Origin of the sequence: Nakamurella endophytica, from assembly GCF_014646215.1 — a bacterium.
Lineage (GTDB): Bacteria > Actinomycetota > Actinomycetes > Mycobacteriales > Nakamurellaceae > Nakamurella > Nakamurella endophytica.
Genome location: NZ_BMNA01000011.1, coordinates 1 through 107,491, shown reverse-complemented (window position 1 = coordinate 107,491; position 107,491 = coordinate 1). Strand labels below are relative to the sequence as shown.

Annotated in this window: 85 protein-coding genes, 1 tRNA gene, 3 rRNA genes, 1 pseudogene and 2 riboswitches; of the genes and pseudogenes, 74 read left to right on the top strand and 16 right to left on the bottom strand. The window is 73.9% G+C overall.

The genetic code is table 11. From position 1 onward, the window contains the following. Both IEY37_RS18190 and IEY37_RS18185 read left to right on the top strand, forming a co-directional pair. Positions 1-494: pseudogene (locus tag IEY37_RS18190) on the top strand (C40 family peptidase); the annotation flags it as partial. A gap of 208 nt (positions 495-702) precedes the next feature. Beyond that, positions 703-2,061, top strand: a complete 1,359-nt coding sequence (locus IEY37_RS18185) for an NBR1-Ig-like domain-containing protein (protein WP_188944135.1) — start codon at positions 703-705, stop codon at positions 2,059-2,061. 28 nt (positions 2,062-2,089) lie between these two features. Here the strand turns inward: IEY37_RS18185 and IEY37_RS18180 are convergent, their stop codons facing one another. After that, positions 2,090-4,204, bottom strand: a complete 2,115-nt coding sequence (locus IEY37_RS18180) for a DUF262 domain-containing protein (RefSeq protein ID WP_188944132.1) — start codon at positions 4,202-4,204, stop codon at positions 2,090-2,092. 121 nt (positions 4,205-4,325) lie between these two features. Here IEY37_RS18180 and IEY37_RS18175 point away from each other — a divergent pair, with 121 nt between their 5' ends. Further along, on the top strand, positions 4,326-5,099 hold the full coding sequence (locus IEY37_RS18175; protein ID WP_188944130.1) for a hypothetical protein: 774 nt from the start codon (positions 4,326-4,328) through the stop codon (positions 5,097-5,099). Positions 5,100-5,235: 136 nt separating this feature from the next. On the opposite strand, the gene IEY37_RS18170 is transcribed toward IEY37_RS18175, so the two are convergent. Beyond that, positions 5,236-5,709 (bottom strand): DUF4383 domain-containing protein, encoded by a 474-nt coding sequence (locus IEY37_RS18170; RefSeq protein ID WP_188944128.1) that lies wholly within the window; start codon positions 5,707-5,709, stop codon positions 5,236-5,238. 434 nt (positions 5,710-6,143) lie between these two features. On the opposite strand from IEY37_RS18170, the gene IEY37_RS18165 reads away from it, so the two are divergent. Next, positions 6,144-6,569: an HIT family protein gene (locus IEY37_RS18165; protein ID WP_188944126.1), complete on the top strand. Its 426-nt coding sequence runs from the start codon at positions 6,144-6,146 to the stop codon at positions 6,567-6,569. A gap of 25 nt (positions 6,570-6,594) precedes the next feature. Here IEY37_RS18165 and IEY37_RS18160 read toward each other — a convergent pair whose 3' ends face one another. From IEY37_RS18160 to IEY37_RS18150, 3 genes are all read right to left on the bottom strand, one after another. Next, entirely contained in the window at positions 6,595-6,966 is a 372-nt protein-coding gene (locus tag IEY37_RS18160) for a VOC family protein (RefSeq protein ID WP_188944124.1), read from the bottom strand. Between the two features lie 149 nt (positions 6,967-7,115). Next, positions 7,116-7,820 carry a response regulator gene (locus IEY37_RS18155; RefSeq protein WP_188944122.1) on the bottom strand — a complete coding sequence of 235 codons (705 nt, stop codon included), beginning with the start codon at positions 7,818-7,820 and terminating at the stop codon, positions 7,116-7,118. Then, on the bottom strand, positions 7,817-10,438 hold the full coding sequence (locus tag IEY37_RS18150) for a sensor histidine kinase (RefSeq protein WP_229674615.1): 2,622 nt from the start codon (positions 10,436-10,438) through the stop codon (positions 7,817-7,819). Before IEY37_RS18150 ends, IEY37_RS18155 begins: the two co-directional genes overlap by 4 nt. A gap of 289 nt (positions 10,439-10,727) precedes the next feature. Here IEY37_RS18150 and pheS point away from each other — a divergent pair, with 289 nt between their 5' ends. The 30 genes from pheS (at position 10,728) to IEY37_RS18000 (ending at position 49,952) form a co-directional block, all read left to right on the top strand. Continuing rightward, the gene (pheS, locus tag IEY37_RS18145; RefSeq protein WP_188944120.1) at positions 10,728-11,864 is read left to right on the top strand and encodes a phenylalanine--tRNA ligase subunit alpha; all 1,137 of its coding nucleotides are present in this window, start codon (positions 10,728-10,730) and stop codon (positions 11,862-11,864) included. 4 nt (positions 11,865-11,868) lie between these two features. After that, entirely contained in the window at positions 11,869-14,352 is a 2,484-nt protein-coding gene (gene pheT, locus IEY37_RS18140; RefSeq protein WP_188944118.1) for a phenylalanine--tRNA ligase subunit beta, read from the top strand. 140 nt (positions 14,353-14,492) lie between these two features. After that, complete coding sequence (locus IEY37_RS18135; protein ID WP_188944116.1) at positions 14,493-15,089, top strand: DUF5998 family protein; 597 nt, start codon at positions 14,493-14,495, stop codon at positions 15,087-15,089. A gap of 64 nt (positions 15,090-15,153) precedes the next feature. Beyond that, entirely contained in the window at positions 15,154-16,371 is a 1,218-nt protein-coding gene (locus IEY37_RS18130) for an alkaline phosphatase family protein (protein ID WP_188944114.1), read from the top strand. A gap of 44 nt (positions 16,372-16,415) precedes the next feature. Next, on the top strand, positions 16,416-17,450 hold the full coding sequence (gene argC / locus IEY37_RS18125) for an N-acetyl-gamma-glutamyl-phosphate reductase (RefSeq protein ID WP_188944112.1): 1,035 nt from the start codon (positions 16,416-16,418) through the stop codon (positions 17,448-17,450). Then, on the top strand, positions 17,447-18,625 hold the full coding sequence (gene argJ, locus IEY37_RS18120) for a bifunctional glutamate N-acetyltransferase/amino-acid acetyltransferase ArgJ (protein WP_188944110.1): 1,179 nt from the start codon (positions 17,447-17,449) through the stop codon (positions 18,623-18,625). Before argC ends, argJ begins: the two co-directional genes overlap by 4 nt. Next, the gene (gene argB, locus IEY37_RS18115) at positions 18,622-19,683 is read left to right on the top strand and encodes an acetylglutamate kinase (RefSeq protein ID WP_188944108.1); all 1,062 of its coding nucleotides are present in this window, start codon (positions 18,622-18,624) and stop codon (positions 19,681-19,683) included. The genes argJ and argB overlap by 4 nt, the downstream gene beginning before the upstream one ends. Next, positions 19,680-20,960, top strand: a complete 1,281-nt coding sequence (locus tag IEY37_RS18110; protein ID WP_188944106.1) for an acetylornithine transaminase — start codon at positions 19,680-19,682, stop codon at positions 20,958-20,960. Before argB ends, IEY37_RS18110 begins: the two co-directional genes overlap by 4 nt. After that, positions 20,957-21,898 carry an ornithine carbamoyltransferase gene (argF, locus tag IEY37_RS18105; RefSeq protein WP_229674613.1) on the top strand — a complete coding sequence of 314 codons (942 nt, stop codon included), beginning with the start codon at positions 20,957-20,959 and terminating at the stop codon, positions 21,896-21,898. The genes IEY37_RS18110 and argF overlap by 4 nt, the downstream gene beginning before the upstream one ends. Next, positions 21,895-22,392 carry an arginine repressor gene (locus IEY37_RS18100; RefSeq protein WP_229674612.1) on the top strand — a complete coding sequence of 166 codons (498 nt, stop codon included), beginning with the start codon at positions 21,895-21,897 and terminating at the stop codon, positions 22,390-22,392. Before argF ends, IEY37_RS18100 begins: the two co-directional genes overlap by 4 nt. A 190-nt stretch (positions 22,393-22,582) precedes the next feature. Next, positions 22,583-24,025, top strand: a complete 1,443-nt coding sequence (argG, locus tag IEY37_RS18095) for an argininosuccinate synthase (RefSeq protein ID WP_188944103.1) — start codon at positions 22,583-22,585, stop codon at positions 24,023-24,025. 122 nt (positions 24,026-24,147) lie between these two features. Next, positions 24,148-25,503 carry an argininosuccinate lyase gene (gene argH / locus IEY37_RS18090; protein ID WP_373298389.1) on the top strand — a complete coding sequence of 452 codons (1,356 nt, stop codon included), beginning with the start codon at positions 24,148-24,150 and terminating at the stop codon, positions 25,501-25,503. Positions 25,504-25,508: 5 nt separating this feature from the next. Next, the gene (locus tag IEY37_RS18085; RefSeq protein ID WP_229674611.1) at positions 25,509-26,255 is read left to right on the top strand and encodes a DNA-3-methyladenine glycosylase; all 747 of its coding nucleotides are present in this window, start codon (positions 25,509-25,511) and stop codon (positions 26,253-26,255) included. A gap of 38 nt (positions 26,256-26,293) precedes the next feature. Further along, positions 26,294-27,562, top strand: coding sequence for a tyrosine--tRNA ligase (tyrS, locus tag IEY37_RS18080; RefSeq protein ID WP_188944159.1), 1,269 nt, complete (start codon positions 26,294-26,296; stop codon positions 27,560-27,562). Between the two features lie 1,049 nt (positions 27,563-28,611). Next, positions 28,612-30,125, top strand: a 16S ribosomal RNA gene (locus IEY37_RS18075). A 321-nt stretch (positions 30,126-30,446) separates the two neighbouring features. Beyond that, positions 30,447-33,548, top strand: a 23S ribosomal RNA gene (locus IEY37_RS18070). A 77-nt stretch (positions 33,549-33,625) separates the two neighbouring features. Continuing rightward, positions 33,626-33,742, top strand: a 5S ribosomal RNA gene (gene rrf, locus IEY37_RS18065). The 16S, 23S and 5S rRNA genes sit together here, the layout of an rRNA operon. Positions 33,743-33,867: 125 nt before the next feature. After that, on the top strand, positions 33,868-34,344 hold the full coding sequence (gene aroQ / locus IEY37_RS18060; RefSeq protein ID WP_188944098.1) for a type II 3-dehydroquinate dehydratase: 477 nt from the start codon (positions 33,868-33,870) through the stop codon (positions 34,342-34,344). 1,202 nt (positions 34,345-35,546) lie between these two features. Then, positions 35,547-37,490, top strand: coding sequence for a hypothetical protein (locus IEY37_RS18055; RefSeq protein ID WP_188944096.1), 1,944 nt, complete (start codon positions 35,547-35,549; stop codon positions 37,488-37,490). Continuing rightward, positions 37,487-38,551, top strand: a complete 1,065-nt coding sequence (locus tag IEY37_RS18050) for an HAD-IIA family hydrolase (protein WP_188944094.1) — start codon at positions 37,487-37,489, stop codon at positions 38,549-38,551. The genes IEY37_RS18055 and IEY37_RS18050 overlap by 4 nt, the downstream gene beginning before the upstream one ends. Before the next feature lie 106 nt (positions 38,552-38,657). Then, positions 38,658-38,894, top strand: coding sequence for a hypothetical protein (locus IEY37_RS18045; protein WP_188944092.1), 237 nt, complete (start codon positions 38,658-38,660; stop codon positions 38,892-38,894). A 4-nt stretch (positions 38,895-38,898) separates the two neighbouring features. Then, on the top strand, positions 38,899-39,705 hold the full coding sequence (locus IEY37_RS18040; RefSeq protein WP_308426408.1) for a TlyA family RNA methyltransferase: 807 nt from the start codon (positions 38,899-38,901) through the stop codon (positions 39,703-39,705). Further along, on the top strand, positions 39,702-40,586 hold the full coding sequence (locus IEY37_RS18035; RefSeq protein WP_188944088.1) for an NAD kinase: 885 nt from the start codon (positions 39,702-39,704) through the stop codon (positions 40,584-40,586). The genes IEY37_RS18040 and IEY37_RS18035 overlap by 4 nt, the downstream gene beginning before the upstream one ends. Before the next feature lie 131 nt (positions 40,587-40,717). Beyond that, positions 40,718-42,595 (top strand): DNA repair protein RecN, encoded by a 1,878-nt coding sequence (gene recN, locus IEY37_RS18030; protein ID WP_188944086.1) that lies wholly within the window; start codon positions 40,718-40,720, stop codon positions 42,593-42,595. A 255-nt stretch (positions 42,596-42,850) separates the two neighbouring features. Then, on the top strand, positions 42,851-44,023 hold the full coding sequence (gene steA, locus IEY37_RS18025) for a putative cytokinetic ring protein SteA (protein WP_188944083.1): 1,173 nt from the start codon (positions 42,851-42,853) through the stop codon (positions 44,021-44,023). Between the two features lie 5 nt (positions 44,024-44,028). After that, positions 44,029-44,958: a copper transporter gene (locus tag IEY37_RS18020; protein ID WP_229674618.1), complete on the top strand. Its 930-nt coding sequence runs from the start codon at positions 44,029-44,031 to the stop codon at positions 44,956-44,958. A 278-nt stretch (positions 44,959-45,236) separates the two neighbouring features. Then, positions 45,237-47,072, top strand: a complete 1,836-nt coding sequence (pyrG, locus tag IEY37_RS18015; RefSeq protein WP_268238030.1) for a CTP synthase — start codon at positions 45,237-45,239, stop codon at positions 47,070-47,072. 143 nt (positions 47,073-47,215) lie between these two features. Further along, positions 47,216-47,911 carry an NUDIX domain-containing protein gene (locus IEY37_RS18010; RefSeq protein ID WP_373298388.1) on the top strand — a complete coding sequence of 232 codons (696 nt, stop codon included), beginning with the start codon at positions 47,216-47,218 and terminating at the stop codon, positions 47,909-47,911. Between the two features lies 1 nt (position 47,912). Next, the gene (xerD, locus tag IEY37_RS18005; RefSeq protein WP_308426407.1) at positions 47,913-48,887 is read left to right on the top strand and encodes a site-specific tyrosine recombinase XerD; all 975 of its coding nucleotides are present in this window, start codon (positions 47,913-47,915) and stop codon (positions 48,885-48,887) included. Positions 48,888-49,112: 225 nt separating this feature from the next. Next, entirely contained in the window at positions 49,113-49,952 is an 840-nt protein-coding gene (locus IEY37_RS18000; protein WP_188944075.1) for an SDR family oxidoreductase, read from the top strand. A gap of 102 nt (positions 49,953-50,054) precedes the next feature. On the opposite strand, the gene IEY37_RS17995 is transcribed toward IEY37_RS18000, so the two are convergent. Further along, complete coding sequence (locus IEY37_RS17995) at positions 50,055-51,557, bottom strand: aldehyde dehydrogenase (NADP(+)) (protein ID WP_188944073.1); 1,503 nt, start codon at positions 51,555-51,557, stop codon at positions 50,055-50,057. A gap of 519 nt (positions 51,558-52,076) precedes the next feature. Here IEY37_RS17995 and IEY37_RS17990 point away from each other — a divergent pair. From IEY37_RS17990 to IEY37_RS17955, 8 genes are all read left to right on the top strand, one after another. Then, positions 52,077-52,940, top strand: a complete 864-nt coding sequence (locus IEY37_RS17990) for a ParA family protein (protein WP_373298386.1) — start codon at positions 52,077-52,079, stop codon at positions 52,938-52,940. Then, positions 52,937-53,860, top strand: a complete 924-nt coding sequence (locus tag IEY37_RS17985; RefSeq protein ID WP_188944069.1) for a segregation and condensation protein A — start codon at positions 52,937-52,939, stop codon at positions 53,858-53,860. Before IEY37_RS17990 ends, IEY37_RS17985 begins: the two co-directional genes overlap by 4 nt. Then, positions 53,857-54,708 carry an SMC-Scp complex subunit ScpB gene (gene scpB / locus IEY37_RS17980; RefSeq protein ID WP_229674609.1) on the top strand — a complete coding sequence of 284 codons (852 nt, stop codon included), beginning with the start codon at positions 53,857-53,859 and terminating at the stop codon, positions 54,706-54,708. The genes IEY37_RS17985 and scpB overlap by 4 nt, the downstream gene beginning before the upstream one ends. Then, positions 54,701-55,555, top strand: a complete 855-nt coding sequence (locus IEY37_RS17975; protein WP_188944067.1) for a pseudouridine synthase — start codon at positions 54,701-54,703, stop codon at positions 55,553-55,555. Before scpB ends, IEY37_RS17975 begins: the two co-directional genes overlap by 8 nt. A 41-nt stretch (positions 55,556-55,596) precedes the next feature. Further along, positions 55,597-56,265 carry a (d)CMP kinase gene (cmk, locus tag IEY37_RS17970; RefSeq protein ID WP_188944065.1) on the top strand — a complete coding sequence of 223 codons (669 nt, stop codon included), beginning with the start codon at positions 55,597-55,599 and terminating at the stop codon, positions 56,263-56,265. After that, positions 56,262-56,981 (top strand): lysophospholipid acyltransferase family protein, encoded by a 720-nt coding sequence (locus IEY37_RS17965; protein ID WP_229674608.1) that lies wholly within the window; start codon positions 56,262-56,264, stop codon positions 56,979-56,981. Before cmk ends, IEY37_RS17965 begins: the two co-directional genes overlap by 4 nt. Further along, positions 56,978-58,435, top strand: a complete 1,458-nt coding sequence (gene der / locus IEY37_RS17960) for a ribosome biogenesis GTPase Der (RefSeq protein ID WP_188944063.1) — start codon at positions 56,978-56,980, stop codon at positions 58,433-58,435. The genes IEY37_RS17965 and der overlap by 4 nt, the downstream gene beginning before the upstream one ends. A gap of 81 nt (positions 58,436-58,516) precedes the next feature. Continuing rightward, positions 58,517-58,590, top strand: a tRNA-Pro gene (locus IEY37_RS17955). An 81-nt stretch (positions 58,591-58,671) separates the two neighbouring features. On the opposite strand, the gene IEY37_RS17950 is transcribed toward IEY37_RS17955, so the two are convergent. From IEY37_RS17950 to IEY37_RS17940, 3 genes are all read right to left on the bottom strand, one after another. Further along, positions 58,672-59,112: a VOC family protein gene (locus IEY37_RS17950; protein ID WP_188944061.1), complete on the bottom strand. Its 441-nt coding sequence runs from the start codon at positions 59,110-59,112 to the stop codon at positions 58,672-58,674. A 107-nt stretch (positions 59,113-59,219) separates the two neighbouring features. Continuing rightward, entirely contained in the window at positions 59,220-59,399 is a 180-nt protein-coding gene (locus tag IEY37_RS17945; protein WP_188944059.1) for a hypothetical protein, read from the bottom strand. A gap of 154 nt (positions 59,400-59,553) precedes the next feature. Continuing rightward, positions 59,554-60,039, bottom strand: a complete 486-nt coding sequence (locus IEY37_RS17940; RefSeq protein WP_188944057.1) for an Hsp20/alpha crystallin family protein — start codon at positions 60,037-60,039, stop codon at positions 59,554-59,556. Positions 60,040-60,146: 107 nt separating this feature from the next. Here IEY37_RS17940 and IEY37_RS17935 point away from each other — a divergent pair, with 107 nt between their 5' ends. Together IEY37_RS17935 and IEY37_RS17930 are read left to right on the top strand one after the other, a co-directional pair. Beyond that, the gene (locus tag IEY37_RS17935; protein ID WP_229674607.1) at positions 60,147-60,488 is read left to right on the top strand and encodes a MerR family transcriptional regulator; all 342 of its coding nucleotides are present in this window, start codon (positions 60,147-60,149) and stop codon (positions 60,486-60,488) included. A gap of 209 nt (positions 60,489-60,697) precedes the next feature. Then, on the top strand, positions 60,698-61,450 hold the full coding sequence (locus IEY37_RS17930; RefSeq protein ID WP_188944055.1) for an ABC transporter permease: 753 nt from the start codon (positions 60,698-60,700) through the stop codon (positions 61,448-61,450). A gap of 49 nt (positions 61,451-61,499) precedes the next feature. Here IEY37_RS17930 and IEY37_RS17925 read toward each other — a convergent pair whose 3' ends face one another. Then, complete coding sequence (locus tag IEY37_RS17925; protein WP_188944053.1) at positions 61,500-62,075, bottom strand: dienelactone hydrolase family protein; 576 nt, start codon at positions 62,073-62,075, stop codon at positions 61,500-61,502. Between the two features lie 161 nt (positions 62,076-62,236). Beyond that, on the bottom strand, positions 62,237-62,533 hold the full coding sequence (locus tag IEY37_RS17920; RefSeq protein WP_188944051.1) for a DUF1540 domain-containing protein: 297 nt from the start codon (positions 62,531-62,533) through the stop codon (positions 62,237-62,239). A 428-nt stretch (positions 62,534-62,961) separates the two neighbouring features. Here IEY37_RS17920 and IEY37_RS17915 point away from each other — a divergent pair, with 428 nt between their 5' ends. Together IEY37_RS17915 and IEY37_RS17910 are read left to right on the top strand one after the other, a co-directional pair. Beyond that, the gene (locus IEY37_RS17915; RefSeq protein WP_188944049.1) at positions 62,962-65,376 is read left to right on the top strand and encodes an FUSC family protein; all 2,415 of its coding nucleotides are present in this window, start codon (positions 62,962-62,964) and stop codon (positions 65,374-65,376) included. Between the two features lie 131 nt (positions 65,377-65,507). Next, a complete protein-coding gene (locus tag IEY37_RS17910; protein ID WP_188944047.1) occupies positions 65,508-65,945 on the top strand; it encodes an OsmC family peroxiredoxin in 438 nt (145 codons plus the stop codon). A 108-nt stretch (positions 65,946-66,053) separates the two neighbouring features. Here the strand turns inward: IEY37_RS17910 and ald are convergent, their stop codons facing one another. Continuing rightward, positions 66,054-67,166: an alanine dehydrogenase gene (ald, locus tag IEY37_RS17905; RefSeq protein WP_188944045.1), complete on the bottom strand. Its 1,113-nt coding sequence runs from the start codon at positions 67,164-67,166 to the stop codon at positions 66,054-66,056. A 127-nt stretch (positions 67,167-67,293) separates the two neighbouring features. On the opposite strand from ald, the gene IEY37_RS17900 reads away from it, so the two are divergent. The 12 genes from IEY37_RS17900 to gcvP all read left to right on the top strand — a co-directional run bounded on the left by IEY37_RS17900 (position 67,294) and on the right by gcvP (position 79,811). After that, positions 67,294-67,851, top strand: a complete 558-nt coding sequence (locus IEY37_RS17900) for an Lrp/AsnC family transcriptional regulator (protein ID WP_229674606.1) — start codon at positions 67,294-67,296, stop codon at positions 67,849-67,851. 43 nt (positions 67,852-67,894) lie between these two features. Continuing rightward, positions 67,895-69,292: a UTP--glucose-1-phosphate uridylyltransferase gene (locus tag IEY37_RS17895; protein WP_229674605.1), complete on the top strand. Its 1,398-nt coding sequence runs from the start codon at positions 67,895-67,897 to the stop codon at positions 69,290-69,292. A gap of 44 nt (positions 69,293-69,336) precedes the next feature. After that, entirely contained in the window at positions 69,337-69,861 is a 525-nt protein-coding gene (locus IEY37_RS17890; protein ID WP_188944147.1) for an NUDIX hydrolase, read from the top strand. 143 nt (positions 69,862-70,004) lie between these two features. Continuing rightward, positions 70,005-70,625: a cardiolipin synthase ClsA gene (gene clsA, locus IEY37_RS17885; RefSeq protein WP_188944043.1), complete on the top strand. Its 621-nt coding sequence runs from the start codon at positions 70,005-70,007 to the stop codon at positions 70,623-70,625. A 206-nt stretch (positions 70,626-70,831) separates the two neighbouring features. Then, on the top strand, positions 70,832-71,245 hold the full coding sequence (gene gcvH, locus IEY37_RS17880) for a glycine cleavage system protein GcvH (protein WP_188944041.1): 414 nt from the start codon (positions 70,832-70,834) through the stop codon (positions 71,243-71,245). A 278-nt stretch (positions 71,246-71,523) separates the two neighbouring features. Continuing rightward, a complete protein-coding gene (gene odhI, locus IEY37_RS17875; RefSeq protein ID WP_188944145.1) occupies positions 71,524-71,931 on the top strand; it encodes an oxoglutarate dehydrogenase inhibitor Odhl in 408 nt (135 codons plus the stop codon). Continuing rightward, positions 71,928-72,653: a transcriptional regulator FtsR gene (gene ftsR, locus IEY37_RS17870; RefSeq protein WP_188944039.1), complete on the top strand. Its 726-nt coding sequence runs from the start codon at positions 71,928-71,930 to the stop codon at positions 72,651-72,653. The genes odhI and ftsR overlap by 4 nt, the downstream gene beginning before the upstream one ends. Before the next feature lie 98 nt (positions 72,654-72,751). Further along, a complete protein-coding gene (locus IEY37_RS17865) occupies positions 72,752-73,273 on the top strand; it encodes a bifunctional nuclease family protein (RefSeq protein ID WP_188944037.1) in 522 nt (173 codons plus the stop codon). A gap of 315 nt (positions 73,274-73,588) precedes the next feature. Next, positions 73,589-74,131, top strand: a complete 543-nt coding sequence (locus IEY37_RS17860) for a MerR family transcriptional regulator (RefSeq protein WP_188944035.1) — start codon at positions 73,589-73,591, stop codon at positions 74,129-74,131. Between the two features lie 234 nt (positions 74,132-74,365). Then, on the top strand, positions 74,366-74,809 hold the full coding sequence (locus tag IEY37_RS17855; protein ID WP_188944033.1) for a MarR family winged helix-turn-helix transcriptional regulator: 444 nt from the start codon (positions 74,366-74,368) through the stop codon (positions 74,807-74,809). 320 nt (positions 74,810-75,129) lie between these two features. Then, entirely contained in the window at positions 75,130-76,455 is a 1,326-nt protein-coding gene (locus IEY37_RS17850) for an MFS transporter (protein ID WP_188944143.1), read from the top strand. A 112-nt stretch (positions 76,456-76,567) separates the two neighbouring features. Beyond that, positions 76,568-76,677: riboswitch (glycine riboswitch) on the top strand. Next, positions 76,678-76,787: riboswitch (glycine riboswitch) on the top strand. Between the two features lie 87 nt (positions 76,788-76,874). Next, positions 76,875-79,811 carry an aminomethyl-transferring glycine dehydrogenase gene (gene gcvP / locus IEY37_RS17845; protein ID WP_188944030.1) on the top strand — a complete coding sequence of 979 codons (2,937 nt, stop codon included), beginning with the start codon at positions 76,875-76,877 and terminating at the stop codon, positions 79,809-79,811. A 31-nt stretch (positions 79,812-79,842) separates the two neighbouring features. On the opposite strand, the gene IEY37_RS17840 is transcribed toward gcvP, so the two are convergent. Continuing rightward, on the bottom strand, positions 79,843-81,027 hold the full coding sequence (locus IEY37_RS17840) for a hypothetical protein (RefSeq protein ID WP_188944028.1): 1,185 nt from the start codon (positions 81,025-81,027) through the stop codon (positions 79,843-79,845). A 458-nt stretch (positions 81,028-81,485) separates the two neighbouring features. On the opposite strand from IEY37_RS17840, the gene IEY37_RS17835 reads away from it, so the two are divergent. The 8 genes from IEY37_RS17835 (at position 81,486) to miaB (ending at position 92,479) form a co-directional block, all read left to right on the top strand. Then, positions 81,486-82,307 (top strand): PspA/IM30 family protein, encoded by an 822-nt coding sequence (locus IEY37_RS17835; RefSeq protein ID WP_188944027.1) that lies wholly within the window; start codon positions 81,486-81,488, stop codon positions 82,305-82,307. Beyond that, positions 82,307-83,137, top strand: coding sequence for a phage shock envelope stress response protein PspM (gene pspM, locus IEY37_RS17830; protein WP_188944025.1), 831 nt, complete (start codon positions 82,307-82,309; stop codon positions 83,135-83,137). The genes IEY37_RS17835 and pspM overlap by 1 nt, the downstream gene beginning before the upstream one ends. Positions 83,138-83,521: 384 nt before the next feature. Continuing rightward, the gene (locus IEY37_RS17825) at positions 83,522-85,627 is read left to right on the top strand and encodes an Hsp70 family protein (RefSeq protein WP_188944022.1); all 2,106 of its coding nucleotides are present in this window, start codon (positions 83,522-83,524) and stop codon (positions 85,625-85,627) included. Between the two features lie 369 nt (positions 85,628-85,996). Further along, a complete protein-coding gene (locus IEY37_RS17820) occupies positions 85,997-86,206 on the top strand; it encodes a DUF3046 domain-containing protein (protein WP_188944020.1) in 210 nt (69 codons plus the stop codon). Between the two features lie 344 nt (positions 86,207-86,550). Next, positions 86,551-87,588: a recombinase RecA gene (gene recA / locus IEY37_RS17815; protein WP_188944018.1), complete on the top strand. Its 1,038-nt coding sequence runs from the start codon at positions 86,551-86,553 to the stop codon at positions 87,586-87,588. A 59-nt stretch (positions 87,589-87,647) separates the two neighbouring features. Further along, on the top strand, positions 87,648-88,358 hold the full coding sequence (locus tag IEY37_RS17810) for a regulatory protein RecX (RefSeq protein ID WP_188944016.1): 711 nt from the start codon (positions 87,648-87,650) through the stop codon (positions 88,356-88,358). Between the two features lie 744 nt (positions 88,359-89,102). Further along, positions 89,103-90,791 carry a ribonuclease Y gene (gene rny, locus IEY37_RS17805; protein ID WP_373298385.1) on the top strand — a complete coding sequence of 563 codons (1,689 nt, stop codon included), beginning with the start codon at positions 89,103-89,105 and terminating at the stop codon, positions 90,789-90,791. Between the two features lie 170 nt (positions 90,792-90,961). Continuing rightward, positions 90,962-92,479, top strand: a complete 1,518-nt coding sequence (gene miaB / locus IEY37_RS17800; RefSeq protein WP_188944141.1) for a tRNA (N6-isopentenyl adenosine(37)-C2)-methylthiotransferase MiaB — start codon at positions 90,962-90,964, stop codon at positions 92,477-92,479. A gap of 169 nt (positions 92,480-92,648) precedes the next feature. Here the strand turns inward: miaB and IEY37_RS22870 are convergent, their stop codons facing one another. Then, positions 92,649-93,923: a DUF349 domain-containing protein gene (locus tag IEY37_RS22870; protein WP_188944139.1), complete on the bottom strand. Its 1,275-nt coding sequence runs from the start codon at positions 93,921-93,923 to the stop codon at positions 92,649-92,651. 1,171 nt (positions 93,924-95,094) lie between these two features. Between IEY37_RS22870 and miaA the strand changes: the two genes are divergently transcribed. Both miaA and dapF read left to right on the top strand, forming a co-directional pair. Beyond that, positions 95,095-96,027 carry a tRNA (adenosine(37)-N6)-dimethylallyltransferase MiaA gene (gene miaA, locus IEY37_RS17790; protein ID WP_188944012.1) on the top strand — a complete coding sequence of 311 codons (933 nt, stop codon included), beginning with the start codon at positions 95,095-95,097 and terminating at the stop codon, positions 96,025-96,027. A gap of 11 nt (positions 96,028-96,038) precedes the next feature. After that, positions 96,039-96,953 carry a diaminopimelate epimerase gene (dapF, locus tag IEY37_RS17785; protein ID WP_188944010.1) on the top strand — a complete coding sequence of 305 codons (915 nt, stop codon included), beginning with the start codon at positions 96,039-96,041 and terminating at the stop codon, positions 96,951-96,953. Positions 96,954-97,035: 82 nt separating this feature from the next. On the opposite strand, the gene IEY37_RS22325 is transcribed toward dapF, so the two are convergent. Beyond that, positions 97,036-98,487, bottom strand: coding sequence for an MFS transporter (locus IEY37_RS22325; RefSeq protein ID WP_229674598.1), 1,452 nt, complete (start codon positions 98,485-98,487; stop codon positions 97,036-97,038). Between the two features lie 73 nt (positions 98,488-98,560). On the opposite strand from IEY37_RS22325, the gene IEY37_RS17780 reads away from it, so the two are divergent. The 3 genes from IEY37_RS17780 (at position 98,561) to tatA (ending at position 101,336) form a co-directional block, all read left to right on the top strand. Further along, positions 98,561-99,133, top strand: coding sequence for an ArsR/SmtB family transcription factor (locus IEY37_RS17780; RefSeq protein WP_229674597.1), 573 nt, complete (start codon positions 98,561-98,563; stop codon positions 99,131-99,133). Positions 99,134-99,189: 56 nt separating this feature from the next. Continuing rightward, positions 99,190-100,818, top strand: coding sequence for a GTPase HflX (gene hflX / locus IEY37_RS17775; protein ID WP_188944007.1), 1,629 nt, complete (start codon positions 99,190-99,192; stop codon positions 100,816-100,818). A gap of 212 nt (positions 100,819-101,030) precedes the next feature. After that, positions 101,031-101,336 (top strand): Sec-independent protein translocase subunit TatA, encoded by a 306-nt coding sequence (gene tatA / locus IEY37_RS17770; protein WP_188944005.1) that lies wholly within the window; start codon positions 101,031-101,033, stop codon positions 101,334-101,336. A gap of 149 nt (positions 101,337-101,485) precedes the next feature. Here the strand turns inward: tatA and lexA are convergent, their stop codons facing one another. After that, the gene (gene lexA, locus IEY37_RS17765) at positions 101,486-102,283 is read right to left on the bottom strand and encodes a transcriptional repressor LexA (RefSeq protein ID WP_188944003.1); all 798 of its coding nucleotides are present in this window, start codon (positions 102,281-102,283) and stop codon (positions 101,486-101,488) included. Between the two features lie 402 nt (positions 102,284-102,685). On the opposite strand from lexA, the gene IEY37_RS17760 reads away from it, so the two are divergent. The 3 genes from IEY37_RS17760 (at position 102,686) to IEY37_RS17750 (ending at position 107,050) form a co-directional block, all read left to right on the top strand. Continuing rightward, entirely contained in the window at positions 102,686-103,114 is a 429-nt protein-coding gene (locus tag IEY37_RS17760; RefSeq protein WP_188944001.1) for a LysM peptidoglycan-binding domain-containing protein, read from the top strand. Positions 103,115-103,413: 299 nt separating this feature from the next. After that, entirely contained in the window at positions 103,414-103,911 is a 498-nt protein-coding gene (gene nrdR / locus IEY37_RS17755; protein ID WP_188944000.1) for a transcriptional regulator NrdR, read from the top strand. Between the two features lie 184 nt (positions 103,912-104,095). After that, positions 104,096-107,050 (top strand): vitamin B12-dependent ribonucleotide reductase, encoded by a 2,955-nt coding sequence (locus IEY37_RS17750; RefSeq protein WP_188943998.1) that lies wholly within the window; start codon positions 104,096-104,098, stop codon positions 107,048-107,050. Positions 107,051-107,491 lie beyond the last annotated feature (441 nt).

Sequence of the window (107,491 nt, the reverse complement as noted above, 5' to 3'; positions counted from 1 at the left end):
TCGCCGCCGGCGCCCGCGCCAACCTCAAGCCGGGCCTGAAGAACGAGAACGCCTCGCACCGGATCGGCAAGGCGGCGTCCGGCGGGTGCTCGACCTCCGGCCTCGGCGACCCGCGCAGCTGCGCCGGCGCCGTCTCCTGGGCGAAGTCCCACGTGACGACGGCGTACCACTCCGACTACGCCAACCGCTGCGACCACGTGGTCGGTCTCGCCTACGGCTGGGGGGCGAGCGGTTCGGCGACCGCCTACACGCATTGGACGCAGATCCCGGCGCGGTACCGGCACGCCGGCTCGACCGACGTCCCGGCCGGAGCACTGGCGTTCTTCAGCGGCGGCGCCGGCCACGTCATGATCTCGGTCGGTGGCGGCCGGTTCGTCTCCAACGACATCCACGGCCGCGGGACCCTGACCTACACCACCATCTCCGAGATCAGGAGCAAGTGGGGCAAGCCGTACCTCGGCTGGGCGCAGCCCTGGTTCAAGATCAACCACTAGGCATCCGGCAGGCGGTCCGGGGCTGCCCCGGACCGCCCGTCCGCGAAGCCGGCTCCCGGAGCCCCCGCCGCACCGCGGCGGGGGCTCCGGCTCCGTGCGCCGACCGCGTCGGCGTCCCGCGCACCGGCCCGGCGGTAGCGTTCCCGGCGGGCAGTCCCCGCCCGGCGTGCACAGGCGCCGCGGCGGAGGTCGCCGGGGCGGAGCAGGGGTGGGCGAGGACGTGACCGGATCGGTCGGCGGGGACGCACCGGTGCCGCGGGGGGACGGGCAGCCGGCACGGGCCGACCGGGCGGCCGTCGTCCAGGACTTCGCCGAGCTGCTGCGCACCGTCCGCCGGGATGCCGGCCAGCCGTCGTTCCGGGCCATGGCCGGACGGTCCGGGGCCATCTCGCACACCACGCTCCACGAGGCCGTCCAGGGGCACCGCTTCCCGAGCTGGGAGACCGCGGCCGAGTTCGTCCGTGCCTGCGGCGCCGACCCGGCCCCGGTCCGCACCCGCTGGTGCCGCGCCCGGGACGACCTGGCCGCCCTCCGGGACCACCACCCCGATGCCAGGCCCGATCCCGCACCCCCGGCGTCGTCGCCGACCGGAGGCGTCCCTGTCCAGGAGGTGTCGGCGCCCATGGAGCAGGACGGCGAGCGGATGGCACGCCGGGACGGTGGCGGTCCGGCGCCCGGACCGGTCCCCGGTCCTTCCGTACCCGGGGAGCCGGCAGCGCCGGGACCGTCACCGGCCACGGCGGCGCCGTTCGCGTCGACGGTGCCGCCGGCGTCGGCCGGGTCCGCCGGGTCCGTGGCCGCCGAGCCGGGCGACCCCGGGCGGGCGACCGGTACCGCCGGCCGGCCGACCCGCCGGCGGCCGCACCGGACCGCCGTCGCCGTGCTCGCGGTGGTGGCGGTGCTGGCCGTGGCCGGGTTGGTCACCGTGCTGCTGCGCGGTCAGCACCCGGCCGCCGACCGCGACGCCGCGGCCACCGGCAGCCGGACCCAGGCGACGACCGCCACCGGAGCCGTGACCGGCACCGGCCCCGTGACCGCCACCGGCGCCGTGACCGGTCCCGCCTCCGTCGCCGGTTCCGACCCTGCCACCGGTTCCCTCTCCGCGACTGGACCCGGCGCCGGCACGGCCGGGACCGCGGAGAGCTCGTCGGTCCCGATGGACCCGGCGGACTGCCCGCTCACCCGGCCGGATCCGCCGCCCAGACCGCCGGCGCACGCCGGGGACGCGTCCCTGTTCGTCGCGGACGTGACGCTCGAGGACTGCACCCGCGTCGCGGAAGGCGTCACCGTCACCAAGGTCTGGCGGATCCACAACGTCGGCACCGTGCCGTGGTCCGGGCGCCGGCTGCACCGCGTGCACCCGGCTCGCACGGACGCCGACTGCCGCACCCCGGCGGACGTGCCGATCGCCGACACGCCCGCGGGTGCGGAGGTGGACGTGTCCGTGTCGGTGACCACCCCGCACCGGCCCGTGTACTGCTTCGTCGACTTCAAGATGGTCGACGCCGCCGGCGCCACCGCCTTCCCGGGCAACCGGCCGGTGAACCTCCAGCTCGTCGTCGGCTGACCCGACCCGGCGCGGCCGCGGACGGTCGCTACATCGCGTCGCCGATGTAGGAGTACTTGACGTACACCTCGGTCGCCAGACCGGCCTGTTCGAGCACGCCCTGGACCGCGGTCAGCATGTAGCGCGAGTCCCAGCCCATGTACAGGTGCCGCCCGCCGGCCAGCTCGTCCCAGTGCCCCTGCCAGGCCGGCGCGTCGAAGATGGGTCCGCCGCGCCGGGCGACGAACGCCTCGACGTCGCTCCTGGCGTCCGCCCACAGCCGCTTGAAGACCCGGTTGAACAGGTACTGGACGTCGTGGACCTCCCAGTGCTCCCCGCAGTACTCGACGTAGTCGAACTCGCGCTGCCAGCCGCGGGGCCAGCCGCGCCGGAGCCGGGCGTCCAGGACGGGAGTGAGCCCGTCGTCGTCGATCGGGACTCCGGCCGGCCCCGGCCGCGCCCAGGTGCGCAGCAGCTGCGCGGTCAGTCGCGCGGTGCGCTCGGCGATCTGCGCGGTGCCCCAGGCGGGTGTGCCGGCGAGCGCGGCCGTCGCCGGGACGGCGCTGCGCGGGTACACGGTGTCGCGCTTCTCCGGGTACGACAGGTCGGCGGCCCGGTCGGCCAGCGGAGGCTCCAGCAGCGCCAGGTTGCCCACCGTCCCGGCCAGCGCCCGGTGCGCGTTCTGCTCGTCCTCGCTGTACTGCGCCCACCTGCGGATGCCGTCGCCGGTCCAGGTCTCGCCGGGCTCGAGCGGGACGACGTGCTCGACGTCGAGCGGCTGCCCGGCCGCGGGCGCCCCTGCGCCGCCGTCCGGAACGTCCGCATCGGCGAGCCGGCCCAGCACGTAGCGGGGGTGGGGCAGCGGCCGGTACTTGAGCGAGATCCGCACCCGCTCGTCCGACGGCGTGATCCGGGCCATGGCGCGGGCCAGCGCCTCCGGGCCCTGCTCCGACGCCCGGCACAGCCGGGCGACGAGGCGGTCCGTGCCGATCTCCACGACGGTCCGACGCAGCAGCAGGGCCTGCACGTCCTCCAGCGTCCGCAGCAGCCGCTGGGCGTCCACCCGCCCGCTGGTGTGGTCGTGGTAGGCGCGCAGCACCAAGGGGTACATGCCGTGGCCGAAGACGTTGACGTGGTGCAGCTCCCGGGCGATCCGCGGATCGGCCTCCCGGTCCGGCTCCAGCAGCACCTGGTACGCCCGGGCGAACTCCAGCCACTCGGTGGCGTGCTCGAGCAGGGTGGCGCGGTCCAGGCGCGGGAAGCGGTGCCGGAAGACGTCGTAGACGCCGCGCTCGCCGCTGCCGCCACCGGCCAGCACGGCCTCGCGGCCCGTCGTCATCACGAGGTAGTGCCGCCAGAACCGGCCGATCGCCTCGCCGGTCGCCTGTTCGATCGGCGCCCAGAAGCGGTCCTCGACCTCGACCTGCTCCGCGTGCGAGAGGCCCATCAGGACGTAGTTGTGGATCAGCTCGTGGTCGCGCAGCGGTTCGCCGGTGGAGTTGAGCGACTCGAAGATCTGCTGCGCGTTGGCGTCGGGCCCGACGCTGATCGCGACGTGCTCGAGCTTGGACAGCCCGCGCCAGATCCGGGGTGCCTCGTCCGCTCCCACCTGGCTGCGGAAGAACGCATAGTTGTCGTCGAACCGCGAGTCGCGGGCCGGCTCGCCCGACGGTGCCCGGCCCAGCACCACGCTCTCGAACACCTGCGCCCAGGCCCGGTGCGGGCGCAGCGTGGTGCGCGGCGCCTCGCCGCCGCCCTGGTCCGGCCGCACGAGCAGGTCGGCGATCTCCGCCACGGTGGCGCGCGCCGCGGGCGACGGGTCGGCCAGCAGGGTGTGCTGCACGGCGGCGGCCAGCAGCATCAGCGTGGTGATGCGCTGCTGCCCGTCGATCAGCACCAGCTCGCCGGTCCCGTCCCCGGTCCGGCCGCCCGCCTGCGACAGGATCGAGCCGATGAAGTGGGTGTGCCGGTCGGCGAAGTCGGCGACCGCGCGGACGTCGCTGAGCAGCTGCTCGCACCGGCCGATGTCCCACCGGTACTGGCGCTGGTAGACCGGCACGACGATCGCCGTCCCGGGCGCGGACAGCCAGCCGACGGTGTTGACCGCCTGCGCCGAGACGTTGGTGGCGGTGGGATCCGTGGTGCCGGTGACGTCGGTGCTCATCGGCCACTGACCTTAGGCGGGTGTCGCAACCGTCGGCGGGCGACACCCGGGGACGTAGGCTGACCTAAGTCGGTCGAGATCGAGGTGCCTTGCGCCGGACACGAAGGGATGACGTCACACCATGGGTTACATCAAGTCGGCGGCTCTGGAGGAGACGGGCTACGTCGTCCTCGACAGCTACCAGCAGGAGCTCGACCCCAAGGAGTGGCTGGACGTCGAGTACGTGGACTGGAAGTCCTCGGGCGACACCCGGTTCGCGCCGCTGGCCAGCGCCTTCGGCGAGATCGAGTGCAACGGCTTCTGGAACCACACGCCGCCCCGCACGGACAAGGACGGTGTGTGGATCCCGGCCCAGACCGCCAAGGCACCGCGGCTGACCGGCCGTGCGCAGGAGCCGGGCGCCAACGTGGGCCGCTGCCGCATCATCGAGCTGCAGCCGAACACCTACGCCGACTGCCTCTACAACCTGCACCAGGACGACAACAACCGGCTGAACCCGGACGGGACCGGCTGGGTGGTGCGCGGGTTCTTCAACCTGTCCGACGACAAGGACAGCTTCTTCGTGCTGCGGGAGAACCGCACCGACCCCAGCGGGGAGACGCGGATCGCGCTCCCCGCGGGGGCGCAGCTGGTGATCGACACCCAGCGGCTCTGGCACGCGGCCACGCACGTCGGTGACGACCCGCGGTACTGCCTGATCACGTCGTGGGAGTCGGGCCCCGAGCTGGACGCCTACCTGGAGAAGTACCACGCCAACCCCTACGCCGAGAACGTCGAGGTGGCGCAGGACATCCTCGACGCCGGCCAGGCCGAGCAGTCCCGCCGGATCGCCGCGCGGGCGGCCGCGCTCGCGGCGCGCGGACGGGTCGAGCAGGCGGCGATGAGCGAGGCCTGACCGGCCCGGCACCAGCGGACACGACGAAGGGCCCCTGCCGATCGGCAGGGGCCCTTCGTGCAGCGGTCGTCCGGACGGGAGGACGTCACCGGAACGTGCGGTGCGCGGGCGCGGCGGCGGGACGCAGCCGCGCCGGTCAGACCCGGACGGGTCCCGGCCGGCTGCGCGCGACACCGCGGCTGACGAGCAGGCCGAGCGCGATCATGCCGATGCCCAGCACCAGGTGCAGCCAGTTGTCGGCGTTGTTCACCGGGACGAAGTTGGCACCGCTGTTCTTGTCGATGACCAGGCCGTAGATCCACAGCACCAGGTAGATCACCCCGCCGCCCACCAGGTAGTTGCGGGCGCCGGCGGCGGTCCGGGCGAGCGCCAGGCCCACGATGCCGAACAACAGGTGGACGATGTTGTGCAGGATCGACACCTGGAACACACCGAGCAGCTTGGCCATGGAGTCGTGGCCGGCGAACGTCATGTCGCCGTAGTTCGTGGTGATCCCGGGCACGAACCCGAGGATGCCCACCAGCAGGAACACCACGCTGACGACAGTGGCCAACCTGCGCGCCAGGGATCCTCGATCGGTGGCCGCGGCGCGGCCGGAGGCAGTGGACATGGGGACTCCTTGTGTCTGGTGACGGCCCGCGCGCGACGGACCGCTGCACGCCGGCCACGGGAGCCCTCGAGGCGCCGTCCCGTCCCACGGCGACCGCCGACCCCTGCAGCCAGCAAGGAGCGCCACCCTGCTGGACGCTCACTCACCATGGAATCACCCATGGAGTGGTTGTCAAACACGTGTGTGAGTCCTCCGTCCGCGTGTCAGCATCCTGTGATCGGACCGTGACGCGGCCGTTGCGAAGATCCGTTCACCCGGCTGCGGACCCGCCGAAGACCAAGAGTGCCCCGCGGGTCCGCCCGCCCCGGCGGCCGGACCTGGTCGGCCGTCAGCGCTGCAGGGCTGGCGGCCCTTGCGGCTCCGGGCCCGGTCCACGCCGTGCCGGTGGGGTCGCCGCGCGGCGGGTGCCCGGCGACGTGGCCCACACTCGTGCGATGGCAACCGTGTTCTCGCGCATCATCGCCGGGGAGCTGCCCGGCCACCTGGTCTGGGCCGACGACGACGTGGTGGCGTTCCTGTCCATCGCGCCGCTGACACCCGGGCACACCCTGGTCGTCCCGCGGCAGGAGATCGACCTGTGGACGGACGCGCCGCCGGCGCTGCAGGCGGCGGTGTTCCGCGCCGCCGCCGCGGTGGGCGTAGCGGTGCGGACGGCTTTCGACGCGCCCCGTGCCGGCCTGGTCGTCGCCGGTTTCGAGGTGCCGCACCTGCACGTGCACGTGTTCCCCGCCTGGTCGATGCGGCAGTTCGACTTCGCCAGCGCCCACCCGGAGCCGGACGCCGGGCGGCTGGCCGATGCCGCGTCGCGGATCCGCGCCGCGCTGCGGGCCGCCGGGCGGACCGAGGTGACCGGGGACTGAGGGGGATGGGTGCGTCCGGCGACCCTCAGCCGGTGGTGATGCGCACGTAGTGACCGTCGGGGTCCAGCAGCCGGAAGTCGCGCAGGCCCCACGGACGCATCCGGACGTCCTCCTCGACGGGCCATCCAGCGGCGGCGACCCGCTCCCGCTCGCGGTCCAGGTCCTCGACCTCCAGCACGATCTCGACGCCGGCCGGTGGCCGCCGGGCCACCGGCGGCACACCGGCCCCGGGCCGGGCCGCAGCGCCGATCCGGACGGCGCTCCGACGCACCGCGAGGTACGGCACGGTCGCCTGTCGCTCGTCCCGCTCCAACCCGAAGGCGAGCACGCCGCACCAGAAGTCGGCGAAAGCGTCCAGGTCCGCAGGGAACAGCTCCAGCCTCAGTGCAACGGTCATGCGCCGACTGTGCCGACGACCGACCGCCCGCGCCAGCGTGCCGGCGTCGCACGCCCGGTGACCGCGGGTACGGAGGGTTCGCGCACCGGGGCAGGCCGGCGCCGGCGTCCCCGCCCGAGCCGGCCGATCCGGCACGGGCGGTCGCCGGATCAGCGGCCGGGCGCCGCCGGCACCTCGAGCCGGTAGCCCACGCCCGGCTCGGTGAACAGGTACCGCGGACGCGCCGGGTCCGGCTCGAGCTTGCGGCGCAGCTGGGCGACGTACACCCGCAGGTACCCGCTCTGGTCCTGGTATCCGGGACCCCACACCTCGCCCAGCAGCGTCCGCCCCGGCACCAGCTTGCCGGCGTGCCGCAGCAGCACGTCCAGCAGCGACCACTCGGTCGGTGTCAGCCGCACCGGCCGGCCCTCCCGGGTCACCCGGTGCGCCGACCGCTCGACCGTCCAGTCCGCGGTGACCACCACGTCGGGCGAGTCGTCGGCGACCGGCACGGCGGCGCCCCGGCGGGCGGCGGCCCGGATCCGTGCCAGGAGCTCGTCCATGCCGAAGGGCTTGGTCACGTAGTCGTCGGCGCCGGCGTCCAGCGCCTCGACCTTCTCGGCCGAGTCGGCCCGGGCCGACAGCACCACCACGGGCGTCGCGGACCAGCCGCGGATGCCGGCGAGCACGTCGACTCCGTCCATGTCGGGCAGACCGAGGTCCAGCAGCACCACGTCGGGGTGCCGTCGGGCCACGGCGTCGAGCGCGTGCCGGCCGGTGTGCACCGTGGTGACGTCGTAGCCGTGCGCGCGCAGGTTGATACCCAACGCCCGGGCCAGGCTCACGTCGTCGTCCACGACCAGCACCGCGGTCACCGGGCCGCCTCCGCCGGCCCGCCCGGGCCGGCCGGTGCGGCGTCGACCGGCACGGTCAGCACCATGGTCAGCCCGCCGCCGGGCGTGCCCTCCGCGTCGATCGTCACGCCGACAGCCTCCGCCAGCCCCCGCGCGACGGCGAGGCCCAGACCGATGCCGGACCCGGCGGGCACGTCGCCCAGCCGCTGGAAGGGGCGGAACATCCGTCCCCGGTCGTGCTCGGGGACGCCCGGACCGCGGTCGGCCACCCGCAGCACCACGGACCGCCCACCGCCGGTGCCGACGAGCGCGGCGCGGATGCGGACCGGGACGTGCGGCGGCGAGTGGCGCACGGCGTTGGCGACGACGTTGGCCAGCACCCGCTCGAGCAGGCCGGCGTCCGTGGTGACCAGCGGCAGGTCGTCGGGGATGGCGACGTCCACCGCCGGCGCACCGGGCGGCCCGTGGTGCGCGAGCCCGAGCAGCGCCCGGTGCACCACCTCGTCGACGGACACCGGCGCGAGAACCGGTGCGAGCACGCCGGTGTCCAGCCGGGACTGGTCGAGCAGGTTGCGCACCAGGTCGTCGAGCTGGTCGACCGCCTCTGCGGCCGTGTCCAGCAGCTCGTCCCGGTCGGCCGGCAGCCAGTGGACCGACCGGTCGGCCAGGCCGGACACCGACGCCTTGATCGTCGCCAGCGGCGTCCGCAGGTCGTGCGACAGGGCGGCCAGCACGGCGGTGCGGACGCTGTCGGAGGCTTTGAGCCGGCTGGCCTCCGCCGCGTCCCGGCGGTCCCGGACCCGGTCCGCCGCCACCACGGCCTGGGTGGCCAGCGTCTCGAGCAGCCGGTGCTCCTCGGCCGGCAACGGGCGACCCCAGGCGACGAGCCGGTGCCCGGTGCCGGTGGCCGCCACCACGTCGGGAGCCGCCAGACCGTCGGGCACCCGTCCCGACCCGGCGAGCACCGCAGCGTCCGCGCCGCCGGCGACCTCGCCCGGCGGACGGGGATCCCCGGGTGCGGCGACCAGCGCCGCCCCGGTCATCCCGAACCCGGCGCGGACTCGGTCCAGCACGGCGCGCAGCGGGTCGGCCGCCTCGGCGACGTCGACCGCCGTCGTCGCCAGCAGCTGCGCCTCGGCCCGCCCCCCCGCCGCCGCCCGCGCCCGGCGCGCCGACCTCGACACGGTCGACGCCACGACGACCGCCGTCACCACGAACACCGCGAGCGCGAAGGCGTTGCGCGGCAGCGCGATCGTCAGCGACCCGATCGGCGGCGTGAAGAGCACGTTGACCAGCAGGCCGGCGAGCAGCGCGCTGACCGTCGCGGCCGCCACCGTCGACGTCAGCCCCACGGCCAGCACACCGAGCAGGAACACCAGCATCTGCGTCGTCAGGTCCAGGGCGGACCGGCCCGGCCACATGGCTGCCGCGAGCACCGGCGGGGTGAGCAGCGCCGCAGCCCACGACAGCCACGAGCGGGTCGCGGGTCGCGCCCGGCGCACGGCCGCGGCCAGCCGCCGGAGCCGGGCGAGCGGGGACCGGGCGGTCCGGTGGGCCGGGTGCGTCACCACGTGCACGTCGACGTCGCCGGACCCGCGGATTACGGCGGAGACGGTGCTCGGCCGTAGCAACGACACCCAGCGGCCGTGCCCCGAAGCGCCGACGACGATCTGTGTGCCGTTCACCCGCCGGGCGAACGACAGCACGGTGGCCGGGACGTCGTCGCCGACCAGCAGGTGCAGCGTGCCGCCGAGCTCCTGGGTCAGCTGCCGCTGCCGCTCCAGCTCCGCGGGTCGGGCGCCGAGGCCGCCGTCGGTGCGCAGCACGTGCACGGCCACCATGGACCGCCCGGCGGCGGCACCGGCGATGCGGGCCCCGCGGCGCAGCAGCAGCTCGCCCTCCGGACCGCCGGACAGCGCCACCACGGTCCGTTCCCGTGCCGGCCACGTCTGGGCGATCCCGTGCTCCGCCCGGTACCGCCCCAGGCCTTCGTCGACCCGGTCGGCCAGCCACAGCAGCGCCAGCTCGCGCAGTGCGGTCAGGGTGCCCTCGCGGAAGTGGCCCTGCGCGGCGTCCACCCGTTCCGCCGGGAAGACGTGCCCGTACGCCAGCCGGCCGCGCAGCGCCTCGGGGCTCCTGTCCACCAGCTCGACGGCCGCCGCCGACCGCACCACCTCGTCGGGCACGGTCTCGTCCTGCCGGACGCCGGTGATCGCCGCGACCACGTCGCGGAGCGACTCCAGCTGCTGCACGTCCAGCGTCGTCACCACGTCGATGCCGGCGTCCAGCAGGACCTGGACGTCCTGGTAGCGCCGGGGCCGCGGTGACCCGGCAGGGTTGGTGTGCGCCAGCTCGTCGACGAGCGCCACCTCCGGCGCCCGGGCGAGCACCGCGTCGGTGTCCAGCTCGGTGACGTCCGGGCCGCGGTGCCGGACGGTGCGTCCCGGCACCACCGGCAGGTCTCCGACGGCCTGGCGGGTGTACGGGCGGCCGTGGTCCTCCACCCACCCCACCACGACGTCCGTGCCGCGGGCCCGCCGGCGGCGGCCCTCTTCGAGCATGGCCACCGTCGTGCCGACGCCCGGGGCCGCGCCCAGGTGGACGCGCAGCGTGCCGCGGCGCCCGACCGCACCCCTCACCGCGCCTCCGCCCGCCACCGACCGCCTCCACCCGCCCGCCACCGCCTGCTTCACTGCCTGACTGCCCGCCCGCCCGTCGGTTCCAGCCGGCCACCTCGGTCCCGCGGCGGGCACGAGGCGAGGGTAGGCCGACCGGGTGCGGCCGCACCCTCGCCGCCGGTCGCGGCCGCACCCCCGCCGCCGGTCGCGGCCGCACCCCCGCCGCCGGTCGCGGCGTCGGCACAGACCGGTGACGTCGGGCCGGGCCATAGACTCGGCACCCGTCCGCGCCGCCGCTCGAGAGGTCACGATGTCCACCCACCCCACCGGTGACCCCACGACCGGCGCGACCACCCCGCCCGACCCGACCGACGCCGACGCCGTCGACGCCGCCCTGCGGGCCGGACTGCTGGCCGTGGAGCGGGCCGCCGACCTGGACGAGCTCAAGGCCGTCCGGCTCGCGCACGCCGGCGACCGCAGCCCACTCGCCCTGGCCAACCGGGCCATCGCCGACCTCGACCGCGACCGGCGCGCGGAAGCCGGCCGGGCCGTGGGTGCCGCCCGCGGCCGGCTGCGGGCCGCCATCACCGACCGCACCGAGATCCTGACCGCGCTGCGCGACGAGGAGGTGCTGGTCGCCGAGCGGGTCGACGTGACCCTGCCCTACGGCCGCCACCCGGCCGGCGCCCGGCACCCCGTCGCGACGGTGATGGAGCAGGTCGGCGACATCTTCACCGCGATGGGATGGGAGATCGCGGACGGCCCCGAGCTCGAGGCCGAGTGGTACAACTTCGACGCGCTGAACTTCGGTCCGGACCACCCGGCGCGGGCTATGCAGGACACCTTCTACGTCCAGCCGCAGGGCGGCCCGTCCGCCGGTGGGTCGTCGGGACTGGTGCTGCGCACGCACACCTCGCCGGTGCAGATCCGGACCATGATGGACCGCACCCCGCCGATCTACGTCGTGTGCCCGGGCCGGGTGTACCGGTCCGACGAGCTCGACGCCACCCACACGCCGGTCTTCCACCAGGTCGAGGGACTGGCGGTGGACCGGCACCTGGACATGCGCCACCTGAAAGGGACCCTGGACCACTTCGCCAGGGCGATGTTCGGGCCGACGTCGCGCACCCGGCTGCGGCCGTCGTTCTTCCCCTTCACCGAACCCAGTGCCGAGATGGACGTCTGGTTTGCCGGCCGCAAGGGCGGCGCCGGCTGGGTCGAGTGGGGCGGCTGCGGGATGATCGACCCGGACGTGCTGCGGGCCTGCGGCCTGGATCCGTCCGTGTACAGCGGTTTCGCGTTCGGCATGGGCATCGAGCGGACGATCCAGTTCCGCCACGACATCTCGGACATGCGTGACCTGGTCGAGGGTGACGTCCGGTTCACCGCGGCGTTCTCCGCGCCGACCGGTGCGGACCCGGCGGCCGTTGCTGCGGAAGGGATCTGACGACGTGCGTGCGCCACTGAGCTGGCTGGCCGAGGATGTCGACCTGCCCGCGGGCACTACCGCGCAGCAGGTCGCGGACGCCCTGCTGCGGGTCGGTTTCGAGACCGAGGGCGTCCACATCCCGCCCGCGACAGAGGGTCTGCTGGTGGTCGGCGTGGTCCGCACCATCGAGGAGCTGACGGGCTTCAAGAAGCCGATCCGCTGGTGCACGGTCGACGTCGGACCGGGCAACGGACCGGACGGCGGCGACGCGCCGCGCGGGATCATCTGCGGTGCGCGGAACTTCGCGGTGGGCGACCACGTCGTGGTGGCGCTGCCCGGGACGGTGCTGCCCGGCGGCTTCGAGATCGCGTCGCGGCAGACCTACGGGCACGTCTCCGACGGGATGATCTGCTCGGTGCGCGAGCTCGGCATCGGCACCGAGCACGAGGGCATCCTGGTGCTCGACCCGGACGCGCCGGTCGGTGCGGACGCCCGCGGGCTGATCGGCGCCGACGACGGCGTCGTCGAGCTGGCCGTCACGCCCGACCGCGGGTACGCCCTGTCCATCCGCGGGCTGGCCCGGGAGACCGGTGCGGCGCTGGACGTCCCGTTCCGCGACGAGGCGGCCGCGCGCAGCGCGGCGCTGCCCGCGCGCGAGCACCCGGCCTGGCCGGTGACGGTCGAGGACGAGCAGGGCTGCGCCCGGTTCGTCGCGGTCCGGGTGCAGGGGGTCGACCCGTCCGCCCCGTCGCCGTGGTGGTTGCGCCGCCGGGTGCAGGCCGCCGGCATCCGGTCCATCTCGCTGGCCGTCGACATCACCAACTACGTCATGGTGGGCTGGGGACAGCCGCTGCACGCCTTCGACGCCGGCCGGCTCCGCGGCGGCATCACCGTGCGCCGTGCCCGCCCGGGGGAGACGCTGCGGACGTTGGACGGGACGGTGCGCCGGCTGGCCGGCGACGACCTCGTGGTCGCCGACGAGTCCGGCGCCGTCTCGCTCGCCGGCGTCATGGGTGGCGAGTCGACCGAGATCTCCGGCAGCACCGACGACGTGCTCCTCGAGGCGGCCTGGTGGGACCCGGCCGCCATCTCGCGCACCGCCCGGCGGCACAAGCTGCCCAGCGAGGCGTCCCGCCGCTTCGAGCGCGCCGTCGACCCGGCCGTCGCCGCCGCGGCCGCCGAGTACGCCGCCGAGCTGCTGGTGCGCTACGGCGGCGGCGAGATCACCGGCCGCACCGACGTCGGCCGGGTGCCGGTGCTGCCGTCGGTGCAGCTCCCGCTGTCCGAACCGGAGCGGCTGACCGGCCGGTCCTACGAACCGGCGGTGATCGCCCACCGGCTCGAGCAGCTCGGGGCGGTGGTCACCTCGGCCGGCCGCTCGCTCACCGTGCTGCCGCCCAGCTGGCGACCGGACCTGAGCCGGCCCGCCGACCTGGTGGAGGAGGTCGCCCGCGTCGACGGCTACGACGACCTGCCGTCCGTGCTGCCGGCCGCGCCGCCGGGCACCGGGCTGACGGCCGAGCAGCAGCGCCACCGGCGGATCGCCGCGGACCTGGCGTCGGCGGGCCTGACCGAGGTGTTGAGCTTCCCCTTCGTCGGGTCGGCCGACCTCGACCGGCTCGGGCTGCCCGCCGGTGACGCGCGACGCCGGTCGGCCACGCTGTCGAACCCGCTGGACGCCGACCGGCCGGCGATGGCCACCACGCTGCTCCCCGGGCTGATCGACGCGGCGGTGCGCAACCTCTCGCGCGGCGCCCGTGACCTGGCGCTGTTCGAGATCGCCCAGGTGGTCCTGCCGCGGGCGGACCAGCCGGCGCCACCGGCGCTGCCCGTCGACCGGCGGCCCACCGACGCGGAACTGCGCCGGCTGTCCTCGAGCCTGCCGCTGCAGCCGCAGCACGTCGCCGCGGTGCTCTGCGGTGACGTCGACCCGGCCGGTTGGTGGGGTCCGGGCCGCGCCGCGTCCTGGGGCGACGCCGTCGAGCTCGCCCGGCGGGTCGGCGCGGTCGCCGGCGTCGAGCTGCGCGTCACGGCGGCCTCCGTCGCGCCCTGGCATCCCGGCCGGTGCGCCCGGATCTCCGTCGGCGACTGGCCCGTCGGGTACGCCGGCGAGCTGCACCCGGCCGTCTGCGAGCGCTACGGGTTGCCGCCGCGCAGCTGCGCGCTGGAGCTGGACCTGGACGCCCTGCCGCTGCCGGCGCCGCCGCGTGGCCCGCGGATCTCGCCGTTCCCGCCGGTGCGCCTGGACGTCGCCGTCGTGGTCCCGGCCGCCGTCCCGGCCGGTGACGTCACCGCCGCCCTGCGCGACGGGGGCGGCCCCCTGCTGGAATCGGTGCGGCTGTTCGACGTCTACACCGGGGACCAGGTGCCGGAGGGATCGGTGTCGCTGGCCTTCGCGCTGGTGGTCCGGGCGCCCGACCGGACGTTGACGGCCGCCGAGGCGGTGCAGGTGCGCGACGCGGCGGTGGCCGCCGCGCAGGACCGCACCGGCGCGACGCTGCGCTGACCGGGCGGCGGCAGGCCGACCACCGGGGCCGACCACCGGGGCCGACCGGCCGGGCTGTCCGGCCGGGCCGCCGCCGCGCGGGCCAGGACGCTGCCGGCACCCCGCGCGGTCCTCGCGGCCCCGGGTGCCACGATGGGCGCATGCCGTCCACGCTGCCCGCGGACCTCACCCGCAAGATCACCGCATCCGGGTACTACCCGGCGTTCGTCACCGACGTGCTGGACATCGCGCTGGCCGGTGAGCCGGTGCAGGGTCACCTGGTGCACGGCGAGACCACGTTCGACGTCGACACGGTGCGCCGGCACCTGTCCGTGGTGGTGCTGACCCCGCACCGGCTGGTGTTCGTGCACGCCGACGACCACGGCGGCGACGAGGAGCACGGCCAGCAGGCGCACGGCATCGCCACCAGCGAATCGGTGCCGCTGACCGCGGTGCGCACGGTCATGGTCACCCACGTCGTCCCCGAGCCCGAGCGGTACGTCGCCGGCCGGCTGGGTCGCGAGCTCACCCTCACCATCGGCTGGGGCGCCGTCTCGCGGCTGGACCTGGAGCCGGCCAGTTGCGGCGACCCGCAGTGCGAGGCCGACCACGGGTACACCGGATCGATGACCGGCGACGACCTCGCCCTGCGCATCAGCGCCGACGCCGAGGGGGACGGTGCGCTGTCCGACGCGGTCGAGTTCGCCCGGGTGCTGTCCGCGGCGACCGCCGGCGCGGCCGCCCTGTCCCGGGGCTGACGTGCCCGCCGCGGGCGCGGGTCCGGCACGCCCGGTCGCGCCCGGCCCGCCGCCCCGCCCGGTCATGCCGGTGCACCCGTCGGTCTCGTCGTCGGCCCCCCGGATTCCCCGCTACGGGACGTCCACGCTGTCCGCGGTGCTGCCCGGTGCCGCCGCCGCGCTCGGCGTGCGGCTGCCGTTGCCCGCCGTCGAGCTGCCGGCGGCCGAGCGGGTCTGCGTCGTGCTGGTCGACGGGCTCGGGTACCGGCAGCTGTCGGAGCACCGGCGGAGCGCACCCTTCCTCGCCACCCTGCTGGACGGTGGCGGCAGCGACCCCAGCGACCCCAGCGGCCCCAGCGGGCACAGCGGCGAGCGAGGCGACCGGGACGGCGGGGGCGACGTGCTGCAGGCAGGTTGCCCGAGCACCACCGCCACGTCGCTGGGGTCCTTGGGCACCGGCCGGCCGCCGGGCAGCCACGGCCTGGTCGGGTACGAGGTGCTCGATCCCGGCAGCGGCCGGCTGCTCAACGAACTGCGCTGGTCGCCCGACGTCGACCCCGTCCGGTGGCAGCCGGGGGCGACGGTGTTCGAGCAGGTCGCGGCGGCGGGGGTGGCCGTGCACAGCATCGGCGCGCCGGAGTTCGATGGCTCGGGGCTGACCGAGGCGGCCCTGCGCGGCGCCCGTTTCCACGGCGTGCGGCGCTGGCCCGGCCGGGTGGACGCGGCGATCGAGCTGCTCGCCGAACCCGGCCTGGTCTACGCCTACTGGGGCGACGTGGACGGCGCGGGGCACGTGTACGGGCCGGGCAGCTCGGCCTGGCGGCGCGAGCTGCGGCACCTGGACCGCGGTCTGGACCGGCTGGCGCGCTCGGTGCCGCACGGCACCGTGCTGGTGGTCACCGCCGACCACGGGATGGTCGACGTCCCGCACGAGTCGCGGCTCGACCTGGCCGAGCGGCCCGACCTGACCCGCGAGGTGCGGCTGGTCGGCGGCGACCCGCGGCTGGCGCAGCTGTACGTCGAGCCGGGCGCCGGCGACCGCGTCGCCGGCCGGTTCGCCGACGAGGCGGGCGACCGCGCGTGGGTGCGCACCCGGGACGAGGCCGTGGCCGAGGGCTGGTTCGGGCCGGTGGACGCCGCGGTGCTGCCGCGCATCGGGGACGTGCTGGTGGCCGCGCGGTCGCAGTGGGCGGTCGTGGACTCCAGGACCACCCCGAAGACCCTGCTGTCCCTGGAGGGTCAGCACGGATCGCTGACGCCCGAGGAGCAGGACATCCCGCTGCTCACGACCGTGGTGCACTGACGCTCGATTATGAGTGACTATGCACTTGCCTGTATGGTGATCGGGTGAGTGCAGAGGTCCGCGTCGCCGTCGCCGGAGCCAGCGGGTACGCCGGGGGAGAGCTGCTCCGGCTGCTCCTCGGCCACCCGACCGTCTCGATCGGGGCGGTGACCGCGCACAGCAGTGCCGGGGAACCCCTGGCCGCGCACCAGCCGCACCTCCTGCCGCTGGCCGACCGCGTCCTGGTGGAGACCTCGGCCGAGACCCTGGCCGGCCACGACGTCGTGTTCCTGGCGCTCCCGCACGGGCAGTCGCACGCCCTGGCGGCGCAGCTGCCGGACGACGTCGTGGTGGTGGACTGCGGCGCCGACCACCGGCTCACCGACGCCCTCGCCTGGGACCGCTTCTACGGCGGGCAGCACCCCGGCAGCTGGCCGTACGGGCTGCCCGAGCTGCCCGGCGGGCGCGACGCGCTTCGCGGCGCCCGCCGGGTGGCCGTGCCGGGCTGCTACCCGACCGGCGCGTCGCTGGCGCTGGCCCCTGCGGTGGCCGCGGACCTCGTCGAGCCGTCGGTGGTGGTGGTGGCGGCGTCCGGGACCTCCGGTGCCGGCCGCGCACCCAAGCCGCACCTCCTGGCCGCCCAGGTGCTGGGGTCGGCGAGCGCCTACGGGGTCGGCGGTGTGCACCGGCACACCCCGGAGATCGCCCAGAACCTCTCCGCCGCCGCCGGCACGGCGGTGTCCGTGTCGTTCACCCCGCTGCTGGTGCCGATGTCCCGGGGCATCCTGACTACCGCCAGCGCACCGCTGCGGGCCGGGGTCGACCTGGCCGCGGCCCGCACCGTCTACGAGAAGGCCTACGCGGACGAGCCGTTCGTGCGGGTGCTGCCCGAAGGGCAGTGGCCCGAGACGTCCTCGACCGTCGGCGCCAACACCGCGCTGCTGCAGCTGGCCGTCGACGAGGTCGCGGGCCGGCTGGTCGTCGTCTCCGCCATCGACAACCTGACCAAGGGCACCGCCGGGGCGGCGGTGCAGTGCATGAACCTGGCGCTGGGCCTGCCGGAGACCACCGGCCTGCCGGTGGTCGGGGTGGCGCCGTGACCGCGCCGGCCCCGCGGACCGGCGTCTGCGCGCCGGAGGGCTTCCGGGCCGCCGGGGTCACGGCCGGCCTCAAGGCCTCCGGCACCCCGGACGTCGCCCTGGTCGTCAACACCGGGCCGGACTTCTCGGCCGCGGGCGTGCTCACCGGCAACCGGGTCACCGCCGCTCCGGTCCGCTGGTGCCGGGCGGTGCTGCCCGCCGGCCGGTTGGCCGCGGTGGTGCTCAATTCGGGCGGGGCGAACGCGTGCACCGGCGCCGCCGGGTACGCCGACACCGTGGCCACCGCCGAGCGGGTCGCCGGGCTGGTGGGCGTCGCGCCCGACGAGGTCGCCGTCGCCTCCACCGGGTTGATCGGCGAGCGCCTGCCGATGGCCGCCCTGCTGGCCGGCTGCGACGCCGCGGCGGCGGCGCTGTCGCCGGACGGCGGTGCGGCCGCCGCCCGCGCGATCATGACCACCGACACCGTGCCGAAGACCGCCTCGGTGACCGAGAACGGTTGGACCGTGGGCGGTATGGCCAAGGGTGCCGGGATGCTGGCCCCGGGCCTGGCCACCATGCTGGTCGTGCTGACCACCGACGCCGTCGCCGACGCGGCGGTGCTGGACTCGGCCCTGCGCGCGGCCACCAGGGTCACGTTCGACCGCATCGACTCCGACGGCGCCACGTCCACGAACGACACCGTGCTGCTGCTCTCCTCCGGCGCGTCCGGCGTGCGGCCCGATCCCGTGGCGCTCACCGCGGTGGTCACCCGGGTGTGCACCGACCTGGCCGGCCAGCTGATCGCCGACGCGGAGGGCGCCACCAAGGAGATCGAGATCGAGGTCGTCCACGCCGTGACCGAGGACGACGCGGTGACGGTCGGCCGGGCGGTCGCCCGCAACAACCTGGTCAAGACGGCCTTCTTCGGCCAGGACCCGAACTGGGGCCGGATCCTCGCCGCGGTCGGCACCGTGGACGCCTCGGTGGCGTTCGACCCGGACCAGGTCGACGTGGCCGTCAACGGCGTGTGGATCTGCCGGGGCGGCGCCACCGGCGACGACCGGTCCGCCGTCGACCTCACGCCCCGGCGGGCCCACGTGGTGATCGACCTGCACGCCGGGACGGAGACCGCGACCGTGCGGACCAACGACCTGTCGCACGCGTACGTGCACGAGAACTCGGCGTACTCGACATGACGTCCCCGGCGGGTGGCACCCAGCTGCGGGACGAGTCCGAGCTCGCGTCGGCGGCCGCCCGCGCCGAGGTGCTGGCCGGCGCGCTGCCGTGGCTGCAGCGCTTCGCGGGCGCGCTCGTCGTCGTCAAGTACGGCGGCAACGCGATGACGGACGTGGCGCTGCAACGCGCCTTCGCCGCCGACATGGTGTTCCTCCGGACGGTGGGGCTGCGCCCGGTGGTGGTCCACGGCGGCGGTCCGCAGATCACCGCGATGCTGGCGCGGCTCGGCATGACGGGGGAGTTCCGCGGCGGTTTCCGGGTCACCACGGCCGAGACCATGGACGTGGTCCGGATGGTCCTGGTCGGCCAGGTCGGCCGGGAGCTGGTCGGCCTGATCAACTCCCACGGCCCCTACGCGGTGGGCATGTCCGGCGAGGACGCCGGGCTGTTCACCGCGGCCCGCCGCCGGGTCGTCGTCGACGGCGTGCCGACCGACATCGGTCTGGTCGGCGACGTCGTCGCGGTCGACCCGGACGCGGTGCTGGACCTGCTGGCCGCCGGCCGCATCCCGGTGATCTCCACGGTGGCGCCCGACAGGGACGGGGTCGTGCACAACGTCAACGCCGACACCGCGGCCGCCGCCCTGGCCGTCGCGCTCGGCGCGGCGAAACTCGTGGTGCTCACCGACGTCGAGGGGCTGTACGCCGCCTGGCCGGACCGCGGTTCGCTGCTGTCCAGGGTCACCGCCGGTGCGCTCGCCGACCTGCTGCCGTCGCTGGAGAGCGGGATGGTGCCGAAGATGGAGGGCTGCCTGCGGGCGGTCCGGGGCGGGGTCGCCGCCGCCCACGTCATCGACGGGCGGGTCCCGCACGCCGTGCTGCTCGAGATCGTCACCAGCGAGGGCATCGGCACGATGGTCGTCCCCGACGACGACCCGGTCGCGTCCGCCGCACCGGCCACCGGCACACCACCGGCTCCGGACGCCTCGCCGGCCGGCCCCTCCACCCTCCCGGCCGGCACCGCACCGACCGGCACCCACCCGACCGGCACCGACCCGACACCTCAGGAGACGACATGACATCCGCGACGACGGCGTCCCCCGCGCCGGCGGGCACGGGCACCGGCAGCATCGCGCCGGCCGTACCCGGCCAGGCCGGGTCGGCCAACGACCGGGCCGCGCGGCGCTGGTCCGGGGCCCTGATGAACAACTTCGTCGCCCCGCCGGTCGAGCTGGTCTCCGGCCGCGGTGCGGTGGTGGTCGACGCGGACGGCAACGAGTACCTGGACCTGCTGGGCGGGATCGCGGTCAACGCGCTGGGCCACGCCCACCCGGCCGTCGTCGCCGCGGTCAGCGCGCAGATCGCCACCCTCGGCCACGTCTCCAACTTCTTCAGCCACCCCACGGTGCTGGAGCTGGCCGAGCGGCTGCTGGTGCTGGCCGGCGCCCGGGACGACGGCCGCGTGCTGTTCTGCAACTCCGGCGCCGAGGCCAACGAGGCGGCCTTCAAGATCGCCCGGCTGACCGGCCGGCCGCGGATCATCGCCACCGAGAACGGTTTCCACGGCCGCACGATGGGCGCGCTGGCGCTGACCGGCCAGCCGGCCAAGCGCGCGCCGTTCGAACCCATGCCGGCCGGCGTGGAGTTCGTGCCCTACGGCGACGTCGCCGCCCTGCGGGCCGCGGTGACCGCCCCGGGGGAGGTCGCCGCGGTGTTCCTGGAGGCGATCCAGGGCGAGGCCGGCGTGGTGCCGGCCCCGGACGGCTACCTGGCCGCCGCCCGCGAGATCACCTCCGCCGCCGGCGCCCTGCTGGTGCTCGACGAGGTGCAGACCGGTATCGGCCGCACCGGCGCCTGGTTCGCCCACCAGCACGCCGGCATCCGGCCCGACGTCGTCACCCTGGCCAAGGGCCTGGGCGGCGGCCTGCCGATCGGCGCCGTGATCGGCATCGGCCGCGCGGCGACGCTGCTGTCACCGGGCCAGCACGGGTCCACGTTCGCGGGGAACCCGGTGTGCGCCGCCGCCGCGCTCGCGGTGCTGTCGACCGTCGAGCAGGAGGGCCTGCTGCAGCACGCCGACAGCCTCGGCAAGCACCTGGCCGCCGCCGTCGAGGGCCTGGGGCACCCGCTGGTCTCGCACGTCCGCGGGCGCGGGCTGCTGCTCGGCATCGTGCTCACCGATCCGGTGGCGCCGCGGGTCGCCGACGTGGCACGGGACCGCGGCTTCGTCGTCAACGCCACCGGACCCGACGTCCTGCGGCTCGCACCGCCGCTGGTGCTGACCACCGCCCAGGCCGACGGCTTCGTCGCCGCCCTGCCCGGCATCCTCGACGCCGCCGCGGAGGTGTCCCGGTGAGCGCCCCCGCACCGCTGCGGCACTTCCTGCGCGACGACGACCTCTCGCCCGAGGACCTGGTGTCCGTGCTGGACCTGGCCGACCGGTTCAAGCCCGACCGCACCGCGTTCACGCCGCTGGCCGGCAAGGCCGTCGCGGTGGTGTTCGAGAAGAACTCGACCAGGACCCGGTTGTCGTTCGAGGTCGGCATCCGCCAGCTGGGCGGCCAGCCCGTCATCGTCGACGCGCGCACCTCGCAGCTGGGTCGCGAGGAGACGATCGAGGACACCTCGCGGGTGCTGTCCCGGTACGTCGACGCGGTCGCCATCCGCACCTTCGCGCAGCGCCGCATCGACGCGCTGGCTAGCGTCTCGCGGGTCCCGGTGGTGAACGCGCTGACCGACGAGTTCCACCCCTGCCAGGTGCTCGCCGACCTGCAGACGATCCGGGAGCGCAAGGGGCGGCTGGCCGGGCTGACCCTGACCTACCTGGGCGACGGCGCGAACAACATGTCGCACTCGCTGATGCTCGGCGGCGCCAACGCCGGCCTGCACGTCCGGGTCAGCGCACCGCAGGGGTTCGACCCGGACCCGGACATCCTGGTGGACGCCAAGAACCGTGCGGTGGACACCGGCGGCTCGATCGAGCTGATCACCGACCCGCGCGCGGCCGTCGACGGGGCCGACGTCCTGGTCACCGACACCTGGACCTCGATGGGCCAGGAGAACGACGGCCTGGACCGGGTGGGCCCGTTCCGGCCCTACCAGGTCAACGCGGACCTGCTGGCACGCGCGGGATCCGGGGCGCTGGTGCTGCACTGCCTGCCGGCGCACCGCGGCTTCGAGATCACCGACGAGGTCATCGACGGTCCGGCGTCGGCGGTGTGGGACGAGGCCGAGAACCGGTTGCACGCCCAGAAGGCGCTGCTGGCCTACCTGCTCGACCCGGAGCGCGGGTGACCGGCGCGCGACTGCCCACCAAGGCGGCCCGCCACGGGCTGATCACCGAGCTGATCCGGGCCCGGCCGGTCTACTCGCAGCCCGAGCTGCTCGGGATGCTGGCCGAGCAGGGGCTGGCGGCGACCCAGGCCACGCTGTCCCGGGACCTGGACGAGCTGGGCGCGGTGAAGCTCCGCGGCGTGGACGGCGGGCCCGCCCGCTACGTGATCCCCGAGGACGGGCCGCGCCGCGCGATGCCCGGGGGAACCGGCCGGCTCGGCCGGCTCGTCGAGGACCTGCTGCTCTCGCACGACGCCTCGGGCAACCTGGCCGTGCTGCGCACGCCGCCGGGCGCGGCGCAGTTCCTGGCCTCGGCCATCGACCGGGCAGCGCTGTCCGACGTCGTCGGCACGATCGCCGGGGACGACACCATCCTGGTCGTCGCCCGCGACGGGCTGTCCGGCGCCGAGCTCGGGCGCCGGCTGGCCGGGTTGGCCGCCGCGCCCGTCGACTGACCGACCCGGTCGTCGACCTGCGGAGCGCCGACCGCACCGCAGGCACCCACGGCACCGCACGCACCCCGGCACCGGGCGGCACCGACAGCACCGCGCGGTCCGCCCGGGCGACCGACGCCGCCTCCGCCCGGCGGTCACCACACCCACCGCTCGCGCCGGCCGGTCCGGCCCCGACAGATAGGCTCCGCCCGTGTCCAAGGTGCTCCAGTCCCTGCCCGTCGGCGAGAAGGTCGGCATCGCCTTCTCGGGAGGTCTCGACACCTCCGTCGCGGTCGCCTGGATGCGCGAGCACGGAGCCGTGCCGTCCGCCTACACCGCCGATCTGGGCCAGTACGACGAGCCGGACCTGTCCGGCGTCCCGGAGCGCGCGCGGAGCTACGGCGCCGGCATCGCGCGGATCGTCGACTGCCGGGCCGCGCTCGTCGAGGAGGGCCTCGTCGCGCTGGCCTGCGGCGCGTTCCACATCCGCTCCGGCGGCGTGCCCTACTTCAACACCACGCCGCTCGGCCGGGCGGTCACCGGGACGCTGCTGGTCCGCGCCATGCAGGACGACGGGGTGTCGATCTGGGGCGACGGGTCGACGTACAAGGGCAACGACATCGAGCGGTTCTACCGCTACGGGTTGCTGGCCAACCCGGCGCTGCGGATCTACAAGCCGTGGCTCGACGAGGCGTTCGTCTCGGAGCTCGGCGGCCGCACCGAGATGAGCCGCTGGCTCGGCGCGCGCGACCTGCCGTACCGCGCCTCGGTCGAGAAGGCCTACTCGACGGACGCCAACATCTGGGGTGCCACCCACGAGGCCAAGAGCCTGGAGAACCTCGACACCGGCATCGAGATCGTCGAGCCGATCATGGGGGTCCGGTACTGGGACCCGGCCGTGCCGGTGGAGGCCGAGGACGTCGAGATCCGTTTCGAGTCAGGGCGTCCCGTCGCCATCGGCGGCCGGACCTTCGACAGTGCCGTCGATCTCGTGCAGGAGGCCAACGCCGTCGGCGGGCGGCACGGGCTCGGCATGTCCGACCAGATCGAGAACCGCATCATCGAGGCCAAGTCCAGGGGCATCTACGAGGCTCCTGGCATGGCACTCCTGTTCGTCGCCTACGAGCGGCTGGTCAACGCGATCCACAACGAGGACACGGTGGCCAGCTACCACGTCGAGGGTCGCCGGCTCGGCCGCCTGCTGTACGAGGGCCGCTGGCTGGACCCCCAGTCGCTGATGCTGCGGGAGTCGCTGCAGCGCTGGGTCGGCGCCGCGGTGACCGGCACCGTCGTGGTCCGGCTCCGGCGGGGCAACGACTGGTCCGTCGTCGACACCAGCGGCCCGTCGCTGAGCTACCACCCCGAGAAGCTGTCCATGGAACGGGTCGCCGACGCGGCCTTCGGTCCGGCCGACCGCATCGGCCAGCTGACCATGCGCAACCTCGACATCGCCGACACCCGCTCGAAGCTCGAGCTGTACGCCGGTCTCGGCCAGCTCGACGTCCAGCACACGCTGGTCGGCTCGCTCCGGTCGTCGCCCGAGGGTGCCGGTCCGGAGGCCATCGCCGCCGGCACACCCGCCGGGCCCGAGGGTCTGGCCGGGGCGGTGGACGCGGCCGCGGACCGGGCCGCCATGGACACCGGAACGGACTGAGCGGCCGCATGTCCGACGACACCCCGGTCCCCGCGCCGGGCGCCACCGACGCGGCCGGTGCGACCCCGGCCGCCGGCACCGCGCTCTGGGGCGGCCGGTTCGCCAGCGGCCCGGCGCCCGAGATGGTCGAGCTGTCCCGGTCGACGCAGTTCGACTGGGTGCTGGCGCCGTACGACCTCGCCGCCTCGCGGGCGCACGCCCAGGTGCTGCACCGCGCGGACCTGCTGACCGCCGACGAGCTCGGGCGGATGCAGGACGCCCTGGACCGGCTGGCGCGGGACGTCGGCGAGGGCACCTTCGCCCCGGTGCCGCAGGACGAGGACGTGCACAGCGCCCTGGAGCGCGGCCTGATCGAGCGTGCCGGCGCCGAGCTCGGCGGAAAGCTGCGGGCGGGCCGGTCCCGCAACGACCAGGTGGCCACGCTGTACCGGATGTACCTGCGGGACCACGCGCGCCGGGTCGGCGTGCTGGTCACCGACCTGCAGGCGGCGCTGCTCGACCAGGCCGACGCGCACCCGGGGGCCGCGATGCCCGGCCGGACCCACTTCCAGCACGCCCAGCCGGTCCTGCTCGCGCACCACCTGGCCGCCCACGCCCAGGCGCTGGCCCGGGACGTGGACCGCATCCGGGACTGGGAGCGCCGAGCGGCCGTCTCGCCCTACGGGTCCGGCGCACTCGCCGGGTCGTCGCTGGGTCTGGACCCGCAGTTCATCGCCAAGGAGCTCGGCCTGGACCGGCCGGTCGCCAACTCGATCGACGGCACCGCCGCCCGCGACTTCGCCGCCGAACTGGCCTTCGTGCTCGCGATGCTGGCGGTGGACCTGTCCCGCTGGGCCGAGGAGGTCGTCGTCTTCACCACGGCGGAGTTCGGCTACGCCCGTCTCGACGACGCCTTCTCCACCGGGTCGTCGATCATGCCGCAGAAGAAGAACCCGGACATCGCGGAGCTGGCCAGGGGCAAGTCGGGCCGGTTGATCGGCAACCTCGCGGGTCTGCTGGCCACGCTCAAGGGGCTGCCGCTGGCCTACAACCGCGACCTGCAGGAGGACAAGGAGCCCTTGATCGACTCGCTGTCCCAGCTGGAGGTGCTGCTGCCCGCGGTGACCGGCATGACCGCCACCCTGACCTTCGACACCGCTCGGCTGGCCGACATGGCGCCCGCGGGGTACTCCCTCGCCACGGATGTCGCGGAATGGTTGGTACGCCAAGGGGTCCCGTTCCGGGTCGCGCACGAGGCCGCCGGTGCCTGCGTCGCGGTGGCCGAGGCCGGCGGTCGCGAGCTGGACCAGCTGTCGGACGTCGAGCTGGCCCGGATCCACCCGGCGCTCACCCCGCAGGTGCGGTCGGTGCTGACGGTGGCGGGGTCGCTGGCGTCCCGGGACGGGGTGGGCGGCACGGCCCCGGTCCGGGTGGCCGAGCAGCTGGCGCTGCTGCGCTCGCAGGTCGCGGCGGACCGGGCGTGGTGCCTGGGCCGGTGACGCCCGTGGCGCGAACGGGGGAGCCGCCGGACGCCGGCGAGGTGGCGGGACCGGCGCTGCCCCGCTCCTTCTTCGCCCGGGACCCGCTGGACGTGGCACCGGACCTGCTCGGCCGGGTGCTGGTGGCCGGCGGTCCGGACGCCGGTGCGGCCGTCGCGGTCCGGCTGACCGAGGTGGAGGCCTACCGCGGGGCCGACGACCCGGCCTCGCACGCCTTCCGCGGCCGCACCCGGCGGACGGCCGTCATGTTCGGCCCCGCGGGTCACCTGTACCTATACTTCGTCTACGGCATGCACTGGTGCGTGAACGTGGTGACCGGGTGGGACGGCGAGGCGAGCGCGGTGCTGCTGCGCGCCGGCCGGGTGGTGGCCGGCGCGGACGTCGCCGCAGCCCGGCGGGCGGCGCGACGCCGGACCGCGGTGACCGCCGGCGCACTGGCCCGCGGGCCGGCGGCGCTGACCACCGTGCTGGGACTGGATGCCGGTGCCGACGGTGCCGACCTGTGCGCGGCCGACTCCGCCGTCCGGCTGCTGCCCGGGGTACCCGCGACGGCGGTCCGGTCGGGCCCTCGGGTGGGCGTGTCCGCGGCCGCCGACCGGCCCTGGCGGTTCTGGGTGGACGGTGATCCGACGGTGACCGCCTACCGCGCGGGCACCCGTGCCCAGCGCCGTCCGCCGGCCGGTGTGACCCGTGCCGCGCCGGGGCTCCGCGAGCCCCTGGACGCCGTCGGCGATGGGAGGATGGAGGGGTGACCACCACCGCCCCCTCCCGCACCGCCGACCGGGCCGGCGTGCCGTCGGTGCTCGAGGAGCTGCGGTGGCGCGGGTTGGTCGCGCTGACCACGGACGAGGAGGCGCTGGCGGCGGCGCTGGCCTCGGGACCGGTCACCGTCTACTGCGGGTTCGACCCGACCGCGCCCAGCCTGCACTTCGGGAACCTGGTGCAGCTGATCGTGCTGCGGTGGATGCAGCGCGCGGGCCACCGGGTGATCTGCCTGGTGGGGGGCTCGACCGGGCTCATCGGGGACCCGCGCCCGACGGCCGAGCGGGTGCTGAAGACCCGGGAGCAGACGGCGGACTGGGTCGACCGCATCCGTGCGCAGGTGCGGCCGTTCCTGGAGTTCGAGGGGGAGAACCCGGCCCTGCTGGTCGACAACCTCGACTGGACGGCGCCGATCAGCGCGCTGGACTTCCTGCGCGACATCGGCAAGCACTTCCGGGTCAACGCCATGCTCCGCAAGGAGGCGGTGGCGGCGCGGCTGAGCAGCGAGGAAGGGATCAGCTACACCGAGTTCAGCTACCAGATCCTGCAGGCGCTGGACTTCTTGCACCTGTACCGCGAGTACGGCTGCACGCTGCAGACCGGCGGTCAGGACCAGTGGGGCAATCTCACCGCCGGCGTCGACCTGATCCGCAGGGTCGAGGGAGCGGGCGTGCACGTGCTCGCGACGCCGCTGATCACCGACTCCGCGGGGGTCAAGTTCGGCAAGTCCGAGGGCAACGCCGTGTGGCTGTCGGCCGACATGACCAGCCCGTACGCCTTCTACCAGTACTGGATCAACGTCGAGGACGCCTCCGTGGTCCTGCTGCTCAAGGCGTTCACCGAGCGGTCCGCCGAGGAGATCGCCGAGCTCGAACGGGCCACCGTCGAGCGGCCGCAGGCCCGGGCGGCGCAGCGCGCGCTCGCCGCCGACGTGACGGCACTGGTGCACGGGCGCCCGGCGACGGACGCGGTCATCCGGGCGAGCCGGGCGCTGTTCGGGCAGGACGACCTCGCCGCCGTCGACGCGGCGACGCTCCGGGCGGCACTCGAGGAGACCGGACTGCACCGGGTGAGCGATCCGTCGCCCACTGTCGTTGCACTGCTGCGCGAGTCGGGACTGGCCGCGTCCAACTCCGAGGCGCGTCGCACCGTCGCCGAGGGCGGCGCGTACCTGAACAACCGCCGGATGACCGACCCGGACGAGGTCCCGGGCGACGCCGAGCTGCTGCACGGCCGGTACCTGGTCGTCCGTCGCGGCAAGCGGCACGTCGCCGGGGTCGAGATCTCCGCCGGCTGACCGGGGTCGTGCCGCACCGTCGGCCCACCGACTGACGCGACGGGCACCGTTCCGGCGTAGGAGTTCGCGCCGGCGTCGGTGTCCGGCGGTTGTGACCGTACGGGCACGCACAGGCACCAGCCCCTGCTCTGCGGGCGTCCGTGCACCGGGGGACTTCCGCACCGGGCCGACGGTGTACCGACCGCGGCCGCGCCGGTCGCCGCAGGCCGTTCCGGTCCGGGTCAAGTCGGCGACCGCGGCGGCACGAAGCCCCGGTGGCGGGTCGGACTGCTGCCCCGGTCGACGCGGTGCCATACACCGACCACCCGCCCGGATCCCCGGTCACCGCCCGTGACCCAGGTCACCGGAGAGTGGTCGGCCCGCGGCGCCGCGCGGCGCACTGTGTGCACGGGCCCCCACCTGCGGCGATGCGCCCGAGACAGCATGCCCACCTGCGCATTTGACACTCCGGACGCACGTCCGTAACTTTGCTGTTGCCGCGGGGAACCGGGCAGGACAGGGCCGACAGGCCCGCCTGGCCGACCTGCTGGAGAGGATCCCACAGGATCCCGACCCCCGAGGGTCGAGTCCCGAGCCGGTACAGTCGGCAGGGACACCGGGTCAGGCGGTTTGACACCGCGAACTGGACCGGCTAGCGTCTCTCGGGCTTGCTCCAGGGCGATCTTCGGATCAGCGAGGAGCAGTCCCCGGATGCCAGGCCTCCCGAGGCCCGACTCCGAGCCGGTACAGTCGGCAGGGACACCGGGGCAGGCGGTTTGACACCGCGAACTGGACCGGGTAACGTAGATCGGGTTGCCCCAGAACAGGTCGAAGGACTTGGGACGGTGCGCGTCCGCTCCTTGAGAACTCAACAGCGTACCGAAAGTCAGTGCCAACTGATTTATCACCTCGTCTATCCGTCCGCGGTCCGCCGTGGTCGGGGATGAGATTCCTTTGGTACATAACGAGCAGACCAGCTCATATGGACCAGCGATCGGGTGCCTCGTGCGCCCATCTCCATAGTCGATCACCGGGCGCCCACTTCGTGGTCACCTGCGATCAATAGACATTCAATGGAGAGTTTGATCCTGGCTCAGGACGAACGCTGGCGGCGTGCTTAACACATGCAAGTCGAACGGAAAGGCCCGCTTGCGGGTACTCGAGTGGCGAACGGGTGAGTAACACGTGGGCAACCTGCCCCTAGCTCTGGGATAACTCCTCGAAAGAGGTGCTAATACCGGATGACGACCGATCAGGGCATCCTGGACGGTCCAAAGTTTTTCGGCTAGGGATGGGCCCGCGGCCTATCAGCTTGTTGGTGGGGTAACGGCCTACCAAGGCGACGACGGGTAGCCGGCCTGAGAGGGCGACCGGCCACACTGGGACTGAGACACGGCCCAGACTCCTACGGGAGGCAGCAGTGGGGAATATTGCGCAATGGGCGAAAGCCTGACGCAGCGACGCCGCGTGAGGGACGACGGCCTTCGGGTTGTAAACCTCTTTCAGCAGGAACGAATCAAGACGGTACCTGCAGAAGAAGCACCGGCCAACTACGTGCCAGCAGCCGCGGTAATACGTAGGGTGCAAGCGTTGTCCGGAATTATTGGGCGTAAAGAGCTCGTAGGCGGTCTGTCGCGTCGAATGTGAAAACCCGGGGCTCAACCCCGGGCCTGCATTCGATACGGGCAGACTAGAGTTCGGTAGGGGAGACTGGAATTCCTGGTGTAGCGGTGAAATGCGCAGATATCAGGAGGAACACCGGTGGCGAAGGCGGGTCTCTGGGCCGATACTGACGCTGAGGAGCGAAAGCGTGGGGAGCAAACAGGATTAGATACCCTGGTAGTCCACGCCGTAAACGTTGGGCGCTAGGTGTGGGGGTCCTTCCACGACCTCCGTGCCGCAGCTAACGCATTAAGCGCCCCGCCTGGGGAGTACGGCCGCAAGGCTAAAACTCAAAGGAATTGACGGGGGCCCGCACAAGCGGCGGAGCATGCGGATTAATTCGATGCAACGCGAAGAACCTTACCAAGGCTTGACATGCACAGGAAAGTTCCAGAGATGGTTCCCCCGCAAGGTCTGTGCACAGGTGGTGCATGGTTGTCGTCAGCTCGTGTCGTGAGATGTTGGGTTAAGTCCCGCAACGAGCGCAACCCTTGTCTTATGTTGCCAGCGCGTCATGGCGGGGACTCATAAGAGACTGCCGGGGTCAACTCGGAGGAAGGTGGGGATGACGTCAAATCATCATGCCCCTTATGTCTTGGGCTTCACGCATGCTACAATGGCCGGTACAAAGGGCTGCGAAACCGTAAGGTGGAGCGAATCCCAAAAAGCCGGTCTCAGTTCGGATTGGGGTCTGCAACTCGACCCCATGAAGTCGGAGTCGCTAGTAATCGCAGATCAGCAACGCTGCGGTGAATACGTTCCCGGGCCTTGTACACACCGCCCGTCACGTCACGAAAGTCGGTAACACCCGAAGCCGGTGGCCCAACCCTTGTGGAGGGAGCCGTCGAAGGTGGGATCGGCGATTGGGACGAAGTCGTAACAAGGTAGCCGTACCGGAAGGTGCGGCTGGATCACCTCCTTTCTAAGGAGCATCTGGCCTGCTGCCACGGCAGCACGGTCCAGGCCCACTGCGCAGGCGAACGTCCTGCGGTGGAGCTCATGGGTGGAACACTGACCAGTTCGGTATGCCGCGGGGCAGGCGCGCCCAGTACGACCTTCGGGTCGGAACGAGCGCCGGTCACGTGGCCTACCGTAGGTACGCTGTTGGGTCCTGAGGGAACGGATGTTCCTTCTACCGGGCCGATTCCCCACCGGACGGCCGGCTTCTTGCCGGTACGCGGTGGATCGGGAATCGGATACGCCCGTACCTTGAGAACTGCACAGTGGACGCGAGCATCTTTGTGGCTAAGTTATTAAGAGCACACGGTGGATGCCTAGGCACCAGGAGCCGATGAAGGACGTAGGAGGCTGCGATAAGCCTCGGGGAGCTGCCAACCGAGCTGAGATCCGAGGATGTCCGAATGGGGAAACCCGGCAGGAGTCATGTCCTGTCACCCTCGCCTGAACACATAGGGCGAGTGGAGGGAACGTGGGGAAGTGAAACATCTCAGTACCCACAGGAAGAGAAAGCAACCGCGATTCCGTTAGTAGTGGCGAGCGAAAGCGGAAGAGGCTAAACCGATCGCGCGTGATAGCCGGCAGGCGTTGCGCGATCGGGGTCGTGGGACCATTGAGGCTGTTCTGCCGAGCAGCCAGGGAGTAAGAAAATCTCGTGTTAGTCGAATGGCATTGGAAAAACCAGGCACAGAGGGTGACACCCCCGTAGACGAAAACACGTGATCTCCCCAGTGGGATCCCAAGTAGCAGCGAGCCCGTGAAATTCGCTGTGAATCTGGCGGGACCACCCGCTAAGCCTAAATACTACCTGGTGACCGATAGCGGACAAGTACCGTGAGGGAAAGGTGAAAAGCACCCCGGGAGGGGAGTGAAATAGTTCCTGAAACCGTGTGCTTACAATCCGTCGGAGCGGCTTTCGGGCTGTGACGGCGTGCCTTTTGAAGAATGAGCCTGCGAGTTAGTGGTATGTGGCAAGGTTAACCCGTGTGGGGAAGCCGTAGCGAAAGCGAGTCCGAACAGGGCGATTGAGTCGCATGCTCTAGACCCGAAGCGAAGTGATCTACCCATGGCCAGGATGAAGCGACGGTAAGACGTCGTGGAGGTCCGAACCCACCAGGGTTGAAAACCTGGGGGATGAGCTGTGGGTAGGGGTGAAAGGCCAATCAAACTTCGTGATAGCTGGTTCTCCCCGAAATGCATATAGGTGCAGCGTCGCGTGTTTCTCACCGGAGGTAGAGCACTGGATGGTCTAGGGGGCCCACAAGCTTACCGAAATCAACCAAACTCCGAATGCCGGTGAGTGAGAGCGCGGCAGTGAGACTGTGGGGGCTAAGCTTCATAGTCGAAAGGGAAACAGCCCAGATCGCCGGTTAAGGCCCCTAAGCGTGTGCTAAGTGGGAAAGGATGTGGAGTCGCCCAGACAACCAGGAGGTTGGCTTAGAAGCAGCCACCCTTTAAAGAGTGCGTAATAGCTCACTGGTCAAGTGGTTCCGCGCCGACAATATAGCGGGGCTCAAGCACACCGCCGAAACCGCGGCATTCAGACAGTGATCGGCCCTTTGGGTCCAGTCGTCTGGATGGGTAGGGGAGCGTCGTGTGGCGAGTGAAGCGGCGGGGTAACCCAGCCGTGGACGCCACACGAGTGAGAATGCAGGCATGAGTAGCGAATGAGGAGTGAGAACCTCCTCCACCGAATGACCAAGGGTTCCTGGGCCAGGTTAATCCGCCCAGGGTGAGTCGGGACCTAAGGCGAGGCCGACAGGCGTAGTCGATGGACAACGGGTTGATATTCCCGTACCCGCGAAAGAGCGCCCATGACGAACCCGGTGATGCTAAGCGCCCGAACCGGCCGGATCCTTCGGGAGATGGTCGGGGAGCGCGCGACCCGATCCGGTAGTAGTCAAGCGATGGGGTGACACAGGAAGGTAGCTCCGCCAGTCAGTGGTAATACTGGTGTAAGGGTGTAGGTAGTCGTGGTAGGCAAATCCGCCGCGATGTTGATCTGAGACCTGACGCATAGCCGATTGAGGCGAAGTAGAGTGATCCTATGCTGTCGAGAAAAGCCTCTAGCGAGCTCTGAGCGGCCCGTACCCCAAACCGACACAGGTGGTCAGGTAGAGAATACCAAGGTGATCGAGCGAACTATGGTTAAGGAACTCGGCAAAATGCCCCCGTAACTTCGGGAGAAGGGGGACCGAGGTGTGTGAAGCCCCTCGCGGGCTAGCACGTTTTGGTCGCAGAGACCAGGGAGAAGCGACTGTTTACTAAAAACACAGGTCCATGCAAAGTCGCAAGACGACGTATATGGACTGACGCCTGCCCGGTGCTGGAAGGTTAAGAGGACCGGTTAGTTCCTTCGGGAGCGAAGCTGAGAATTTAAGCCCCAGTAAACGGCGGTGGTAACTATAACCATCCTAAGGTAGCGAAATTCCTTGTCGGGTAAGTTCCGACCTGCACGAATGGCGTAACGACTTCTCTACTGTCTCAACCATAGGCTCGGCGAAATTGCACTACGAGTAAAGATGCTCGTTACGCGCGGCAGGACGGAAAGACCCCGGGACCTTTACTATAGCTTGGTATTGGTGTTCGGTTCGGCTTGTGTAGGATAGGTGGGAGACTGTGAAGGGGATACGCCAGTATTCCTGGAGTCAACGTTGAAATACCACTCTGGTCGTACTGGATGTCTAACTTAGGTCCATGATCTGGATCAGGGACAGTGCCTGGTGGGTAGTTTAACTGGGGCGGTTGCCTCCCAAAGAGTAACGGAGGCGCCCAAAGGTTCCCTCAGCCTGGTTGGCAATCAGGTTTCGAGTGTAAGTGCACAAGGGAGCTTGACTGTGAGAGGGACATCTCGAGCAGGGACGAAAGTCGGGACTAGTGATCCGGCGTCAGCTTGTGGAAGCGACGTCGCTCAACGGATAAAAGGTACCCCGGGGATAACAGGCTGATCTTGCCCAAGAGTCCATATCGACGGCATGGTTTGGCACCTCGATGTCGGCTCGTCGCATCCTGGGGCTGGAGTAGGTCCCAAGGGTTGGGCTGTTCGCCCATTAAAGCGGCACGCGAGCTGGGTTTAGAACGTCGTGAGACAGTTCGGTCCCTATCCGCCGCGCGCGCAGGAGTCTTGAGGAAGGCTGTCCCTAGTACGAGAGGACCGGGACGGACGAACCTCTGGTGTGCCAGTTGTTCCACCAGGAGCACGGCTGGTTGGCTACGTTCGGAAGGGATAACCGCTGAAAGCATCTAAGCGGGAAGCTCGTTCCAAGATGAGGACTCCCACCCTTCGTGGGGTAAGGCTCCCGGTTAGACCACCGGGTTGATAGGCCGGAAGTGGAAGCACGGTAACGTGTGCAGCTGACCGGTACTAATAGGCCGAGGACTTACCACAAAAATGCTACGCGTCCACTGTGCGGTTCTGGAGATACGGGTCCGATCCCATCCAGGGATCCCCTAATTTCATAGAGTTACGGCGGTCATAGCGAAAGGGAAACGCCCGGTCCCATTCCGAACCCGGAAGCTAAGCCTTTCAGCGCCGATGGTACTGCACGGGCCACCGTGTGGGAGAGTAGGTCGCCGCCGGACAATCTTTCCGCGAGGAGGTCATCTGCGAGCGATCGCAGGTGACCTCCTCGTGGCTTTTGTGCGTTCACCGCCGGTCGGGATCGGGCTGTGACGGACGGCTGTCCCGAGAGCTCAGGAGGTGTCACGTGACGCAATCGTCGGCGATCGTCGTACTGAACGGTCCCAATCTGAACCTGCTCGGGAGCCGGGAGCCGGGCACCTACGGCAATGCGACCCTGGCGGACGCCGAGCTGTCCTGCCGGGACGTCGCCGAGCGCTTCGGGCGCACGGTGGAGTTCTTCCAGAGCAACCACGAGGGCGCGCTCATCGACCGGATCCACCGGGCCCGCGGCGACGCCGCCGGCCTGGTGCTCAATGCCGGCGGGTTGTCGCACACATCGATCTCGCTGCGCGACGCCGTGCTCGCCGTGGAACTCCCCATGGTGGAGGTGCACCTGAGCAACGTCCACCGTCGCGAAGCGTTCCGGCACCACTCCTACCTGTCCTCCGCGGCGACGGGGGTCATCGTCGGGCTCGGGATCTTCGGGTACCGGGTGGCCGTCGAGTTCCTGTGCCGGACGCTGCCGCCGGTCGCCGGCGCGGACGCGCCCGGATCGCACTGAGACGCGGACCATCGGTCCCGTCCACGAAAGGACTTTCCATGCGTTCCTTCTCGGATCCTCCGCGTCGCGGCGACCGGACGGGCGACTCCCGCAATTCGGGGCCCACGGGTTGGGGCCGCCCACCGCGGTCCTTCCCGGCGGGCGACCGGCGGGAAGGTCGCGGTCAGGGATCCGACGCGCGTGGAGAGCGCTGGCGCTCGGCCGATGATCGCTCCGCGGACCGCGGCCGGGGAAGGACTGCGGACGGGGATCGTGGGGACCGTTTCGGCACCGGCCGCGCACCGGGTCTGCGGCGACCGTCGGATGGAAACCGTGCGGGCTCGGCGGGCGAGCGGGGTGCCGGATACCGCGACCGACGGGACGAGGGTGCCGGTGGTCGTCCTTCGAGTGGTGACGCTCCCCGCGGCTCGTGGGCCGGGCGGGCACCGCGCCGGTTCGACAGCGGTGACGACCGTCCGGGTCGTGGGCGTGACGACGACCGGAGCGGCCGGGGTCGGCAGGCCGGTACGGACGGCCAGCGATGGGGCGGCGGAGCGGGCCGTACCCCGCGCGGCGCCGCCGACCGCGGTGGTCAGGGCGAGCGGCCGTGGCGCCGGGACGACCGCGGGTACGCCGGCGGTGTCGGCGATCACCCCGATCGGCCACGCCGGGAGCGTGACGACGCAACGCGCGGTGGAAGGGACGCCGGCTCCGCCAAGCGCCCCCGACCCTGGCGGGACCGTCCCGACCGTGACACGTGGCAGCGGGACCGGCCGTCGACAGCCGGGGGACCGAGGGACCGGTCCGCGGGTGATCGGCAAGGGCGGCCTCGGGACGAGGAGCGTCGTCCCGGTGCGGGCGCCCGCCCGCCGCGGCCCTGGACCGAGCGCACCGACCGCCCGTACCGGCCGCGGGACGACGACCGTCCCGCTGCACCGCGCGACAGGACGGATCGGCCGTACGGCGCCCGGGACCGGGCGGACCGGCCCTACGGGCGCGATCGTGGCGAGCGTCCGTACGGCGCCGACCGGACGGAACGGCGCCCAGGCGCGGACCGTGCCTGGGGCCGGTCCGACGCCGGTCCGGGAGCACGGCCGGGCTTCGGTGACCGTACGGACCGGCCGCGGCGCGACTCCGACGACCGCGGACGCCGGGGGCTCGACGACGACCGACCCCGCCGCTTCGACCGCGAGGCGAACGGCTCGGCCACCCGACGGACCGGCATGGACCGCCCGCGCCGCACCGACGACCGGGACGACCGGCCGCGCGGCTTCACCAGTCGCGACGACCGGCCGCGCGGCTTCACCAGTCGCGACGACCTGCCACGGCGCTTCGGCGAGCGCGACGACCGGCCGCGCCGCTTCGGCGAGCGCGACGACCGGCCGCGCCGCTTCGACGACCGCCCGACCGACCGGTCCGCCGACCGCCCGCGTCGGGACCCCTGGGACGCGGGCGACCGCGGTGCGCGACGTCCCGCGGATCCGGGTCGGGACGACCGCCGCCCGGCCGGTCGTGACCGCGACGCGCCCCGATCCGCGCCGTGGCAGGACCGCGAGCGCCGCTCCGACGCGCGTGGCGCGAACCGGGACGACCGCCCGGCGCGCGCCGTCGCCGTCGAACCGGTCGGCGGCCCGACGGACGCGGGCGCCGCGTCCACCAGCAGCACCGGGCGCTCCGGCGCCGACGCGCCGGCGGCTCCGGCCCCGGCGGTCGATGCCCCCGACACTGCCTCCGGTTCCTCCGGCGAGCGTGCCGGAACGGCGGACGACCCGGCCCGCGTGGGCGGCGCCGAGGCCGACGGAACCGGCCACCGCGGCGCAGCCCCGGACCGGTCGGGTGAGCGGCGTCCCCACGGCGACCGTGCCGCGCGTGGCGCCGGCGACCGGGACGGGCGTCGTCCGTCCGGCGACCGCGGTGACCGGTTCGGCCGCGACCGCGACGCCGGACGCTTCGGCCGGCCGGACCGACCCGCGCCGACCGGCGCCGGACGGCGCGAGGTCGAGCGCGGCTCCCGGGTCCGGGAGACCGAGATCGGCGAGCGCTGGCCGGACATCCCCGACTGGGTCGACCTCGCCGACCTCGACCTCGATGTCCGTCGCGACCTGCGGAGCCTGTCCAAGGAGAATGCGGCATTCGTCGCCGAGCACCTGGTGGCAGCGGGTGTCCTCGCGGACGAGGAGCCCGAACTGGCCTGGGCGCACGCGCGTGCCGCCCGCTCCAAGGGAGCCCGCATCGCCGTCGTCCGCGAGACCGCCGGCCTGGTGGCCTACCGGGCAGGGGAGTGGAGCGATGCCATCGGCGAGCTGCGCGCCGCCCGGCGTCTCGGGGGCGGCGCCGGACACGTCGCCGTCCTGGCGGACTGCGAACGGGCCCTGGGCAATCCCGAGCGCGCCGTGGAGATCTCCCGGTCCGCGGAGGCCGCCCAGCTCGACGACGCCGCGACAGCCGAACTGGCCATCGTGGTCGCCGGAGCGCGCGCCGACATGGGGCAGCTCGAAGCAGCGCTGGCGAGCCTGCGGGCCACCGGCTTCCAGACGGCACCGCCGCAGCCGTACAGCGCCCGGACCTACTACGCCTACGCCGACCTGCTGGAGCGGACCGGGCGTCGGGACCAGGCTGTCGAGTGGTTCCTGCGCGCCGCCGAGAGCGACGTCGAGGAGGAGACCGACGCCGGCGAGCGGCTGACCGCCTTGGCCGAGGGATCGTCCGACGAGACCGACGTCTCGCCGGACGCGGCCGCGGGTGGCGAGCCACCCCTCGTGTCCTGGGGTGTGGCCACGGACACCGACACGGGCACCGACGCCGCGGAAGTCGCCGGCACGGGCACCGGCACCGCGGATGCCGAGGACTCCGTCGGCCTGGGCGGCCGGGTCGATCGGGATCGCCCGGGCGCTGACGGAGAGCCTGACGCGGACCTGTCCGGTGTCGAGGATGACGATCTGGACGGTGACGATCTGGACGGTGACGATCTCGACGACGAGGCAAGCGACCAGGATCTCGTCGACGACGACCTCGACGACGACGACGAAGAGGACCTCGACGAGGACCCCGACGAGGACGAGGACCAGGACGTGAGCAGGGACACGGACGCAGTGAGCGGGCCGTCGGACGATCCCACGACCGACGCCGGCGTCGGACCGCTGTTCAGTGACGGGCCGCGGGCGTGACCGCGGACACCTCGCCCAGGACGCCCGCAACCGAGGACGGCCGGTCGCTCGCCGAGCGGCACGACGTGCTGCTGCTCGACCTCGACGGCACCGTGTACCTCGGCGGCCAGGTCATCGAGCACGCGCCCGAGGCCCTCGACCGCGCGGCCCGGGCTGGCTCGCACCCGATGTACGTGACGAACAACGCGTCGCGGTCGCCGGCCGACGTCGCCGCATCGCTGACGGGCATGGGCATCGCGGCCACGGCGGAGGACGTCCTGACGTCGCCGCAGGCGGCCGCCACCATGCTCGCCGAGACGCACCCTGCGGGCGCCAAGGTGCTCGTGGTCGGGGCGCCGTTCCTGGCCGATTCGGTCGCTGCCGTCGGGCTGACCCCCGTCCGACTGGTCGCGGACGAGCCGGTGGCCGTCGTGCAGGGCCACTCCCCGGACACCGGGTGGCGGAACCTCGCGGAGGCCTGCATCGCCCTGCGCGCGGGTGCGGACTGGGTGGCCTGCAACGTCGACAGCACGCTGCCCACCGACCGCGGGCTGCTGCCCGGCAACGGCGCCATGGTGCAGGCCCTGATGGCGGCGACCGGGTTGCGCCCCCGGGTGGCGGGCAAACCCGCACGTCCGCTGCTCGACGAGGCGGTGCGGCGGGTCGACGGCAGCCGGCCGCTGGTCGTCGGCGACCGCCTCGACACCGACATCGAGGCCGGTGTCGCGGCGGGGATGCCGAGCCTGCTGGTCCTGACCGGCGTCTGCACGGCCGCCGGCCTGCTGGCCGCCGGGCCCGCGCAACGGCCCAGCTCCGTGGCACTGGACCTGCGCGGCCTGCTCGACCCCGACCGTGCCGTGGCGCTGGACGGCGCTGCGCCGGCCGACGGTTGGGCCGTGACGCTCGACGGCTCGACGCTGGTGCTGGACCGCGGTGACCGCGAGCCCCATCCGGACCCCGACGTCGACGCGCTGCGCGCTCTCGGCGCGCTGACGGTCGCGGCCTGGGAGTCCGGTGCGACCGCGGTCCGCGCCGGCAGCTCGGCGGCCGAACCGGTGCTGCGGCGCTGGGACCTGGACTGAACCCGACCGCCCGGCCGCGCGGGGCGTCGTGGTCGGGCCGCTGCCGCACTCGGTAGCGTTGGGACCGGCACCGGTGCGAGCGACGGCCGGTCGAGAGGGGTGCGGTGTGGACGAGGACGGGACGACCCGCACCCCCGCGGCGCCGACCGTGGTCCCGGCGGCCGCGGATCCGCTGGCCGGCGTCGACGCAGCACTGGCCGGGCTCGACGACCGGGACCTGTCCGAGCACGTCGCCGTCTACTCCGAGATCCACGATGCGCTGTCCCGGACCCTGGCCGCCACCGCCGACGGCGGTCCGGCCGCCGGTGGTGTGCGGCCGGCCGGGTCCCCGGGGAGGCGGTGACCGCGTGCGCCGGTCCCGGCTGGACGCCGAACTGGTTCGTCGCGGCCTCGCCCGCTCCCGTGAGCAGGCGGTCGAGCTGATCGACGCCGGCCGCGTGTCAGTGCACGGCCGGACCGCCACCAAGGCGGCCACCGGCGTCGAACCGGGTGCGCCCGTCCTGGTCGCCGCGGACATCGCCGACGAGGACTGGGCCTCCCGCGGTGCCCACAAGCTGATCGGCGCGCTCGACGCCTTCCCCGACGTCGCGGTCGCGGGTCGCCGGTGCCTGGACGCCGGTGCGTCGACCGGCGGGTTCACCGACGTGCTGCTGCGCCGCGGCGCGTCCGGTGTCGTCGCCGTCGACGTCGGCTACGGCCACCTGCTGTGGCGGCTGCGCACCGATCCCCGCGTCCAGGTGCTGGAGCGCACCAACGTTCGCACTCTCGACCCGGCCGTCGTCGGCGACCCGGTCGGCCTCGTCGTGGCCGATCTGTCGTTCATCTCGCTGCGGCTGGTGCTGCCCGCCCTGTTCGCCGTGACGGCACCCGGCGCGGACGTGCTGCCGATGGTCAAGCCCCAGTTCGAGATCGGTCGCGAGCGGCTCGGTACCGGCGGCGTGGTGCGCGATCCGCAGCAGCGGGCCGAGACCGTCACCGCGGTGTGCCGGGCCGCGGCCGACCTGGGGTGGGGGACCGCCGGCGTGGTGGCGTCGCCGCTGCCCGGCCCGAGTGGCAACGTCGAGTTCTTCGCCCGGTTCCGCGCCGACGTCCCGGTCGACGACGCACGCACCGCCGAACTGGTCGCCGAGGCCGTGCGAAAGGGACCCCGATGAGCCGCAAGGTGTTGCTGGTCGCCCACACCGGCCGGGCGGACATCGCCGAGGTCACCGACACGGTGGCGCACACCCTGACCGGCGCCGGCATCGACCTGGTGGGCCTCGAGCAGGAGAGCGCCGAGTTGGGCATCCTCGCGCACACCGCGACCACCGCCGAGGACGTGGAGCTGGTGCTGGCCGTCGGCGGCGACGGCACGCTGCTGCGCGCCGCGGAGGCGGCCCGGCCCTACTGCGTCCCCGTGCTCGGGATCAACCTGGGCCGCGTCGGATTCCTGGCCGAGGCCGACGTCGACCGCCTGGACGAGGCGCTCGAGGCCATCGTCGAGCGTGACTACGCCGCCCCGGAAGGGGTCACGGTCCGGATGACGGTGGACGCGACGGTCGAGCAGGGCGGCCGCATCATCCACCGCGGCTGGGCGCTGAACGAGGTCAGCGTCGAGAAGGCCACCCGCGAGCGGATCCTCGACGTGGTGGTCGAGGTGGACGGGCGCGGCGTCTCGGCGTTCGGCTGCGACGGCGTGCTGTGCTCCACGCCGACCGGCTCCACCGCGTACACCTTCTCGGCCGGTGGCCCGATCATCTGGCCGGACGTCGAGGCGCTGCTGGTCGTGCCGTCGAACGCGCACGCGCTGTTCGCCCGCCCGATGGTGGTCTCGCCCGACTCGACGGTCACCGTGCACGTCGACCCCGCCGGCCACGGGGCGATCGTCGCGTGCGACGGGCGGCGGATGCACCCCCTGGAGCCCGGTGCCCGGGTGCACATCACCCGCGGCGAGATGCCGGTCCTGCTGGTCCGGCTCGGCGACCAGCCGTTCACCGACCGGCTGGTGCGCAAGTTCTCGCTGCCCGTGCACGGCTGGCGGGACCAGCGCCACTGACCGTGCGGCGCTCGTGCGCCGCGAGCGCCGGTGCAGATCCGCGACGGCCGCCGAGGGTCGCCGACCCGGAGATCGGCCGTCCCGTGCATGGCGCACCCCCGTCGTCGGTCGCCGTCGCTAGCGTGGCAGGCGTGCTGACCGAGCTGCGCCTGACCGGACTCGGGGTCATCGAGGACGCCACCATCGAGCCCCACGCCGGCTTCACCGTCGTCACCGGTGAGACGGGAGCCGGCAAGACCATGGTGGTGACCGCACTCGGGCTGGTGGCCGGCGGCCGGGCCGACTCGTCCCGGGTCCGTGCGGGCGCCGACCGGGCGGTCGTGGAGGCGCGGGTGGCGTTGACCCCCGGGACACCGCCGGTCTCCCTCGTCGAGGAGGCCGGCGGCCGGCTCGACCTGGACGGTTCGGTGATCCTGGTCCGGTCGGTCGGTGCCGACGGCCGGTCCCGGGCCCACCTCGGCGGCCGCGCCGTCCCGCTCGCCGCCCTGACCGATCTGACCGAGCAGCTGGTCGCGGTGCACGGCCAGTCCGAGGCCATCGCGCTGCTGCGCCCGGGTCAGCAGCGGGCGCTGCTGGACCGGTTCGCCGGCACGGCCGGGTTGCTGGAGACCTACCGTGCGGCCCGGGCTGAGTGGACCGCGGCGGTCGCGGCACTCGCCGAGCGGCTGGGCAGCAGCCGGGAGCGGGCGCAACGCGAGCAGCTGCTGCGCATGGGACTGGACGAGATCGCCGCGGTGGCGCCCGCGCCCGGCGAGGACGAGCAGCTGGTGGGGGAGATCCGCAGGCTGGACAACGCCGACGGCCTCCGCGTCGCCGCGACCCTGGCCCACGACGGGCTGGTCGGCGACGACCTGGGCGAGGCGGCCAGCGCCGTCGCGCTCGTCGAGGCGGCCCGGAAGGGACTCGACGGCGCCGGCGACCCGCGACTGGCCGAACTCGGGACGCGGCTCCACGCGACCTCGGCCGTGCTGACCGACGCGGCCGCCGAACTCGCCGGGTACCTGGCCGACCTCGACGCGGACCCGGCCCGGCTGGAGCAGCTGCTCGGTCGCCAGGCCGAGCTCCGGGCACTGACCCGGCGGTACGGGGCGGACGTCGCGGCCGTGCTGCAGTGGCAGGCGGAGGCCGAGCAGGAGCTGGCCGGGCTCGACAACTCGGAGACGGCCGTGGAACGGGCGCGCGAGCTCGTCGCGGACACCGCCCGGCGTACCGTCGCGGCCGCGGCCCGGTTGACCGCCGCACGTACCGCCGCGGCACGCACCCTGGCGGACCGGGCGACCGCAGAGCTGGCGCACCTGGCGATGGGTCGGGCCACCCTCGAGGTCCGGGTGCAGGACCGGCCGGGGCAGCCCGGCGCCGACGACGCCCTCGAGGTCGACGGCCGCTGGGTGGGCGCCGGGGCGGACGGCGTGGACGTCGTCGAGGTGGTGATGGTGGCGCACGCCGGAGCCCCGCCGCTGCCGATCGCCCGCGGCGCGTCGGGCGGCGAGCTGTCCCGCGTGATGCTGGCCCTGGAGGTGGTGCTCGCGGACGCCGACCCGGTGTCCACCCTGGTGTTCGACGAGGTCGACGCCGGCGTCGGCGGCCGCGCCGCCACGGAGATCGGCCGCCGGCTGGCACTGCTGTCGCGCAGCCACCAGGTGATCGTGGTGACCCACCTGGCGCAGGTGGCCGCCTTCGCGGACCGCCACGTCGTCGTCGACGCGGGCGCCGGTGGCGCCGTGGGCACCTCCTCCGTGCATCCGGTCGCCGGTGCCGACCGCGTCACCGAGCTCGCCCGGATGCTCGGCGGCACGGACACCGAGACCGCCCGCGCCCACGCCGAGGACCTGCTGGCCGCCGCGGCCGGCACGACGTCCGGGTCGACGGCCGGCACGACGTCCGGGTCGACGGGCGGTGCGGTGGCCGGCTCGCCGGACGCGACCGCCGCGACGGACAGTGGCGGGAACGGCTTGGGCGCGGGTGCCGCGCGCCGCCCGGCCCGGGCGCGGACCCGACGCACCGCCTGAGGCGGGCGGCCGACCGGCCGACCGGACGACCGGCCGCCGGACGACCCTGCCCGGCCCGCCGACCGTTGGCCGGGGACGGCATCGGGTCGGCAACGCCCCGGATGCGCGAGAGCCCGAGCTGTCGCGCGCCCAGTCGTCGCCGGCGGTCACGGCGAGGCCTGGCCGGTCGGCGGTGACGCTGCCCGCACGGAGGTGTTCCGCGTGTCACCGCGGCACCTCCCGGTATCCACCCGGCCCTGCTGCGACCATCGGCGCATGAAACTTCTGTCACGGCAGTCCCGGACGTTGCCTGGCGTCACAGGCACCGCTCGGGTCTCTCGTCGCAGTGACGCCCTCTTCGGACGGGTCGGGGACGGGGACATCGTCGTCGTCGACCACCCGGACATCGACCGCGCCACCGCCGACGCGTTCGTCAAGGCCGGCGTGACGGCCGTGGTCAACGCCGCGCCGTCGATCACCGGGCGCTATCCGAACCTCGGGCCGGAGATCCTGCTCGACGCGGGCATCATCCTGGTCGACGAGGTCGGCGAGAAGATCTTCACGCGGATCAAGGACGGCAGCCGGGTCCGGCTCGACGGCGGCACCCTCTACGTCGGCGAGGAGCAAGTCGCCGAGGGCTACGAGCAGACGCAGGAGTCCGTCGCGGACCTGCTGATCGAGGCCAAGGCCGGCATGGCCGCGCAGCTCGAGGCGTTCGCCGCGAACGCCATCGAGTACATGAAGCGCGAGCGCACGCTGCTGCTGGACGGCGTCGGTATCCCCGAGCTGTCCACCCGGATGGCCGGCCGGCAGGTGCTGATCGTCGCCGCGTCGGCCGACACCCGGGCGGAGCTCAAGGCGCTGCGCAAGTACATCTCCGACTACCGCCCTGTGCTCATCGGCGTCGAGGGCGGGGCGGACGCGCTGCGCGAGGCCGGGCACCGCCCGCACGTCATCATCGGCAACCCGGCGCTCATCGACCCCGACACCCTGCGCAAGGGCGGCGAGGTCGTCATCCCGGCCGACATCGACGGGCACGCCCCGGGCCTGCAGACCCTGCAAGACCTCGGCCTCGGTGCGGTCACCTTCCCGGCGACCGGCAGCGCGGAGGACCTGGCGCTGCTGCTGGCCGACGCCAGCGACGCCGCGCTGATCGTCACCGCCGGCATGCACGCCACGCTGACCGACCTGCTCGACCGCGGGCGCGGCGGCGCGGCGTCGACCTTCCTGGTCCGCATGCGGGTCTCGAACAAGATCGTCGAGGCGCCGGCCGTGGCCCGGCTGTACAAGGCCCGGATCTCGTGGTGGGTGGTCCTGCTGCTGGTGCTGGCGGCGGTCGCCGCCATCGTCGCGGCGCTGCTGCTCTCCGACGTCTCGGGCACGTACGCCGACCTGGCCCGGCAGTGGTGGAACGACGCCGTCGACTGGGTCAGGGGGCTGTTCTCGTGATCTCGATGCGGTACCACATCGTCTCGCTGGCGGCGGTGTTCCTCGCGCTGGCGCTGGGCATCGTGCTCGGCGCCACCAAGGTCTCCTCGCCGATCCTGGCCGGACTGCAGACGGACAAGACGTCGCTCACCGCGGAGAAGGACCAGCTGGCAGCGCAGAACACGGCGCTGTCCGGGCGGGTCGGCGGCGACGACAAGTTCGCCGGCGCCGTCGGCAACCTCGCCGTCCGCGGCACCCTGCCGAACGCCTCGGTGGTGGTGGTCACCACCGCCGACGCGGATCCCGGCGACCGCGACGCCGTGCTGTCGCTGCTGAGCCGGGCCGGTGCCAAGGTCACCGCGCAGGTGCAGGTGACCGACCAGTTCGCCGACCCCGCGCACGCAGCGGACCTGCGGACGCTGGCCGCCCGGGTGCTGCCCACCGGCGCCCAGTTGCCGGACACGCCCAGCGCCGGTGCGACCGGCGGTGCCCTGCTGGCGTCCGTGCTGCTGACCGACAAGAGCGGCAAGACCACGGTCAAGGCCGACCAGGCGACGGCGGCCCTGTCGGCGTTGGCCAGCGGCGGCTTCCTGCAGGCCAGCGGATCCGTGACGCCGGGCCGGCTGGTCGTCGTGGTGACCGGCGGCGCGGCCACCGGCGGCAGCGAGGCCGACAAGGCGGGCGCCATCGCGGCGATGGCCACCCAGCTCAAGTCCGCGGCCGGCGGCGTGGTCGTCGCCGGGCGGCAGGGCAGCGACCAGGGAACCGGGGCGGTCGGCGTCATCCGGTCCGACACCGCGCAGTCCGCGGCGGTCTCCACCGTCGACAACGTCGACACCGCCACCGGCCGGCTGGCCACGGTGCTGGCGCTCGTGGAGCAGAACGGCGGCGGCATCGGCCGCTACGGGTTCGCCTCGAACGCGCAGGCACAGATCCCGACTCTCGGCGTGAGCTGAGGGCCCCGCGCTGCGGCGCGCATCACGTCCGGCCGGCCGGTCCCGCGCGGACCGGCCGGCCGGACCGCTTCGGGGGGCGGAGCGGCGCGCCCGGTGCCGGGACGCCACCCCCGGCCGCGACCGGCGGTAGGATGGAGTTCCGTGATGTGATGCGGCACCGGAGCCCGGCCCACGGGTCGTGCCGGTCCACCGGCCCGGTCCCTCCGGACGCCCTGCCGCCATCGCGCCACCTGCGCCGACGCCGTCCGCGCAGCAGGTGTCGAGCCACGGGAGTCGCCTTGCCCCAGCCGGTGCGGACCACCAAGCACATCTTCGTCACCGGAGGTGTCGCCTCCTCACTCGGCAAGGGTCTGACCGCCTCGAGCCTCGGCCGGCTGCTGACCTCGCGCGGCCTGCGGGTGACCATGCAGAAGCTGGACCCGTACATCAACGTCGACCCCGGGACGATGAACCCGTTCCAGCACGGCGAAGTCTTCGTCACCGAGGACGGCGCCGAGACCGACCTGGACATCGGGCACTACGAGCGGTTCCTGGACCGCGAGCTGTCCGCCGACGCGAACGTGACCACCGGCAAGGTGTACTCGCGGGTCATCGCCCGGGAGCGGCGCGGCGAATACCTCGGCGACACCGTGCAGGTCATCCCGCACATCACCAACGAGATCAAGGACCGGATCACCGCCATGGCGGCGCCGGGGCCGGACGGCCAGGCGCCCGACGTGGTGATCACCGAGATCGGCGGCACGGTCGGCGACATCGAGTCGCTGCCGTTCCTGGAGGCGGCCCGGCAGGTCCGCCACGACGTCGGCCGCGACCATGTCTTCTTCCTGCACGTCTCGCTGGTGCCTTACCTGGCGCCGTCCGGTGAGCTCAAGACCAAGCCCACCCAGCACTCGGTGGCCGCGCTGCGCAACATCGGCATCCAGCCCGACGCGCTGGTCTGCCGCTCGGACCGGGAGATCCCCGAGCCGCTCAAGCGGAAGATCTCGTTGATGTGCGACGTCGACGCGGAAGCCGTGGTCGCCACCCCGGACGCGCCGTCGATCTACGACATCCCCAAGGTGCTGCACCAGGAGGGCTTGGACGCCTACGTGGTGCGCCGGCTCAACCTGTCGTTCAAGGACGTCGACTGGACCCTGTGGGGCGACCTGCTGGACCGCGTGCACCACCCGGCGGAGACCGTCCGGATCGCCCTGGTCGGCAAGTACGTCGACCTGCCCGACGCGTACCTGTCGGTCACCGAGGCGCTGCGGGCCGGCGGCTTCGCCCACCGCGCCAAGGTCGACATCGTCTGGGTCCCGTCCGACGACTGCCGCACGCCGCAGGGCGCTGCGGCGGCGCTGGGGGACGTGCAGGGCGTGCTCGTCCCCGGCGGGTTCGGGGTGCGCGGCATCGAGGGCAAGATCGGCGCCATCACGTACGCCCGGGTCAACCGGATCCCGGTGCTCGGCCTGTGCCTGGGCCTGCAGTGCATGGTGATCGAGTCGGCCCGCAACCTGGCCGGTCTCGGGGGTGCCAACTCGTCCGAGTTCGACGTCAACGCGGCCGATCCGGTCATCTCCACGATGGCCGACCAGGAGGACGTGGTCGCCGGCGGCCGCGACATGGGCGGCACCATGCGGCTGGGCTCCTACCCGGCCGTGCTGCGCGGGGGCTCGCTGGTCGAGGAGATCTACGGGGCGTCCACGGTGACCGAGCGGCACCGCCACCGCTACGAGGTCAACAACGCCTACCGTGAGCAGCTCGAGGCGGCGGGCCTGCTGATGACCGGCACGTCGCCGAGCGGGACGCTGGTCGAGTTCGTCGAGCTCGACCGTGAGCAGCACCCGTTCATGGTGGCCACCCAGGCCCACCCGGAGTTCAAGTCGCGGCCCACCCGGCCGCACCCCTTGTTCGCCGGGTTCGTGCGGGCCGCGCTGGACTACCTGGAGTCCGAGCGGCTGCCGATCGACGACGTCCGCGCGGAGGGGTCGCAGCGGTCCGGGGACGGCGCCGCAGCGGCCGACGACAGGCCGGCCGGCGCCACCGACACGGACGCCGCCGGGTGGGGGGAGGCCGCCGGCGAGGCGGTGCCCGTGGGCGGCCGGGACGCGGTCTACAGCACGGTCTCCCGATGACGGGGCCCGACGCCGCCCCCACCACCGCAGACACCCCGGCCGGCCCCGCAGCTGCCGCCGGAACCACTGCCGAGGTCACCGAGGTCGACGGTGCCGCGCCGTACACCGTGCTGCGCAGCCGGCGCGAGTTCCGCGGTCGGGTCATGGCGGTCCGGGTGGACGACGTGGTCATGCCCGGCGGCGGCACGGCCGTCCGCGAGCTGGTCGAGCACGACCGCGCCGTCGCCGTCGTCGCCCTCGAGGTCCCGGCGCCGTCGGGCGACCCGGGGGAGGACGGCACCGGCGCCCCGTCGACCCAGGACCCGGCGGTGGTGCTCATCGAGCAGTACCGGCACCCCCTGCGCCGCAAGCTCTGGGAGCTGCCCGCCGGTCTGATGGACGTCGACCGGGAGGCACCGCTGGCGGCAGCCCGCCGCGAGCTGGCGGAGGAGACCGGACTGGCCGCCGCCGACTGGCACACGCTGGTGGACATGGTGCCCTCGCCGGGATTCTGCGACGAGGTCATCCGGGTCTACCTGGCGCGCGGCCTGACCGAGGTCGGCCGCAGCGAGATGCTCGACGAGGAAGCCGATCTGCGCATCGTCAAGGTTCCGCTGTCGCAGGCGCTGGCGGCAGTGGCCGACGGCCGGATCGTCAACGCCTCCGCGGTGGTCGGTCTGCTGGCCGCGGCCGCGGCGCTGCGCGATCCAGGATCGCTGCGGCCGGCCGAGGCGCCGTGGGGCGCCGGCGCCGGGCCGGCATTGCACGGTCCGCTGTCCGCCGGCGCCGCGGACACCCCGCCCGCGGCGCCGCCGGCGCCGATCGCGGCCCCGGAGCTCGGCACAGTCGCGGGGAACTGAGGTGGGCGGCACCGCCGCCGACGTCGTCGCCGGCGACCCGCCCGTCGAGGTGCCGGCCGCGCTCGAGCGGGCCCTGCGCGGCTACCTCGACCACCTGGCGGTGGAGCGCGGTGCCGCCCGAAACACCCTGCTGTCCTACCGCCGGGACCTGCGCCGCTACGTCGAGTTCCTGGCCCGGCTCGGTCGCACCGACATCGCCGAGGTCGGGGCCGCCGACGTCTCCGCGCACCTGACCGAGCTCCGGCTCGGCGGCGCCGGTCGCCCGCCGCTGGCACCGTCGTCCGCCGCCAGGGCGGTGGTGGCCGTCCGCGGCTGGCACCGCTTCCTGCTGGCCGAGGGGCTGGCGGCCCAGGACCCGTCCCGGGACGTGCACCCGCCGCAGGCGGCCCGTCGACTGCCCAAGGCCCTCGGGGTGGAGGCGGTCGCGGCGATCCTGGAGTCCGTCACCGGCGACGACCCGCGGGCGCTGCGCGACCGGGCCCTGCTCGAACTGCTCTACGGCACCGGCGCGCGCATCTCCGAGGCGATCGGCCTGGACCTGGACGACGCCGCCGAGGTGGACACCGCGGGCATGATCCGGCTGTTCGGCAAGGGGTCCAAGGAGCGGATCGTGCCCGTCGGGTCGTACGCGGCCGCCGCGCTGTCGGCGTACCTGGTCCGCGGCCGCCCGGCACTGGCGGCCCGCGGTCGCGGCACCCCCGCCGTCTTCCTCAACGCCCGCGGCGGCCGGCTGTCCCGGCAGTCGGCGTGGCAGGTCCTCGGCGAGGCCGCCGAGCGGGCCGGCGTCGACGTGCCGGTCTCCCCGCACACGCTGCGCCACTCGTTCGCCACCCACCTGCTCGAGGGCGGCGCCGACGTGCGGACCGTGCAGGAGCTGCTCGGCCACGCGTCGGTGACGACCACGCAGATCTACACCCTCGTGACGGTGGACGCGCTGCGCGAGGTGTACGCCCTGGCGCACCCGCGGGCGCGCTGAGCCCGCGGCCCAGCCGGCAACGGACCGGCGGCACGGTCGGCACGCGGTCGGCGCTGTCGGCGCTGTCGGCACGGTCGGATGCGGTTGGCCGCGGTGCCGACCGGGCACCGGGACGGTGGGCCGGCCGAGGCGACCGCGGGGGTCGCATTCGTCCGCGTGCTCGCACGGTATGGAGGCGGGCGCGGACGCGGTGGCGGCCCGCGGTCCACGAGTCGAGGAGCACAGATGAACCAGCCCGCGCAGCAGCAGGACACCCCGGGCGTCCAGGGTGAGATGACGCCGAAGCCGGACTGCGGCGAGGAGAGCTACCGCGGCACCGGCAAGCTGACCGGCAAGGCAGCGATCATCACCGGCGGCGACAGCGGCATCGGCCGGGCCGTGGCGATCGCCTTCGCCCGGGAGGGCGCCGACGTCCTCATCTCCTACCTGTCCGAGGACGAGGACGCCCAGGACACCGCCCGCTACGTCGAGCAGGCGGGCCGCAAGGCCGTGCTGGTGCCGGGCGATCTGTCCAAGGCCGAGCACTGCCGGGCCATCGTCGACCGGGCGGTGCAGGAGTTCGGCAAGGTCGACATCCTGGTCAACAACGCGGCGTACCAGATGAACCACGAGTCGCTCGACGAGATCTCGGACGACGAGTGGGAGTACACCTTCGCCACGAACATCCATGCGTACTTCTGGCTGGTGAAGGCGGCGCTGCCGCACATGTCGCCGGGGTCGTCGATCATCGGCAGTTCGTCGGTGAACTCGGACATGCCGTCGCCGACGCTCGCGCCGTACGCGGCGACGAAGGCTGCCATCGCCAACTTCTCGGCGAGCCTGGCGCAGCTGCTGGGTGAGAGGGGCATCCGTGCCAACAGTGTCGCGCCGGGCCCGGTCTGGACGCCGCTGATTCCCGCCACCATGCCGGAGGAGAAGGTCGAGAGCTTCGGCGGGCAGGTACCTCTCGGTCGGGCGGGGCAGCCGGCCGAACTCGCGCCGGTCTACGTGCTGCTGGCCAGCGACGACGGCAGCTACATCTCCGGAGCCCGCGTCGCGGTCACCGGCGGCAACCCGATCCTCTGAGCGCCGCGTCCGCGGACGGAGGCGGGACCGCGTCCGCGGACGCCGTCGGGACCGCGTCCGCGGACGCCGCCCAGAGCGGCGTCCGCGGAGGGCCGGCGCGGGTCAGCGACCCGGCTGCACGGTCCGCGGGATGCCGTAGGGGTTGGCCTCGGCCAGTTCCGGCGGCAGCAGTTCGTCGGGGAAGCCCTGGTAGGCGACCGGGACCAGCCACCGATCGATGGCCCGCGCGCCCACCGACGTGAACCCGGGAGCGTTCGTCGCCGGCCAGGGGCCGCCGTGGTGCTGCGCCCAGTTGACCGCGACGCCGGTCGGCCACCCGTTGTAGATGAGCCGCCCGGCCCGTCGCTGCAGCACCGGCAGCAGCCCGGCGACCAGCTCCCGGTCCCCGGGTTCGGCGTGCACGGTCGCGGTCAGCGAACCGTCCAGGTCACCGGCCAGCTCGGCCAGTTCGGACTCGTCCCGGTAGGTGACCACCAGGCCGGCCGGTCCGAACACCTCCTCGCCGAGGTCCGGTTCGGCGAGCAGGCGCGGGACCGGCACCGTCCAGGTCGCCGGCGCCGGTGCCTGCGGGCCGTCACCAGGCCGCCCGGTGGCCAGCGTGTCCAGTGCGGACCGCTGCTGGACGGTGTCCCGGTACGTGTCCGCCATCCGCGGGGTGAGCATCGGTGCCCCGGCGGTACCGGAGACCGCCGCGGCGACGGCGGCGAGCAGCTCGGCGTCGTCGGGGACGACCAGCAGGCCGGGATTCGTGCAGAACTGGCCGGCGCCGAGCGTCAGGGACGCGGCGTACCCGGTGGCGATCTCGTCCCGGCGCGCCCGGGCCGCGGCGCGGGTCACGATCACCGGGTTGACGCTGCCGAGCTCGCCGTAGAACGGGATCGGCCGCGGTCGGGCGGCGGCCCGGTCGGCGAGTGCCCGGCCGCCGCGCTGGGAGCCGGTGAAGCCGGCCGCCCGCAGCAGCGGGTGGTCGACGAGCGCCACGCCCGCCTCCCGCCCGTGGACCAGGCCCACCAGCCCGTCGGAAGCGCCGGCGGCCGTGAGCGCGGTCCGCAGCACCGCGGCGGTGGCCTCGGACGTCTCCGGGTGCGCCTCGTGCGCCTTGACCACGACGCCGCAGCCCGCCGCCAGCGCCGACGCGGTGTCGCCGCCGGCTACCGAGAACGCGAACGGGAAGTTGCTCGCCGACCACACGCCGACCGGCCCGACCGGGATCCGCATGCGACGCAGGTCCGGCGTGCCGGCGGCGGCGTCGGCCGGCGACAGCACCGCGTCGAGGAAGCCGCCGTCCCGCAGCACTCCCGCGAACATCCGCAGCTGACCGGTGGTGCGGGCGACCTCGCCGGTGAGCCGGGTGGTGCCGAGCGCGGTCTCCCGGTCGGCCGCGGCCACCAGGGCGTCGCGCTCGGCGTCCAGCGCGTCGGCCACCGCCTCCAGCACCCCGGCCCGCTGCGGGGCGGGCGTCGCGGCCCACCGCTCCCCGGCCGCCGCGGCCGCGCGCACCGCGGTGTCCACCGCGTCCGCCGTGGTCGCCGGCACCGGATGACCGACGGGCCGGCCGGTCCGCGGGTCGATCCCTTGCACCTGCTGGTCGGCGACGACGGTCATGGCGGCTCCCTGCGATCGGCCGCCCGCGGGGCGGGCGGCGGCGGCCCACCAGTCTGCCACCGGCGCGTCGGCCCGCCGGTCGCCCGCCGCCCGGTGGGTCGAGGTGGTCGCGGAGCCCCGCGCCGAATAGGCTGGGCGGCGTCGTCGGGAGGACGACCGGAGAGCAGGGAGTCTGTCGCACCGATGAGCGCACCGGACGACGCGGAGTGGATCGTCGCCTCCGGTGCCGCCCGCCAGGAGTGGGCGGCGGACGACGGCGGTGTCACGGGTAGCGACGTCCCGATCACCCAGCCCACGGAACCAGCCGATCCCACCGCCTTCCGTCCGGCGATCCCCGAGCAGCCCGCCGACCCGGCGACCGGCGCCACCGACGACGCGGCGGGGGAGAGCTCTGTCGACCCGGCGCCGTCGGCCGACGGATCCGCGGCGGCCACGGACCTCGGGTCCCCGGGTGACGCGCCGGCCCCTGCACCGGCCGCGGACCAGGCGGCGAGCGAGCCTGCGGCTGCGCCGGCGGGCCTGCTGTTCGACGAACCGGTCGGTGCCCGCGGCGGCGAGCCGGGCCCGACGGGGCGGCCGCCGCGGTTGCGTCCCGAGGTCCGTCCGCTCACCAGCCACGGACCCGCCCGGATCATCGCCATGTGCAACCAGAAGGGCGGCGTCGGCAAGACCACCTCGACGCTCAACCTCGGCGCGGCGCTGGCCGAGTACGGGCGGCGGGTGCTGCTGGTCGACCTCGATCCGCAGGGCGCGCTGTCCGCGGGCCTGGGCGTGCCGTCGCACGAGCTCGAGCGCACCGTCTACAACCTGATGCTCGAGCGGCAGACCGCCATCACCGACGTCCTGATGCCGACCCGGGTGCCCGGCATGGACCTCATCCCGGCCAACATCGACCTCTCGGCCGCCGAGGTGCAGCTGATCAACGAGGTGGGGCGCGAGCACACCCTGGCCCGGGCGCTGCGGCCGGTGGTGCACGCCTACGACTACATCCTCGTCGACTGCCAGCCGTCGCTCGGCCTGCTGACGGTCAACGCGCTGGCCTGCGCGCACGGCGTGATCATGCCGGTGGCCGCCGAGTTCTTCTCGCTGCGCGGGGTGGCCCTGCTGGTCGACACCGTCGACAAGGTCAAGGACCGGATCAACCCGGACCTGCGGGTGGACGGCGTGCTGGTGACCATGTTCGACGGGCGCACGGTGCACGCCCGGGACGTGGTCGCCATGCTGGTCCAGCGCTTCGGCGACCAGGTGTACGACACGGTGATCTCCCGGACGGTCAAGTTCCCGGAGACCACCGTGGCCGGTGAGCCGATCACCTCGTACGCCCCGACATCGGCAGCGGCGCAGGCGTTCCGGTCCCTGGCCCGGGAAGTGATCGCGGGATGACCCGCGCGGCGGCGAGCCTCCGGGACGCCCCCGCCCCGCTGCAGCACGCGCCCGAGGACCCGGCGGACGCCGCGGTGGCCGGCGGGGAGCCGACCGGGACGACCGGTCCGGCCGGGCGTGCCGCCGACGGTCAGGTCCCGGGCTTCCACGTCCGGCTCTCGAACTTCGAGGGACCGTTCGACCTGCTGCAGCAGCTCATCGGCGCGCGCCGGATGGACGTCACCGAGGTGGCGCTGTCCCAGGTGACCGACGAGTTCCTGGCCTACCTCGCCGATCTCGGCGACCGCGCCGACCTCGACGTGGTGACCGAGTTCCTGGTCGTCGCCGCCACCCTGCTGGACATCAAGGCCGCGCGGCTGCTGCCGCAGCACGAGGAGGACGGCGACGAGGATCTCGCCGTCCTGGAGGCACGCGACCTGTTGTTCGCCCGGCTGCTGGCCTATCGCGCCTACCAGCAGGTCGCGGCGCTGTTCGCCGAGTTGGAGGCCGCCGCACCCCGCCGCTATCCGCGGGCCGTCACCCTGGAACCGCGCTACCTCGGACTGCTGCCGCAGGTGCGGATCGGTCTGTCCGCCGAGCGGTTCGCGCAGCTGGCGGTGCAGGCGTTCGCCCCCCGGCCGGTGCCCGAGGTCTCGCTGGCGCACATCCACACGTCGACGGTGTCCGTCGCCGACCACACCGCGGCGATCCGCACCCTGTTGCGCGACCGCGAGCAGGCGACGTTCGGCGAGCTGGTCGCCGAGTGCACCCGCACGCTCGAGGTGGTCGCCCGTTTCCTCGGCCTGCTGCACCTGTACCGGGAGTCGTCCGTGGTGTTCGACCAGCGGGAGCCGTTGGGGTTGTTGACCGTCCGGTGGACCGGACCGACCGACGAGGCCGCCGGCGACCCGGCGGGCGACCGACCCGAGGAGTACGAGTGACCACCACCCAGCCGGTGCGGCCCGAGTCGCCGCCGGGCCCGGATCCGGAATCCGGCGGTCCGGTGACCTCCGCCGCTGCCGCTGCCGCTGCCGCTGCCGACGACGCCCGGACCGCGACCGCCGAGCAGGCAGAGCCCGGCGACAGTGTCGACACTGTCGAGACCGCCGGCACTGTCGAGACCGCCGATACTGTCGAGACCGCCGATACTGTCGACACTGTCGAGACCGCTGACACTGTCGACATCGCCGAAAATGTCGGCACTGTCGGAACCGCCGACTCCGCCGACGCCGCGGTCGAGTCGCCGTCGGTCGCCGACGACGAGGTGCCGGCCGCCCTGGAGGCCGTGCTGCTGATCGTGGACAGCCCGGTGACCGAGGAGTCGCTGGCGGCCGCGGTCGACCGGCCGGTGGAGCAGGTGGCCGCGGTGGTCCGGGAGCTGGCCGCCGGCTATGCCGAGCGCGGCTCCGGGATCGACCTGCGGTTCTCCGGCGGTGGCTGGCGGATGTACACCCGGGACCGGTTCGCCCCGGTCGTGGAGCGGTTCGTGCTCGACGGGCAGCACGCCCGGCTCTCCCGGGCAGCGCTGGAGACGCTGGCCGTCATCGCGTACCGGCAGCCGGTCACCCGGGCGCGCATCTCCGGCGTCCGCGGCGTCAACGTGGACGGCGTGATCCGCACGCTGGCGTCCCGCGGGTTGATCGCGGAGGCCGGCACCGACCCCGACACGGGTGGCGTGCTCTACGCCACCACCGAGCTGTTCCTGGAGCGGATGGGTCTCACGGCGCTGGACGAGCTGCCCTCTCTCGGACCCCTGCTCCCGGACGTGGACGCGGTGGACGATGTCTGAGGCGCGCGGCGGCCGCAAGGGCGGCGGCTCCTCCCGGCGGGGGGCTGCGCGACCGCCGTCGGCGCGACCGCGACCGGACAGCATCCCCGAGCTCGACGACGACGGCGACGGCGTCCGGCTGCAGAAGGTCCTGGCGGCGGCCGGAGTGGCCAGCCGCCGCAAGGCCGAGGAGTTGATCCGCGCCGGCCGGGTCAAGGTGGACGGCGTCACCGTCCGCGAGATGGGCGTGCGGATAGATCCCGCGAACGCCGTCGTGCACGTCGACGGCGACCGGGTCGTGCTGCGGGACGACCAGATCTACCTCGCCCTGAACAAGATGCCCGGGATGCTGTCGACCATGTCCGACGACCGCGGCCGGCCGACGATCGGCGACCTGGTCCGGCAGTGGGCGCGGGACGCCGACGAGCCGCCCCGGCTGTTCCACGTCGGGCGGCTCGACATGGACTCCGAGGGGCTGCTGCTGCTGACGAACGACGGCGAGCTGGCCCACCGGCTGACCCACCCGTCGTACGGGGTGTCGAAGACCTACATGGCCGAGATCCCCGGCCCGGTGCCGCGCGACCTCGGCCGCCGGCTGCGGGCCGGGATCGAACTGGAGGACGGCCCGGTCAAGGTCGACTCCTTCGAGGTGGTCGACGTCCTCGGCGGGCGGGCGGTGGTCGAGGTGGTCCTGCACGAGGGTCGCAAGCACATCGTCCGGCGGCTGCTCGCCGAGGTGGGCCACCCGGTGTCCCGCCTGGTCCGCACCCGGATCGGCGACGTCCAGCTCGGCCACCAGCGGCCCGGCACGCTCCGCCGGCTGAACCCGGTGGAGATCTCCCTGCTGTACAAGTCGGTCGGGCTGTGACGGCCGCAGCGAGCGCAACCGGAAGCGTCGCCGGTGCTTTCGTGATCGCGATCGACGGGCCCAGCGGGACCGGCAAATCGACGGTGTCGCGGCGCGTGGCCGCGGCGCTGCACGCCGGCTACCTGGACACCGGGGCCATGTACCGGATCGTCGCGCTCGAGGTGCTGCGCGCCGGCCTGGATCCGGCGGACCAGCCGGCGGTGGCAGACCTCTTGCCCCGCCTGGACTTCGACTCGCCGACGGACCCCGAGGACCAGCGCCAGGTCAGTGCCGGCGTGGACGTCACGCAGGAGATCAGGAGCCAGGCGGTCACTTTCGCGGTGACGCCGGTGTCCGCCAACCCCGCCGTGCGGTCCTGGTTGCTGGACCGGCAACGCCGGCTGGCGCGGTCGGGCCGGATGGTCGTCGAGGGTCGGGACATCGGCACGGTGATCGTCCCCGAGGCGGCGTTGAAGATCTACCTGACCGCCGACGAGGGCGAGCGGGCGCGCCGCCGACACCGCCAGAACCGCGCGGCCGGAACCACCGACGCCGGCGACGTCGGTTCTGTGGCGCTGGATCTCGCGCGGCGGGACCGGATGGACAGCAGCCGCGTCCACGCGCCGCTGCAGGCCGCCGCCGACGCGGTGCTGGTGGACTCGTCGGGGTTGCAGATCGACGAGACGGTGACCCGCGTGCTGGAACTGGCGGCGGAGCGGGGCATCCGGTGAGACCCCGGGTGCCGTACCAGTTGCGGCGGTTCGGTCGGCTGGAGGCGCTGGCGGACCCGACGCCGTCGCACACCGGCCGCAAGGGCATGGACCGCGGCCGGCGGATCGGGATCGTGCTCGCAGCGGTGATGTACCGGCTGCGGATCGCCGGGACGGACCGGGTGCCGGCGACCGGCCCGGTGCTGTTCGTCGCCAACCACATGAACTTCTTCGACGGGCCCGTGCTGTTCGGCGCGCTGCCGCGCCGGGTGTCGTTCCTGATCAAGGCGGAGGCGGTCACCGGCCCGCTGGGCTGGCTGCTGCGCAACGTCGGCCAGTACTCGATCGACCGGGACGCGCCCAGCCGCGACGTCCTGATGGCGGCGCTGGCGCAGCTCAAGGCCGGCGGCGCCATCGGGCTGTTCCCCGAGGGCACCCGTGGCGACGGCAACGTCGCCTCCGTCTTCTCCGGTGCCGGCTGGCTGGCCGCCCGGGCCGGCGCCCAGGTGGTGCCCGTCGCGGTGCGCGGCACGGCCCGCCCCGCCGGCCGCGGCCGCCGCCTGCGGCCCGTGGTCCGGGTGCTGGTCGGCACGCCGGTGGCGGTGCCGGTCGGCGCGGGGCGGGCGGCGGTGCAGGCCGCGACGGACCTCGTCCGCGAGCACCTGGCCGCGCTGGTGGTCGAGCTGGACAGCCGCACCGCCGCCGGGTCCTTCGAGCAGGGGAGGATCGTGGCATGAGCGAGGACACCTACCCCGACACCGCCGCGGCCGGCGAGAGCGACGGCACCTGGACCGACGAGAGCGAGTGGTCCGGCTGGGAGGACGCCGACGCGGAGGGGGTCGACGAGGGCGAGCACCTGCCGGTCCCCACCATCGCCATCGTCGGCCGGCCCAACGTCGGCAAGTCGACGCTGGTGAACCGGGTCATCGGCCGCCGCGAGGCCGTGGTCCAGGACGTCCCCGGGGTGACCCGGGACCGGGTGTCCTACGACGCGCTGTGGCGCGGCCGGCGGTTCACCGTCGTGGACACCGGCGGCTGGGAGCCGGACCCGGAGGGGCTGCAGGTCGAGGTGGCGCGGCAGGCCGAGCGGGCCATGCAGACCACCGACGCGGTCGTCGTCGTGGTGGACGCGTCGGTGGGCGCGACCGACGCGGACGAGGCCATCGCCAAGGTCCTGCGCCGGTCGAAGCGGCCGGTGGTGCTGGCGGCCAACAAGGTCGACGACGAGCGCACCCAGGCCGACGCGGCGGAGCTCTGGCGGCTGGGGTTGGGGGAGCCGCACCTGGTGTCCGCCCTGCACGGCCGCGGCTCCGGCGACCTGCTGGACGCCATGCTCGACGCCCTGCCGGAGGCGCCGTCCGAGTTCGTCGGGGCCACCACGGGTCCGCGGCGGGTGGCGCTGCTGGGCAGGCCCAACGTGGGGAAGTCGTCGCTGCTGAACAAGCTGACCGGGGAGAGCCGGTCGGTGGTGGACGCGGTGGCCGGGACGACGGTCGACCCGGTCGACTCCCTGGTCGAGCTGGACGGCCAGGTGTGGCGCTTCGTGGACACGGCGGGCCTGCGGCGGCGGGTGGCGCACGCCAAGGGCATGGAGTTCTACGCGTCGCTGCGCACGCAGTCGGCGCTGGAGGCGGCCGAGGTCGCCATCGTGCTGATCGACTCGTCACAGCCGCTGACCGAGCAGGACCAGCGGGTCATCACCATGGTCATCGACTCCGGGCGGGCGCTGGTCATCGCCATGAACAAGGCGGACCTGGTCGATGCCGACCGCCGGTACGAGATCGAGCGCGAGCTGGCGCGGGACCTGGTGCGGGTGCCGTGGGCGGAGCGGATCAACATCTCCGCGCAGACCGGCCGCGGGGTGCACCGGCTGGCGCCGGCGCTGCGCACGGCGCTGGAGTCGTGGGACAAGCGGATCCCGACCGGCCGGTTGAACGCCTGGATCGGCGAGCTGATCGCGGCGACCCCACCGCCGGTGCGCGGCGGTCGCCAGCCGCGGGTGCTGTTCGCCACCCAGGCCGGCCACCGGCCGCCCACCTTCGTGCTGTTCACCACCGGCTTCCTCGAGGCTGGCTACCGGCGGTTCGTCGAGCGCCGGCTGCGCGAGGACTTCGGCTTCTCCGGGTCGCCGGTGCGCGTGAACGTCCGGGTCCGGGAGAAGCGCGGCCCCGCCGGTGGCCGGCGCCGCTGACCCACCCCGCGGTCCCGCGGCTGGACGGGACCCGGCCCGCCTGAGGTAGGCTGTCCGGGCCCGGTCCGCCGGGTTGGTGACCGGGATGTGGCGCAGCTTGGTAGCGCACTTGACTGGGGGTCAAGGGGTCGCAGGTTCAAATCCTGTCATCCCGACAGAACGACGGGGCGGCGTGACAGCGCCCCCGCAGGCTCCACGGTCACGGCACGCGTCGGCAGGTCCGGTGCGTCCGGACTTCAGCCGATGCGCTCCGCGAGCGCCACGATGATCCCCTCGGGCCCGCGCACGTAGGCCATCCGCCAGACGTTCTCGTACTCACCGATGCCGCCGACGAGCGGGTGGCCGTCGGCCGCGACCTGGGCAACGGTGGCGTCGAGGTCGTCGACCTGGAAGGCCAGGCTGCGTAGGCCCAGCACGTTGGCCATCGCGTCCGGGGATCCGGGCACGGCGTCGGGCCGGACGAACCTCGACAGCTCCAGACTGGTGTCGCCGTCGGGCGTTCGCAGCATCACGATCTCGGTGCTGGCGCCGGGGATGCCGGTCACCGTGTCGATGAACTCACCCTCGACCGGGGTGCGTCCCTCCACCTCGAGACCGAGCGCGACGAAGAACGCCGTGGCTGCTTCGAGGTCCGCGACGGTGACCCCGACATGATCGAACCGCTGGATGTGCGCCATGCCCCTCATCCTCCCGGTTGGGCCGGTGCTCGCCACCGGATCGGACGGAGGTGCTCGTGCGGATCTACCGAGGAAACCGCCGGTGCCGGGGTTGCGAGCCGGCCGGCTCAGGCGTCGGTGGCGACCGGCACCAATCGAGCCTGCGGCGGGTCGTCGTTGACCTTGATGTAGGTGTCGCCACCGAGGTCGAAGTCGGAACCCAGGTCGGTCAGCTCCCAGGACTGCTGGTCCATGTCGACCTGTTGCGTGCCGGCCGGGCCGTCGACGATCTCGATGCGGATGCTCATGGAGCCGGTCTACCCGCCTTCGGCCGCCGTGTCACGCCGGACACGGCCAGGGGGAGCACTGGCCACCAGCAGCGCTCCGACAGCGCGGTGCGGGCGCCGCAACCGCGGCGCCCGCACCCCTCGCCGAGCGGCCCATCCGGGCGGGCCGCCGTCGTCAGGCGTTGACCGCCTGGCGCTCCCGGTCGGCGTCCACCGTCCGGTCCTGGTCCTTGCCCAGCACCTGCTTGGCGCCGCCGGCGCCGCTGGACACCGAGATCTTCCGTGGCTTGGCCTGTTCGGCCACCGGGATCCGCAGGGTGAGCACGCCGGCGTCGTACTGGGCGGTGATCCGCTCGGTGTCCAGGTTGTCGCCGAGGATGAGCTGCCGGCTGAAGACGCCTCTCGGGCGCTCCGCCGCGATCATCTCGGTCTGCTGGTCGAGCGTCGGCCGCCGGGCCGTCACCGTCACCACGTTGCGCTCGACGTCCAGGTCGATCGAGTCGGCGTCCACCCCGGGAAGATCGAACGCCACGACGAACTGCTCGCCGTCCCGCCATGCGTCCATGGGCATCACTGACGGCCGCGCCGAGGTGCCGTTGGTCCCGAACACCTGCTGGGTCAGCCGGTCGAGCTCACGGAACGGGTCGGTGCGCATCAGCATGGTCCACCTCCGTCGTCTCAAGCACTGATGCTGTCCGAGCGACCAAGGAGCGGATCTCTATTGGCCGCTACAGGTTCTGTTATAGCCTCGGCAGCAGGCTGCTGCAAGTGGTCGGAAGAGATTTCTGCCGGGAGGGGTGGGCGGGCGTGGCGATCGGTGACCCCTCGAGAGACCTCGGTGTGTACGGGATCTCGGTCGCCGCGGAGCTGGTCGGGATGGGCGTGCAGAACCTGCGCCTGTACGAGGCGCGCGGCCTGGTGGATCCGGGGCGCACCGCCGGCGGCACCCGTCGCTACAGTGCCGCGGACCTGGACCGGCTGCGCCGGATCGGCGACCTGCTGTCCGCGGGGCTCAACCTGGCCGGCGTCGCCATGGTGCTCGACCTGCAGGACGAGAACGCCGAGCTCCGCCGGCAGGTCGGCCGGCGGACTCCCGGCTCGGCCCGGTGACGCCGGGTCCTGGACATCCCGGCCGGCGGGCCGTCGGCGGCTCGCCCGGCTGTCGACCGGCACGGCTGCCGCGCGGCGGCCGGCTCGCGTGAGCCGGCCGCCGGATCGGGCGGTGCCGGCCGGACCCGCTGACGCCTCGCCCACCCGTCGGCTGGCAGGGTCACCCCCGACGGGCGTTGGGTGCCCGCCGGCAGCGGGGGAGGGCGGTCGTGGGCGAGTGGGTCCGGCTGGCGGTCGGCGTCGTGGTGCTGCTGGCGATCACCCTCACGGTGCTGTCCGTGGGCGGCATCGGCCACCGCGCGGCGGCGGTGGTGGCGGTGCTGCGCGCCGTCGGCCAACTGGCGCTGGTTGCCATCGTGCTGCGGGTCGTCTTCACCGCGCCGCCCGCCGTGGTCGCCGTGCTCGCCGTCATGTTCTCGGTGGCGGTGTGGACGGCCGCCGGCCGGCTGGGCGGCCGCGCCCTGCTGCGGCCCGTCGGGCTGTCCTGCGCGGCCGGCGCGGTGGTGGCCATCGGGATCATCGTCGGCCTCCCGGTGCTGTCCCGCGACGTCCGCACCCTCGTCGCGGTGTCGGGCATCGTCGTCGGCGGGACGATGACCGCCAGCACGCTGGCCGGGCGCCGTCTCCGGGACGGCCTCGTCCGCCGGCGCGACGAGGTCGAGGCCGCGCTCGCGCTGGGCGCCACCCCCCGCCAGGCCTGCCGGCCGATCGCCCGAAGCGCCGTCTACGAGGCCCTGGTACCCGCGCTCGACCAGACCAGGACCGTCGGGCTGGTGACCCTGCCCGGTGCGTTCGTCGGGGCGTTGCTGGGCGGTGTCGGAGCGGTGGACGCAGCGCGGTTCCAGATCGTCGTGCTGGTGGGGCTGCTCTGCGCCGAAGCGATCGCCGCCGCGCTGCTGGCGTACCTGCTCGGCGCGCCGGCGACGCTGCCGCTCGCCGTGGACGGGCCCGGCGGCGGATGACCCCGGTCGGCGGCGGTGTCCCGGCCCCGGCCGCGCGCCCGACCTGCGGTCAGACCCGCGCCAGCAGTCCCAGCACCCGGTCGAGCAGCAGGTCGGTCGCCGCGGCGTCGTAGGACGGCAGGGAGCTGTCGGCGAAGTAGTGCTGGTCGCCGGGATACAGGAACAGCTCGCCGTCGTCGGCCCCGGCAACGAGGTCCCGGGCCGCCTCGAGGTCACCCTCCCCGACGAAGACCGGGTCGGCGTCCATCCCGTGGACCTGCACCGGCACCCCGGCCGGCCAGGCCGCGCCGAACTCGGTCACCGGGACGCAGGAGTAGCAGAGCACCGCGGCTCGCACGCCCGGCCGGGTCTGGGCCAGGTACTGCGCCGGCAGCACACCGAGCGAGAAACCGATGACGGCAAGGCCCGCGGGCAGTGATTCGACCGCACCGGCACCGCGCCCGATCATGTCGCCGAAGCCCACCGACTCCACGTAGGCCATCCCCGCCTCGAGGCTGTCGAAGGTCCGGCCCTCGAACAGGTCCGGGGTGTGCACGCGGTGCCCGGCGCCGCGCAGCCGGTCGGCGAATTCCGTGACACCCGGCGTCAGGCCCTGGGCGTGGTGGAACAGTGCGACCTCGGCCACGGGCAGCTCCCTGAGCGAGCGGGTGTGGACCGGCCGATGGTAGGGCCGCGGCCCGACGCTCGCCCGCCTCACGAGCCAGGACCACCCGGAGGCCACCGGCTCGGCGGCTGGCGCCTCGGCGGCTGGCGGCTCGGCGGCTGGCGCCTCGGCGGCCGGTGACCTCAGCGGCTGCTGTAGGTCAGGCAGTCCGCGGGGTCCGCGCCCGCGCCCACCCTGATCGACGGGGCGGTGCACTCCAGCGACTCGTTGTGCACACAGTCGCCGCGCTGGCAGGCGCCGACCTGCCCGCGCACCTTGGGCAGGCCGCCCTTGGCGCCCAGCGGGATGAACGTGGCGCACTCCGCGGAGCTGCCGGCGCGCACGGTGATGGCCTTGGCGTGGCACGACGAGTGGTCGTTGTACGAGCAGCCGGCCACCGTGCACTCGGTGATCGGCGGCATCTCGAGAGCGGCGGTCATGACGTCCTCCGTTGTCCGTGGGCGAGGGGCACTGGCGGTACGGATCCGGTGCGGATTCCGGTGCAGGTTCCGGTGCGGAACCGGCCCCGGTGCCGTGGCATCGAGCCGTGTCGGGCCCACGGTAGAGCGCCCGACGGTCGGCCGCCAGCAAGGTAGTACTGCCTTACTGCACGTCAACGACGGTTTTAGTGATCTTGTAGGTCAGGGCAGGCTCAGCTCTCGACGGCGCCGAGTGTCACGGGACACAGGCGGCAGGCGAGCTGCTCCGCGGACGCACGGACGCCTGGTGTGCGACGCTGCGGCCCGCCACGGAGGCTGGATGGTGCGGCTCGCCCGGCCGCAGCCGCGCATCGCTGGGTGCGTTCCGCCGGGCTTCGAGCGGCGCCGGTCGGGACCCGCCCGGCCCCGGGGCTGCGACACTGCACCTCATGGCCGACGTGTCGTCCCACGCCGCGGGTCCGTCCGCGGCCGGCGACGCGCGCGGCGCGGTCCCGGCGTCGGCCACCCGGGCGACGGCCACGGCTGGGGACGGCGCACCGGAGCCCTCCCTGCTGCCCGGCACGCCGTCCGGCGCCCGCGACCCCCGGTCCGGCGAGGTCGTCCCGCGGTCGGGAGAGGGCGGCCCTGCCGGCGCCGACCCGCGGCGTCCCGGCGCCCGACACGTGGCGTCGCGGCCGAGCGCCACCGACCGGCTCCGGGACTCGGTGCGGGACCTGCGGGACCGGTTCGTCGCGTCCGATCCCGGCTTCACCCGGCTCCGGCAGGGCGTCCGGGCGTTCGTGGCCGTCGGCACGACGCTGCTGGTGGAGTGGGCGCTGGCCGCGGCGATCGGCCAGCCGGTGCTCTCGTTCCTGCTGCTCGGGGCCGTGGTGGCGATGTTGATGTCCACCGGCATCCGCGAGCAGCACCGGACGGTGGTGCTGCGGACCGGCCTGGCCTCCCCGGTGCTGGCCGCCGGCGGCGTGACCGTCGGCGTGCTGTCCGCGGAGCGCCCGCTCCTGGGATCCGCGGCGTTCGTGGTGGTCTCGTTCGGCGCCGTCTACGTCCGGCGCTGGGGACCGCGCTGGTTCACCCTGGGTTTCCTGTTCTGGCAGGGGTTCTTCTTCTCGTTGTTCCTGCACCCGCCGACCCGGCAGCTGCCGTTCCTCCTGCTGGCCGTCGTGGCCAGCGGGCTGTGGGTGCTGCTGCTGCTGCTCACCGTGCTGCACGAGGACCCGCACAACCGGCTCCGCCGGATCGTCGCCGCGCTCCGGGCGCGGGCCCGGTCGGGCATCGCCGCCGCCCTCGACGTCCTGGCCGACCCGGGCGACCGTGGCGCCCCCCGCGCGGTCCGCCGGGCGCTGGTGCAGCTCTCGGAGACCGCCCTGCTGTTCGACGGGCAGCTGGGCGACCGCCGCTCGCTGCCCTCCGGTGTCCCGCCCAACCGGCTGCGCCGCTGGATCGTCGACCTCGAGATCGGCATGGACGAGGTGTGCGGCGCGACCGTGACGCTGGCCGAGAGCCGGCCGGACCTGCCGCCGCTGACCCGCGAGCAGGTGCGCGAGGTGCTGCACCTGCTCGGCTGGGGCGACTACGCCGAGGCCGACCGGGCCGCGGAGCGGCTGGCCGGCAGCGCGTCGGTGCCCGGCGCGGCCCGGCGGCTCGGCGCGGCCGCCGGGCTCCTGCTGCACACGGTGCACCGCTGGGACACCGGCGACTGGGCCGTGCCGGACGAGGACCGCTGGGACGACGAGGACCAGTTCGAGCCGGTGGTGACGCTGATCGGCGGCAACCTGCCCGGGTCCGCTGCCCTGGCGGCGCAGTCGGTGATCCGCCAGGACGCCGGGCGGTTCTCGCCGTCGCGGTTGCTGCTGACCACCCGCCAGGCCATCCAGGCCTCGGTCGCCGCCGGCCTGTCGATCCTGGTGGGCGAGTTGATCTCGCGGCAGCGCTACTACTGGGCGGTCATCGCCGCCTTCGTCGGCTTCGCCGGAACGGCCACCTCCGGCGAGACGCTCACCAAGGGCGTGGGCCGGATCACCGGCACGCTGGCCGGCCTGGTCGCGGCCGTGGCGCTGGCCAACGTCACCGACCGGCACACCGCGGCTGCGGTGCTGCTGATCCTGCTGTGCATCGGGCTGGCGTTCTTCTCGCAACCTTTGTCGACCACGGCCATGGTCTTCTTCATCACGGTGATGCTCGGGCAGCTGTACACCCTGCTCGGCACCTTCAGCGACGCACTGCTGCTCGTCCGGCTCTTCGAGACCGCCGCGGGAGCGGCCATCGGTGTCGTCGTCGCGCTCGTCGTGCTGCCGGCGCACAGCGGGGCCACGCTGCGGGAGGCGCGGCGGACGTTCCTGGGGACGGTGGCGGATCTGCTCGAGGCGTGCGCCGAGGTGCTGCGCGGCGGGCGGCCCGAGCGGGACCCGTTGACCCTGGCCCTGGAGCTGGACGCCGACGGTCGCCAGGTGATCCGGATCCGGCGGGCCACCACCCGGGGTCGACTGTTCGGGGCCGACCGGACCGCTCTGCGGCACCGCATGTCCGTGCTGGCGTCGGTGGGCTCGTCGGCCCGGACTCTGGCCGGTGCGGTCTCCGCCGAGCGGCCCGACCCGGTGCTGGAACAGGTCTGCACCGCCCTGGCCGGACAGGCCCGCCGGCTCAGCGAGGTGCCGAGCCTGTCCAGCGGTGCGCCCCGCCGCGCGGCCGAGGACGACGCGACGGCGCAGGTCCGGGAGCAGCTGGACGCGGCGCCGGCAGACCCGGCCACCCGGCGCGCCGTGCGCGCGCTGCGGCGGCTGAGCGACGGCCTGGGTCTGCTGGATCCGGGACTGCCGGCGGCCCGGGACGGCGAGCAGCGCTGACCCGCACGCTCACCCGGCCGCACCCCGCGGCCGGGCGACGACCGGCGCCCCGGCACGATGGACTCCGACCGGACACCGCGCCGCCCGTTTCCCGGTCGCACCGCCCGCGGCGCCGACGAGAGGACAGCGAGATGGCCACCCGCATCGCCCGCACCGAGTGGACCGGCAGCCTGCAGGAGGGCAGCGGCCGCGTCACCCTGTCCAGCTCCGGCGTCGGCAGCTACGACGTGTCGTTCCCGCGCCGCGCCGCCGACGACGCGGGCGGGGTCACCAGCCCCGAGGAGCTCGTCGCCGCGGCCCACACGTCGTGCTACTGCATGCAGCTGTCCGCGGTGATCGCCGAGGCCGGCGGCACCCCGAAAAGCCTGGTGGCCGACGCCGCGGTGAGCCTGGGTCCGGACCCGGCCGGCGGTTTCCGGTTGACCGGCATCAAGCTCACCGTCCGCGGGCAGGTCGAGGACATGGACGCCGCGGGGTTCGCCAGGGCGGCCGAGACCGCCAAGGACACCTGCCCGGTGTCCAAGGCACTGGCGGGCGTCGACATCACCCTGGACGCCGCCCTCGCCTGACCGGCCAGGGCCGGCTCGGCACGGGAGCGGGGCGCGGCGGCCTCGGGCCAGCAGTGCAGCCGGCTCGGGCCGGCAGTGCAGCCGGCTCGGGCCAGCAGTGCCGCCGGCTCAGGCCAGCAGCGCCGCGGGCGAGGTGGCCGGCAACCCGTGGGCCTGGCCCACCGGTGCGCTGGCGAGCTCGCCGGCGTGCGTGGTCAGCCCGGCGGCGAGCGCGGCGTCCGCGCCCAGGGCCGCCCGCCAGCCGCGGTCGGCGAGCGCGGTCACGTACGGCAGCGTCGCGTTGGTCAGCGCGAACGTGGAGCTGCGCGGCACGGCCCCCGGCATGTTGGCCACGCAGTAGAAGACGGATCCGTGCACCTGGAAGGTCGGCTCGTCGTGGGTCGTCGGGCGGGTGTCCTCGAAGCACCCGCCCTGGTCGACCGCGATGTCGACCAGCACCGAGCCCTCGCGCATCTGCGCGACCAGGTCGTTGGTGACCAGCTTCGGCGCCTTGGCGCCCGGGATCAGCACCGAGCCGATCACCAGGTCCGCGTCCCGGACCGCCTGCGCGATGTTGTACGCGTTCGAGGCGATGGTCTTCACGCCGCCGTGGAACTGCACGTCCAGCCGCCGCAACGTGGGCAGCGACAGGTCGATGACGGTGACGTCCGCCCGCATGCCCTGCGCGATGATGGCCGCGTGCATGCCGGCGACCCCGCCACCGAGCACGACCACCTTGCCGTTCTCGACACCGGGCACGCCGCCGAGCAGGACGCCGCGGCCGCCCTCGTTGCGCATCAGGTGGTACGCGCCGACCAGCGGCGCCATCCGGCCGGCGATCTCGCTCATCGGCGCCAGCAGCGGCAGCGACCGGTCCGGCAGCTGCACGGTCTCGTAGGCGACGGACGTCGTCGCGGCGGCCAATAGGCGGTCGGTCAGCGGTCGGTCGGCGGCCAGGTGCAGGTAGGTGAACAGCAGCAGGTCGGGCCGCAGCAGCGGGTACTCCGACGCCACCGGCTCCTTGACCTTGACCACCATCTCGGCGGACCAGGCGTCCTCCGCCGTCGGCACCACCCGGGCGCCGGCAGCGCTGAACTCGTCGTCGCTGATCCGCGACCCGGCGCCGGCGCCGGACTGCACGAGCACCTCGTGGCCGCGCTCGGCGAGCTGGTGCGCGCCCGCGGGGGTCAGGGCCACCCGGTACTCGCGGTTCTTGACCTCGGCCGGAACACCGATGCGCATCTGTGCCTCCACGACGGGCGGGCGGTGCCCGCGGACAGGTCGGACGGACCGACCCGGAACGCGACAAGCCTGAACTTGGCGCGTTCGGAGCGGAAGAGATCCGCAGCTTGTTCGGTACGGTCGAGCGGTGACCGCCGAACGGACGGGAGTGGGGTCCACCACCGTCCCGCCGCCGCAGGATCTTCGACCCGACGGGCGCCGGGCTCCCGGACCGCCGCCCCGGCCGCCCGCCACCGACGGGCTCGACGAGGTGGACCGGCGCATCGTCGCGGTCCTGGCCGCCGACGCCCGGACACCGAACAACGCGCTGGCCGCACAGGTCGGCGTCGCGGCGTCGACCTGCCTGGCGCGGGTCCGGGCGCTGCGCGACCGCGGCGTCATCCGCGGCTACCACGCCGACATCGACCCGGCGGCGCTCGGCCGGCCGCTGCAGGCGATGATCGCGGTCCGGGTGCAGGCCGGTGCCCGGAGCCGGATGACCCTCTTCACCGAGCGGGTGCGCCGGCGGCCGGAGGTGGTGGACGTGTACTTCCTGGCCGGGGCGGACGACTTCCTGCTGCACGTGGCCACGGCCGACGCGGCGGCGCTGCGCGACTTCGTGGTGGACGAGCTGTCCGCGCACGACGAGGTGGCGCTCACCGAGACGAACCTGATCTTCGAGCACGTCCGCGGCGGCGCGGGCTGAGCGACGCCCGGGCGACCCGCCCCCGCTGACTACGATCTGCAAGATGCCGGCCACAGAGGGACCTGATGCCGCCGTCGCGCTGATGGAGCGGGCGGACGTCCACCCGGGTGCCATCGCCGCCTTCGTGCACTCCTACCGGCAGCTCGCGGCGGGGGAGACCGGACTGCTGGCCGAGGCGGATCTCGAGCCGGTCACCGAACTGCCCAGGCTGGCGGACCTGGACCTGGACGCCGACGCCGCGCGAGGGGCCCTGGCCCGGACCGCCGTGGTCAAGCTCAACGGCGGCCTCGGCACGTCGATGGGCATGGACCGCGCCAAGTCGCTGCTGCCGGTGCGGGACGACACGACCTTCCTCGACGTCCTCGCCCGGCAGGTGCTGGCGCTGCGCGCCGAGTACGGCGTCGAGCTGCCGCTGCTGCTGATGAACAGCTTCCGCACCCAGCGGGACAGCCTCGCGGCGCTCGCCCGGTACCCGGATCTGCCGGTCGACGGGCTCCCGCTGGACTTCCTGCAGAACCGCGAGCCCAAGCTCCGCGCCGACGACCTGCAGCCGGTGTCCTGGCCCGTCGACCCGGACCTCGAGTGGTGCCCGCCCGGGCACGGCGACATCTACACCGCGCTGGTGGCGTCCGGCGCGCTGGACGCGCTGCTCGACCGGGGCTACCGCCACCTGTTCGTCTCGAACTCCGACAACCTCGGGGCCCGCCCGGACCCGCGGCTGGCGGCCTGGTTCGCCGGGTCCGGCAGCCCGTTCGCCGCCGAGTACTGCCGGCGCACCGCGGCCGACCGCAAGGGAGGGCACCTGGCTCGCCGGCGGTCCGACGGCCAGCTGGTGCTGCGCGAGTCGGCGCAGACGGCTCCGGAGGACGCCGATGCCTTCGCCGACGTCGACCGGCACCGCTACTTCAACACCAACAACCTGTGGCTGGACCTGTCCGCGCTGCGGGACACCCTGCGGGACGGCGACGGCGTGCTCGACCTGCCGATCATCCGGAACGTCAAGACCGTCGACCCGAGCGACCCGTCGTCCCCCGAGGTCGTGCAGATCGAGACGGCCATGGGGTCGGCGATCGGCGTCTTCCCCGGCGCCTCGGCCATCGAGGTCCAGCGGTCCCGGTTCGTCCCGGTCAAGACCACGGCCGACCTCCTGGTCGTGCGCTCGGACGCCTACCGGCTGTCCCCGGATGCCGAACTGGCGCTCGACCCGTCCCGCACGGCCGCGCCGCTGGTCGACCTGTCCGGCCCCTACAAGCTGGTGCACGACTTCGACGAGCGGTTCCCCGCCGGCTCGCCGTCGCTGGTGCGCTGCGAGCGGCTCACCGTCCGCGGCGACTGGACCTTCGGTCGCGACGTGCGGGTCCGCGGGGTCGCGGTGGTCGGCGAGGACGGTTCCAGCGGCACGGTCCCGGACGGCGCCGAGCTCGGCGAGCCGGCCGAGTGAGCCTGTCCGCGGCGGCCGGCGGCGGCCGGTGGGTCGCCGGCGAGATGCGGCCGGTGCGCAGCACCGTCGCCTTCGCCAACCCGTGGATGCAGGTCCGCTCGGACGACTTCGTCCGGGAGGACGGCAGCGGCGGCACCTACGGCGTCGTCGACAAGCCGGACTTCGCCCTCGTCGTCGCGGAGCAGGACGGGCTGTTCCACCTGGTCGAGCAGTTCCGCTACCCGATCCGCCGCCGCTCGCTGGAGTTTCCGATGGGCGGCTGGCCGCCGGGCAAGGGCGGCACGGCCCTCGAGCTGGCCCAGGCCGAGCTCGCCGAGGAGACCGGGCTGACCGCGACCGGCTGGCGCCACCTGGGCCGGCTGTACGAGGCGCCGGGCTTCTGCTCGCAGGGCTTCGACGTGTTCCACGCCACCGGGCTCACCCCGGGCCCGCACGCCCGCGAGGAGACCGAGGCGGACATGGAGCACCGGGCCGTCGACGAGGGCGAGCTCCGCCGGCTGATCCGCAGCGGCGGCATCGTCGACGCCACCACCATCACCGCCTACGGCCTGCTGCTGCTGGAGCGCTGACCGTCCGCGCCCGGGGACCGGCGCGTGCCGCAGCAGGGGGCCGGCCGCGACGGGGACCCCTAGACTCGCCACCGCGCGGGGCCGGTCGACGGTCGCCGCGCCGGCAGCGCGGAGCACGACGCGGGCGCACGGACGGAGGCACGGTGGGCGAAGGCGTCGCATCCCCGATCCCGGAGGGCGTGTTCGACCGGATCTGGACCGTGCCGAACCTGCTGTCGTTCCTGCGGCTGCTGGGCGTGCCGCTGTTCCTCTGGCTCCTGCTCGGGCCGCACGCCGACGGCTGGGCGATCGTCGTGCTGGCGGTCAGCGCCGTCACCGACTGGGCCGACGGCAAGCTGGCCCGGCTGCTCGGCCAGTACTCGCGGCTGGGGGAACTGCTCGATCCGCTGGCCGACCGGCTCTACATCTTCGCCGCGCTCGTCGGGTACGTGCTGCGCGACTTCCTGCCCTGGTGGGCCGCGGCACTGCTGGTGGGCCGCGACCTGGTGCTCACCGTCGGCCTGCGGTTGGTCCGCCGGCACGGGTACGTCGCGCTGCCCGTCAACTACGTCGGCAAGGCGGCGACCTTCTGCCTGCTCTACGGGCTGCCGATGCTGCTGCTCGGCCAGGTCGACAACGTCGTGTGCCACGTGGCGCTGCCGGTCGCGGTGGCCTTCACGGCCTGGGGGATCCTGCTCTACCTGTGGTCGGGATGGATGTACCTGCAACAGGTCCGGTGGGTGATGCGGTCGACACCGCTGCGGCCGCCGGTGTCCGCCGGCTGACCCGCCGGATCCCGCGACGCACGGCGGCATCCGGCCCGTCGCCGGGCGCGGCGCGGCGGCCTTGCCGCGCCGCGACGCGCCCCTCTACGCTCGGCCGGCCGGCGGCCCGGAGGGCCGCCCGGCCCGGGAGAGGTGACGACCCCGTGCCGCCGCACCGTCCGGTGCCCGCCACCCGGCGCGGCCGCCGGTGCCGACGAGGAGGACCCGTGATCCCGCAGGACCTGCACTACAGCTCCGACCACGAGTGGATCCGGCCCGCCGGACCGGACGCCGCCGGGAACGGCGACAGCGACACCGACACCGTCCGGATCGGTATCACCGACTACGCCCAGAACTCGCTCGGCGACATCGTCTTCGTGCAGCTGCCCGAGCTCGGCACCACCGTGGCGACCGGGGACGCGCTCGGCGAGGTCGAGTCGACCAAGTCCGTCTCGGACGTCTTCGCCCCCGTCTCGGGCACGGTCGTGGCCCGCAACGACGCCCTGGACAGCACGCCCGAGCTGGTCAACTCCGACCCCTACGGCGACGGCTGGATGATCGAGGTGCAGCTGTCCGACCCGGGCGAGCTGTCCGGCCTGCTCGACGCCGCCGGTTACGCCGAGATCGTCGGCAAGGGCTGACACCTCGCGCCCCGGCCGGTCCGCGCCGGCCCGCGCTGCCGGATGCGATCTCCGGCGCCACGGTGTGAGCGCCGTCCCACGCACGGTACGGTCGTCAGCACGACCGCCCGCGCGAGCCGGCTCCCGGTCGACGTGGGATGGCCCAGCCGCGCCAGGCCGGTCCGACTGCGACGGAGGAAGAGGAGTGCCACGTGTCTGACAGTGACTTCGCCGATCGCCGTGGGCCCGCGCCCTGGGGCGGGACCGCCGGCGCAGGTCAGTCCGGTGACACCACGACGGTGTTCCCCGCCGGCCTCTTCCCGACCGCCGAGACCGAGGCCGTCGACGTGCAGCGCGCCCCGGAGGGCGGCCTCGACGCGCTGTCGTCCGACTCGGCGTTGCTCGTGGTCAAGCGCGGGCCGAACGCCGGATCCCGGTTCCCGCTCGACAAGGACGTCGTCAGCGCCGGCCGGCACCCGCAGAGCGACATCTTCCTCGACGACGTCACCGTGTCCCGCCGGCATGCCGAGTTCCGGCGCACCGGCAACGGTTTCGAGGTCTCCGACGTCGGGTCGCTGAACGGCACCTACGTCAACCGGGAGCCGATCGAGACCTCCGCCCTGACCAACGGCGACGAGGTGCAGATCGGCAAGTTCCGGTTGGTGTTCCTGACCGGCAGCCAGCCCGAGGGCGCCCGCTCGTCATGACGGCCGCGGGTCTCCCGTCCTCCGGCATGATGAGCATCGGCAGCGTCCTGGCCCGCCTGAAGCCCGAGTTCCCGGACATCTCGATCTCCAAGATCCGGTACCTGGAGTCCGAGGGCCTGATCACCCCGCACCGGACGCCGTCGGGGTACCGGCAGTTCTCCAGCACCGACGTCGACCGGCTGCGCTACGTTCTCGCGGCGCAGCGGGACCACTACCTGCCGCTGCGGGTGATCAAGGACCAGCTCGACGCCATCGACCGCGGCCTGGAACCGGCGACCCCGAGCCCCCGGCTGCCGCGCGCGCTCGCCGTCGCCGGCGGCCCGGCGCCGGCCGACCTGGCCCCGGCGGCCGAGGTCCGGATGACCCGGGCGGAGCTGCGCAGCGAGTCGGGGTTGACCGACGCGGACCTGACCGAGCTGGAGCAGTACGGCCTGCTCGCCCCGCGGTCGGGCGGGTGGTACGACGCGGACGCCGCGGTGCTGGCCACCACGGTCGCCGAGCTGCTCGCCGCCGGCCTCGAGCCGCGGCACCTGCGGCCGTTCCGCACCGCGGCCGAGCGGGAGTCCGCGCTGGTCGCCCAGCTGGTGTCGGCCCAGGCCCGCCAGCGCGACCCGGACGCCCGCGAGCGCGCCGGCGCCGAGGCCACCGAGCTGGCCGCGGTCGTGCTGCGGCTGCACGCGCTGCTGGTCAAGGCGGCGCTGCGGCGCGAGCTCGGCCGCTGACCCCGGATCGCTTCCCGCACAGCGCGACCCGGGCGTCCGTCCCGCCCGCCCGGCGTTCCCGGCGTGTAGCGTCTGGACGGAGCAGAAAGGCCACCGGCATGATCGAGATGCGCATCGTCGGCGTCCGGGTCGAGATGACCAACCAGCAGCCCATCCTGCTGCTGGCCGAGGTGTCCGGCCCGCGGAGTCTGCCGATCGTGATCGGGCAGGTCGAGGCCAACGCCATCGCCATGCACCTGGAGGGCATGCGGCCGCCGCGTCCCCTCACCCACGACCTCCTCGGCAACGTGATCACGGCGCTCGGCCGCAAGGTGGAGCAGGTCCGGGTCGTCGACTTCCGCGAGGGCACGTACTTCGGCGAGCTGGCGTTCGACGACGGCACCACCGTCTCCGCCCGGCCGTCCGACGCCGTCGCCCTGGCCGTCCGCGCCGACATCCCGGTGTTCGTCGAGGAGGCGGTGCTGGACGAGGCGGGCGTGATCGTCCCGGTCGACGGCGAGTCCGACGCCGAGGACGCCGACGAGGCCGAGAGCCCCGAGGCCGCCGAGGAGGAGGTCGAGCGCTTCCGCGAGTTCCTGGACTCGGTCTCGCCCGAGGACTTCGGCGGCGAGAAGGGCTGAGTAGCCGCGGTTCCGGCCGCCCGCGGCCGGCGCTGGAAACCCGCGTCCCGGTCGCGGACCCGTTCGGGTGCGCCGCCGTGGCCGTCCGTAACCGTGAAGTCGAGGTTGAGAGCCTTCGGCGTGGATCGTTGACCCGACGGGGGAGCACGCCTACCGTCAACGAGTCACGCCGGTGTAGTTCGGTGACTGTCCCGCTCGTCGGGGCTGTCGTCCGCACCGCGGGTGGCGCGTCGACCGATCCGTGATCGGGCCGAGTCGCACCGACGGTGCGGCGTCGACGCTGTGGACGGACGGCGTGAGCGGAGAGGTTGCGGGATGCGCGAGAGCGGTCAGGAAGCCCTCTTCCCGGACGACTCGGTACCGGACGAGATGGTCGGGTACCGGGGCACCACGGCGTGCCAGGCCGCCGGGATCACCTACCGGCAGCTGGACTACTGGGCGCGGACCGGGCTGGTCGTCCCCACCGTGCGCGACGCCAGCGGCTCCGGCACCCAGCGGCTCTACTCGTTCAAGGACATCCTGGTCCTCAAGGTGGTCAAGCGGCTGCTGGACACCGGTGTCTCGCTGCAGAACATCCGCGTCGCCGTCGACCACCTCCGGGTGCGCGGCGTCGAGTCGCTCGCCGGCGTGACCCTGTTCTCCGACGGTGCCTCGGTCTACGAGTGCACGTCGCCGGAGGAGATCGTCGACCTGCTGCAGGGCGGCCAGGGCGTGTTCGGCATCGCCGTGGGCGGCACCATGCGCGAGGTCACCGGCACGCTCGCCGAGTTCCCGGCCGAGCGGGTGGAGGGTGACCGGGTGGTTCCCGTCGCCCAGGACGAGCTGGCACGCCGCCGCCAGGCGCGGCACGCCGGCTGAGCTTCCGCACACCGTCGCATCCGGCGCCGGCGCCCCGCGCCGGCTGCTGCGCCCTCAGCATCGCGCCCGTCGCCGCCGGCCGTCCGCCCGCCGTCCCGCTCGTGCGGACCGCGACGCGGTGCCCTCGACGGCCCCACGGACGTCGTCGGCGACCTGACTCCGCCGTCCCGCACCACCGGTGCCTCGCAGCCGGCGACATGTTTCGCCGGGCTACATGTGAGGTAGACTAACGGTATGCCGACGACCGCCACCGACGTTCTGGACATGGACACCGTGGCGGCGCTGCGGCACGCGGTGCTGATCATCTCGCGCCGCATGCGACACCAGCAGGAGGGCACCGAGCTCTCGCCGTCCGAGGCCGCGGTCCTCGGACGGATCAGCCGGGAAGGCCCGGTCACCCCCGGTGCGCTCGCCCGGGCCGAGCACGTGCAGCCCCCCTCGATGACGCGGATCGTCGAGCGCCTCGAGGCCCGCGGCTTCATCCGGCGGGACCCGCACCCGGACGACCGCCGGCAGGTCCTGCTGCGCAGGACGCCGGAGGGTGAGGAGTTCATCGAGCGGTCCCGGCGGCTGCGCACGGCGTGGCTCGCCGACCACGTCGGCCGGCTCGACGCCGACCAGCAGCGCCTGCTGGCGGCGGCGACCCCGGCGCTGTCCGCGCTGGCGGACCTGCCGTGACCGCCGCCCCCGAACGGCTGACCCGCCCCACCGCACCGGGTCCCGCCGAGCCCACGTCCGAGCCGGCCTCCCAGTCCACGTCCGAGCCGGCGTCCCAGCCCGCGTCGGAGCCGGCCGCCGAGCCCGCCGTCGACGTGCGCGTGGGCGTCCCCGCCGGGCGTGCGGGCGCCGACGTCGCCGCCGCCCGCGCCTCCGACGGCCTACCCGACACCGACAGCGACTCGGCCGGTACGGCCGGCGGAGCCGGCACGGCCGGCACAGCGCGTACGGCCGGTGGCGGGACGGACGGCCCGACGCAGGCCGGCGACGAGCGCGTCGGCATGTTCGCCGCGCTCCGGGTCCGCAACTACCGGCTCTTCTTCCTCGGCCAGGTGGTCTCGAACACCGGCACCTGGATGCAGCGCATCGCCCAGGACTGGCTGGTCCTGCAGCTGACCGACTCGCCGTTCGCCGTCGGCGTCACGACGGCGCTGCAGTTCGGACCCATGCTCTTCTTCGGTCTGTTCGGCGGCCTGATCGCGGACCGGTACCCCAAGCGCCGGCTGCTGCTGATGACCCAGTCGTCGATGGGCCTGCTCGCCCTCGTGCTCGCGGTGCTGACGCTGACCGGCGTGGTGCAGACCTGGCACGTCTACCTGGTCGCCCTCGGGCTGGGCCTGGCCACCGTCGTCGACAACCCGGCGCGGCAGACCTTCGTCAACGAGATGGTGCCGCACCGCCTGGTCCGCAACGCGGTGAGCCTGAACTCCGGCAACTTCCAGCTGGCCCGGATGGTCGGCCCGGCCGTGGCCGGCGTGGTGATCAGCGTCGTCGGGTCGGGGTGGGCCTTCGCCGGAAACGCGGCGAGCTACCTGGCGGTGCTGGCCGGCCTGTTCCTGATGCGTCCGGCGGAGCTGCAGCGGCAGCCGACGGCGCCGCGCGGCCCGGGTCAGCTGCGGGAGGGCCTGCGGTACGTCCGCGGCCGTCCGGACATCCTGTGGACGATCGTGCTCGTCTTCTTCCTCGGGACCTTCGGCTACAACTTCGCCATCGTGCTGTCCGCCTACACCAAGCAGGTGTGGACCTCGGGCGCCGACCTGTACGGCCTGCTGAACACCGCGATGGCCGCCGGCTCGGTGGTCGGCGCGCTGGTCGCCGCCCGGCGGACCACCAGCCGGCTGGCCGGGCTGTTCCTGTCCGCGGCGGCGTTCAGCCTGCTGCTGCTGCTGCTCGGGCTGGCCCGCTGGCTGCCGGTCTTCGCCGTGCTGCTGGTGGTCACCGGCTTCGTGTCGGTCACCTTCAACACGCTCGGCAACTCGACGGTGCAGCTGGCCACCGACCCGAAGCTGCGCGGCCGGGTGATGAGCATCTACATGCTCGTCTTCCTGGGCAGCACCCCGCTGGGCTCGGTGCTCGTCGGCGCCATCACCCAGCACTGGGGGGCGCCGGCCGCGCTGGTCGTCACCGGCGCGGTGTGCCTGGTCGCCACCCTCGGAGTGGGCGTCATGGCGGCCCGGCAGACCGGCGTCCGGGTCGAGCTGGACCTGCACCGCGACGCCGAGCACCACCTGGCGCTGGTGCACGCCGAGCCGGGATCGTCGCTGCTGACCACCGCACCGGCGGCCCGCGAGACCCTGGTGGCCGCCCGCACCGCCGACCGGGGCTGACGCGCCGTCCCGAGGTGCCGACGCCCGACGAGCCGTCACCCGCACCTGTGGCCCGGGCCACGGGGCGGCGACCGGGCCGGCCCCGGCCCCCGCGCTAGCATCGAGAGGTCGATCACCCCTCGCGGGAGAGTCCGGCCCAGGCGCCCGCAGCGGCGCACGGGACGGACGCCGAAGGAGCAACTCTCCCCGCCAAACTCTCAGGCCCAGCACCGCGGGGGACAGACACCTCTGGAAAGAGGACCGAGCTCGGTGCCCGTCGCCGTCCCGGTCCCGCCGAAGGGGCAAGCCGCGGCCCGGCGAAGCTCTCAGGCACCGATGACAGAGGGGGAGCGCGGTACCGGCGCGTCCGGTGCCGTGGCGCGTCCTCCACCGATTCGGCAGCACGGCGGCCCGCCGCCGGCCTGAGCTCGCGAGGTGCCATGAGCCCGATCAGCCACACCGACGGCGTCCACACCGACTACGCCGCGCCCGCCGCGCTCGACCCGCAGAGCTTCGCCGGCCGGCACATCGGCCCGGACGAGCTCGGCACCCGCGCCCTGCTGGAGTCGCTGGACCAGCCCGACCTGGACGCGCTGGAGCGTGCGGTTGTGCCCGCGGCGATCCGCCGCACGGCGCCGATGCAGCTGCCCCCGCCGGCCACCGAGGCGCAGGCGCTCGCCGAGCTGCGGGCGCTCGCGACCCGCAACCGGCCGATGGTGCAGATGATCGGGCTCGGCTACCACGACACCCTGACGCCCCCGGTGATCCGCCGCAACGTGCTCGAGAACCCGGCCTGGTACACGGCGTACACGCCGTACCAGCCGGAGATCTCGCAGGGTCGGCTCGAGGCGCTGCTCAACTTCCAGACCGCGGTCGCCGACCTGACCGGCCTGGACATCGCCAACGCCTCGATGCTCGACGAGGCCACCGCCGCGGCGGAGGCCATGACGCTGATCCGGCGCACGGCTCGCAGCAAGTCGGCGCGGTTCGTCGTCGACGCCGACACCCTTCCCCAGACGCTGGCGGTCGTGCGCACCCGCGCCGAGGCGCTGGGCATCGAGATCGTCGTGGCGGACCTCGGCGGCAAGTCCGGGACGGCCGCCGCCCTGCCGCCGGGCGACTTCTTCGGCGTGCTGCTGTCCTACCCGGGCGCCTCGGGTGCCCTGCGCGACCACGCCGAGCTGGTCGCGGAGGCCCACCGGCGGGAGGCCAAGGTCGTCGTCGCCACGGACCTGCTGGCGCTGACCCTGCTGCGCGCGCCGGGCGAGATCGGCGCCGACGTGGCCGTCGGCAGCTCGCAGCGGTTCGGCGTGGCCCTGGGCTTCGGCGGCCCGCACGCCGGCTTCATGGCCGTGCGCAAGGACATCCAGCGGCAGCTGCCGGGCCGGCTCGTCGGCGTCTCGCACGACAGTCACGGCGACCCGGCCTACAGGCTGGCGCTGCAGACCCGTGAGCAGCACATCCGCCGCGAGAAGGCCACGTCCAACATCTGCACCGCCCAGGTGCTGCTCGCGGTGATGGCGTCGATGTACGCCGTCTACCACGGCCCCGAGGGGCTCGCCGCGATCGCCCGCCGGGTGCACGGGCACGCCAGGGCGCTGGCCGGCGCGCTCGCCGCGGCCGGGCTGCCGGTGCAGCACGCGGAGTTCTTCGACACCGTCCGGGTGGCCGTGCCGGGCCGCGCCCGGCAGGTCCGCGCCGCGGCGCGCGAGCGGGGCATCAACGTCTGGGCCGACGGCGACGACGCCGTGCAGGTGAGCGTCTCCGAGGCCACCACCGCCGCCCATCTCGAGGCCGTGCTGGCCGCGTTCGGCGCCGGTGCCGGCGACCTGCACAGCACCCCCGCGGCGCCCGAGGTCGCCTACCGGCGGACCACGCCGTTCCTGACCCACCCGGTGTTCCACGAGTACCGCAACGAGACGGCGATGCTGCGGTACCTGCGCCGGCTGTCGGACAAGGATCTGGCGCTGGACCGGACGATGATCCCGCTGGGGTCCTGCACTATGAAGCTGAACGCCACGGCCGAGATGGAGGCGGTGACCTGGCCGGAGTTCGCCGGGTTGCACCCGTTCGCGCCGGTCGAGGACGCGGCCGGCCTGCTCGAGCTGGTCGAGCAGCTCGAGCGCTGGCTGGTGGAGATCACCGGGTACGCGGCGGTCTCGCTGCAGCCCAACGCCGGCTCGCAGGGCGAGCTGTCCGGCCTGCTGGCCATCCGGGCCTACCACCGGTCGCGCGGCGACGAGCACCGCACGGTGTGCCTCATCCCCGCCAGCGCGCACGGCACGAACGCCGCCAGCGCCGTCATGGCGGGCATGAAGGTCGTCGTGGTGGCCACCGACGCCGGCGGCAACGTCGACATGGCGGACCTGCGGACCAAGGCGGCGGCACACGTCGACGACCTCGCGGCGATCATGGTCACGTACCCGTCCACGCACGGCGTGTTCGAGTCCACGATCACCGAGCTGGCGCAGGTGGTGCACGACGCCGGCGGTCAGGTCTACGTCGACGGCGCCAACCTCAACGCGCTCGTCGGGGTGGCCAGCCCGGGCGCGTTCGGCGGCGACGTGTCGCACCTGAACCTGCACAAGACGTTCTGCATCCCGCACGGCGGCGGCGGGCCCGGCGTCGGCCCGGTGGCCGTGGCCGCCCACCTCGCGCCGTTCCTGCCCGGACACCCGCTCGCCGGGCTGCCGGACGCGGCGGACCTGGGGGCGGACCGGCCGGAGTTCGGCGACGGCTCGGTCGGGGCGGTCTCCGCCGCGCCGTGGGGCTCGGCGTCGATCCTGCCGATCTCCTGGGCGTACGTCCGGATGATGGGCGCGGACGGGCTGCGCCGCGCCACCCTCACCGCCATCGCCTCGGCCAACTACATCGCCCGGCGGCTGGACGAGCACTACCCGGTGCTCTACACCGACGCCCACGGCTTCGTGGCGCACGAGTGCATCCTCGACCTGCGGCCGATCACCGCCGCCACCGGCGTGACGGTCGACGACGTGGCCAAGCGGCTCGCCGACTACGGCTTCCACGCCCCGACGATGTCGTTCCCGGTCGCCGGCACGCTGATGGTGGAGCCGACCGAGAGCGAGGACCTCGGCGAGATCAACCGGTTCTGCGACGCCATGATCGCCATCAAGGCCGAGATCGACCGGGTGCAGGCGGGGGACTGGGCCGTCGCCGACAGCCCGCTGCGGGGCGCCCCGCACACCGCCGGCGAGCTCGCCGGGGACTGGCCGCACCCGTACACCCGGGCGGAGGCAGTGTTCCCGGCCGGGGTGCAGGCCGCGACCAAGTACTTCCCGCCGGTCGGCCGGATCGACGGGGCCTTCGGCGACCGGAACCTGGTCTGCTCCTGCCCGCCGGTCGAGGCCTACGCCTGACCGGTGCCGGCCGGCCGTCCGGAGGCCCGCGTCAGCCCTGCACCAGGGCGGCGAGTTCCTGCCGGACGGCCCCGGACGGCAGCGGCAGCACCGCGACCGGCGGACCGGACGGCTCCGTGCCGCCGGATGCCGGGGCCGTGCCGCCGGGGGGCTCCGTGCTGCCGGACGGGACGGCCGTGCTGGCCGTGCCGTCCCCGGACGCCGCGCCGACCTGCGTCCCGGGCACCCGCAGCCCGGAGGCGGCAAGGGCCTGGCGGCCGGCCGGCCCGGACAGGAACGCGTCGAAGGCGGCGGCCGCCTGCACCTGCGCATCGGACACCCACCCGGCCGTCACCGGCACTGCCAGCACCTCGGAACCGGCCGTCGGGCCGGCGGGGTGCACGGCGCGCAGCCGGCCGCCCGCCGCGGCCGGGAGCTGGGCGAGCTGCCACTCCAGCGCCGGCACCGCCGTACCGGTGCCACCGGCGGCCAGGGCGGCGAGAGCGGCCGTCGCGGTGTCCGGACGGTCGACCGCCGCGGCGCCGAGCCGGCGCAGCGGGCCGGCCGCCGACCGCACCTGCGCGACGGTCAGCCCAGCGCCCGCCGAGCCGCCGCCCGAGGCCGACGCCCCGTACACCACCGAGGCCGCCGCGGCCGCCGACGCGTCGTCGGTCGCGACCGGCGGCAGGGCGAGCCGGACGGTGCCGCGCTGGGCCAGCGAGGGGAGGTCGGCCCAGGACAGGTCGCCCGGCACGCCGGGCGCCGCGGCCGTGGTCACGGCGAGCACGGCCGGCGACGTCGCAACCGGGACGGTGGAGTGGCCGGCCACCACAGCCGGCGCGCCGGCGTCGACGGTGGCCACGTCGGACGAGGAGTCGGCCACCCAGAGCGCCGGACCCGGAACGCCGGACGTCCCGGCTCCGCGCCAGCCGGCCACCAGTGCCCGCGCCGTCGCCTCGCCGGCCATCGGCCGCACCTGCGCGGTGAAGCAGGTCGAGCGGGCCACCGGGTGCGTGTCGTCCCACTCCCGCGCGGCGGCGGTCACGCCCTGCACGGCCGCCGGGGCCGCCACCACCGGCAGCACCGCGGTGGCCGTGCAGTCGGCGACGGTGGACGGCCGGCGTTGCGTGACCAGGTAGACCACCGTCGCCGCGGCAGCGAGCACGAGGACCGCCAGCACGACGAACGGCCAGGCGGCCACACCGCGCCGGCGCTCGGCGGTGGTGTGCCGGCCCATCGCTTCCTCCGCTCGCCCGCCGGAGGCAGCACCGGCGGTGTCCGTACCCGGGGCCGCCGGACCCGGCGGCCGAGAGACGAACTCTAGCCAGTCCGTCCGACAGGCCGGCCGGCCCGCGACCGCGACGCCGGGGGCCCGGTGCCGGGCGTGACCGGGGGACCGGGTGCCTTGGGTGACGCTCGTGGGTCGCGCCGGCCGTCCGCGCGGGCGGGTCGCCGGTCAGGGGGACCCGGACCGTCCCCGGGGTCATCCCCGCATTCCCGGGCCGCAGGGGTGGTCATGGTGGAAGCTGGAGTCCGCACCTGACACCATGGAGCAGGGATCACCTGGTCCCATGGCGTCAGGCACCGGCCAGTGGCCCGGACCGACCGGGCGCCGTCGCCGGGTGTGCCGCACCGCCGAAGCCGGGGCCGGCAGCGGTGCCGGATTGTGCGACCGACGCGAGAGGACCGAACTCGATGGCTAACCCGTTCGTCAAGGGCTGGAAGTACCTGATGGCGCTGTTCTCGTCGAAGGTCGACGAGTACGCCGACCCCAAGGTCCAGATCCAGCAGGCCATCGAGGACGCGCAGCGCCAGCACGCCGCTCTCTCGCAGCAGGCCGCCGCGGTGATCGGCAACCAGCGGCAGCTCGAGATGAAGCTGACCCGGCAGATGGGCGACGTCGAGCGTTTCCAGGCGTCCGCCCGCCAGGCGCTGGTGCTGGCGGACGAGGCGCGGGCCAAGGGCGACGCCGCCAAGGCCGCCGAGTACGAGCAGACCGCCCAGGCGTTCGCCACCCAGCTGGTCTCCGCGGAGAGCCAGATGGAAGACCTCAAGACCATGCACGACCAGGCGCTGCAGGCGGCCGAGCAGGCCAAGAAGGCCGTCGAGAACAACGCCATGCAGCTGCAGACCAAGATCGCTGAGCGGACCAAGCTGCTCTCGCAGCTGGAGCAGGCGAAGATGCAGGAGCAGGTCTCCGCGTCGATGCAGCAGATGTCGCAGCTGTCGGCGCCGGGCAACACCCCGTCGCTGGACGAGGTCCGGGACAAGATCGAGCGGCGCTACGCCAATGCCCTCGGCTCGGCCGAGCTGGCCCAGAACTCCGTGCAGGGTCGGATGCTCGAGGTGCAGAAGTCCACGCTGGACATGCAGGGCGCGTCGCGCCTCGACCAGCTCCGCGCCCAGCTGCACCCCGAGCTCGCCTCCCAGCAAGCGCGGGCCATCGACGCGGCCGCACCGTCGGCCGGTCAGGGCGCCGCGGGCCTGCTGAACAAGCAGACCAACCAGCAGGGCTGATGCGCAGAGGGGTCGTCGTCGGCCGGCGCGTGCTGCGGTCCGGGGGGTCCCGGGTCGACCGCGTCCTGCTGGCGCGCGGCCTCGATGTGGCCGGCCAGGTCGGCGCGGCCGCCGGCGAGATCGTCCGGACCCGCCGCGAGCCGGCCCTGGTGGCGCTCCGGCGGCAGCGTGCCGCCCGGCGGCGGTTGACGGTGTGGGGCGCCGGCACTGTGGTGGGTGCCGGTGGCGCGGTCGGCGCGCTGGTGCCGATGCTGTCGTCCGGCGCGACCACCTCCGGGGTCTTCCTCCTGGTGGTGTGCCTGGGCCTGCTGCTGTGGGCGGGCGCCGGCGCCGTCCGCGCGGTTCACGACCTGCGGTTACGCAGCCGCGTCGTCGCCGCGCTGCCGCCGCCGCAGCCGTCCCGCACCGCGGTGGCCGGCGAGATCCGCGGGCCGGTGGACCGGCTGAACAAGATGTCCGACGACCTGCGCCACCTGGTGGCGATGATCGGTGTGGTCGACGAGCCGGGGGTGCTGGCGCTGCGCCGGGACGTCGTCGAGGCGGCCGACGAGGCGGAGCAGCGGCTCCGCCGGATCGCGCGGGAGCTCACCGGTGTCCTGCGGGCCCGGCGCAGCGCGCCGGCCGACGCCCGGCCCAGCCTCGAGGAGACCGCCGGGCGGCTGCGGGCCGACCTCGACACCGGCGTCGCCGAGTACGGCGAGCTGGTGGGTGCGGCCACCCACGCCGTGGAGGCGTCGCGCCAGCTGTCGACCCGGGTGTTCGCGGTGCCCGAGGTCACCGACCGGCTGCAGGCGCTGGCCACCGGGATGCGCGAGCTGTCCGAGGGCTGACCCGGCCCCGAGCCGGCCTCGAACCGGCCCCGAGCCGGCACGGGATCGACCCCGCCACCGCACCGGCACCGCACCCAGCCGGCACCGGCACCGAGCCGGCACCGGTACCGCATCCAGCCGGCGCCAGCACGGCGCCCGCACTGCCCGGCCGTGACGCACGGTCACCGGGCACGGACGCCGAGCCCGGATGCGCCGGTGCCGGCCCGCACACCGGCGACGGTGCGTACCGAATGCCGCTTTCCCGGCGACCCGCCGTGGCACACTCCCAGTCAGCCTCGCGAGGTCCGTGACGGGTGGGCGGAACCCGGAGGGGGTGGCCCCGAGTCACATACGCCGTCGTGCGCCACGCGGGCCATGACCCGCAGACAGAGGAGCGTCACACCGGTGGATGTGCTCGGCATCGACTTCGGCACCTCCAACACCGTCGCCGTGCTGCTGTCCGACGGCCGGCCGCCCAGGGTGCTGGCCATGGACGGCGCCAGCTGGATCCCGTCGGCGATCTACGTCGAGGACGACGGCAGCCTGGCCGTCGGCCGCGACGCCGAGCGCAAGGCCCGGCTGGCGCCCGAGCGGTTCGAGGCCAACCCCAAGCGACGCATCGACGACGGCGAGATCCTGCTCGGCGTCCGGGTGGTGCCGGTGGTCGACGCCATCGCGGCCGTGCTCCGGCGGGTGGCCGACGAGGCGCGGCGCCAGCTCAACGGCAAGTCGCCGGACCAGGTGCACCTGACCCACCCCGCGCAGTGGGGGTCGTCCCGGCAGAACGTGCTGCTGGCCGGTGCGCGGGCCGCCGGCCTCGGTCCGGCCGTCACCCTCGTCCCGGAGCCGGTCGCCGCGGCCGCGCACTTCGCGTCGCTGCCCGGAAAGTCGCTCCCGGTGGGGTCCAGCCTCGCCGTCTACGACCTCGGTGGTGGCACGTTCGACTGCGCCGTCGTGGCGGCAACACCGCAGGGTTTCACCGTGCTGGCCGAGGGGGGCCTGCCGGACGTCGGCGGCGTCGACTTCGACCAGGCCGTCGTCGACCACCTGGGACGCACCGTCTCCGGCGAGGATCCGGCCCGCTGGCAGGCGCTGTCGCGGCCACGGACCGCCTCGGACCGGCGGGCGGCGCGCACGCTCCGCGAGGACGTCCGCGCGGCCAAGGAGACCCTGTCCCGGTACGCGCAGACCGACCTGCCGCTCCCCGAGCCGTTCGAGGACACGCTGCTCACCCGCCGGGAGTTCGACGGGCTGATCCGGCCGGTCCTCGCGCGCACCGTCGACGTGCTCGCCGAGACCGCGGCGCGGGCCGGCCTGTCGCCCGACCGGCTCGCAGGCATCTACCTGGTCGGCGGGTCCAGCCGCATCCCGCTGGTCGCCGCGACGATCACCGACCGGCTCGGCGTGGTGCCGACCACGCTGGACCAGCCGGAGACCTCGGTGGCCATGGGGGCCGCGCTGGCCCCGGGCAACTCCCGTCCGCAGGGCCGCACCGAGTACCTGGGCGCGGCCGGCGGGACCGGACCGGTCCCGTCCTCGAGACCGGGTCAGCGCCCCGGTCCGGCCGGCGGTCCCGAGGTTGCGCACGGGGCGCCGCCGGCTGCACCTCAGTCCGGCCCGCTCGCCCCGCCGACCCGTTCATTCGCCGTCCCCGGAGCGCAGCAGGGCCCGCCCGCCGGCTCCGGCTACCCGCAGGGCCCGGTTGGTCCGCAGGGGCCGGTCGGTCCGCAGGGTCCCGGGGTCCCGATGGGTGGCGGCGGCCCGCAGCGGCCGGGCGGCCCGCAGGCTCCGCGGAGTCCCTACCCGCCGGCCTCGTCCGGAGCCGGCCGTCGGCGGCTGCCGCTGCTGATCGGTGCCGCGGTCGTCGTGGTCGCGGCCGTCACGACGTTGATCGTGGTGCTCACCCGCGGCGGCGGGGACGACCCGAAGAACACCGCGGGTCCGACGTCGTCGGGGGCATCGACCTCGTCCACCAGCACGTCCAGCAGCACGTCGACCTCGTCGTCGCAGACGTCGACGTCGCCGACCGGCGGCACCACCACCGCGTCGCAGTCCTGCAGCGCAGACGCCGACAGCAACGGGCTGACCGAGTGCATCCGGCTGGTCGCCGGCAAGCTCGCCGACAAGACCTGCACCAAGGACCCGGACGTGCTCGGGGTCGACAAGTCGACCCTCAACAACTTCACCGCCGTGGCCCCGGCCTGGTCGGCGTGCGTCGACTCCGGTGGCGGATACGTCGCCCTGATCTTCCAGGCGAACAACGACTCGGCCCGCGATGTCATCTGGCCGTACGTGACGCAGCAGTTCAAGTCCAGCAACAAGGGCGACTGGCGGATCACCGGCTCCGAGGGCGACTACTCGGCCGGTGAGACGCCGGACGGCAAGGCCGTCGTCGCGTGGCGGTCCTCCGAGCAGCCGGTGCTGGCCTTTTTGATCTCCACCGAGACGTCCTCGGTGAACGACGCCATCGTCTACTGGCAGCAGCAGCTGGACGCCTCGCTCAGCGGCTGACGCCTGGGCGGGGGAACGGGCGGTCGGACTTTGCGCCGGATGCGCTGGACGCCGTTGGCTCGGCGGGCTCCGCGTGGACTGCCGCAGGGGGACGGGCGCCACGCAGCGCCGACCGGCCACCGGCCGAAAGCGGTTCCGCCACGCTGCCCCAGCCGTCCCGCCGCGCTGCCCCAGCCGTCCCGACGGGGTGCCCGGTCGGACCGGCCGGTGTCGCCCGCGCTCCGGTCAGCGGCGTCCCCGCCACTGCCGGATGAGCAGCACGAGGACGACCACCAGCCCGGCGATCATCACGACGGTGGTCACGGTGCCGCTCAGCCCGGTGCTCTGCACCCGCCCAGTGTCCCGGACCGCCGCCGGTAGCATCGGCCCGTGCGACTGACCGAGTTCCGTGCCCTGATGCGTGCCCATTTCGGGCCGCACCGCGCGGCCTCGGTGGCGCACGACCACGTGTTCTCGGCACTGGGCGACCACACCGCCGACGAGGCGCTCGCCGCCGGCAGTGATCCCAAGGTCGTGTGGCGCGCGGTCTGTGACTCGTTCGAGGTGCCGGAGCGGCTCCGGCACGGCCTGCCGGACTGACGGTCGGCACGGGACCCGTCGCCGCGACTCGACACGGCGCTCGACACAGCGCTCGACACAGCGCTCGGCACGTGGACCGGTGCGGCCCTCGATGCGGGGGACGGACCTAGGGACCGGTGGGGCGAGTCCGCGACACGCCCGCGCGGATGCTGGCACGTCGAACACCTGTACGTCTAGCCTTGTCCCCAAGGCCCGCAGTTGTCCACACCTGGATGTCCGTTCAGAGGGACTGTCGGTGCCGGCCTCTACCGTCGGCCAGGACGCACACACCACGACATCGACCGCCACACCGGCGCCACCACAGGCCATCCCGGGGACGCGGACAGGAAGGCACGGGTACCGCCATGACGGCACCGGATCGCGAGAAGGCCCTGGGCATCGCGCTCGCCCAGATCGAGAAGCAGTTCGGCAAGGGTTCGGTGATGCGGCTCGGGGAGGACGGCCGCGCACCGGTCGAGGTCATCCCCACCGGGTCCATCGCGCTGGACGTCGCCCTGGGCATCGGCGGACTGCCGCGCGGCCGCATCATCGAGATCTACGGCCCGGAGTCCTCGGGCAAGACCACGGTGACGCTGCACGCGGTGGCCAGCGTCCAGGCGGCCGGCGGCATCGCCGCGTTCATCGATGCGGAGCACGCGCTGGACCCGGAGTACGCCCGGGCCCTCGGCGTGGACACCGATTCGCTGCTGGTCTCCCAGCCGGACACCGGTGAGCAGGCGCTGGAGATCGCGGACATGCTGATCCGCTCCGGCGCCATCGACCTGGTCGTAGTCGACTCGGTCGCCGCGCTGGTGCCCCGCGCGGAGATCGAGGGGGAGATGGGCGACAGCCATGTCGGCCTGCAGGCGCGGCTGATGTCGCAGGCCCTGCGCAAGGTGGCGGGCGCGCTGAACAACACCAACACCACGATGATCTTCATCAACCAGCTGCGCGAGAAGATCGGCGTCATGTTCGGCTCGCCGGAGACGACGACCGGCGGCAAGGCGCTGAAGTTCTACGCGTCGGTGCGGCTGGACATCCGGCGGATCGAGGCCCTCAAGGACGGCACCGACGTGGTCGGCAACCGGACCAGGGTCAAGGTCGTGAAGAACAAGATGGCCCCGCCGTTCAAGCAGGCCGAATTCGACATCATCTACGGCCACGGCATCTCGCGCGAGGGGTCGCTGATCGACGTCGGTGTCGAGCAGGGCCTCGTCCGCAAGGCCGGTGCCTGGTACACGTACGACGGCGAGCAGCTCGGCCAGGGCAAGGAGAACGCGCGCTCGTTTCTCCGGGACAACCCCGACATCAGCGACGAGATCGACAAGCGCATCAAGGAGAAGCTCGGAGTCGGTGCCCGCATCGACCTGGACGAGCAGGCTCCGGCGCCGGTCGACTTCTGATCCGGTCGATGGCGGCCGGCACCGCACCCGGTGCCGGCCGCGGTGGAGGGGTGTGAGCGGTGCCCGACGACGCCGAACGCGGCGCCCGCGTGGCGGCGCTCCAGGACCGGTTGGCCGAGCTGACGGCGCGGCAGTCCACGGCGCCGGCCCCGGTGCCGACACCGGCCGGCGGCCGATCTCGCCGCGGGTCCAGCGATGGCGACTCGGCCCAGGGCCGTGGCAGCGGCCGGCCCGACCGGGACGACGACACCCGTCGCGCCGAGTCGGCCGCGCTCGACTACTGCCTGCGCGTGCTGGCAGTCTCCCCACGGACGCAGGCCCAGCTGGAGCAGCGACTGGCCCGCCGGGAGGTGCCCGCCGAGGTGGCGCGCACGGTGATCGAGCGGCTGCACGGCATGCGGCTGATCGATGACGGTGCCTACGCGGCCGACTACGTCCGCGCCAAGCACCGGGACCGTGGACTGGCCGGGTCCGCGTTGCGGCGGGAACTGCGCCGGCAGGGAGTCGACCCGGCTGTCGCCGCTGCGGCCGTCGGTGACCAGATCGACCGGGGTGCCGAACGTGACCGCGCTGAGGCATTGGTCCGGGCCCGGATGACGTCCGCACTGCGCGCCGGTCCGGTCGCCGCCCGACGCCGGCTGCTGGCCGCACTGGACCGCCGCGGCTACCCGGCGGAGCTTGCGATCGCCGTGGTGGACGAGGCGCTCGGAGCCGTTGCGGTCGCCGGCTCCGGGTCGGGCGCCGACCCGGCCGACGACGGTCCGTTCTGACCCACCGGCAGGGCCGCGGTCCGTTCCGATGCCGACCCCTGCCGACGCCCGCTCACGCGATGGCGACGCCGGCCGATCCCTGCGGACAGCTCCGGATGACCGACGTCCCCGACCGCGGTGAACCGGCCGGGCGTGAACGTGCCGGACCTCCATAGCTCCGTCACGGCTGCATCACGGCGCCGCCGGGGACGAGGCGGCCGTCACGCTCCGACAAGCAGCTGTTCCTCCGCCCGGGTGGCCGCACCCGCGGACCGGCCCACGGACGGCGGTCGGGACCGGTCAGCTTGATAGTTCCTGCCGACGTCCTTAACCTCGAAGTCACAGGAGAATCACGACACGCGCTCGAGCCTCTCGACCGCGACCGATAGCGGCACCGTCGCCGCGGCGGCCCAGCTCGCTGGCCCGCACCGGGCAGCTCGCCGCCCGGGTGTCATGGTGCGCGCGTCCGTCCGCGGTCCTCCTCACCGTCGGACGACGGCCGTGACGAGGGAGGATGCCGTGCAGAGCGTCGCCTTCGCGGTCCTGGCCGCGGCCCTCGTCGTCGCGGTCGCCGCCCTGGTGGTCGTGGCCCGTCGCCGGTCCGCCGCACCGTCCCTGGACGAAGCGGCCGTGCGCCGGCTGCTGCACGAGTCCCTGTCCTCCGCGCCGGTCGCCGCGTCACCGGATGCCGTCACCGTCCGTGCGCCGGTCGAGGGACGGGCACCGTCGGCGGGCGCCGGAACGGGGGAGAGCCACCGCACGTCCCTGCTGACCGGGCCGGGGACGGTCGACGCAGAGGACGTCACCGCCGACGACCGGCGTGGCCTGGCCGCGCTGCGGCAGGAAGCCACCGACGCGGCCGCCGAGATCCGTCGGGCCGCGGCCGACGCGGCGGAAGAGCTACGCGAGCGCTCCCGTGCGGACGCCGACCGGCTGCGCGCGGAAGCGCGGGCCGATGCCGACCGCACGCTCGCCGTTGCCCGCGCCGAGATCGCGGACATGCGGGCCGGCCTCAAGGACGAGCGCGAGCGACTGGCGCGGGAGGCCGCCGCCAGCGTGGCCGCCGAGCGGGCGGACCTGGCGGCCGCCCAGCAGCGGCTGCGCGAGCAGGCGGCAGCGCTGGAGGCCGACCGCCGCGAACTCTCCGTGGAGCGGACCCGGGCCCGGGCTGCACAGGACGAGGTCGACCGGGAACGCACAGCCCTCGACCGCCGTGACGACGCCCTGCAGCAGCAGGCCGGCGACCTGACCGAGCAGCTGCAGCAACTGCGCCGGCGGGAAGCGGAGCTCGACCAGGCCGACCATCGCGTGCAGGCCGAGCTGGTGCGGGTGTCCGGGCTCACCGTGGCCGACGCCAGGGCGGAGCTGCTCGCCGCCCAGCAGGACGCCGTGCGGCGCGACGCCGCGCTGCTGATCCGCCGGGTCGAGTCGGAGGCCCGGACGGAGGCCAAGTCCCGGGCCCGGGCGATCGTCGCCGAGGCCGTGCAGCGCGTCGCCTCCGACCAGACGGCGCAGACCGTGGTGTCGGTCATGCAGTTGCCGTCGGACGACATCAAGGGCCGGATCATCGGCCGCGAGGGCCGCAACATCCGCGCCTTCGAGACCGTCACCGGCGTCAACGTCATCATCGACGACACCCCCGAGGCCGTGCTGCTGTCCTGCTTCGACCCGGTCCGCCGCGAAGTCGGCCGGGTCACCCTGCAGATGCTGATCGACGACGGCCGCATCCACCCGCACCGCATCGAGGAGGCGTTCGAGCGCGCCACCGACGAGGTGCACGCGCTGTGCCGGCGCGCCGCCGAGGACGCCCTGCTGCAGGTCGGCATCACCGATCTGCACCCGGAGCTGGTGGAGTACCTGGGCCGCCTGAAGTACCGCACCTCCTACGGCCAGAACGTCCTCGGCCACCTGATCGAGACGTCGCACATCGCCCGGATGATGGCCGCGGAGCTGGGTGCCGACGAGCAGCTGGCCGCCCGCGGCGCCTTCCTGCACGACATCGGCAAAGCGCTCACCCACGAGGCGCAGGGGTCGCACGCGCTGGTCGGTGCCGAGCTGGCCCGCAAGTACGGCGAGTCCGAGGCGGTCGCCCACTGCATCGAGGCGCACCACGACGAGGTGCCGCCGAGCACGGTCGAGGCCGTGCTGACCCAGGCCGCCGACGCCTGCTCGGGCGGCCGCCCCGGCGCCCGGCGGGAGTCGCTGGAGGCCTACGTGCAGCGGCTGGAGCGGATCGAGGCGATCGCCAGCGGCAAGAAGGGCGTCGAGAAGGTCTTCGCCATGCAGGCCGGGCGGGAGCTCCGGGTGATGGTGAAGCCCGAGGTCGTCGACGACCTGGAGGCGCACGTGCTGGCGCGCGAGGTCGCCAAGCAGATCGAGGAGGAGCTGACCTACCCCGGGCAGGTCAGGGTCACCGTCATCCGCGAGTCGCGCGCCACCGAGATCGCCCGCTGAGTCCCGCGGAACCAAGAGGTCGGACCGCCGGGACCCGGGGCGCACGTACGCTGATCGTCGTGCCGACCGCCCCACCCGCTCCACTCGCCGCCGCCGCCCACCCCCGGGACGCCGCCGCGGTGCCGCTCCGGACGGCCGAACCCGCGGCAGTGCTGGCGCCGGCCGCACCGGTGGTCGAGGCCGCCGGCGGAGACCAGGTCGAGGCAGGCCCGGTGCGGACCTACGAGGTGCGCACGTACGGCTGCCAGATGAACGTCCACGACTCCGAGCGGCTCGCCGGGCTGCTGGAGGACGCCGGTTATCGGCGCGCCGGCACCGATGCTCCGCCGGACCTCGTCGTCTTCAACACCTGCGCGGTCCGCGAGAACGCCGACAACAAGCTGTACGGCAACCTGTCGCACCTGGCGCCGGCCAAGGCGGAGCGGCCGGACCTGCAGATCGCGGTCGGCGGCTGCCTGGCGCAGAAGGATCGCGGCGAGATCCTGCGCCGCGCCCCGTACGTCGACGTCGTGTTCGGCACGCACAACGTCGGCAGCCTGCCGGTGCTGCTGGAGCGGGCGCGCCACAACCGCGAGGCGCAGATCGAGATCCTCGACCAGCTCGAGGTCTTCCCGTCGTCGCTGCCGGCGCGACGGGACTCCGCGTCGTCGGCGTGGGTGTCCATCTCGGTGGGCTGCAACAACACCTGCACCTTCTGCATCGTCCCGTCGCTGCGCGGCCGGGAGGCCGACCGGCGCCCGGGCGACGTCCTCGCCGAGGTCGGCATGCTGGCCGCGGAGGGCGTGCTCGAGGTGACGCTGCTCGGCCAGAACGTCAACGCGTACGGCAGCGACCTCGGCGACCGCGGCGCCTTCGCCGCGCTGTTGCGGGCGTGCGGCCGGGTCCCCGGCATCGAGCGGGTGCGGTTCACCTCGCCACACCCCCGCGACTTCACCGCCGACGTCATCGAAGCCATGGCGCAGACGCCGGAGGTCTGCCCGCAGCTGCACATGCCGCTGCAGTCCGGGTCGGACCGCATCCTGCGGGCCATGCGGCGGTCCTACCGCAGCGAGCGCTACCTGCGGATCCTGGACGACGTCCGGTCCGCCCTGCCGGACGCCGCGATCACCACCGACGTCATCGTGGGCTTCCCCGGCGAGACGGAGCAGGACTTCCAGGACACCCTCGACGTGGTGGCCGCCTCCCGCTTCGCCTCCGCCTTCACCTTCCAGTACTCGCCGCGCCCCGGGACGCCGGCGGCGACCATGGACGGCCAGGTGCCGCGGGAGGTCGTCGCGGAGCGGTACCAGCGGCTGCAGCGGGTGGTGGAGGAGTCGGCGCTCGCCGGCAACCAGGCCCAGGTCGGGCGCGAGGTCGAGATCCTGGTGTCCGTCGGCGAGGGTCGCAAGGACGAGCGCACCCAGCGGCTCAGCGGTCGCGCGCGCGACGGCCGGCTCGTGCACTTCACCCCGGTCGGTCCCGCCGTCACCGGCGACGTGCGGCCCGGCGACGTGGTCCGCACCGTCGTGTCGTCCGCGGCGCCGCACCACCTCGTCGCCGACGGCCCGCTGCTGCAGCACCGGCGCACCGTCGCCGGTGACCGCTGGGCCGAAGGCAGGACCCCGCGGACCGGCGGCGTGGGCCTGGGCATGCCGGGCCTCGGGCGCGCCCGCCGCGCACCGGCACCGTCTGCCTGCTCCGCCGGCTGACCTCGGAACGGCCACCACCCGCCGCCCCGAACCGAGGATCGGCACTCGTCCGTAGCGGAGACGGGAGCGCGGCCGAGTCCGGGTCCGGGACACGGACCGGGGAGGCGCGCCAGCCGCCGCGGCCGGACACCGTGCTCTCCCGCGGGTGCCCGGCCGACCACGGCCCGGGTCAGCCCCGGGTCGCGCCTTCCGCGGTGCCGAGCCACTCCTCCCACTGCTTGGCCTGCGCCTCGGCCTGCTGCGCCTTGCGCTCGTCGCCGGCGGCGCGGGCCTTGGCGGCCTGTGCCCGGAACGACTCGGCGCGCGCCCGGAACTGATTGACCCGCGCGGCGGTCTCCGGGTCCGTCCGCCGCCAGTGCGAGTCCTCCGCACGGCGCACCCGGTCCTCGACCGCGCGCATCCGGGTGTCGAACTCGCGGATCCGCTCCCGCGGCACCTTGCCGGCCGCCTCCCAGCGCTCCTGCACCGAGCGCAGCTGCGCCCGGGCGGCGTCGAGGCCCTTGGCCGGGTCGATCCGCTCGGCCTCGGCCAGCAACCGCTCCTTGACCTCCGCGTTGGCCTCGAACTCGCTGTCCCGATCGGAGAACGTCTTGTTGCGGCGGGAGAAGAAGCGTTCCTGGGCGGCGCGGAACCGCTCCCACAGCTGGTCCTCGACCTCCCGCGGTGCCCGCCCGGACGCCTTCCACTGCTCCATCAGCGTCCGGTACTCGCCCGCGGTCTTGCCCCACTCGCTGGAGCCGGACAGCTCCTCGGCGCGGGCGATCAGCTTCTCCTTGGCGTCCTTGGCCGCGACCCGCTGCTTGTCCAGGTCCGCGAAGTGGGTGCCGCGGTGCCGGGTGAAGGTGTCCCGCGCCTTGGCGAACCGCTTCCAGAGGGCGTCGTCGGTCTTGCGGTCGATCCCGTGGATCTGCCGCCACTCCTCGACGATCTCCTTGAGCCGGTCGCCGGTCGACTTCCACGCCGTGGACTCGGCGAGCGCCTCGGCCTCGGCGCACAGCGCCTCCTTGGCCGCGATGGCCCTGGCCCGTGCCGCCGCCCTGGCCTGGCTCGCGCCGGCCACCGCCGCCTCGGCCGCGCCGATCACGATCTCCAGCCGGGCCGCCGCGGAGTCGAAGTCACCGACGGCGGCCAGGGTGTCGACCGAGTCGCGCAGCTCGACCGCATGCGCGCGGGTGGCCTTGGGGTCCCCGGACCCGCTCGCCAGTCGCGTCTCCAGGAGCGCGATCTCGGTGACGAAGTCGTCGAACCGGCGGCCGAAGTGCGCCAGCCCGGCCTCGGCGTCGCCGGCCTGCCAGTTGCCGACCGGCCGTTCGCCGCGGGACGAGTACACGTAGACCACGCCGTCGTCGTCGATCCGCCCCCACTTGTGGGGGTCGACCGGCTCGACGACCGGTTCGACCGTCGGCGCACCCGACGCCGCGACCGGTGCCCGCGGTGGCAGCACCCCGGGACGACCCGGACGGCCCCCGCGGCCTCCGGGCTGCGGCCGGCCGGACGGCCCCCGCCCCGGCCGATCACCCGGCCGGTGCCCCTGCTCGCCGCTCCCGGACTGGCGCGGGCCCGAAGGACGGCCGCCGCGGTCGCGGTGGCCGGACTCGCCGGAGCCGTGCGGACCCGGCGTCGCGTCCGGGGCGGCCTGGCTTGCTTGTGCGCCCGCGGTCAGGTCCTCGCCGCCGGCGTCGGAGCTGATCCCGGTGGCAGCACTGGCGTCGTCGCGCGCCCCGCCGTCCGTCGCGGCGGTGTCGGACCCCGGCGTACCGGTGGCCACGCCGCCGTCCGTGGCCGCGGTGTCGGCGTCCGGCACGACGGTGTCGACGTGCGTGCCGCCCGCGTCGACGTGCGTGCCGCCCGTGGCGACGTCCGTGCTGCCCGCGTCGGCGTCCGTGCCCACCTCGACCGGCGCGCTGGTCGGCTCGGCGCTCGTCCCGGCCACCGGCGCTGCCTGGGCGTCCGGAGCGGCGGGCACCGCGGTGTCCGTGGAGCTGCCCGGGTCGGACGCGGCGACCGCACCGGTCTCGCCCTCGCCGACCACCAGGTCGGCCGGCGCCGGATCGTCCGGCCGGGGGTCGGGCACGGCCGGATCCCCAGCAGGACCGGCCGGCGAGGAGTCGGCCGCAGAACCGCCGGCTCCCGAGGAGTCGTCCGCCGCGATGTCCACCACGGTCTGCACCGACGCTTCCGCGACGGGATCCGTGCCGGCGTCCGTTGCGGTCCCGCCCCCGACCGCCGCGCCGCCGGTCGCCCCGGTGTCCTCGCTGTCCGGCGCACCCGCGCCGACCGTCCCCTCGACCAGGTCCGGGGTGTCTCCCGCACCGTCCGGCGCTTCTGCAGCGGGGGTCGCGGCCGACGGGTGCACCTCACCGTCGTCGGCGATCGGACCCTGGTCGATGCTCGTCCCGTCGGCACGTTCCTGCATCATCAGCGGCCTTTCTGCTGCTCGAGGGAGGGTGCTCCCGGTGCCTCGCGGCACCCTGTGTGCGTGGGACCCGACCGGTCCGTCGGGTCCAGTGTGCCCGGCTCCGTCCCCCTCCACCAGCGGGTTCGGCATCCGGACCGGCCGCCGCGGCGGCGGCGAGGTCGGTCGCCGACAGTAGTCTGCGGCCGGTGAGCACCACATGACGGCGTCCCGGCTGGTGGTGGTGGCCGGTCCGACGGGGACCGGCAAGTCGGACCTCGCCCTCGACCTGGCCGAAGGGCTGGGAGGCGAGATCGTCAACGCCGACTCCATGCAGCTCTACCGCGGCATGGACATCGGCACCGCCAAGACGCCGCCGGACGAGCGGCGCGGGATCCCGCACCACCAGCTCGACGTCCTGGACGTCACCGAGCCGGCCAGCGTCGCCGCGTACCAGCGGCACGCCCGGGCTGCGGTCGAGGACGTGCTCGCCCGCGGGCGGACGCCGCTGCTCGTGGGCGGTTCCGGGCTGTACGTCCAGGCCGTCGTGGACGACCTGGAATTCCCGCCGACCGACCTGGCCGTCCGTGGCCGCTGGGAGCGGCGGCTGGCCGAGGTCGGCCCGGCGGAGCTGCACCGGCTGCTCGCCGACCGCGACCCGGTGGCCGCGGCGGCGATCGAGCCCGGGAACGGCCGCCGTGTGGTCCGCGCCCTCGAGGTCGTCGAGCTGACCGGCCGGCCCTTCTCCGCCAGCCTGCCGAGGCCCGGTGTGCCGCGGTACGACGCCGTCCTGTTGCTGCTGGACCGCGATGCGGCCGAGCTCGACGCCCGGCTCACGGCGCGGGTCGGCGCGATGGTCGCGCGGGGCCTGCTGGCCGAGGTGGCCGCGCTGGACCGACTCGGCCTGCGGCGAGGGGTCACCGCGTCCCGCGCCCTGGGCTACCAGCAGCTGCTCCCGGTCCTCGACGGCCGGCGGACGCTGACCGACGCAGCCGCCGACACCGTGGCGGCCACCCGCCGGTTCGCCCGCCGCCAGCGGTCCTGGTTCCGCCGGGACCGGCGGTGGCTGCGGCTCGACGCGGCGGCCCCCGACCTGGCGGCGACCGCACGGGCCGCCGTCCGCGCCGCCCCGGCCGCCGCGTCCGGCCGATAGCATGTGCGGTCGTGGACTCCGCCCGGTACCCGTTCGTCAAGGGACACGGCACGGAGAACGACTTCGTCCTGCTGCCCGACCCGGACGGCACCCTCGACCTCGACCCGGTGCTCGTCCGCGCCATCTGCGACCGGCGGGCGGGTATCGGTGCCGACGGGGTGATCCGGGTGGTGCCGACGGCCGCCGTCCCCGGTCACCAGGACGTCGCCGGGTCCGCCCCGTGGTTCATGGACTACCGCAACGCCGACGGCTCGCTGGCGCAGATGTGCGGCAACGGCGCCCGGGTGTTCGCCCGGTTCCTGGTCGACGCCGGGTGGCAGCAGCCCGGCCGCTTCGCGTTCCTCACCCGGGCCGGCATCCGGACCGCGGACCTGGCTGCCGACGGTGACGTGAGCGTCGAGATGGGACCGGTCCGGATCGTCGGCGTCTCCACCGCCGAGCTGGCCGGCCGGACCTTCACCGGGACGGTCGCGGACGTCGGCAACCCGCACCTGGTGTGCCGCGTCGCGCCGGGCCTGCGGCTGGAGGGGCTCGACCTGTCGGCCGCGCCCGGTCACGACCCGATCGTCTTCCCCGACGGCGTCAACGTCGAGTTCGTCGACGACTCCGCCGGTGAGGTGCGCATGCGCGTGTTCGAGCGCGGGGTGGGGGAGACTCGGTCGTGCGGCACCGGGACGGTCGCCGTCGCCGCCGAGCAGCTGCACCGGGCCGGCCGGACCTCGGGTCGGGTCCTGGTGCGGGTGCCCGGCGGCGCCGTCACCGTGACCCTCGAGGCCGCGGTGGGCAGCGACGGTGGCACGCCGGAGGCCGGCTTCGGCGGGGCGGTGCTGACCGGGCCGGCCGTCCTGGTCGCCTCGGGCGAGCTGCGGCCGGCGGCCCTGCGCTCGCCGGCGGACACCGGTGCGGCTGCCGGCTCGCGCGCCTGACGACACCGACGGGACCACTCGCCGGACCACCGCACGCACCGCAGCGCAGGCACCCGTCGTCTTCGCGGTCCCTGGTCGACGCTCAGGGCTGCACGGTGCCGCGGTCCGCGGTGGCCGGCGAGATCGCGTCCTGCCGGAGCGGTGGGTGCACCTCCGCCGGTTCCGTCGCCCCCGAACCGGTGCCGAGGTCGGTCGCCGTGGTCGGCGCGCCGGACGGTGACGAGGGGTCCGCCGGTGCGGGATCCGGAGCGTCGCCGTCGTCGTGGGACGGCAGTCGCCGCAGGCGCCACACCGTCGGGCTGGCCACGGGCACGAGGCACAGCGCCGACCCGGCGGCGAAGACCCACAGCGTGGCCGGCACGCCGATGCCGGTGGAGAGCGCACCGGCCAGGAAGGCGCCGATCGGGCCGGTGCCCCACACCAGGAACCGCGCGGAGGCGTTCATCCGGCCGAGCAGCCGCGGCGGGCACAGCCGTTGACGGAAGCTGACCGTTGCGATGTTGTAGGCGACCACCGCCGCGGACATGCCCAGGCCGCCGACGACGAGCACCGGTACCGGCGGCAGCACGGAGGCCAGCGGGGTGCAGAAGCCCAGGGCGACGAACGCGACCGCGGTCGCCAGGATGGAGCCGCCCTCGCCCAGCCGGCGGGCCAGCCGGCCGGCCACCGCGGCGCCGGCCAGACCGCCGACGGCGGCCACCGAGTCGACGACGCCGATGACGAACGCCGACAGGTGCAGGTCCCGCACCATGTAGAGCACGACGAGGGCCCCGGTGCCCATCGAGAACAGGTTGGACAGCCCCGTGCAGGCGATCAGTCGCCGCAGCAGCCGGTGCCCGACGATGAAGCGCAGCCCCTCGGCGATCTCCGTCCGCAACGACTCCCCGGCGGTCCTGGGTGGCGGCGGCTCCTCCCGGTGGCGGATCCGCCACAGCCCCACGGCCGACGCCAGGTAGCCCACCCCGTTGATCCCGATGACGGTCGCTGCGCCGAGCCGGGTGAGCAGCAGGCCACCGACCGCCGGCCCGGCCAGCTGGGACACCGACTGCGTCGCCTGCAGCTTGGCGTTGCCCTCGACGACCTGGTCGCGGTCGACGAGCAGCGGCAGGTACGACTGGTAGGAGACGTCGAAGAACACCGTCAGCACGCCCACGGCGGTGGCCACCACCATGACCTGCGCCAGCGTCAGCACGCCGAACGCGGAGGCGGCCACGACGGTGCCCAGCAGCAGCGCCCGGCCGACGTCGGCGGTCATCATCACCCGCCGCTTGCTGCGCCGGTCGATGAGCGCACCGGCGGGCAGGCCGACGACGAGGAAGCCCAGCATCTGCAGGGTGGTCAGCAGGCCCATCTCGAACTGCGTGGCGTGCAGGACGGTGACCGCCAGGTAGGGGATGGCCAGGCTGCCCAGCGCGACGCCGAGCTGGCTGGCCGTGTCGGCGCCCCACAGCCGGCGGAAGTCGGCGTGCCGCCAGAGAGTGCCGGCGTGCGGGGTCGGTCCCCGGCGCCGCGGGGACGGAGGGGCAGCGGCCACCGGACGAGCGTCGACCACCAGTTGGGTCTTGTCAATCGGTCATCGTCCGCGGACGGCGACTACCGTGCCGGGTGTGACGTCCGCCCAGCCCGCCGAACCGCCGGGGCTCGCTGCGGGTCCGCGCGTCCCGGCCACCGACGGGGAGCGGCGGGCCCTGGCCAGCGTGGTCCGGCTGCGGATCCTGCGGATGTGCCTGTACGAGCCCTTGACGAACAAGCAGATCGCGCAGCGTCTGCGGCGCGATCCGGCGTCGGTGCTGCACCACGTGCGGACCCTGGTCAACCACGGGTTCCTGCAGGCCGGCGATCCCCGCAGCGGTCCGCGGGGATCCCGGGAAGTGCCGTACCGGGCGACGGGCAAGTCGTGGCGGCTGGACTACGGTGCACCGGACGGCGGGCCGGATCCGGCGGCCGACCCGGTCGGCGACACGATGCTGCAGGCGTTCCTCGACGAGGTGGCGCAGGCCCCGCGCGGCGAGCGCAGCATCACCCGGCTCGGGCTGCAGCTGACCTCCGAGCACCACACGGAGCTGGTGGACCGGCTGGAAGCGCTGTTCCGCGAGTTCGCCGCCCGCCCCGCCGACCCGGACGGCGACCGGTGGTCGGTGTTCCTGGAGGTGCATCCCGACCCGGACGGGGACGGCTGATCGCCTGCAGCCAAATCGGTGGCCGTGGGCCCGGCATTCGGGCACCCTGGAGGCATATGAGCAGCCTTCCTGATGCCTCGTCCTTCGCCGACGCCGCCACCACGGACGCGACGTCCGTGACCGCCGGCCACCCCGCTACCGGCGACGGCCGTCACGGCCCGGACGGTGACGCCTCCCCGACCACCTGGACCGTCGACAGCGGTCACGACGACCCGACCACGGGTGAGCAGGACCTGGCCGACCGGCTGGCGCTCCGCCGGGTCCGCGGGCTGTCGACCGAGCTGTCCGACGTCACCGAAGTCGAGTACCGCCGCCTGCAACTGGAGCGCGTGGTGCTGGTCGGTGTGTGGGCCGGATCCGGCCGGCAGGATGCCGCCGCCGCCGACGCCTCGATGGCCGAGCTGGCGCGCCTCGCCGAGACGGCGGGGTCCGTCGTCCTCGACGCCCTGGTGCAGCGGCGGCAGCATCCGGATGCCGCCACCTACATCGGGTCCGGCAAGGTCACCGAACTGATCGAGGTCGTGCGCAGCACCGGCGCGGACACGGTCATCTGCGACGGCGAGCTGACGCCCGGCCAGCTGCGCAACCTCGAGGAGCGGCTCAGGGTCAAGGTGGTCGACCGGACCGCGCTGATCCTGGACATCTTCGCCCAGCATGCCCGGTCCAAGGAGGGCAAGGCGCAGGTCGAGCTGGCACAGCTGAACTACCTGGTGCCGCGTCTGCGCGGTTGGGGTGTCGCGCTGTCCCGGCAGCGTGGTGGCCGGGTGGCCGCGGGCGCCGGCATCGGGTCCCGCGGTCCCGGTGAGACCAAGCTGGAGATCGACCGCCGCCGGATCCACCGGCGGATCGCGCAGCTGCGCAGCGAGCTCGCCGGGATGCGGCGGGTGCGGGACACCAAGCGGTCGCAGCGCCAGGCCAGGGACGTCCCGGCCGTGGCGATCGCCGGCTACACCAACGCCGGCAAGTCGTCGCTGCTGAACCGGCTCACCGATGCGGGTGTCCTGGTCGAGGACGCGCTGTTCGCCACCCTGGACCCGACGACGCGCCGGGCTCGGACGGCCGACGGCCGCGTCTACACCCTGACCGACACGGTCGGCTTCGTGCGGCACCTGCCCCACCAGCTGGTCGAGTCGTTCCGGTCGACGCTCGAGGAGATCTCCGACGCCGACCTGGTGCTGCACGTGATCGACGGCTGCGACGCGCAGCCGACCGAGCAGGTCAGCGCGGTCCGCGAGGTCCTGGCCGACATCGACGCCGCCTCCGTCCCCGAGGTGCTCGTCGTCAACAAGGTGGACGACGCGGACCCGGACACCGTGCTCGAGCTGCGGCACCTGCTGCCCGACGCCGTCTTCGTCTCGGCCCGCACCGGGGAGGGCATCGACCGGCTCCGCGAGGTGATCGCGGCCCGGCTGCCGAACCCTGCGGTCGAGGTGCACGCGCTGCTGCCGTTCGCCGAGGGCGCCTTGATCTCCCGGGTGCACGAGGAGGGCACGGTGCTCGACGAGCAGCACGTGGCCGCCGGCACGCTGGTGCATGCTCGCGTGCCGCGCGGACTTGCCGGCCGTCTCGCGGCCTACCTCTCCGACGGTGCCGCGGGCTCGGTCGACGGGGTGCCGGGAGCGGTGGACGGTGCGGCGGTCGACGGTGCCGGGGTGGCCGAGCAGGTCCTGCCGCTGTCGCGCTGATCCGTCGGCGGTCGTCGTCCGCACCGGCCGCGGTCCGCGGGACCGGTGGTGGCGGCCGTCCGTGGACGGGGGCGGTGTCGCGGACGTCCCGGTGCACCGGGACCGATCGCGGGGACGGCCCGCTCCGAACTTCCAGCGGTACCATGGAGCCGGTAGACGCTGGCCCGCATGCATGGCATGGCACACTGGTGGGACCGAACAGGGAGGTTGCCGTGGGTTCACTCGCCTGGTGGCACTGGGTTTTGATCATTGCCGCGTTCGTGATCTTGTTCGGGGCCAAGAAGCTCCCGGACGCCGCTCGCGGACTCGGCCGTTCGCTGCGGATCCTCAAGAGCGAGGTGTCCGCGATGCACGACGAGGACAAGAAGCCGGCCACGGCGACGGAGACCGACGTGACCGCCACGGTGGCCACGCCGCCGGCGCAGATCGCCGCCACCCCGGTGGCGCCGCCGGCTGCTCCGGTCGTCACGACCACCACCGTGAACGGGGTGCCCGTCGAGGAGCGCCGCGCCGGCTGACCTGGAGTCAGCACGTCGGCTGTGCCGGTCGTCGCCTCGGGACGACACGTGAAAGCCCCCGGTCCTCAGGGACCGGGGGCTTCGACGTCCGTAGGTGCCGGCGCCAGGGCGGAGGAGTGACGCCCGTTCCTGCGCGCGGGGCGCCCTCCTCAGACCTTGCGGAGCACGGCCACGACCCGGCCGAGCACGACGGCGTCGTCTCCCGGAATGGGCTCGTAGGCCGGGTTGTGCGGGAGCAGCCAGACGTGGCCGTCCCGCCGCCGGAAGGTCTTCACGGTGGCCTCGCCGTCGATCATGGCGGCCACGATCTCGCCGTTGTCCGCGACCGGCTGCTGGCGGACGACGACCCAGTCCCCGTCGGTGATGGCCGCCTCGACCATCGAATCGCCCACCACCCGCAGCAGGAACAGGGTGCCCTCACCCACCAGGTCGCGCGGGAGCGGGAAGAAGTCCTCGACCGCCTGCTCGGCGAGGATGGGGCCGCCGGCGGCAATCCGGCCGACGACCGGCACGTAGGCCGGTGCGGGACGGCTCGACGCGGACTCCTGCGTCTCGTCCATCTCGTCGGGCGTCCGGACGTCCACGGCCCTCGGCCGGTTGGGGTCTTTGCGCAGCAGCCCCTTCCGCTGCAGCGCGGCCAGCTGGTGCGCCACGGACGACGGGGACTTGAGACCGACGGCCTCGCCGATCTCGCGGACGCTCGGCGGATAGCCGCGCCGGGCCACGGAGTCGCGGATGACCTCGAGCACCTTGCGCTGCCGGACGGTGAGCACACCGGGGCGCTCCGCCTCGGGGAACTCCGTCACCTCGGCCTCGTCCTGCGCAGCGGTGGCGGCCGCGTCGGCGACCGGGAGTGCCGTCGCGTCGTCCGCGGCGCGAGTCCGGCCGCGACCGGCGCCACCGCGGGCTCCCGCCTGCCGGTCGCCGACCGGCGTCTGTTCCTTCATCGGCGTCCCATCTCCTGACGTTCCGGCCGCCGCGGCAGGCGATTGACCTGCGCGAACAGCTGCGGACTCGGCTACCGAGCCTACGGAGGTCGGCGTCCGTGTTCAAACACCAGTTCGATGGACACGCCGATGGATCTACCCACTGTCGGTGGTCCGGTGTAGAACACGGACAGGTGTTCGGTAGAACGCCCGTTCGACCCGCGCACCGTGGGCGGACGTCGGTGAGCCGGGTTCCGGCTCTCTAGGAGAGGACGTCGGATGAGCCTGGCGACGGCCGATCGACGATACGAACAGCCGATTGCACCCCGGTCGGTCACTGACTGCGAGACCACCACCGCGCGTCCGGTGCCGGACCGGGACCGCACGCACCGACGGGCCGGGGACGTGTCCGGAGCCCCCGACATGGTTCCGCGCACGGAGGCGGGACGCCGGGCGGTCCGCCGGCGCGCCAGGGCGGTGGCGAGGACCCGTCCGGCCATCGCGCTGGTGCCCCTGCTGGGCCTGCCGCGCGCGGTGCGGTCGGCGGACGGCGGTGTCGGGCGGGCGCCGGCCCAGCGCACCCCGCGCTGGCTCCGGCTGACCGCCACGGCGGTGGTGGCGCTCAGCCTGACGGTCGTGGTGGTCCGGCTGTGCGACTCCGGTTCCGCCCCGACCCACGTTCGGAGCATCCACGTCGAACGCGGGGACACGTTGTGGTCCATCGCGACGGACGCTCAGCCGGGCACGGACCCACGGCCGGTGATCGAGGACATCCGTCGGATCAACCGGCTGACCGGCGACGACATCCGCGCCGGGCAGGTGCTGGAGGTTCCGGTCGCGGCCGCCGCCTGAGTCAGGCTCGGTCAGGCGGCCGGTCGCACTCCGCGATCGCCGGTCGGCGGAGGGGTGAATCGGCGGCGACGCGCGGGTACCCGGCGTGTCGCCGGTTGCGCCGCGTGCCGTGCCGGCTCTACGGTTCACCACAACATCTAGTAGTTACACGGATGTAAGATGTCCACAGGTTGGGTCGAGTAGTCCACGGCCTGTCCACACGGTCCGGGCACCTGTCCACGCGGGATGCACACGGACATTCCCACAGCCCGTCGGTCGAGGGCGCACGGCCGAGGGTGACGACGAGAGAGGGGTCGGCGATGCGGTGTCCGTTCTGCCGGTTCCCGGACTCCCGGGTCATCGACTCCCGCGAGGTCGACGACGGCCAGACGATCCGGCGCCGCCGCACCTGCCCCGAGTGCTCCCGCCGCTTCACCACGGTCGAGGAGGCCGTCCTGGCGGTCGTCAAGCGCAGCGGGGCGACGGAGCCGTTCAGCCGAGCGAAGGTGATCGTCGGCGTCCGCCGGGCCTGCCAGGGACGACCGGTCGGCGAGGACGCCCTGGCGCTGCTCGCCCAGCAGGTCGAGGACACCGTGCGCGCCTCCGGGGCCGCGGAGATCCCGAGCCAGGAGATCGGCCTGGCGATCCTGGGGCCGCTGCGCTCCCTCGACGAGGTGGCCTACCTCCGGTTCGCCTCCGTCTACCGCTCGTTCGAATCGGCCGACGACTTCGCCGCGGAGATCGCAGCGTTGCGCGCCGGCCGCATCCCGGCGACCGTCGGGGCGGCCCCGGACGACGCCGCGCCACCGGGCAGCTGAGGCAGGCCGCGTCCCAGGCGCGGCCCACCGCCGCCCGCCACACCGCCGTGGCATCGCTCGACCCGATGCGGGTCACCACAAGTTCCCCGGACGCCGTCCGGGATCCGCTCCACACCGCACCACCGGTACGTCGCGAGGGCACCCGAGACGGGCGCCGCCCACCACGCCACGGAAGGACCCATCCATGACCGAAACCCTCGGCGCCTCCTCCGACCCCGAGCAGGCGAGCTCGCGCGGTCGCCGTCCGCGCACCCGCAACCAGGGTCTGCGGCTGGAGCGGCTGTACACCACGCCCGGTGTGCACCCGTACGACGAGGTGACGTGGGAGCGCCGCGACGTCGTCATGACGAACTGGCGCGACGGCTCGGTCAACTTCGAGCAGCGCGGTGTGGAGTTCCCGGACTTCTGGTCGGTCAACGCCACCAACATCGTCACCAGCAAGTACTTCCGCGGCGCCGTCGGCACCCCGCAGCGCGAGTCGAGCCTGCGGCAGATCATCGACCGGGTGGTCGGGCGGTACACCGAGGCCGGCGTCGCGAACGGCTACTTCGCCACGGACGAGGACGAGCAGGTCTTCTCCCACGAGCTGACCTGGATGCTGCTGCACCAGGTGTTCGCCTTCAACTCCCCGGTGTGGTTCAACGTCGGGACCGCGTCGCCGCAGCAGGTCTCGGCGTGCTTCATCCTGTCGGTCGACGACACGATGGACTCGATCCTGAACTGGTACCGCGAGGAGGGGCTGATCTTCAAGGGCGGCTCCGGCGCCGGCCTGAACCTGTCCCGCATCCGCTCGTCGAAGGAGCTGCTGTCCTCCGGCGGCACCGCGTCCGGGCCGGTGTCCTTCATGCGGGGCGCCGACGCGTCCGCCGGCACCATCAAGTCCGGTGGGGCCACCCGTCGCGCCGCCAAGATGGTCGTGCTCGACGTGGACCACCCCGACATCGTCGAGTTCGTCGAGACCAAGGCCAAGGAGGAGGCCAAGATCCGCGTGCTGCGGGACGCCGGCTTCGACATGGACCTGGGCGGCGAGGACATCGTCTCGGTGCAGTACCAGAACGCCAACAACTCGGTGCGGGTGTCCGACGAGTTCATGCGCGCCGTCGAGTCCGGCCGCGAGTTCGGGCTGCGGGCGCGGCAGACCGGTGACGTGCTGCAGACGGTCGACGCCCGGGAGCTGTTCGACAAGATCACCACGGCGGCCTGGGACTGCGCCGACCCGGGCATCCAGTACGACGACACGATCAACGACTGGCACACCTGCCCGGAGTCCGGGCGGATCAACGCGTCCAACCCGTGCAGCGAGTACATGCACCTGGACAACTCGTCCTGCAACCTGGCGTCGCTGAACCTGATGAAGTTCCTCTCGCCGGCGGGCGAGTTCGACGGCGTCCGGTTCGCCAAGGCGGTCGAGTTCGTCATCACCGCGATGGACATCTCGATCTGCTTCGCCGACTTCCCGACCGAGGCGATCGGCGAGACCACCCGCGCCTTCCGCCAGCTCGGCATCGGCTACGCCAACCTCGGCGCGCTGCTGATGGCCACCGGCCACGCGTACGACTCCGACGGCGGCCGTGCCCTGGCCGCCACCATCACCTCGCTGATGCAGGCCACCGCCTACGGCCGGTCGGCGGAGCTCGCCGGGGCGGTCGGCGCGTACGAGGGCTTCCCGCGCAACGCGGACGCCCACCGCCGCGTCGTCCGCAAGCACGCCGCGGCCAACGACCAGATCCGCGTGCTCGGCGGTCAGGACGCCGCCATCCTCAAGCTGGCCACGGCTGCCTGGGGCAGGACGCTCGCGACCGGCGAGAAGAACGGCTACCGCAACGCCCAGGCTTCCGTGCTGGCACCGACGGGCACCATCGGCCTGATGATGGACTGCGACACCACCGGCATCGAACCGGATCTCGCGCTGGTCAAGTTCAAGAAGCTGGTCGGCGGCGGCTCCATGCAGATCGTCAACCAGACGGTGCCGCGGGCGCTGGTGGCGCTGGGTTACCAGGCGGAGCAGGTCGAGGCGATCGTCGAGTACATCTCCGAGCACGGTCACATCGTCGACGCGCCGGGCCTGCGGCGCGAGCACTACGAGGTGTTCGACTGCGCCATGGGCGAGCGGTCCATCGCGCCGATGGGTCACGTCCGGATGATGGCCGCGGTGCAGCCGTTCATCTCGGGTGCCATCTCCAAGACGGTCAACATGCCGGAGCACGCCACGGTGGCCGACGTCGCCGAGATCTACACCCAGGGCTGGAAGCTCGGTCTCAAGGCGCTGGCGATCTACCGCGACAACTGCAAGGTCGGCCAGCCGCTGTCCGCCGCCAAGAAGAACAACGCCACCGCCACCACCGCCGCGGAGACCCCGGCGCCGGTGCCCGCGGCGGCGCCCGTGGAGGGCCACCGGCCGGTGCGCCGCCGGCTGCCCAAGAAGCGCCCGTCGCAGACGGTGTCGTTCACCGTGGGCGGGGCCGAGGGCTACCTGACGACGGGTTCGTACCCCGACGACGGGCTCGGCGAGGTGTTCATCAAGCTCGGCAAGCAGGGTTCGACGCTCGCCGGTGTGATGGACGCGTTCTCGATCGCGGTGTCGGTCGGTCTGCAGTACGGCATCCCGCTGGAGTCGTACGTCGCCAAGTTCACCAACCTCCGGTTCGAGCCGGCGGGCATGACCGACGACCCGGACGTCCGGATCGCCACGTCGGTCATGGACTACCTGTTCCGCCGGATCGCCCTGGACTACCTGCCGGTGGACCGGCGTGCCGAGCTGGGCATCTTCTCGGCCGAGGAGCGGTCCGGACAGGTCGCCGCCACCTACGGTGGGAGCGACGCGGACGACGACGTGGTGGAGGAGCTGCGGACGTCGGTCGACGCCACCCCGGTGGTGCGCCCGGCCGTCGAGCAGGGCGGGTCGGCCCCGGCCGCCGGCGCGGCTCCCGGCGCCCAGGTGGACCCGGGTGTCGCCCCGAAGTCGGCGTCCACCGTGGCGGCGCCGCTGGGCAAGGCCGGCTCGTCGACCGAGCTGCTGGAGCTGGTGATCGGCAAGTCGGCCGACGCACCGCTGTGCTTCACCTGCGGCACCAAGATGCGGCCGTCCGGCGCCTGCTACGTGTGCGAGGGCTGCGGTTCCACCTCGGGCTGCAGCTGATGGTGATGGTCACCGGAATGTCCCGGGGATCGTCCCGAGAACGTCCGCAATGGTCACGGGAATGTCCCGTGGTCGTCAGGGACACAACTTACTGAGGTCGGTAATCCCCGGTCGAGGTCTGTAACCCGCTGCCCCGCCCCTCTTCGTGAGGGTCGGGGCGGCGGTGTTGAACGGCTTGGCGGCAACGATGCCGCCGAGAACGCAGAAAGCCCGGACGCGCAGGCGGTCCGGGCTTTCAGCGGCGTAGAGCGTGGTGTCTACACGGTGTAGGAGCCAACATGACACCACTCTCCGCGCCGCACTGGCAAGTGCGGAGAGGAGGTAGAGGCTATGGGCAAGAACACTCGCCAGACGTCGGCGTCGGCTGCGTCCCAGGCTAGCTGTACTGCCCAGGGAGGTTGGTCAATCTGGTGATGGGTGGTTGACCTCCGATGGCGGTGT

Coding starts and splice junctions, on each gene's coding strand:
- IEY37_RS18180 (WP_188944132.1), bottom strand. CDS start 4,204: ATGAGCACCGACGTCACCGGCACCACGGATCCCACCGCCACCAACGTC.
- IEY37_RS18175 (WP_188944130.1), top strand. CDS start 4,326: ATGGGTTACATCAAGTCGGCGGCTCTGGAGGAGACGGGCTACGTCGTC.
- IEY37_RS18170 (WP_188944128.1), bottom strand. CDS start 5,709: ATGTCCACTGCCTCCGGCCGCGCCGCGGCCACCGATCGAGGATCCCTG.
- IEY37_RS18165 (WP_188944126.1), top strand. CDS start 6,144: ATGGCAACCGTGTTCTCGCGCATCATCGCCGGGGAGCTGCCCGGCCAC.
- IEY37_RS18160 (WP_188944124.1), bottom strand. CDS start 6,966: ATGACCGTTGCACTGAGGCTGGAGCTGTTCCCTGCGGACCTGGACGCT.
- pheS (WP_188944120.1), top strand. CDS start 10,728: ATGTCCACCCACCCCACCGGTGACCCCACGACCGGCGCGACCACCCCG.
- IEY37_RS18135 (WP_188944116.1), top strand. CDS start 14,493: ATGCCGTCCACGCTGCCCGCGGACCTCACCCGCAAGATCACCGCATCC.
- IEY37_RS18130 (WP_188944114.1), top strand. CDS start 15,154: ATGCCGGTGCACCCGTCGGTCTCGTCGTCGGCCCCCCGGATTCCCCGC.
- argB (WP_188944108.1), top strand. CDS start 18,622: ATGACGTCCCCGGCGGGTGGCACCCAGCTGCGGGACGAGTCCGAGCTC.
- IEY37_RS18110 (WP_188944106.1), top strand. CDS start 19,680: ATGACATCCGCGACGACGGCGTCCCCCGCGCCGGCGGGCACGGGCACC.
- argH (WP_373298389.1), top strand. CDS start 24,148: ATGGTCGAGCTGTCCCGGTCGACGCAGTTCGACTGGGTGCTGGCGCCG.
- IEY37_RS18055 (WP_188944096.1), top strand. CDS start 35,547: ATGGACCGCCCGCGCCGCACCGACGACCGGGACGACCGGCCGCGCGGC.
- IEY37_RS18035 (WP_188944088.1), top strand. CDS start 39,702: ATGAGCCGCAAGGTGTTGCTGGTCGCCCACACCGGCCGGGCGGACATC.
- steA (WP_188944083.1), top strand. CDS start 42,851: ATGAAACTTCTGTCACGGCAGTCCCGGACGTTGCCTGGCGTCACAGGC.
- IEY37_RS18020 (WP_229674618.1), top strand. CDS start 44,029: ATGCGGTACCACATCGTCTCGCTGGCGGCGGTGTTCCTCGCGCTGGCG.
- IEY37_RS18010 (WP_373298388.1), top strand. CDS start 47,216: ATGGCGGTCCGGGTGGACGACGTGGTCATGCCCGGCGGCGGCACGGCC.
- IEY37_RS18000 (WP_188944075.1), top strand. CDS start 49,113: ATGAACCAGCCCGCGCAGCAGCAGGACACCCCGGGCGTCCAGGGTGAG.
- IEY37_RS17995 (WP_188944073.1), bottom strand. CDS start 51,557: ATGACCGTCGTCGCCGACCAGCAGGTGCAAGGGATCGACCCGCGGACC.
- IEY37_RS17985 (WP_188944069.1), top strand. CDS start 52,937: ATGACCCGCGCGGCGGCGAGCCTCCGGGACGCCCCCGCCCCGCTGCAG.
- IEY37_RS17975 (WP_188944067.1), top strand. CDS start 54,701: ATGTCTGAGGCGCGCGGCGGCCGCAAGGGCGGCGGCTCCTCCCGGCGG.
- der (WP_188944063.1), top strand. CDS start 56,978: ATGAGCGAGGACACCTACCCCGACACCGCCGCGGCCGGCGAGAGCGAC.
- IEY37_RS17950 (WP_188944061.1), bottom strand. CDS start 59,112: ATGGCGCACATCCAGCGGTTCGATCATGTCGGGGTCACCGTCGCGGAC.
- IEY37_RS17945 (WP_188944059.1), bottom strand. CDS start 59,399: ATGAGCATCCGCATCGAGATCGTCGACGGCCCGGCCGGCACGCAACAG.
- IEY37_RS17940 (WP_188944057.1), bottom strand. CDS start 60,039: ATGCTGATGCGCACCGACCCGTTCCGTGAGCTCGACCGGCTGACCCAG.
- IEY37_RS17920 (WP_188944051.1), bottom strand. CDS start 62,533: ATGACCGCCGCTCTCGAGATGCCGCCGATCACCGAGTGCACGGTGGCC.
- IEY37_RS17915 (WP_188944049.1), top strand. CDS start 62,962: ATGGCCGACGTGTCGTCCCACGCCGCGGGTCCGTCCGCGGCCGGCGAC.
- IEY37_RS17910 (WP_188944047.1), top strand. CDS start 65,508: ATGGCCACCCGCATCGCCCGCACCGAGTGGACCGGCAGCCTGCAGGAG.
- ald (WP_188944045.1), bottom strand. CDS start 67,166: ATGCGCATCGGTGTTCCGGCCGAGGTCAAGAACCGCGAGTACCGGGTG.
- IEY37_RS17895 (WP_229674605.1), top strand. CDS start 67,895: ATGCCGGCCACAGAGGGACCTGATGCCGCCGTCGCGCTGATGGAGCGG.
- IEY37_RS17890 (WP_188944147.1), top strand. CDS start 69,337: ATGCGGCCGGTGCGCAGCACCGTCGCCTTCGCCAACCCGTGGATGCAG.
- ftsR (WP_188944039.1), top strand. CDS start 71,928: ATGACGGCCGCGGGTCTCCCGTCCTCCGGCATGATGAGCATCGGCAGC.
- IEY37_RS17865 (WP_188944037.1), top strand. CDS start 72,752: ATGATCGAGATGCGCATCGTCGGCGTCCGGGTCGAGATGACCAACCAG.
- IEY37_RS17860 (WP_188944035.1), top strand. CDS start 73,589: ATGCGCGAGAGCGGTCAGGAAGCCCTCTTCCCGGACGACTCGGTACCG.
- IEY37_RS17855 (WP_188944033.1), top strand. CDS start 74,366: ATGCCGACGACCGCCACCGACGTTCTGGACATGGACACCGTGGCGGCG.
- IEY37_RS17850 (WP_188944143.1), top strand. CDS start 75,130: ATGTTCGCCGCGCTCCGGGTCCGCAACTACCGGCTCTTCTTCCTCGGC.
- gcvP (WP_188944030.1), top strand. CDS start 76,875: ATGAGCCCGATCAGCCACACCGACGGCGTCCACACCGACTACGCCGCG.
- IEY37_RS17840 (WP_188944028.1), bottom strand. CDS start 81,027: ATGGGCCGGCACACCACCGCCGAGCGCCGGCGCGGTGTGGCCGCCTGG.
- IEY37_RS17835 (WP_188944027.1), top strand. CDS start 81,486: ATGGCTAACCCGTTCGTCAAGGGCTGGAAGTACCTGATGGCGCTGTTC.
- pspM (WP_188944025.1), top strand. CDS start 82,307: ATGCGCAGAGGGGTCGTCGTCGGCCGGCGCGTGCTGCGGTCCGGGGGG.
- recA (WP_188944018.1), top strand. CDS start 86,551: ATGACGGCACCGGATCGCGAGAAGGCCCTGGGCATCGCGCTCGCCCAG.
- miaA (WP_188944012.1), top strand. CDS start 95,095: ATGACGGCGTCCCGGCTGGTGGTGGTGGCCGGTCCGACGGGGACCGGC.
- hflX (WP_188944007.1), top strand. CDS start 99,190: ATGAGCAGCCTTCCTGATGCCTCGTCCTTCGCCGACGCCGCCACCACG.
- lexA (WP_188944003.1), bottom strand. CDS start 102,283: ATGAAGGAACAGACGCCGGTCGGCGACCGGCAGGCGGGAGCCCGCGGT.
- IEY37_RS17760 (WP_188944001.1), top strand. CDS start 102,686: ATGGTTCCGCGCACGGAGGCGGGACGCCGGGCGGTCCGCCGGCGCGCC.
- nrdR (WP_188944000.1), top strand. CDS start 103,414: ATGCGGTGTCCGTTCTGCCGGTTCCCGGACTCCCGGGTCATCGACTCC.
- IEY37_RS17750 (WP_188943998.1), top strand. CDS start 104,096: ATGACCGAAACCCTCGGCGCCTCCTCCGACCCCGAGCAGGCGAGCTCG.